At 67.2% G+C, this 111,564-nt stretch carries 101 protein-coding genes and 1 riboswitch (1 of these 102 only partly in view); of the genes, 67 read left to right on the forward strand and 34 right to left on the reverse strand.

What is annotated here, in order from left to right; translation table 11 throughout:
- Positions 1–486 precede the first annotated feature (486 nt).
- Positions 487–1,005, forward strand: coding sequence for a hypothetical protein (locus AC06E9_RS15785; protein WP_478056391.1), 519 nt, complete (start codon positions 487–489; stop codon positions 1,003–1,005).
- A 131-nt stretch (positions 1,006–1,136) separates the two neighbouring features.
- Complete coding sequence (locus AC06E9_RS15790; protein WP_121044499.1) at positions 1,137–1,598, forward strand: PoNe immunity protein domain-containing protein; 462 nt, start codon at positions 1,137–1,139, stop codon at positions 1,596–1,598.
- A gap of 544 nt (positions 1,599–2,142) precedes the next feature.
- Here the strand turns inward: AC06E9_RS15790 and AC06E9_RS15795 are convergent.
- Entirely contained in the window at positions 2,143–3,594 is a 1,452-nt protein-coding gene (locus AC06E9_RS15795; protein ID WP_478056392.1) for a hypothetical protein, read from the reverse strand.
- A 297-nt stretch (positions 3,595–3,891) separates the two neighbouring features.
- Between AC06E9_RS15795 and AC06E9_RS15800 the strand changes: the two genes are divergently transcribed.
- The 6 genes from AC06E9_RS15800 (at position 3,892) to AC06E9_RS15825 (ending at position 9,753) form a co-directional block, all read left to right on the forward strand.
- Positions 3,892–4,638: an N-acetylmuramoyl-L-alanine amidase gene (locus AC06E9_RS15800; protein ID WP_478056393.1), complete on the forward strand. Its 747-nt coding sequence runs from the start codon at positions 3,892–3,894 to the stop codon at positions 4,636–4,638.
- The gene (mltA, locus tag AC06E9_RS15805; protein ID WP_478056394.1) at positions 4,635–5,810 is read left to right on the forward strand and encodes a murein transglycosylase A; all 1,176 of its coding nucleotides are present in this window, start codon (positions 4,635–4,637) and stop codon (positions 5,808–5,810) included. Before AC06E9_RS15800 ends, mltA begins: the two co-directional genes overlap by 4 nt.
- A gap of 91 nt (positions 5,811–5,901) precedes the next feature.
- Complete coding sequence (locus tag AC06E9_RS15810; RefSeq protein WP_293980974.1) at positions 5,902–6,960, forward strand: two-component system sensor histidine kinase NtrB; 1,059 nt, start codon at positions 5,902–5,904, stop codon at positions 6,958–6,960.
- Positions 6,953–8,404, forward strand: a complete 1,452-nt coding sequence (gene ntrC / locus AC06E9_RS15815) for a nitrogen regulation protein NR(I) (RefSeq protein WP_478056395.1) — start codon at positions 6,953–6,955, stop codon at positions 8,402–8,404. Before AC06E9_RS15810 ends, ntrC begins: the two co-directional genes overlap by 8 nt.
- 93 nt (positions 8,405–8,497) lie before the next feature.
- On the forward strand, positions 8,498–9,064 hold the full coding sequence (locus tag AC06E9_RS15820; protein WP_259260601.1) for a superoxide dismutase family protein: 567 nt from the start codon (positions 8,498–8,500) through the stop codon (positions 9,062–9,064).
- 53 nt (positions 9,065–9,117) lie between these two features.
- Positions 9,118–9,753, forward strand: a complete 636-nt coding sequence (locus AC06E9_RS15825) for a superoxide dismutase family protein (protein WP_121044480.1) — start codon at positions 9,118–9,120, stop codon at positions 9,751–9,753.
- A 102-nt stretch (positions 9,754–9,855) separates the two neighbouring features.
- Here the strand turns inward: AC06E9_RS15825 and AC06E9_RS15830 are convergent, their stop codons facing one another.
- Entirely contained in the window at positions 9,856–10,743 is an 888-nt protein-coding gene (locus AC06E9_RS15830; protein ID WP_478050178.1) for a hypothetical protein, read from the reverse strand.
- 92 nt (positions 10,744–10,835) lie between these two features.
- Between AC06E9_RS15830 and AC06E9_RS15835 the strand changes: the two genes are divergently transcribed.
- Positions 10,836–12,131 (forward strand): acetyl-CoA C-acetyltransferase, encoded by a 1,296-nt coding sequence (locus AC06E9_RS15835; RefSeq protein ID WP_462090933.1) that lies wholly within the window; start codon positions 10,836–10,838, stop codon positions 12,129–12,131.
- A 178-nt stretch (positions 12,132–12,309) separates the two neighbouring features.
- Here the strand turns inward: AC06E9_RS15835 and AC06E9_RS15840 are convergent, their stop codons facing one another.
- From AC06E9_RS15840 to AC06E9_RS15850, 3 genes are all read right to left on the reverse strand, one after another.
- Positions 12,310–13,632, reverse strand: a complete 1,323-nt coding sequence (locus AC06E9_RS15840; protein ID WP_121044471.1) for a heme biosynthesis protein HemY — start codon at positions 13,630–13,632, stop codon at positions 12,310–12,312.
- Positions 13,633–13,635: 3 nt separating this feature from the next.
- Complete coding sequence (locus AC06E9_RS15845) at positions 13,636–14,613, reverse strand: uroporphyrinogen-III C-methyltransferase (protein ID WP_121044468.1); 978 nt, start codon at positions 14,611–14,613, stop codon at positions 13,636–13,638.
- A gap of 108 nt (positions 14,614–14,721) precedes the next feature.
- Positions 14,722–15,498, reverse strand: a complete 777-nt coding sequence (locus AC06E9_RS15850; protein ID WP_478056396.1) for a uroporphyrinogen-III synthase — start codon at positions 15,496–15,498, stop codon at positions 14,722–14,724.
- Positions 15,499–15,541: 43 nt separating this feature from the next.
- Between AC06E9_RS15850 and AC06E9_RS15855 the strand changes: the two genes are divergently transcribed.
- The 5 genes from AC06E9_RS15855 to AC06E9_RS15875 all read left to right on the forward strand — a co-directional run bounded on the left by AC06E9_RS15855 (position 15,542) and on the right by AC06E9_RS15875 (position 18,658).
- Positions 15,542–16,012, forward strand: coding sequence for a YiiD C-terminal domain-containing protein (locus AC06E9_RS15855; protein WP_026070058.1), 471 nt, complete (start codon positions 15,542–15,544; stop codon positions 16,010–16,012).
- A 30-nt stretch (positions 16,013–16,042) separates the two neighbouring features.
- Positions 16,043–16,477, forward strand: a complete 435-nt coding sequence (locus AC06E9_RS15860; protein WP_121044462.1) for a hypothetical protein — start codon at positions 16,043–16,045, stop codon at positions 16,475–16,477.
- Positions 16,478–16,556: 79 nt separating this feature from the next.
- Positions 16,557–16,994, forward strand: a complete 438-nt coding sequence (locus AC06E9_RS15865; protein ID WP_121044459.1) for a rhodanese-like domain-containing protein — start codon at positions 16,557–16,559, stop codon at positions 16,992–16,994.
- Between the two features lie 105 nt (positions 16,995–17,099).
- The gene (secB, locus tag AC06E9_RS15870; protein ID WP_019184891.1) at positions 17,100–17,615 is read left to right on the forward strand and encodes a protein-export chaperone SecB; all 516 of its coding nucleotides are present in this window, start codon (positions 17,100–17,102) and stop codon (positions 17,613–17,615) included.
- Between the two features lie 17 nt (positions 17,616–17,632).
- On the forward strand, positions 17,633–18,658 hold the full coding sequence (locus tag AC06E9_RS15875; RefSeq protein ID WP_121044455.1) for an NAD(P)H-dependent glycerol-3-phosphate dehydrogenase: 1,026 nt from the start codon (positions 17,633–17,635) through the stop codon (positions 18,656–18,658).
- A gap of 615 nt (positions 18,659–19,273) precedes the next feature.
- Here the strand turns inward: AC06E9_RS15875 and AC06E9_RS15880 are convergent.
- Positions 19,274–19,846: an OmpO family porin gene (locus AC06E9_RS15880; protein ID WP_183073837.1), complete on the reverse strand. Its 573-nt coding sequence runs from the start codon at positions 19,844–19,846 to the stop codon at positions 19,274–19,276.
- Positions 19,847–20,124: 278 nt separating this feature from the next.
- Positions 20,125–20,763, reverse strand: coding sequence for a response regulator (locus AC06E9_RS15885; RefSeq protein WP_121044447.1), 639 nt, complete (start codon positions 20,761–20,763; stop codon positions 20,125–20,127).
- Between the two features lie 74 nt (positions 20,764–20,837).
- Between AC06E9_RS15885 and AC06E9_RS15890 the strand changes: the two genes are divergently transcribed.
- Positions 20,838–24,398 (forward strand): ATP-binding protein, encoded by a 3,561-nt coding sequence (locus tag AC06E9_RS15890; RefSeq protein ID WP_478056397.1) that lies wholly within the window; start codon positions 20,838–20,840, stop codon positions 24,396–24,398.
- A 15-nt stretch (positions 24,399–24,413) separates the two neighbouring features.
- On the opposite strand, the gene AC06E9_RS15895 is transcribed toward AC06E9_RS15890, so the two are convergent.
- From AC06E9_RS15895 to AC06E9_RS15905, 3 genes are all read right to left on the reverse strand, one after another.
- Positions 24,414–24,803 (reverse strand): c-type cytochrome, encoded by a 390-nt coding sequence (locus tag AC06E9_RS15895; RefSeq protein WP_121044440.1) that lies wholly within the window; start codon positions 24,801–24,803, stop codon positions 24,414–24,416.
- 98 nt (positions 24,804–24,901) lie between these two features.
- On the reverse strand, positions 24,902–26,578 hold the full coding sequence (locus AC06E9_RS15900) for an electron transfer flavoprotein-ubiquinone oxidoreductase (protein ID WP_478056398.1): 1,677 nt from the start codon (positions 26,576–26,578) through the stop codon (positions 24,902–24,904).
- A gap of 232 nt (positions 26,579–26,810) precedes the next feature.
- Positions 26,811–27,164, reverse strand: a complete 354-nt coding sequence (locus tag AC06E9_RS15905) for a hypothetical protein (protein ID WP_461770843.1) — start codon at positions 27,162–27,164, stop codon at positions 26,811–26,813.
- Between the two features lie 215 nt (positions 27,165–27,379).
- Between AC06E9_RS15905 and AC06E9_RS15910 the strand changes: the two genes are divergently transcribed.
- Together AC06E9_RS15910 and AC06E9_RS15915 are read left to right on the forward strand one after the other, a co-directional pair.
- Positions 27,380–27,643 (forward strand): hypothetical protein, encoded by a 264-nt coding sequence (locus AC06E9_RS15910; RefSeq protein WP_478050183.1) that lies wholly within the window; start codon positions 27,380–27,382, stop codon positions 27,641–27,643.
- Between the two features lie 216 nt (positions 27,644–27,859).
- Positions 27,860–29,023: an acyl-CoA dehydrogenase family protein gene (locus tag AC06E9_RS15915; RefSeq protein WP_121044431.1), complete on the forward strand. Its 1,164-nt coding sequence runs from the start codon at positions 27,860–27,862 to the stop codon at positions 29,021–29,023.
- A gap of 1 nt (position 29,024) precedes the next feature.
- Here the strand turns inward: AC06E9_RS15915 and trmL are convergent, their stop codons facing one another.
- Positions 29,025–29,504 carry a tRNA (uridine(34)/cytosine(34)/5-carboxymethylaminomethyluridine(34)-2'-O)-methyltransferase TrmL gene (gene trmL / locus AC06E9_RS15920; protein WP_152154138.1) on the reverse strand — a complete coding sequence of 160 codons (480 nt, stop codon included), beginning with the start codon at positions 29,502–29,504 and terminating at the stop codon, positions 29,025–29,027.
- Between the two features lie 43 nt (positions 29,505–29,547).
- Positions 29,548–30,039 carry an XAC0231 family protein gene (locus AC06E9_RS15925; protein WP_259260587.1) on the reverse strand — a complete coding sequence of 164 codons (492 nt, stop codon included), beginning with the start codon at positions 30,037–30,039 and terminating at the stop codon, positions 29,548–29,550.
- Between the two features lie 342 nt (positions 30,040–30,381).
- Here AC06E9_RS15925 and AC06E9_RS15930 point away from each other — a divergent pair, with 342 nt between their 5' ends.
- From AC06E9_RS15930 to AC06E9_RS15945, 4 genes are all read left to right on the forward strand, one after another.
- Entirely contained in the window at positions 30,382–33,261 is a 2,880-nt protein-coding gene (locus AC06E9_RS15930; RefSeq protein WP_478056399.1) for a M16 family metallopeptidase, read from the forward strand.
- A 127-nt stretch (positions 33,262–33,388) separates the two neighbouring features.
- Positions 33,389–33,706, forward strand: a complete 318-nt coding sequence (locus tag AC06E9_RS15935; protein WP_046272272.1) for a DUF4156 domain-containing protein — start codon at positions 33,389–33,391, stop codon at positions 33,704–33,706.
- A 112-nt stretch (positions 33,707–33,818) separates the two neighbouring features.
- Complete coding sequence (locus AC06E9_RS15940) at positions 33,819–34,835, forward strand: 3-oxoacyl-ACP synthase III (protein WP_019184878.1); 1,017 nt, start codon at positions 33,819–33,821, stop codon at positions 34,833–34,835.
- An 81-nt stretch (positions 34,836–34,916) separates the two neighbouring features.
- Positions 34,917–35,807, forward strand: a complete 891-nt coding sequence (locus AC06E9_RS15945) for an alpha/beta fold hydrolase (protein WP_282261652.1) — start codon at positions 34,917–34,919, stop codon at positions 35,805–35,807.
- A 105-nt stretch (positions 35,808–35,912) separates the two neighbouring features.
- Here AC06E9_RS15945 and AC06E9_RS15950 read toward each other — a convergent pair whose 3' ends face one another.
- Positions 35,913–36,341: a YkgJ family cysteine cluster protein gene (locus AC06E9_RS15950; RefSeq protein ID WP_121044414.1), complete on the reverse strand. Its 429-nt coding sequence runs from the start codon at positions 36,339–36,341 to the stop codon at positions 35,913–35,915.
- A 103-nt stretch (positions 36,342–36,444) separates the two neighbouring features.
- Between AC06E9_RS15950 and oleC the strand changes: the two genes are divergently transcribed.
- The 3 genes from oleC to AC06E9_RS15965 all read left to right on the forward strand — a co-directional run bounded on the left by oleC (position 36,445) and on the right by AC06E9_RS15965 (position 39,326).
- Positions 36,445–38,100 (forward strand): olefin beta-lactone synthetase, encoded by a 1,656-nt coding sequence (oleC, locus tag AC06E9_RS15955; RefSeq protein WP_478056400.1) that lies wholly within the window; start codon positions 36,445–36,447, stop codon positions 38,098–38,100.
- The gene (oleD, locus tag AC06E9_RS15960) at positions 38,097–39,107 is read left to right on the forward strand and encodes a 2-alkyl-3-oxoalkanoate reductase (protein WP_152154123.1); all 1,011 of its coding nucleotides are present in this window, start codon (positions 38,097–38,099) and stop codon (positions 39,105–39,107) included. The genes oleC and oleD overlap by 4 nt, the downstream gene beginning before the upstream one ends.
- A 63-nt stretch (positions 39,108–39,170) precedes the next feature.
- On the forward strand, positions 39,171–39,326 hold the full coding sequence (locus tag AC06E9_RS15965; RefSeq protein WP_019184873.1) for a DUF1328 domain-containing protein: 156 nt from the start codon (positions 39,171–39,173) through the stop codon (positions 39,324–39,326).
- Between the two features lie 81 nt (positions 39,327–39,407).
- On the opposite strand, the gene ddlA is transcribed toward AC06E9_RS15965, so the two are convergent.
- A complete protein-coding gene (gene ddlA / locus AC06E9_RS15970; RefSeq protein WP_121044405.1) occupies positions 39,408–40,514 on the reverse strand; it encodes a D-alanine--D-alanine ligase in 1,107 nt (368 codons plus the stop codon).
- 102 nt (positions 40,515–40,616) lie between these two features.
- Here ddlA and AC06E9_RS15975 point away from each other — a divergent pair, with 102 nt between their 5' ends.
- From AC06E9_RS15975 to AC06E9_RS15985, 3 genes are read left to right on the forward strand one after another with little or no spacing between them, the layout of a single operon-like run.
- On the forward strand, positions 40,617–41,258 hold the full coding sequence (locus AC06E9_RS15975) for a ubiquinone biosynthesis accessory factor UbiJ (RefSeq protein ID WP_121044402.1): 642 nt from the start codon (positions 40,617–40,619) through the stop codon (positions 41,256–41,258).
- A complete protein-coding gene (gene ubiB / locus AC06E9_RS15980) occupies positions 41,255–42,913 on the forward strand; it encodes a ubiquinone biosynthesis regulatory protein kinase UbiB (protein WP_478056401.1) in 1,659 nt (552 codons plus the stop codon). Before AC06E9_RS15975 ends, ubiB begins: the two co-directional genes overlap by 4 nt.
- Positions 42,910–43,656 carry a pseudouridine synthase gene (locus AC06E9_RS15985; protein WP_121044535.1) on the forward strand — a complete coding sequence of 249 codons (747 nt, stop codon included), beginning with the start codon at positions 42,910–42,912 and terminating at the stop codon, positions 43,654–43,656. Before ubiB ends, AC06E9_RS15985 begins: the two co-directional genes overlap by 4 nt.
- A gap of 87 nt (positions 43,657–43,743) precedes the next feature.
- Here AC06E9_RS15985 and AC06E9_RS15990 read toward each other — a convergent pair whose 3' ends face one another.
- Positions 43,744–44,250, reverse strand: coding sequence for a DUF2059 domain-containing protein (locus tag AC06E9_RS15990; RefSeq protein ID WP_226956706.1), 507 nt, complete (start codon positions 44,248–44,250; stop codon positions 43,744–43,746).
- Between the two features lie 178 nt (positions 44,251–44,428).
- Between AC06E9_RS15990 and arfB the strand changes: the two genes are divergently transcribed.
- From arfB to dcp, 3 genes are all read left to right on the forward strand, one after another.
- Entirely contained in the window at positions 44,429–44,860 is a 432-nt protein-coding gene (gene arfB / locus AC06E9_RS15995) for an alternative ribosome rescue aminoacyl-tRNA hydrolase ArfB (protein WP_121044396.1), read from the forward strand.
- Positions 44,861–44,906: 46 nt separating this feature from the next.
- A complete protein-coding gene (locus AC06E9_RS16000) occupies positions 44,907–45,467 on the forward strand; it encodes a lysophospholipid acyltransferase family protein (RefSeq protein ID WP_226956705.1) in 561 nt (186 codons plus the stop codon).
- 146 nt (positions 45,468–45,613) lie between these two features.
- Positions 45,614–47,770, forward strand: a complete 2,157-nt coding sequence (gene dcp / locus AC06E9_RS16005; protein ID WP_046272277.1) for a peptidyl-dipeptidase Dcp — start codon at positions 45,614–45,616, stop codon at positions 47,768–47,770.
- 240 nt (positions 47,771–48,010) lie between these two features.
- On the opposite strand, the gene AC06E9_RS16010 is transcribed toward dcp, so the two are convergent.
- Together AC06E9_RS16010 and AC06E9_RS16015 are read right to left on the reverse strand one after the other, a co-directional pair.
- Positions 48,011–48,460 carry a 3-dehydroquinate dehydratase gene (locus AC06E9_RS16010; RefSeq protein ID WP_121044388.1) on the reverse strand — a complete coding sequence of 150 codons (450 nt, stop codon included), beginning with the start codon at positions 48,458–48,460 and terminating at the stop codon, positions 48,011–48,013.
- Between the two features lie 3 nt (positions 48,461–48,463).
- The gene (locus AC06E9_RS16015; protein WP_046272279.1) at positions 48,464–48,874 is read right to left on the reverse strand and encodes a hypothetical protein; all 411 of its coding nucleotides are present in this window, start codon (positions 48,872–48,874) and stop codon (positions 48,464–48,466) included.
- A gap of 178 nt (positions 48,875–49,052) precedes the next feature.
- On the opposite strand from AC06E9_RS16015, the gene lepB reads away from it, so the two are divergent.
- Together lepB and AC06E9_RS16025 are read left to right on the forward strand one after the other, a co-directional pair.
- On the forward strand, positions 49,053–49,685 hold the full coding sequence (gene lepB / locus AC06E9_RS16020) for a signal peptidase I (protein ID WP_478056402.1): 633 nt from the start codon (positions 49,053–49,055) through the stop codon (positions 49,683–49,685).
- Between the two features lie 132 nt (positions 49,686–49,817).
- Positions 49,818–51,092 carry an MFS transporter gene (locus AC06E9_RS16025; protein ID WP_461770836.1) on the forward strand — a complete coding sequence of 425 codons (1,275 nt, stop codon included), beginning with the start codon at positions 49,818–49,820 and terminating at the stop codon, positions 51,090–51,092.
- On the opposite strand, the gene AC06E9_RS16030 is transcribed toward AC06E9_RS16025, so the two are convergent.
- Both AC06E9_RS16030 and AC06E9_RS16035 read right to left on the reverse strand, forming a co-directional pair.
- Positions 51,082–51,984: a LysR substrate-binding domain-containing protein gene (locus tag AC06E9_RS16030; protein WP_282262783.1), complete on the reverse strand. Its 903-nt coding sequence runs from the start codon at positions 51,982–51,984 to the stop codon at positions 51,082–51,084. The genes AC06E9_RS16025 and AC06E9_RS16030 overlap by 11 nt on opposite strands.
- 9 nt (positions 51,985–51,993) lie before the next feature.
- Entirely contained in the window at positions 51,994–52,959 is a 966-nt protein-coding gene (locus AC06E9_RS16035; protein WP_478056403.1) for a LysR family transcriptional regulator, read from the reverse strand.
- Positions 52,960–53,067: 108 nt separating this feature from the next.
- Between AC06E9_RS16035 and aceB the strand changes: the two genes are divergently transcribed.
- The 4 genes from aceB (at position 53,068) to AC06E9_RS16055 (ending at position 59,828) form a co-directional block, all read left to right on the forward strand.
- Complete coding sequence (gene aceB / locus AC06E9_RS16040) at positions 53,068–54,714, forward strand: malate synthase A (RefSeq protein ID WP_282262788.1); 1,647 nt, start codon at positions 53,068–53,070, stop codon at positions 54,712–54,714.
- A gap of 48 nt (positions 54,715–54,762) precedes the next feature.
- Positions 54,763–56,055 carry an isocitrate lyase gene (gene aceA / locus AC06E9_RS16045; protein ID WP_121044367.1) on the forward strand — a complete coding sequence of 431 codons (1,293 nt, stop codon included), beginning with the start codon at positions 54,763–54,765 and terminating at the stop codon, positions 56,053–56,055.
- Positions 56,056–56,278: 223 nt separating this feature from the next.
- Positions 56,279–57,325: a GGDEF domain-containing protein gene (locus AC06E9_RS16050; RefSeq protein WP_121044364.1), complete on the forward strand. Its 1,047-nt coding sequence runs from the start codon at positions 56,279–56,281 to the stop codon at positions 57,323–57,325.
- Between the two features lie 13 nt (positions 57,326–57,338).
- Positions 57,339–59,828: a putative peptide modification system cyclase gene (locus tag AC06E9_RS16055; protein WP_121044361.1), complete on the forward strand. Its 2,490-nt coding sequence runs from the start codon at positions 57,339–57,341 to the stop codon at positions 59,826–59,828.
- Positions 59,829–59,838: 10 nt separating this feature from the next.
- Here AC06E9_RS16055 and AC06E9_RS16060 read toward each other — a convergent pair whose 3' ends face one another.
- Entirely contained in the window at positions 59,839–60,147 is a 309-nt protein-coding gene (locus AC06E9_RS16060; protein WP_070474300.1) for an NHLP-related RiPP peptide, read from the reverse strand.
- A 112-nt stretch (positions 60,148–60,259) separates the two neighbouring features.
- Between AC06E9_RS16060 and AC06E9_RS16065 the strand changes: the two genes are divergently transcribed.
- On the forward strand, positions 60,260–61,528 hold the full coding sequence (locus AC06E9_RS16065) for a putative peptide maturation dehydrogenase (protein ID WP_478056404.1): 1,269 nt from the start codon (positions 60,260–60,262) through the stop codon (positions 61,526–61,528).
- Between the two features lies 1 nt (position 61,529).
- Here AC06E9_RS16065 and AC06E9_RS16070 read toward each other — a convergent pair whose 3' ends face one another.
- The 3 genes from AC06E9_RS16070 to AC06E9_RS16080 are packed head-to-tail and all read right to left on the reverse strand — an operon-like array spanning position 61,530 to position 66,352.
- A complete protein-coding gene (locus AC06E9_RS16070; RefSeq protein WP_152154432.1) occupies positions 61,530–63,512 on the reverse strand; it encodes an acetyl/propionyl/methylcrotonyl-CoA carboxylase subunit alpha in 1,983 nt (660 codons plus the stop codon).
- Between the two features lie 55 nt (positions 63,513–63,567).
- The gene (locus AC06E9_RS16075; RefSeq protein ID WP_070426393.1) at positions 63,568–65,178 is read right to left on the reverse strand and encodes a carboxyl transferase domain-containing protein; all 1,611 of its coding nucleotides are present in this window, start codon (positions 65,176–65,178) and stop codon (positions 63,568–63,570) included.
- Between the two features lie 10 nt (positions 65,179–65,188).
- Positions 65,189–66,352: an isovaleryl-CoA dehydrogenase gene (locus tag AC06E9_RS16080; RefSeq protein ID WP_102788830.1), complete on the reverse strand. Its 1,164-nt coding sequence runs from the start codon at positions 66,350–66,352 to the stop codon at positions 65,189–65,191.
- A gap of 146 nt (positions 66,353–66,498) precedes the next feature.
- Here AC06E9_RS16080 and AC06E9_RS16085 point away from each other — a divergent pair, with 146 nt between their 5' ends.
- From AC06E9_RS16085 to AC06E9_RS16095, 3 genes are all read left to right on the forward strand, one after another.
- Entirely contained in the window at positions 66,499–67,104 is a 606-nt protein-coding gene (locus AC06E9_RS16085) for a TetR/AcrR family transcriptional regulator (RefSeq protein WP_121044348.1), read from the forward strand.
- Positions 67,105–67,218: 114 nt separating this feature from the next.
- Positions 67,219–67,737, forward strand: coding sequence for a c-type cytochrome (locus AC06E9_RS16090; protein ID WP_070474313.1), 519 nt, complete (start codon positions 67,219–67,221; stop codon positions 67,735–67,737).
- Positions 67,738–67,831: 94 nt separating this feature from the next.
- Positions 67,832–69,277 (forward strand): ExeM/NucH family extracellular endonuclease, encoded by a 1,446-nt coding sequence (locus tag AC06E9_RS16095; protein WP_282262803.1) that lies wholly within the window; start codon positions 67,832–67,834, stop codon positions 69,275–69,277.
- A gap of 91 nt (positions 69,278–69,368) precedes the next feature.
- Here the strand turns inward: AC06E9_RS16095 and AC06E9_RS16100 are convergent, their stop codons facing one another.
- Complete coding sequence (locus AC06E9_RS16100; RefSeq protein WP_282264017.1) at positions 69,369–70,235, reverse strand: EamA family transporter; 867 nt, start codon at positions 70,233–70,235, stop codon at positions 69,369–69,371.
- Positions 70,236–70,291: 56 nt separating this feature from the next.
- Here AC06E9_RS16100 and AC06E9_RS16105 point away from each other — a divergent pair, with 56 nt between their 5' ends.
- Together AC06E9_RS16105 and zapE are read left to right on the forward strand one after the other, a co-directional pair.
- The gene (locus AC06E9_RS16105; protein ID WP_478056405.1) at positions 70,292–70,966 is read left to right on the forward strand and encodes an alpha/beta hydrolase; all 675 of its coding nucleotides are present in this window, start codon (positions 70,292–70,294) and stop codon (positions 70,964–70,966) included.
- Complete coding sequence (gene zapE, locus AC06E9_RS16110) at positions 70,963–72,063, forward strand: cell division protein ZapE (RefSeq protein WP_121044337.1); 1,101 nt, start codon at positions 70,963–70,965, stop codon at positions 72,061–72,063. Before AC06E9_RS16105 ends, zapE begins: the two co-directional genes overlap by 4 nt.
- 24 nt (positions 72,064–72,087) lie before the next feature.
- Here zapE and AC06E9_RS16115 read toward each other — a convergent pair whose 3' ends face one another.
- Positions 72,088–72,909 (reverse strand): YggN family protein, encoded by an 822-nt coding sequence (locus tag AC06E9_RS16115; RefSeq protein WP_259462222.1) that lies wholly within the window; start codon positions 72,907–72,909, stop codon positions 72,088–72,090.
- 575 nt (positions 72,910–73,484) lie between these two features.
- On the opposite strand from AC06E9_RS16115, the gene AC06E9_RS16120 reads away from it, so the two are divergent.
- The 5 genes from AC06E9_RS16120 to AC06E9_RS16140 all read left to right on the forward strand — a co-directional run bounded on the left by AC06E9_RS16120 (position 73,485) and on the right by AC06E9_RS16140 (position 79,900).
- A complete protein-coding gene (locus AC06E9_RS16120; protein WP_121044335.1) occupies positions 73,485–75,869 on the forward strand; it encodes a ribonucleoside-diphosphate reductase subunit alpha in 2,385 nt (794 codons plus the stop codon).
- Between the two features lie 110 nt (positions 75,870–75,979).
- A complete protein-coding gene (locus AC06E9_RS16125; protein WP_121044332.1) occupies positions 75,980–76,999 on the forward strand; it encodes a ribonucleotide-diphosphate reductase subunit beta in 1,020 nt (339 codons plus the stop codon).
- A 415-nt stretch (positions 77,000–77,414) separates the two neighbouring features.
- A complete protein-coding gene (locus AC06E9_RS16130; protein WP_282264071.1) occupies positions 77,415–77,828 on the forward strand; it encodes an acyl-CoA thioesterase in 414 nt (137 codons plus the stop codon).
- A gap of 46 nt (positions 77,829–77,874) precedes the next feature.
- Positions 77,875–78,693, forward strand: coding sequence for an NAD-dependent protein deacetylase (locus tag AC06E9_RS16135; RefSeq protein WP_282264069.1), 819 nt, complete (start codon positions 77,875–77,877; stop codon positions 78,691–78,693).
- Between the two features lie 58 nt (positions 78,694–78,751).
- Positions 78,752–79,900 (forward strand): NADH:flavin oxidoreductase/NADH oxidase, encoded by a 1,149-nt coding sequence (locus AC06E9_RS16140; RefSeq protein WP_121044326.1) that lies wholly within the window; start codon positions 78,752–78,754, stop codon positions 79,898–79,900.
- Positions 79,901–79,951: 51 nt separating this feature from the next.
- Here AC06E9_RS16140 and AC06E9_RS16145 read toward each other — a convergent pair whose 3' ends face one another.
- Complete coding sequence (locus AC06E9_RS16145) at positions 79,952–80,884, reverse strand: LysR substrate-binding domain-containing protein (RefSeq protein ID WP_183073836.1); 933 nt, start codon at positions 80,882–80,884, stop codon at positions 79,952–79,954.
- A gap of 224 nt (positions 80,885–81,108) precedes the next feature.
- Between AC06E9_RS16145 and aceE the strand changes: the two genes are divergently transcribed.
- Complete coding sequence (aceE, locus tag AC06E9_RS16150; RefSeq protein WP_478056406.1) at positions 81,109–83,781, forward strand: pyruvate dehydrogenase (acetyl-transferring), homodimeric type; 2,673 nt, start codon at positions 81,109–81,111, stop codon at positions 83,779–83,781.
- 74 nt (positions 83,782–83,855) lie between these two features.
- Positions 83,856–84,707, forward strand: coding sequence for a formyltetrahydrofolate deformylase (purU, locus tag AC06E9_RS16155; RefSeq protein WP_121044317.1), 852 nt, complete (start codon positions 83,856–83,858; stop codon positions 84,705–84,707).
- A gap of 58 nt (positions 84,708–84,765) precedes the next feature.
- On the opposite strand, the gene AC06E9_RS16160 is transcribed toward purU, so the two are convergent.
- From AC06E9_RS16160 to metE, 3 genes are all read right to left on the reverse strand, one after another.
- Positions 84,766–85,392: a nicotinamidase gene (locus AC06E9_RS16160; protein WP_478056407.1), complete on the reverse strand. Its 627-nt coding sequence runs from the start codon at positions 85,390–85,392 to the stop codon at positions 84,766–84,768.
- Between the two features lie 52 nt (positions 85,393–85,444).
- On the reverse strand, positions 85,445–86,134 hold the full coding sequence (locus tag AC06E9_RS16165; RefSeq protein WP_282262636.1) for an epoxyqueuosine reductase QueH: 690 nt from the start codon (positions 86,132–86,134) through the stop codon (positions 85,445–85,447).
- Between the two features lie 70 nt (positions 86,135–86,204).
- A complete protein-coding gene (gene metE, locus AC06E9_RS16170) occupies positions 86,205–88,502 on the reverse strand; it encodes a 5-methyltetrahydropteroyltriglutamate--homocysteine S-methyltransferase (RefSeq protein WP_121044307.1) in 2,298 nt (765 codons plus the stop codon).
- A 214-nt stretch (positions 88,503–88,716) separates the two neighbouring features.
- A riboswitch (cobalamin riboswitch) is annotated at positions 88,717–88,950 on the reverse strand.
- A 103-nt stretch (positions 88,951–89,053) separates the two neighbouring features.
- Between metE and AC06E9_RS16175 the strand changes: the two genes are divergently transcribed.
- The 12 genes from AC06E9_RS16175 to AC06E9_RS16230 all read left to right on the forward strand — a co-directional run bounded on the left by AC06E9_RS16175 (position 89,054) and on the right by AC06E9_RS16230 (position 100,629).
- Positions 89,054–89,836, forward strand: a complete 783-nt coding sequence (locus tag AC06E9_RS16175; RefSeq protein ID WP_121044304.1) for a hypothetical protein — start codon at positions 89,054–89,056, stop codon at positions 89,834–89,836.
- Positions 89,837–89,906: 70 nt separating this feature from the next.
- Positions 89,907–90,476, forward strand: coding sequence for a sigma-70 family RNA polymerase sigma factor (locus AC06E9_RS16180; RefSeq protein WP_121044301.1), 570 nt, complete (start codon positions 89,907–89,909; stop codon positions 90,474–90,476).
- Positions 90,473–91,258 (forward strand): anti-sigma factor, encoded by a 786-nt coding sequence (locus AC06E9_RS16185; protein WP_478056408.1) that lies wholly within the window; start codon positions 90,473–90,475, stop codon positions 91,256–91,258. Before AC06E9_RS16180 ends, AC06E9_RS16185 begins: the two co-directional genes overlap by 4 nt.
- A 90-nt stretch (positions 91,259–91,348) precedes the next feature.
- Positions 91,349–92,308, forward strand: coding sequence for an acyl-CoA desaturase (locus AC06E9_RS16190; RefSeq protein WP_152152943.1), 960 nt, complete (start codon positions 91,349–91,351; stop codon positions 92,306–92,308).
- Position 92,309: 1 nt separating this feature from the next.
- Complete coding sequence (locus AC06E9_RS16195) at positions 92,310–93,590, forward strand: NAD(P)/FAD-dependent oxidoreductase (protein WP_478056409.1); 1,281 nt, start codon at positions 92,310–92,312, stop codon at positions 93,588–93,590.
- Positions 93,587–94,354 (forward strand): DUF1365 domain-containing protein, encoded by a 768-nt coding sequence (locus AC06E9_RS16200; RefSeq protein WP_123731109.1) that lies wholly within the window; start codon positions 93,587–93,589, stop codon positions 94,352–94,354. The genes AC06E9_RS16195 and AC06E9_RS16200 overlap by 4 nt, the downstream gene beginning before the upstream one ends.
- Positions 94,351–95,607, forward strand: coding sequence for a class I SAM-dependent methyltransferase (locus AC06E9_RS16205; protein WP_478056410.1), 1,257 nt, complete (start codon positions 94,351–94,353; stop codon positions 95,605–95,607). The genes AC06E9_RS16200 and AC06E9_RS16205 overlap by 4 nt, the downstream gene beginning before the upstream one ends.
- A 1-nt stretch (position 95,608) precedes the next feature.
- Positions 95,609–96,166 (forward strand): DUF2878 domain-containing protein, encoded by a 558-nt coding sequence (locus tag AC06E9_RS16210; RefSeq protein WP_478056411.1) that lies wholly within the window; start codon positions 95,609–95,611, stop codon positions 96,164–96,166.
- Positions 96,163–96,960 (forward strand): DUF1295 domain-containing protein, encoded by a 798-nt coding sequence (locus AC06E9_RS16215; RefSeq protein ID WP_121044279.1) that lies wholly within the window; start codon positions 96,163–96,165, stop codon positions 96,958–96,960. Before AC06E9_RS16210 ends, AC06E9_RS16215 begins: the two co-directional genes overlap by 4 nt.
- A complete protein-coding gene (locus AC06E9_RS16220; protein ID WP_121044276.1) occupies positions 96,957–98,030 on the forward strand; it encodes a cyclopropane-fatty-acyl-phospholipid synthase family protein in 1,074 nt (357 codons plus the stop codon). The genes AC06E9_RS16215 and AC06E9_RS16220 overlap by 4 nt, the downstream gene beginning before the upstream one ends.
- Before the next feature lie 28 nt (positions 98,031–98,058).
- Positions 98,059–98,595 (forward strand): lipocalin family protein, encoded by a 537-nt coding sequence (locus AC06E9_RS16225; protein WP_478050211.1) that lies wholly within the window; start codon positions 98,059–98,061, stop codon positions 98,593–98,595.
- A gap of 144 nt (positions 98,596–98,739) precedes the next feature.
- Positions 98,740–100,629 (forward strand): RpoH suppressor, encoded by a 1,890-nt coding sequence (locus AC06E9_RS16230; protein ID WP_478056412.1) that lies wholly within the window; start codon positions 98,740–98,742, stop codon positions 100,627–100,629.
- A gap of 22 nt (positions 100,630–100,651) precedes the next feature.
- On the opposite strand, the gene AC06E9_RS16235 is transcribed toward AC06E9_RS16230, so the two are convergent.
- Positions 100,652–102,022: a helix-turn-helix domain-containing protein gene (locus AC06E9_RS16235; RefSeq protein WP_121044267.1), complete on the reverse strand. Its 1,371-nt coding sequence runs from the start codon at positions 102,020–102,022 to the stop codon at positions 100,652–100,654.
- A 111-nt stretch (positions 102,023–102,133) separates the two neighbouring features.
- Here AC06E9_RS16235 and AC06E9_RS16240 point away from each other — a divergent pair, with 111 nt between their 5' ends.
- The 5 genes from AC06E9_RS16240 to mmsB are packed head-to-tail and all read left to right on the forward strand — an operon-like array spanning position 102,134 to position 107,678.
- On the forward strand, positions 102,134–103,639 hold the full coding sequence (locus AC06E9_RS16240; protein ID WP_123731117.1) for a CoA-acylating methylmalonate-semialdehyde dehydrogenase: 1,506 nt from the start codon (positions 102,134–102,136) through the stop codon (positions 103,637–103,639).
- Positions 103,640–103,658: 19 nt separating this feature from the next.
- Positions 103,659–104,825 (forward strand): acyl-CoA dehydrogenase family protein, encoded by a 1,167-nt coding sequence (locus AC06E9_RS16245; RefSeq protein WP_478050214.1) that lies wholly within the window; start codon positions 103,659–103,661, stop codon positions 104,823–104,825.
- Positions 104,822–105,619 carry an enoyl-CoA hydratase gene (locus tag AC06E9_RS16250; protein WP_478056413.1) on the forward strand — a complete coding sequence of 266 codons (798 nt, stop codon included), beginning with the start codon at positions 104,822–104,824 and terminating at the stop codon, positions 105,617–105,619. Before AC06E9_RS16245 ends, AC06E9_RS16250 begins: the two co-directional genes overlap by 4 nt.
- Complete coding sequence (locus tag AC06E9_RS16255) at positions 105,616–106,791, forward strand: enoyl-CoA hydratase/isomerase family protein (RefSeq protein ID WP_478056414.1); 1,176 nt, start codon at positions 105,616–105,618, stop codon at positions 106,789–106,791. Before AC06E9_RS16250 ends, AC06E9_RS16255 begins: the two co-directional genes overlap by 4 nt.
- Positions 106,788–107,678, forward strand: a complete 891-nt coding sequence (mmsB, locus tag AC06E9_RS16260; protein ID WP_152152923.1) for a 3-hydroxyisobutyrate dehydrogenase — start codon at positions 106,788–106,790, stop codon at positions 107,676–107,678. Before AC06E9_RS16255 ends, mmsB begins: the two co-directional genes overlap by 4 nt.
- Before the next feature lie 177 nt (positions 107,679–107,855).
- On the opposite strand, the gene AC06E9_RS16265 is transcribed toward mmsB, so the two are convergent.
- On the reverse strand, positions 107,856–108,638 hold the full coding sequence (locus AC06E9_RS16265; protein ID WP_461770808.1) for a hypothetical protein: 783 nt from the start codon (positions 108,636–108,638) through the stop codon (positions 107,856–107,858).
- A gap of 88 nt (positions 108,639–108,726) precedes the next feature.
- A complete protein-coding gene (locus AC06E9_RS16270) occupies positions 108,727–109,152 on the reverse strand; it encodes an organic hydroperoxide resistance protein (RefSeq protein WP_019185509.1) in 426 nt (141 codons plus the stop codon).
- A gap of 111 nt (positions 109,153–109,263) precedes the next feature.
- Here AC06E9_RS16270 and AC06E9_RS16275 point away from each other — a divergent pair, with 111 nt between their 5' ends.
- Positions 109,264–110,100 carry an AraC family transcriptional regulator gene (locus tag AC06E9_RS16275; RefSeq protein ID WP_121044246.1) on the forward strand — a complete coding sequence of 279 codons (837 nt, stop codon included), beginning with the start codon at positions 109,264–109,266 and terminating at the stop codon, positions 110,098–110,100.
- A gap of 21 nt (positions 110,101–110,121) precedes the next feature.
- Here the strand turns inward: AC06E9_RS16275 and AC06E9_RS16280 are convergent, their stop codons facing one another.
- A complete protein-coding gene (locus AC06E9_RS16280) occupies positions 110,122–111,078 on the reverse strand; it encodes a cation diffusion facilitator family transporter (RefSeq protein WP_102788854.1) in 957 nt (318 codons plus the stop codon).
- Positions 111,079–111,450: 372 nt separating this feature from the next.
- Positions 111,451–111,564, reverse strand: the 3' portion of a protein-coding gene (locus tag AC06E9_RS16285) for a hypothetical protein (protein ID WP_478056415.1). It continues 108 nt past the right edge of the window; only the last 114 of its 222 coding nucleotides appear in the window; its start codon lies beyond the right edge, outside the window; its stop codon occupies positions 111,451–111,453.

The raw sequence follows: 111,564 nt of genomic DNA on the forward strand, positions 1-111,564 counted from the left end.
CCTGCTCGTATGGTAGTCGCCGTCCACATAGGTCGTACCTCAAAGATCTTCTACGCGGAGATCCTTGTGACGGCTGCGGCTTGGTGCATGCTCCTTTACAATCTCTCGTTCCTCACGGGATAGGCGAGGAGCTGGCCACACTCCCGGTCTCTTGATCATTGACTAGACCGTGACGTTTACAGATTTCGGTTACCCCAGAACAGGGCGAACAAGGTGCTCCGGCGAACCCATGGTACTGAAGTGCCGGTTGCTGCGAACTAATGGACAGTATCTGAGCGATCCGAGTGCAAATGGCCTACTCAAAATCACGGTTCCAGGCGCGCACGCGCTTGATCCCGGCTTTGTAATCCGCCAAGTGGTGTCTGTTCACCAAAGGGCAGGGAACTGGAAGCAGTCCGGTTCTCATCTGGAACTCTTGGGCGGATCAATTTTCCGGTCACCCAATGCACGGTATGTTGGCGGCGGAGCCAGAGAACTCCAAGGTGCGTGGAGAAATTTTCCATAGAGAAGGTGGTGCATGAATACCTGGGATTCGCCGAGAAAAGTTGTGGAGGCTTGCCAATGAGAGAGCGCGTCATTCTTTCCAAGCTCGTTTCTGCAATGCTTGGCGCCGCGTTAAGCGCAGTTCTACTAGTTGGCTTGCCGCTAGGCATACCTTCCGGAACAGTTGTAGAGGGACTGATCTTTACCTCGATAGTCGCTCTCGTGGCAGCTGTGTTAGGCGCCCTTCTGGGGCTTCCTGCAATTCTCATTGTTGACAAGCTACGTCCGTACTCAAGGTTTCGTCACATCATTCTTGCTCCGTTCTGTAGCGTACTTGCTTGGCTCGTAATCGAAGGCGCATTTTCGCGGGACGGCTGGCATCGAATCTGGACTAGCGGCAGCTTCTGGATCGATTGGGCACCCAGACGGGTGGCGGTAGCGATTTCAATTGGCCTGCTGACTGGAATCATCTACACCATCATCTGGCCACGGGTGCGCAGAGCCTTTAGGGTGAACCAATAGAAATAGAGCGCCTGAGCACCCTCGGCGTGCGATAGTCGGTTGGCCGCCTAATCATTAGATGATCAAGTGGGGTACTGACAAGCATAGTGAAAATCGTTGGGCGGTCTTAAGAGGCAAGTTCACCGCGTGATTTGAACTCGGCGATCTCTGCGTCCAGCTATGGGAACACCACCCTCACCGGCCAGAACATCTCGCTCAAGGCCGAAGATGTATTATTGGCTGAACCATGTGATAGGCCCGCACTGCTGCTCAGCTATCTGGAAGGCTGGTTCGAAGGACTGGAGGGCGCTGGATGTGGAGATCTGGATCGAGCGTTCAGAACCCCGTACTGGTGGAAGTTGTGTGCAGATGAAGCGCATGTAATGAAGGGTGGTTACTTCGGCTGTTGGTCTGTCGAGGCTGCCGTGGTGGCGAAGGCGCTGGCGATTGATGACGATGCTTGCCTGACGCATGTGAACTATCCGGTTGACCTGCTTGCTGACGGGCGCAGCCCTCGATACGTAGACATTGCGTCGCCATTTGAACCGGCGGTCGAAGCTGATGATCTCGCGCAGAGAAAGAGTTGGCTTTCCAGGATTCTAAAAAGAAAGTGACGCAATCGAAGAACGCCAAGCAAGGCGCAAGAAAGGCACATGGATGAGGATCGATGACAAATTGCGCCTTTGAGTGCTGCAATGAGTCGGAACTGCCTGCGGAACTAGAGCATCGCGTAGCCGGATTTGGCTTGCGGCCCGTGGTCGGCTCGATGAGGATGTCCTAAATGATGCAACGTTCTTACATTTTTTCCTGGATAGTGTGCTTGACCAGCTTGGCGGCAGTGCTGACCAACTACGTAATGAGCTACAGCTTCCTTGGCTGCGACGGCAGAGGTTCGTTCTCGCTCGCGCTATGTCATTTTCTGCGCCCTTGCATGGATGCTTTTCTACTCATCGCTTTTGTATCGCTCCCTGTACTGACTCTCGCCCTGATTGTGCGTGTCGCTATGTCCGGTCGGTTCCGTCGGTGGGAGACGCTTCTTGCAACGGGATCGCTGCTCCTGTTCGCGGCAAGTGCAACGTTCTTCCCATCTTCATAGGTGAGCAGCCACGTAATCCTGTGGGCGGGATACACCGCGGGGGGCGGTCAGGATAAATAGTCTCAGCGGCCCGGGCTGTCGACGTCGCTGGCGCTGATCGGCTCAAGTATCCACCTGCCTTCCGTATCGACGCTCACGTCTACCGTGAACTCACCCTCCAGACTGTCACTGGCCAGCAGCAGCCGCGTGCCATCGAGCAGGAATTCCTCTGGCTGCAGCACGATGGTGAACACACCGTCGGTCGCACCGCCCACCATCGCGCGGTTGCGAACCAGTAGATAGCCGTCGCCGACGATATAGCCGCCCACGATGGATCCCGTCATGGGGGGGGCGCCTTCCCCGCGAAACTCACCGGTGAGGTGCGGATTCGTTTCTTTGCGGGCCTCCTCGACGGCATCCACCAAGCGCGGGTCAGCCACCAGGCGATAGGGCGAGGGAATCAAAAGGCGTGCGGCGCTGGAGCCCATGTAGAGGTCGAGCAGCGGCTGCAGATGTGCGCCGCGCTCACTGTTCAATTCCTCGACCAATGCCTGGTTGCTGGCGTCAATCTCAGGGACCGGATGGATATCGCCAGTGACTGGATACAGGGCAAGCAACATATCAAGCGGACTGCGCCCGGCAGCCACATCCATCTGCCAGTGCTGTTGGGTTGTTTCGAGCAGCGCACCTGCAAGGCTGCCCAGCAGATACGTCTGGTACCCATGGCCGCGGGTGAAATTGGGCTGCAATCCAGCATGCCACGGAAAGACGTAGCGCAGCGACTGGCGAATCCGTGCATCACGATCGGTTGGGTCAGCGATGTCAGCGGCGGCCAGCAGCTGCAGCTCGGCATACTGCGCCATGCCTTCGATGATCTCCTGGCTCGTCATCTCAGTCACGCTTCCATGGACGTCTGCAAAGGCCTGATACCACCTGGAGGCGTGGCGCAGGTGCTGGCTCTGCTCGGCCGGCTGCGCCAGGGCCCGGTGCATTGCATCGTACAGATGCGCTCGCTGCCTTGACCACGACGCGGTGACGGGGTACTCGGCGAAACCATTGGCGCGCGGTGCGACCCATCGGCTTCTCATCTGGAAGTCATGGAACTTCTCGTGAGTGGCCAGCCGAAAGATCCGACGTGCCGGCTCGGTGTCGCCGGGAAAGATGGGCGATGGTGGGCCGCTCACGGCCGCATCCAGCTGGATGACCACTGCGCGACGTCCCGCGACATCGGCAAAGAAGAACACCCAATCGGGGAACCCTGGTGCCAAGGGGTCAATCACGCTGCGATCCAGTTCGCGTTGGCCGTCAGTCGTCACTTCGACCGCCCGATTCTCGAACAGCAGCACTGCGGATTGCGCATCGAAGTCCGCACCCGGCCAGATATCGGGGGCAAGAGGCCACGATCTGGCTACCATTGCCTGGACCTCGTCCACAATGTTGCTCGGATCGTATGCGTTCGCCGCGGTGGGGTTCGAGGTGACAAGCACGCCTATCCCGACGAGGCACACCATCATGTCTGTCATCCATCCTTTCATGCATTGACTCCTCATTTGGTCCATCGCGTGTTACGACCTCGAACCCGACAGCGGTCGTGCGGAACGGGTGATCCAGCGGACTCTGAGGGCTGATGCCTGTGGTCGACAGTCGGGAAAGTCTGAAAGGCCCTGGATAGCGATACACATCCCACATTGAGGTGGGAGAATCTCGATGATCGCAATCAGAAATCCGCTGCCTAGTGGTGTCGTCAATCCACAGCTTGGATGCGGTGTTGGCCGGTTGTCCTCACGGCGGGCGCACTTGCAAGGATGCGCAAGGTGACGTGCAATGCGACCATGACCCTCAATCGATTCCTAGTGTCGGCGATGGTGCTGGTGTTGTCCGCCTGCGCCAGTACCACCGTCCGCAGCCCGCTCGCCAGCTGGGTGCCGTCGGCGAACCACAACGCGCGCGCGCCGGTCGTGATCGTGCTTCACCACACCGATCAGCATTCCGTGCAGCAGAGCCTGGACACGCTGCGTAGCGCCAACAGCGGCGGCAAGGTCAGCTCGCACTATCTGGTCGGCGCCGATGGCCACATTTACCAGCTGGTGGGCGATGACCGGCGCGCCTGGCATGCCGGTCCCGGGCGCTGGGGCACGATCACTGATCTCAACTCGGCCTCGATCGGCATCGAGATCGACAACGATGGCGACACGCCGTTCGCACCGGCACAGATCGCGGCCTTGATCCGCCTGCTGGATGACCTGTGCACGCGCCTGCGCATCCCGCGCAGCCAGATCATCGCGCATGCCGATCTGGCCCCGTCGCGCAAGCAGGATCCCAGCCGTTTCTTCCCGTGGCAGCAGCTGGCCGAAGCCGGTTTCGGCGTATGGCCGCGCGCAGCGGATGGCCCTGCACCGGTCGGCTTCGATCCCTGGATGGCTCTGCAGGCCTTCGGTTACCCGATGGACGACCGGGCGGCCGCCGTCGGCGCCTTCCATCGCCGCTTCCGCGGGCGCGACGATCTCCCCGCAGATCTCGATGCCGAAGACGCCCGCATCCTGCACTCGCTGCTGTTGCAACAGGAACGCCGCCCATGAAGTTCACGCTCGTCCTCCCCGCACTCAAGCACACCGCGCTGTTGGGGGTTGGGTTGGCGCTGTTGAGTGCCTGCGCGGTCGCGCCACAGCGCCCGGCATCACCAGCGCCTGTGCAAACCAGCACCTACGCGAAGGCAAACTGGAGCGCATTGCCCGCCGTCGCGGATGCCGATCTGCAAGCTGGCTTCGCGGCCTGGCGCAGTGCCTGCCCGCGCCTGAAGACGGAGGCCAACTGGGCACCCACCTGCGCAGCGGCGGCCAACGTTGCCACCACGCCGGCCGGCATCCGCCAGTTCTTGCAGGCCAATCTCGACGTCTATGCGCTGCGTGCCGCCGGCAACCGGGCCGCCGGCCTGATCACCGGCTACTACGAGCCCATCTATGCCGGCAGCCTCACGCGTACCGCCAAGGCAGCGGTGCCGGTGTACGGCGTGCCCGACGACATGGTCAGCGTCCAGCTCGACAGCCTCTACCCAGAACTCAAGGGCAAGCGCCTGCGCGGCCGTGTCGAAGGGCGCGTGCTCAAGCCGTATGACGATGCCGCGCGGATCGCCACGAACGGCGTCAAAGCACCGGTGCTGGCCTGGCTGACCAGCCCGATGGACCTGCAGTTCCTGCAGATCCAGGGATCGGGCCGCGTCCAGCTGGCCGATGGTCGTCAGCTGCGGATTGCCTACGCCGACCAGAACGGCCATCCCTATCGCCCGATCGGCCGCTGGCTGGTGGAGCAGGGCGAGCTGAAACAGGCCGACGTGAGCATGGCCGCCATCCGCGCCTGGGCCGATGCCCATCCCACGCGCGTGCCCGAGCTGCTGGCCAGCAACCCCAGCTATGTATTCTTCACCCGCGGCCCGGACAGCGATGAAGGGCCGCGCGGCTCGTTGAACGTGCCGCTCACCGCCGGCTACAGCGTCGCAGTGGATCGCAACGTCGTGCCGCTGGGCAGCCTGCTGTGGCTGTCCACCACGCGCCCGGACGGCACCGCCCTGGTGCGCCCGGTCGCCGCGCAGGATACCGGCGGTGCCATCACCGGCGAGGTGCGCGCGGACCTGTTCTGGGGCACTGGCGATGCTGCGGGTGAGCTGGCCGGGCACATGAAGCAGAAGGGCACGATCTGGATGCTGTGGCCGAAGGGTGTGGCGTTGCCGAAGGCGCCCGACCCCGCCAACTGACGGCGGGTGCACGCTGCCCGGGCGTTTGCCAGCGCGCCGCTGCGCGCAGCACAAGATCAACACGCCTGCCGTTTTGCACTACATTGGTGCAATGACCACCGCGCTCCTGCCCCCCGCCCTCGACGCCCTCGGCACTCCGGTCGCCTGGGCCGACGCCAGCGGCCGCGTGGTGGGCTGCAATCCCGCCTTCGCCCGCTGGCTGGGCGTGAGCGTGCGCCGCCTGCTGGGCCAACCGCTGGCGTCGCTGGAGGCGCAGGGCGATGCCTTGGCCCACTTCCTCGCCCGCGATGAGCGCGACACGCTGCGCCTGCACCGGCTGGCCTTGGCGCTGCCGGGCGATGCACCCCGTTTTGCCGAGGGGTGGCTGAGCCGCTGGGACGAGGGCGGCTGGCTGCTGGAGGCGCATCCGGTCGATGAGTTCCCGGGGTTGGACCCCACCCAGGCGCTGCCCAGCGCGCTCAGTGCCGCGCTCAAGGGCCTGGCGCACGAGCTGCGCAATCCGCTGGCCGGGTTGAAGGGCGCGGCCCAGCTGCTGGCGCGGCGCAACGCGCAACGCGATCCGGACGAGCGTGAACTGATCGAGCTGATCGGCTCGGAGATCGAGCGCCTGAACGGCCTGCTCGAGCAACTGCTGTCGCCCGCGCCGGCCGCGCCGCATGCGCCGCTCAACATCCACGCCTCGCTGGAGCGCGTACTGCGCCTGGCCGAGAGCGAGGGCGGCTGGGCGGTCCGGATCCAGCGCGATTACGACCCCAGCATTCCCGAGTTCGATGGCGATGCGGACCGGCTCACCCAGGCGGTGTGGAACCTGGTCCGCAATGCGATCCAGGCAGGTGCGGGCACCGTCACCCTGCGCACGCGTGTGGAGCACGGCGTACGCATCACCGATCAGCTGCATCCGCTGGCGCTGCGGCTGGAAATCGCCGATGACGGCCGTGGCGTGCCCGAAGACCTGGCCGAGCATCTGTTCCTGCCGCTGGTCAGTGGCCGCGCCGAGGGCACCGGGCTGGGCCTGGCGCTGGCCCAGCAGGTCGCGCGCGAGCACCGCGGCACCCTGACCTACCGCTCCCGCCCGGGCCATACCGTATTCACCGTGCTGCTGCCGATCGGGCAGGGCACCCCCGCCGAGGACACTGCCGCCCATGGCTGACCAGGTCGACACTACCGCCCAGCGCGTCTGGGTGGTCGACGATGACCGCGCGGTGCGCTTCGTGCTGTGCACCGCGCTGCGCGAGGCCGGCTACCGTGTCGACGGTTTCGACGGGGCCGCCGCGGCGCTGGCGACGTTGGCCGAGCAGCCGCCGCCGGATCTGCTGTTCACCGATGTCCGCATGCCCGGCGACGATGGGCTGGTCCTGCTGGACAAGCTCAAGGCAGCGCATCCGCAGCTGCCGGTGATCGTGATGTCGGCCTATACCGATGTGGCGAGCACGGCCGGTGCCTTCCGCGGCGGTGCGCAGGAATTCCTGTCCAAGCCGTTCGATCTGGATGACGCAGTCGCGCTGGCGCAGCGGGTGCTGCCCGCGCCGGATGTCACTCTGGCCGAGCCGAGCGAGGCCGCCAGCGCGACGCCGCCGGATCAGCGCCCGCAGTTGGTCGGCGATACGCCGGCGATGCGCGCGCTGTTCCGCGCCATCGGGCGCTTGGCGCAGGCACCGCTGTCGGTGCTGATCAACGGCGAAACCGGCACCGGCAAGGAACTGGTCGCGCATGCGCTGCACCACGAGTCGCCGCGCGTGCAGGGCCCGTTCGTCGCGCTCAATACCGCGGCGATTCCCTCCGAACTGCTGGAAAGCGAACTGTTCGGCCATGAGGCGGGCGCGTTCACCGGTGCACAGCGTCGCCATATCGGCCGCTTCGAGCAGGCCAATGGCGGCACCTTGTTCCTGGATGAAATCGGCGACATGCCGTTACCGCTGCAGACGCGCCTGCTGCGCGTGCTGGCCGAGGGCGAGTTCTTCCGCGTGGGCGGGCGCGAGCTGATCCGCGTCGATGTGCGCGTGATCGCCGCGACCCACCAGGATCTGGAAACGCTGGTGGCGCAGGGGCGCTTCCGCGCCGATCTGCTGCACCGGCTGGATGTGGTGCGGCTGCGGTTGCCGCCGCTGCGCGAGCGTCGCGACGATGTCGCGCAGCTGGCCGAGACCTTCCTGGCCGCGGCCGCACACAAACTCGATACGCCGCCCAAACGACTGACTGCTGCTGCGTTGCAGGCGCTGCGCGAACACGATTGGCCCGGCAACGTGCGCGAGCTGGAGAACGTCTGCTGGCGCATGGCCGCGCTGGCGGCGGCCGACAGCATCGGCGTGGCCGATGTGGACAGCGCACTGCACCGCGGTGCGGGTGCGCCGCGCTCACGCAGTGCCGGTGATCCGGGGCAGTGGGAAACGCTGCTCTCGGCGTGGGCGCGCCAGCGTCTGGCCGAAGGTGCCGAAGGCCTGCACGCGCAGGTGCGCGATCGGGTCGACCAGGCGCTGCTCGAAGCGGCCCTGCAGATCACCCATGGCCGCCGTGCCGAGGCCGCCGCGCGGCTGGGCATGGGCCGCAACACCCTCACCCGCAAGCTCGGCGCCGGCCGCCGTCGCGGCGGATGAGCCGCATGTCCACATCGCGTGTGCGCCATGTCCGGGCCGCTTTCATGGCCCGTGGACGAGCACACGGTTAGTTTGCAACCAAGGAGTCTTCCCATGCGCAGTTCCCAAGTCGTCCTCGCTGCGGTGATCGCGGTCGGTCTGGCCGCCTGCGGCAGCACACCGCCGCCGCGCCCGGTCGCCCCCGTCGTACCGGTGGTCAGCACCGCGCAGATGGCCGAATCCAATCTGTCGCCGGCCTCGGCCAGTCTGGTCAGTGGACGCCTGGCGCTGGTGCCGGACGCCCGTGGCGTGCACATCACCGGTGTCATCGGTGGTCTGCAGCCGCTGCAGGTGGCCGGGTTCCACGTGCATGAGCGCGGCGACTGCAGTGCAGTGGATGCCAGCAGCGCCGGTGCGCATTTCAATCCTGCCGGGCAACCGCATGGCCGCAACAGTGCCGGTGCGCATCACGCCGGTGACATGGACAACCTGCGCGCCGATGCGCAGGGCCGCGTCAACGTGGACATCCGCCTGCCAGCGGTTACCCTTGGCGGCGGCGCAGCCACCGATATCGCCGGACGTGCGCTGATCGTGCACGCCAACGCCGACGATTACCGCAGCCAGCCGGCCGGCAACGCCGGTGCCCGAATTGCCTGCGGCGTCATCCGGGTCGTGCGCTGATCGCGCAGTCCCACGACTTCGTTTCTTCCAACGCTACCCGCAAGGAGATCCACATGCGCCTGATCCACACCACGCTGTTCGCTGCCATCGCCGCGCTCGGCCTGACCGCCTGCAACAAGCCGGCCGACACCACCCCGGAAGCCACCCCGGCTGCCGAAGCCACGGCGTCCCAGCCAACCGCTGAAGCGACCCCCGAGGCACCGCCGGCAATGACCAGCGAAGCCCATGCCAACCACACCGCCAGTGCCGACCTTGCTGCCACCCAGGGCAATGACGTCAAAGGCACCGTGACCTTCAGCGTCGTCGACGGCAAGGTCCACGTGAAGGGCCAGGTCAGCGGCCTGAAGCCGAACAGCGAGCACGGCTTCCACATCCATGAGAAGGGCGACTGCAGTGCGCCGGACGGCGCCAGCGCCGGTGGCCACTTCAATCCGGGCCAGGAAGATCATGGCAGCGTCGCCAGCGAGCCGCATCACGGTGGCGACATGCCCAACATCAAGGCCGACGCCCAGGGCAACGCCGTGGTCGATGCCCCGGTCTCGACCAACGTCAACATCGGCAAGGGCGATGGCTTCGACATCATCGGCCGCGGGCTGATCGTCCATGCCGATGCGGATGACTACAAGACCCAGCCGACCGGCAATGCCGGTGCACGCCTGGCCTGCGCGGTGATCAAAGCGGCCCCGTAATCCGGGCCGTGTTTGACGAAAAACGCCGGCGAAAGCCGGCGTTTTTTTTAAATAACGGGGACGGAGGTAGTTAAGCCGCCGGCTTAACTACCTCCGTCCCTATTAACGAGCCAGCAATTCGCGCGCGTCCTGCCCGGCCTCGCAATGCACGAACAGCACCGGCAGGCCGTGCGCTTCCAGCACGGCGGCCATCTGCCGCTGGCGGATCAGGTACTGGTCGTAGATGCCCTGCAGGCGATCACAGTCGCCGGTGCCGTGGCTGTAGTACGCGCACCAGCCGGCGGGATCGAACAGCGCCATACGCACTTCGCCATCAGCGTATCGAAGCAGCGGCTCCGGCGCGGCATCCAGCCACTCTTCCACGTGCGGTGCCATCAGCGCGGTTTCGATCAGCGGCCACAGAATCGCCAGGCCCTGGTTGTCGTACTGCATGGACATCATCGCGGCGAGGTCATTCACCGTGAAATAGCGGGCGTGCTCGATCTGCGCGCCGAAGGCGTTCTGCGCCTGCAGCGCGGTATCGGCCTGCGCCATGCCCTGGGCCAGCAGCAGCTCTTCCAGCGCCTCGGCCACGGCCTGGGTCTGGACGACTTCGGTGCCGGTCAGCAGGAACGGGACGACCCGCAGGCCGCCGCCGGTGAGGCTGGCATCGGCCTGGAACGGCAGCGGGACATCGCCGTCGGCGCCGGCACCAAAGGCCAGCACGCGCGGGCCCTGGTTGCGGCCCGGGGCGCGCATCTGCAGTTCTTCCAGGCGCCGGTGCACCGGCCAGCCCGGGCGCAGGATTTCCGCCGGATCGAAATGGGCGCCGGCGAACACGAAGTCCAGCCCGCTGACGCCGGGCACCAGCTTGGCCAGATCGCGGCCGACGCGTTCGGCCAGTTCACCAGCCTGTTCGGAGGACAGCGCGGCATGGCGCGGGGCGTCGCCGCCGGCCAGTTCCAATGCCAGTACGCCAATGGCATTCATGCCGTGGTCGGGTTTGCTCATGGTTTCACGGTTGGCCCATCACAGGGCGGCAGCTACACTTGACCCCATTATGCCTGCTCCTTCGTGCAGGCCATGTTGCAGACACCCCTCCCATGCCAGGTATCTCCATGCCCAACGCCCGTCCCGTCGCCATCCTCGGCGGCGTCCGCATTCCGTTCTGTCGCCAGAACACGGCTTATTCGGACGTCGGCAACCTCGGCATGTCGGTGCGCACCCTCGGTGCGCTGGTCGAACGCTTCGGCCTGCACGGCCAGCAGTTGGGCGAAGTGGCGATGGGCGCGGTGATCAAGCACTCCAGCGACTGGAACCTCGGCCGCGAAGCCACGCTGTCCTCGGGCCTGTCCCCGCTGACCCCGGGCATCACCATGCAGCGCGCCTGCGGCACCTCGCTGGATACGATCATCGCGGTGGCCAACAAGATCGCGCTGGGCCAGATCGATTCGGGCATCGGCGGCGGCTCGGATACCACCTCCGATGTGCCGATCGTCTACGGCAAGAAGCTGCGCGCGCGTCTGCTGGCGGCCAACCGCGCCAAGAGCACCGGCGACAAGCTCAAGGCGCTGACCCGCGGCTTCAAGCTGAGCGAACTCAAGCCGGAATTCCCGGGCGTGGCCGAGCCGCGCACCGGCAAAAGCATGGGCGACCACTGCGAAGACATGGCCAAGGAGTGGAACATCTCCCGCGACTCGCAGGACGAGTGGGCTGTGTCCTCGCACAAGAAGCTGGCCGCCGCCTATGAGCGCGGGTTCTTCACCGATTTGATCGCGCCGTTCCGCGGCGTGGAGCGCGACAACATCCTGCGCGCCGACACTTCGCTGGAAAAGCTGGCCACGCTGAAGCCGGCCTTCGACAAGGTCTCCGGGCGCGGCACGCTGACCGCCGCCAACTCCACCCCGCTCACCGATGGTGCCTCGGCGGTGCTGCTGGCCAGTGAAGAATGGGCGCGCGCGCACGGCCACGCGCCGCTGGCCTACCTGCGTGATTCGCAGGTGGCCGCGGTGGATTTCGTGCACGGCGAAGGCCTGCTGATGGCACCGACCATCGCCGTGCCGGAGATGCTCAAGCGCAATGGCCTGACCCTGCAGGATTTCGACCTCTACGAAATCCACGAAGCGTTCGCCGCGCAGGTGCTGTGCACGCTGCGCGCGTGGGAAAGCGAAGACTACTGCCGCAACCGCCTCGGCCTGGATGCGCCGCTGGGCAGGATCGACCCGGCCAAGATCAATCCGCTGGGCTCCTCGCTGGCCACCGGCCACCCGTTCGCCGCCACCGGTGCCCGCGTGATCGCCACGGCGGCCAAGCAGCTGGCCGAACGCGGCGGTGGCCGCGCGCTGGTCTCGATCTGCACCGCCGGTGGCATGGGTGTGGTGGCGATCGTCGAGCGCTGATCGCCCTGCGCTTCATTGAACGAAGAAGGCCGCCCAAGGGCGGCCTTCTTTTTTGTATCCGGCGGAGGTGTGCACCATTCGGCTCTGGTAGTGCCGGCCGCTGGCCGGCTCCTCAAATCCTCTCCGGGACTCCGCATTGCCGGCCAGCGGCCGGCACCACCGGGTGCCGCGTCGCACGTTACGGCAGACGTGGATTGCCGAACTCGTCGCGTTCCACGTGCAGGCGATCCTGCACCGGGGCCGGTTCGCCCATCAGCGATTGCTCTTCGATGGTGGCGCGTTCGGGCACGATCGGGTCCAGTGGCGTGGTGGTCGATGCACGGGCCAGCGCCACGCTGTCATCCCCACGCTGCTGGCGCAGGGCATTGGCGAAGCACTGCGAGGCCAGCGCGGTCTCGCCGCGATCCAGGAACACCTCGCCCAACGCTTCCCACGCGGCCGGGCCGGCGCCGGCGGCAATCGCGCGGTGCAGGTAATCCTCGGCCAGCGTGTGCTGGCGCTGACGGGCGGCAATGCGGCCCAGCGCCAGCAGCAATGCGGGGCTGGCGGGCTGCGTGGTCAACCAGCGTTGCAGGTTGGCCTGGCGCGTGGCCAGCTTTTCGACCGGCATCTGGCCGTAAAGCGTCACCACCGATTCGTCCCAGCGCGTGTCCAGGGCCTGTTCGAGGTTGAGCAGAGCCGGTTCGTCCCAGTCCAGTGCCACTGCGCGCAGCGCATAGGCGGAGACGACATCGGGATCGCTGCGCAATGCCTTCGGCGTGGCTTCCCACTGGGCGGCCAGCGCGTTGACGTCACCGGCTTCCAGCAGCGACTGTGCGGCCAGGCGGATTTCCAGCTCGGCCACGGCCGCATCCGGCAGGACCTTCTGCTTGCGCAGTGCGCCCAGCTGGCCATAGGCCTCATGCGCGCGATCGGCACGTGCCAGCGCTTCGGTGCGAAGCCACAGGCCACGCGGCGGCAGCGGCTGGATCGCGGCAACGTCCAGCACGTTGATCGCATCGACCGGGCGTTCCTGTGCCAGCAGGCGTTCGGCCAGCAGCAGGGCATGGCTGGTGGCATCTTCGGTGGCCAGGCGCTGCAGGTACTGGTTCACCGCCGCATCGTCATCGCGCGCCTGCGCACTGCGCACGGCGGTGACCAAGGCGACCGCGCTTACTTCCTTGTCCTCAGCGGCGCTGGTCAGCAGCTTTTCCGCGCGCTGCCAGTGGCCCTGTTCGTGGGCCTGCAGGCCTTCGGTCAGGCGGGCGCGGCCCTGCTTGCGGCGGTAGCGGCCCCAAGCGCGGAACGGCGAGGCCAGCAGACTCCACAGCAGCCACAGCACCAGCACCCCGACCAGCACCATCAGCGCGACCTGGGGCACGGTGGAGCGGTAGTCGGTGCCGCCGTAGCGGTAGATCACTTCGCCGAACTGGCGCAGCTGTTCGGTGCCGAGCCACTGTGAGGCGATCACGCCCAAGGCCACGGCCAGGAGCAGGACCACCAGAGATTGAAAGGGCTTCATCGATTATCTCCCGTTACGCATCGAGCGCAGTTGCTGCAGGGTGCTGCCCAGTTCGGGCAGCGATGGACGCAGCTCGCAGGCGCGTAGTTGCTGCAGTTCAGCACGTTGCTCGCGCAGAGCAGGTGAATCCGGCCACAGCCGCGGCAACCACAGTGCAACGCGGTCCAACGCCTGGAGATACCCGGACTGATCGCCGCGCTCCACCGCTGCCCGCGCCAAGGTCAGTTCCAGCTGCAGCGAATCCCACGCGGCCACGCGGTCGGCTTCGGTCAGCGGGCCCTGCAGGCGGGTGGGGGTGATGGTCACGAACGGCGCCAGCACCTGGTGCCACCATGGCGTGCCGGCAGTCGTATCGGCCGGGGCGTCGATCTGTTCGGGCAGGGTGGTCAGGGCCTGGGCGAACCGGCCCAACCGTGCCTGGGTCTGCGCGCGCACTCCGGGGCCGAGCGCCTCCACCGCATTGCGCTCCTGCATCAATGCCTGCCGCAGGTTCAGATACTCGTTGCCCTGCACGTCGTCCAGCGAGGCGGACGCCAACGCGTACAGGCGCTTGGCGCCCTCGACGTCATCGGCATAGGCCAGCCGCTGCCCGGCCTGGCTCAGCAGCAGCTCGGCTTCTTCCAGCTGCAGTGCCTGCGCGCCGTGGCGGGTGCTGTCGGCCAGCTTGGCCAGGTTCTCTTCGAGCAGCGCATTGCGCTGGCTCAGGCCGAGCATTTCATCGCGCAGCACGCGGTTGGTGGCGGCGGCGTCCTGCACGCGCTGGGAGGTCGAACGCTGGTCGCGGCGCAGTGCTTCCACGCTGTCCAGCAGGCCCTGCACCTGCAGTTGGTCGTTCTCTTCGCGCAGTCGTTCCTGCGCCTGTCGCGATTGCCACTGCGCCCAGCCCCACGCGCCGCCGCCGGCCAACACGACGAGCGCCGTGATCGGCACGATCCAGCGCAGGGGGCGGCTCGGAGAGGGGGGCGAAACAGGGTCATTCATACGGGCATCCTTGTCGCGCGCGCCGGGCAATCCGCTTGGCTGGCGAGCGACGTGGCACACAGCATCGCCCGCCGCCCAAGGCCCTGCAAGACCGCCCCGGCTCCCTGTTCAGGAAGATGCGGGCGCGATGAGCGCGGCGTGTGCAGCCGCGACCAACTGTGCCGGCAACGGCCCGGCTGCGACCCGTACCTGCCCGAAGCCTGCGGCGCGCGCCTGTGCGGCCAGCCGCTCGCTGGCGGCCACCACGGTGGCGGCGCGCAGTGGTGCCTGCAGATCCTGGGGTAACTGCACCAGCAACAGCGCCAGGGCCTCGCCGCTGCTCAGTGCCAGCACCCAGGGCATGGCCGCGCGGCGCAGGCGCTGCAGGGCGCGGGGGGCCAGCGGCAGCCGCTGGCGCGCATACACGTTGGCGCGCAGCAGTTGGGCACCGCGTTGCTCAAGGGTCTGCGCGATCACCCCGCGGCCGCCCGGGGCGGTGACCAGGCCCGCGCGCAGGCCGTGCAGGTCAGCCAATGCCGGCAACGCAAGCAGGCCCTCGCTGTCCATCCGTGCCGGTGCGGCGATGTCCTGCGCGCCCTGGCGGTGCAGCGCCGCCGCCGTGCCGGCGCCCACGGCAAGCCACTGCCCCGGGTGGGGCGCGGCCAGATCCACCAGGCGCGCGGCGGCCTGCACCGCGGCAGGGCTGCTGAAGACCACGCGCTCGGCCGCCAGCGCGGCGGTGAGGTCGGCGTGGGTGGCAGCATCGCGCTGGGCCTGCAGCGCCCACGGCGACAGCGCGATGAGGTGGGCGCCAGCCGCCTTCGCCGCACGGCGCAGCGGCGCATGCTGGCCACGCGGGCGCAGCGAGATCAGGGTCCAGGGCGCGACTTTCGTTTCGGTGTTCATTGCGGGCATTATGCGAGCCCTTCGATGTGACGTGATCAGCCAGATGTCCGCAACCGATTCCCTGCCGGCGCAATTGTCTGCGCTGCAGCATGTCCTGGATGCCATGCCGCCGGTGGCGGCCATGCAGATCCGGGTCCACGACTACCGCGATGGCGTCCTGCACATCCACGCTCCGCTGGCAGCCAACGTCAACGACAAAGGCAATGCCTTCGGCGGCAGCCTGGCCTCGGCGCTGACCCTGTCCGGATGGGCGCTGGTGACCCTGCGCCTGCGCCTGGCCGGGTTCGATGCGGATGTCTACGTGGCCGACAGCCATATCCGCTACCTCGCCCCGGTCTATGGCGATCTGCACGCACAGGCCCAGGCCGATGCGGAAACCGACTGGGACAGCTTCCTGGCCACCTTCGCCCAGCGCGGCAAGGCCCGCATCAGCCTCACCGCCCGCCAGCCGGGCGAAGGCGACAAGGCCGCCGCGGAACTGAGCGGCCGTTTCGTGGCCTTCGCCAGGCGGTAGGATGGGCGCCTTGCCTATTGGGGAATTCGCATGCGCCGTACGCTTCAGATCCTGCTGATCGCCTTGTTCGCGCTGACCAGCGTGAGCGCACTGGCCGCCGAGCAGAAGACCACCAGGAAGCAGCGCAAGGAACTGGAGGAGACCCAGGTCAAGTACGACGCCACGATGCGCTGGGGCACCGTCGAGGACGCGCTGCCCTACCTGGATCCCGACTATGCCCGCGCCCACCCGATGACCGACCTGGAACTGCGCCGCTTCGAGCAGGTGAAAATCTCCAGCTATCGCGCCGGCGACAACGTGCCGTTGCCCGATGGCCGGGTCGGGCGCAACGCCGAGGTGCGGGTGATCAACAACAACACCCAGTCCGAGCGGACGGTACGGGTCCGGGAGATCTGGCGCTGGGACGCCGAGGGCAAGCGCTGGCTCCAGGCCAACGGCCTGCCGGACCTCTGGCAGGAACGCTGACCCCCCGCCCGCACGGGGCTGGACGCCGATTCGCCCGCATGTGCGACAATCGGCGCCCGCTTATCGACCCGTGATCTTAGTGAATTACGAAGAGTTGCTGGCCTTTGCCGGCCGAAACCCGATGTTGTCGATGGCCCTGGTCGGCCTGACCGTGGCCATCATCGTGACCGAAGTCCGCCGCCTGTTCCGCGGCTTCAAGTCGCTCAAGCCAGCGGAACTGACCCAGCTGATGAATGCCGGTGGCGCCATCGTGGTCGATCTGTCTTCGAGCAGCGATTTCGAGAAGGGCCATATCGCGGGCAGCCGCAACGTGCAGCCGGCGCAGTTCGGTCCGGAGCACAAGCTGGTCGCCAAGGCCCAGCAGAGCCCGGTGGTGCTGGTGTGCCGCAGTGGCAATGCCTCCGAGACGGCCGCCAAGGCGCTCAAGAAGGCCGGTTTCACCCAGGTCAACGTGCTCGACGGTGGCATCCCGGCGTGGCAGCAGGCCGAGTTGCCGCTGGTCAAGGGCCGCAACTGATCCCCCTCGGATGGCAGCGCACGCCTTGTGCGCGGCCCACAGCGCCCCCATCGCAGGGCATGTAACAATCCGTTTTTACAGCATTCATTTTTGGAGCAACAGGAAATGTCCGAAGAGAACACCAACGGCGCCGTCGCGCCGGTCGACGCCGCTACCGGTCCCTCGTTCACCGTCGAGAAGATCTACGTCAAGGACGTTTCGTTCGAATCGCCGAACGCTCCGGCCGTCTTCAATGACGCCGTGCAGCCGGAACTGCAGCTCAACCTGAACCAGCGCGTGCAGCGCCTGGGCGAGAGCGCCTTCGAAGTCGTGCTGGCCGTGACCCTGACCTGCAAGGCCGGCGAGAAGACCGCCTACGTGGCCGAAGTGCAGCAGGCCGGCGTGTTCGGCCTGGTCGGCCTGGACCCGCAGTCGATCGACGTGCTGCTCGGCACCCAGTGCCCGAACATCCTGTTCCCGTACGTGCGTTCGCTGGTGAGCGAGCTGATCCAGGCCGGCGGCTTCCCGCCGTTCTTCCTGCAGCCGATCAACTTCGAAGGCCTGTACGCCGAAACCCTGCGCCAGCGTCAGGAACAGGGCGAGACCTCGCTCGCCGATTCCGAGCCGGCCGGCAACGCCTGATCGGCGCTGCAGTACGGATGAGCAACCACGCAGACAAAATCGCGGTTCTCGGCGCCGGCTCCTGGGGCACCGCCCTGGCGAGCCTGCTCGCGCGGCATGGTCATCCGACCGTGCTGTGGGGGCGCGATGCGGCGATGGTCGAGGCCATCGACCAGCGCCACGAGAACACCCGTTATCTGCCGGGCATTCCGCTGCCCGAGTCGCTGCGCGCGACCACCGATCTGGCCGCTGCCGTCAAGGACGCTGCCTGGATCCTGGTGGTGGTGCCCTCGCATGCCTTCGGTGAAACCGTGCGTGCGCTGGCACCGTTGCGGCCGGCCGATGCCGGCGTGGCCTGGGCGACCAAGGGCTTCGAACCAGGCTCCGGTCGGTTCCTGCACGAAGTGGCGCGTGAGGTCCTTGGGCCGGACGTGCCGCTGGCGGTGGTGACCGGTCCGTCGTTCGCCAAGGAAGTCACCCAGGGCCTGCCGACCGCGATCACCGTGCACGGTGACGCGCCGGACTTCGCCCAGCAGGTGGCCGATGCCATGCACGGTCCGGCGTTCCGCGCCTACACCGGCGATGACATGGTCGGTGCCGAGCTCGGCGGTGCGATGAAGAACGTGCTGGCCGTCGCCACCGGCGTCGCCGATGGCATGCAGCTGGGCCTCAATGCCCGTGCCGGCCTGATCACCCGTGGCCTCAACGAAATGCTGCGGCTGGCCGCGGCGATCGGTGCCAAGCCGGAAACCCTGATGGGGTTGGCCGGTCTGGGCGATCTGGTGCTGACCTGCACCGGCGATCTGTCACGCAACCGACGCCTGGGCCTGGCCCTGGGCCGCGGCCAGACGTTGACCGATGCGGTGCGTGAGATCGGCCAGGTGGTGGAATCGGTGCAGACTGCCGATGAGGTGATGCGCCAGGCGCGGCGTCACGGCATCGACCTGCCGATCTCTGATCGGGTGCGCGCGGTGCTGCACGGTGAGCAGACGCCGGAAGAGGGATTGCGTGCGCTGTTGGCACGCGAACAGAAGCCGGAGTATCCGGACACGCTGTTCAAGTGATGCACGAAAAACCCCGGCAAGCGCCGGGGTTTTTTTTGGTTCTTCTTCCATCCGCGTTGCAGGCATGAAGCGCGCTATGAGCCTCTTCAGGCGTGGCGGTGGATGGGTCGGGCGCTGGGCCGCGATGGCCTTGCCGGCGAATGTCCCCCGGCGTCGACCTGCGGCCGCCGCCTCCTCCTTTATTTCGCCCACAAGGCCATCGCGACCCACGTATCCAGACCACTTGGCGCCGACAGAAAGGCACGGTCTCCCGCACGCCTGACGCACGCTGAGTCCCCTATCGGCGGGTAGGTCCCTGGGCAAAATCAAGGAGGAGGCCGTCGCCGTCAGGCGTCGGCCGGGGGACATTTGCCAAGGGGCCTGCCCGCCGATAGGGGACCCTTACGCTCGCGGTAGACCTGAGCGGAGACAGCACCCGATCCACAATGCCCCTGAACTACCTGGTCACCGCCAGAACGAAACAACCCGGCGCAGGGCCGGGTTGTTTCGTGGCGTACCGACGAGGGTGTCGCCAGGTGCTGCATATAAGTGAAGCCCGGCGTGAGCCGGGCTTCATGGCGCAGGGGAGAGAGACCGCGCCATCCAACAACGTACCGCGGTATTGCGTCGTGCGTATTACCAGGTGAAGCGCGGACCGACGAACCATTCCTTGTCGCCGCCCTTGGCCAGCTTCACTTCGCCGGCCAGGCCCCAGTTCTGGTTGAGCTTGGCCTGGGCGCCGACGCGGCCGTAGAACTCGCCGTCCGGGTTGATGCCGTGCTTCTTGGTGTAATCCTCGTAACCGGCCATCACGTAGCCTTCGAAGTTCGGGGTGAACGCGCTGCGCACGCCGACTTCGGTCGAGTAGCCGTTGAAGTCCAGACCGTGCTTCGGATCGAACTTCTGGTACGCAACGCGGGCGACCAGATCGGTGGTCGGGGCGATGCCGTAGTTGTAGCCGACACCGACCTTCCACTGATCCACATCATTGCTGCCGCGCTTGGTTTCCTGCGCGTTGTAGTCACCGAAGACGTGGAAGTTCGGCGCCACGGCGACCGAGCCCTTCACCGCCCAACCGTCGGCGTCGCCGCCCTTGGCATCGGTGTTCACGTAGCCGCCTTCAACATAGTTGTACGACAGGCCATCGGTTGCCGAAGCAGCGAACGGCAGTGCAGCGAGCAGACCCAGGGCAAGCAGGGAAGTCTTCATCATCGGGGACACCTTTGTATTTTTTGGTTTTGTCCGCCAGCAGAGGGGAGGGAGATCGCTGCTGGCGACAGGTGTGAATTATCCGTTAGTCACCCCAATTAGCCCTGAATATCAAACTGAGCAGTACATAAATGCGGCCACATTCCGGGGAACTCTTCATGCGCGATCTGTTAGATGCGCGCGCAACACATCAGGCACGACGCAGCGCCATTGAAAGGGCGGTGTGGATCGCGCGTGCAGTGACGCAAGCAGAGGTGCCGTCCGCAGGACGGCGGCGATCAGCGTTCGCCGTCGCGCAGGTAATCGAACAGCTCGGCATCACCCTTCAGGCCGAGCTTCAACATTGCATCGCCTTTCTGGCGGCTGATGGTGCTCACGCTCTTGTGCAGATGCATGGCGATCTCTTTGACCGTCATGCCGCTGCCGAGCAGGCGCAGTACTTCGACTTCGCGCGGCGATAGCGGCTTGGCCTCGCCTTCTTCCACGCTGTTCGTGCCGATCGCGTCAATGCGCTCTTTCAGTGTGAGGCTGACGTAGGCCATGCCGCGCTGCACGGTCTGGATCGCCAGCGGCAACTCGTCCATCGACGAGGTCTTGTCGACCAGGCCGAGCACACCCGTGGCGACCACCATGCGCAGGATCGCCAGGTTGTTGGAGACGCTGAGCATCAGCACCGGCAACGTGGGGAAACGCCGGCGGATCATGGCGATCATCGCAAAGCCATCGGCCTGCTGGCCGCCGGGCATGGAGTAATCGGTGACCAGGACATCGCACGGGTGATCGGACAGCGCGGCCATCAATTCGGCGACAGTACTGGCCTCGGCCACCACCTGGCCAACGCCGCTGGATTCGATCACGGCCTTCGTGCCGATCCGTACGACCGGATGGTCGTCCGCAATGATAATGCGCAGGGTCATGGACTAGTATTGCCTGTAAGGCAGCCGTCGGGCCGTGCCGGGGTGGGGACAACATTCTACGGAGATCAGGCAGCATGCGTATCCGCGTCGTTCGCTGGCTGGTGCTGCTCGTGCTTGCAATGGCAGCGGGCGTGTCGGTATCGGCCGCCAACCCCCTCGCCTTGTCGCCCCGGCAGAGCGAGTGGCTTGGCAAGCACCCTACCATCATCCTGGGTATGTACGACAGCGGCTGGCCGCCGTTCGAATCCTTGCACGAGGGCAAGCCGGTCGGCCTGGGCTATGACTACCTGAGCCTGCTCACGCAGCAGCTGGGTGTGCAGGTGAAGGTGCGGATGTACCGCGACTGGACCGAGGTGCTGGATGCTGCATGCCGCGGCGAAGTTGATGTGGTGATGAACATCACCCTTACCGCCGACCGCACCCGCTGCATGGTCTATACCCGTCCCTACGCCGATGCGCCGCTGGCGCTGGTCGGTCGCCCCGGTGATACCCGGGCCTCGGCCGATCCGGACCTGCGCGGGCTGCGTGTGGTCACCGAGCGCGAGTTCGTCACCAGCGAAGAAGTCCGCGCGCGCTTTCCCGTTGCCCGCCGCGTGATCGCTGCAAACACCACGGCCGCGCTGGCCATGGTCGGCAAGGGCGAAGCCGATGTGTATATCGGCAATGCCTATGTAGCCACGTCGCTGATCGCCGAGCGAGGGCTCACCGATGTCGCGTTGCTGCGCCCCAGCGACCTGCCGCCGGAGCGTCTGCACTTCGGGGTGCCCAACGCCAAGCAACCCTTGGCCGAAGCGCTGGATCTGGGGTTGGCGGCGCTGGCGGACACCGAACGCGCGCGCCTGAAGCGGCGTTGGCTGCAGACGCCGGAATGGTCGGCGCAGTCGCAGATGATCCTGGGCAATGCCGAAAAGCGTGTATTGGCGACACCACTGCGGCTGGCATTCGCGCCGAATGCGGCACCGCTGGCGTTCATCGACGGCGCCGACCAGCCCAGTGGCGTGGCGGCCGAATACCTGCGCCTGCTGCGGAACGTGGGTGCCCAGCTCACCCGCGTGCCAGCGCATGACTGGTTCGAGGCGCGCGAACAACTGCGCCGTGGCGAGGTCGATGCCATCATGGGCATCCCCAATGACTCCACGTACCTGGGTGACGACTGGGTATTCAGCCAGCCCTTCATCACTGTGCCCAACGTGATCGTGACCGCCAGCGGCAGCCGGTCGGTGCTCGGCATCGGCGATCTGGACGGACGCAGCATCCTGCTGACCGATCCGGACCGGTTGCGGGGCTACATCCTGCAGCAGGCGCCGAACGCCCGCATCGTGCCGGCGCGCAGCACCGAACTGGCCTTGGCCCGGCTGGCGCATGGCGATGCCGATGCCTACATCGGCAATCTGGCCATCGTCGACCGGATCGTGCGCGAGCGCTATCCCGCGCAACTCCACGTTGCCGCACCCGCTGGCTTCAGTGATCGGTTGTCGCTGGCGGTCAAACGACGGTACGCGCCACTGGCGACCACGTTCGACCGCATGCTGGTCAACATGAGCGCGCGTGAGCACGAGGCGATCCGCAGTGACTGGCTCTCGGCCGAATACCGCAGTGACCTGGACTGGCGCGGCATTGCGCGCTGGGCGGTGCCGCTGGCGCTGGTCCTGTTGACGGCGCTGCTGGTGCACGGCTGGGGATACTGGCGGTTGCGCAATGAAGTGGCGATGCGCCGGCGGGTCGAGCAGCGCTTGGCCGAAGTCACCGACAACCTGCCGGCGATCGTCTACCAGGGCCGGCGCGAGCGCGATGGCCGCTTGTCGCTGCCGTATATCGCCGGCGACACGGACGCCCTGTTCGGGGTCACCGCAGCCGAGGCCATGGCTGACGAAAGCGCCTTGATGGACCGCATCGACGAGCGCGACCGCCCCGGTGTGCGCCAGGCCATGGAACGCGCCGCGCGCGACTTCACTCCGTTGGACACGGAGTTCCGCACCTCCCCACATGGCACGCTGCACTGGGTGCGCGCGCGCGCGCTGCCTTACGATGCCGAAGACGGCGCGCTGCTGTGGAGCGGCTACTGGGTCGATGTCACCGAGGCGCGCGCGCAGGCCGATGCGCTTGCGTTGGCCAAGGCCGCGGCCGAGCGCGCCACCGCTGCCAAATCCGAGTTCCTGGCCACGATGAGCCATGAGATCCGCACGCCGATGTCCGGGGTACTCGGCATGGTCGAGGTGCTCTCGCACACCGCGCTGGATGGGGAACAGCGCCGCATCATCAGCGTGATCGAAGACTCGGCGCAGATGCTGCGGCAGATCCTCGATGACCTGCTGGACTACTCCAAGATCGAGGCTGGCGCGCTGACGCTGCAGGCACATCCGGTGGCGCTGCGCGCATTGCTCGGCAACGTGCAGCAGCTGCTTGCACCGCAGGCAGTGGCCAAGGGACTGGACCTGCAGATCCAGATCGACGACGACGTCGCGGCCATGCATCTGGCGGACGGTATGCGCCTGCGCCAGATCGCGTTCAACCTGCTCAGCAACGCCATCAAGTTCACCCACGCCGGTGAGGTCGACATCGCACTGACGGTGCTCGGCATCGATAGCGATGGCGCGCAGCAGCTGCGGCTGACGGTGCGCGATACCGGCATCGGCATTTCGCCGGCGCAGCGCGAGCATCTGTTCGCCCCGTTCGCGCAGGCCGATGCAGCGACCAGCCGCCAGTACGGGGGCACCGGCCTGGGCCTGAGCATCTGCCAGCGCCTGGTCGCCCTGATGCACGGCACGCTCACGCTGCACAGCGTGCCCGGCGAGGGGACCCGCGTGGAGGTGCTGCTGACGGTACCCACGGTGCCGGTGGACGAACAGCCCGGCGCGGCGGAAGACCAGGCGCAGAGGCTGCCGGTGCCGGCAGCGCTGCTGCAGCGGCGGGTACTGATCGTCGAGGACCATCCCACCAACCAGGCACTGATGGGCTGGCGCATGCAGCAGCTCGGCCTGCCGCACGTGCTGGCCGAGAACGGCGAACAGGCGTTGGCGCTGCTCGCGCGGACCCGTTTCGATCTGGTCCTCACCGATTGCCGGATGCCGGTCATGGACGGCTATGCCATGACCCGGCGTATCCGTGAGCAGGAGCGCGACCGCGGCACCGCCCGGTTGCCGGTGATCGCGCTCACCGCCAGCGCGATGGAGGACGATCTGCAACGCTGCCGCGAGGCCGGCATGGATGATCTATTGGCCAAACCGGTGGCGCTGGCCGCCTTGCGCCAGGCACTGCTGCAGTGGTTGCCGGACGCGCCAGCTGCTGCGGATGTACAAGGCAGCCTCCCTGCGCCGCCCGACCGGGCCGCGCTCACGCGCCGGTTTGGATCGGCGCACGTGGCCGCGGTGTTGATCGAAAGCCTGTGCAGCGCCTCCGCGGAGGATCTGGTGCAACTGCAGGAGGCCCTGCACGAGCGTGCGGCACCGGCGCTCGTGGATGTACTGCACCGGCTGGTGGGCGGGTTGGCGACGCTGGGGGCGGATGCCTTGGTGGTGGAGGCGCGCCATCTGATGGACAGCATCGACGACGACGGCGTGGCGGCGCATGCCGAGGCGGTCGGTGCGTTCGATGCGGCGTTGCGTGCCTACCTGGAACAGCTGCAGGCGTCCTGACCGGTTCCGTGGCGATCAGCGCTGCTGCTGCAGGTACTCGATCACCTGGCGCCGGCGCTCCGGGTCGGCAGTGGTGTTGACCATACGGGTGCCCGGCACCACATGCGTGGGCGAGCGCAGGAACGCATCCAGGGTCTGCTCGTTCCAGGTCAGCCCGGCCTCGCGCATGGCGTTGGAGTACGGGTAGCCGGTGACACTGCCCGCGCGCCGGCCGATCACCCCGTGCAGGTTCGGGCCGAAGCGGTGCACGCCGCCGGGGCTGACCGTGTGGCAGCCGGCGCAGATCGCGAACGCGCGCTGCAGATCCTGCTGATGGGCCTGCTCGGGCGTCTGCGGTGCGCGCGAACACGCCGCCAGCAGCAGGCAGGCCAGTAACGGCAACGTCGATCGGAAAGCAGGGGCCATGGCGCAGCGGTCACGTCCAACAGGACGCTCAGGATAGCGAGCGCGGCGGTGACTGCCGCGCCCGATGACCTGCGACCGGTGGTCGCAGGCCGTGTCGATCACATGCCCGAATAGTTTGGGCCGCCACCGCCCTGCGGGGTCACCCAGACGATGTTCTGGGTCGGGTCCTTGATGTCGCAGGTCTTGCAGTGCACGCAGTTCTGCGCATTGATCTGCAACTGTTCGTGCCCGTCGCTGCCGACGAACTCGTACACGCCCGCCGGGCAGTAACGCGCTTCCGGCCCGGCGTATTCGCTCAGGTTGATCCGCACCGGCACACTGGCATCCTTGAGCGTCAGGTGGCTGGGCTGGTCTTCGGCGTGGTTGGTGCTGCTCAGGAACACCGAGCTGAGGCGGTCGAAAGTGAGCACGCCATCGGGCTTGGGATAATTGATCTTCGCGTGCTTCGACGCCGGCTCCAGGCAGGCGTGGTCCGGGGTGCTGTGGCGCAGCGTCCACGGCGGGTTGCGGATGCCCAGCTTGGGCAGCAGCCACTGTTCGATGCCGGTCATCAGCGTGGCCACGGTCTGGCCCTTCTTGAACCACTGCTTGAAGTTCTTGGCCTGCTGCAGCTCGGCATGCAGCCAGCTGCTCTCGAATGCCTGCGGATAGGCGCTCAACTCATCGTGCTGGCGATCGGCGGCGAGCGCATCGAAGGCCGCATCGGCGGCGAGCATGCCGGTCTTGATCGCGGCGTGGCTGCCCTTGATCCGGCTGACGTTGAGGTAGCCGGCCTCGCAGCCGACCAGCGCGCCACCGGGGAACACCGTCCTGGGCAGCGACATCAGGCCGCCGGCGGTGATCGCACGCGCGCCGTAGCCGATGCGCTTGCCCCCTTCCAGGTGCTTGCGGATGTCCGGGTGCGTCTTGAAGCGCTGGAACTCTTCGAACGGGCTCAGCCACGGATTCTTGTAGTCCAGGCCGACCACATAGCCGATCGAGACCTTGCCACCCTCGGCGTGGTACAGGAACGCGCCACCGTAGGTGTCGTTGTCCAGCGGCCAGCCGGCGGCGTGCACCACCAGGCCCGGTTCGTGCTTGGCCGGATCGATCTGCCACAGTTCCTTGATGCCGATGCCGTAGGCCTGCGGATCCTTGTCGGCATCGAGCTGGAAGCGGGCGATCAGCTGGCGGCCGAGATGGCCGCGCGAGCCTTCGGCGAAGATCGTGTACTTGGCGTGCAGCGCCATGCCGCGCTCGAATGCCGGGCCGGGCTGGCCGTTCTTCTCGATGCCCATGTCGCCGGTGGCCACGCCGATCACCGCGCCATCGTCGCTGTACAGCACTTCCGCCGCCGGGAAGCCGGGGAAGATCGCTACCTCCAGCGCCTCGGCCTGCTGCGCCAGCCAGCGGGTGACCTCGCCCAGGCTGACGATGTAGTTGCCTTCGTTGTGGAAGCACTCCGGCAGCAGCGCGTTGGGCGTGCTGCGCGATCCGGCCTCGGTGAGGAACAGGAATTCGTCGCGGGTGACCTTCTGCTTCAGCGGTGCGCCACGCTCGGCCCAGTCCGGGAACAGTTCGGTCAACGCGCGTGGGTCCATCACCGCGCCGGAGAGGATGTGCGCGCCGGGTTCGGACCCCTTTTCCAGGATGCAGACCGACAGCTCGCTGCCAGCCTCGATGGCGCGCTGGCGCAGCCGGATCGCCGTGGCCAGGCCCGCAGGGCCGCCACCGACGATCACCACATCGAATTCCATCACTTCACGCGGGGGCAGGACGTTGATTTCTTCGCTCATGGGGCTGCGTAACTCTTGGGTAGTGCCGCGGGTTGAACGGCGGCGGTTGCCTGGGAATCGCCCGTGTCACGTCACGGCGAAACGGTGGATCAATGCGCCAGAGTACCGGTCCTTCCCGTTCACGCCTAGGCAGCAGCCTCGCCATGGCACGCAAGGCTCGCCGCGGAAGGTGGGTTGCTGCGATGCAACATTGGTGACGGCCGCGCAGGGATCACGCCTCCTCAGGCGGCCATCACAACGGTGCGTTGCTTTGATCCTCGTCACGATAGGTGAAGGGCGCTGCGACACCTGCGCGCAGATCCACCCTGACGATGGGGACCCATCGGCCCGTCTTGTCGCGGAACCGTGATTGCAATGATCGTGCGGAACTGCGGGGCGTTTCGGTGCCGCCGTCGTACGGAAACACGCAACGAACCCTCAATGGATACCCCGAGTGGCCCGACATGTCCGCGATGAGTCCACCCTGCGTGCGATACGCCCATACTTCCTCGATGTTGAGGTCGGCACGAAGGTAGGAGAATGCCACGCCATCGCGCCGCGCTTGACCTTCAGTGGGCTCCCAGCGGCGCGCGGCACGCAGCATCACCCCGCTGCACCGATACGCCGGTAATCCCTGGGCGCATTCATCGACCCATGCCTACCGTGCCGCGCACAAGCGATAGTCGGACCAACTGCAACAGCACCTATCGATCAGTTCAAATGCGGCAGGCACCGGGAAGTGAGCGCTGCGTGCCTGAACGTTGCGTTGGAAATGGCCACCTTGATGCAGCTCCGCTTCGGAGCGAATATCAGGATCGCAACATGAACATGATCGCCTGCTGTGTCGGTGCCTCCTTGGCGCTGGCAGGACTGCTCGGTGCCAAGCCCGCCCAGGCGTACCCGGTCGGCTTGCCTGCAGCCATCAGCAGTAGTGCCGAGCTCCAGAGCTATTGGTGCTGGGGCGCGAGCCCCGGTAATCCGCAACGTTACGTGATGGCCACGTCGGTAACAGAGGCCCGATGGATCTATGCGGCGGACGTGGGCATCCCGCCCAGGCAGGCCAACTGCCGCCGACAGGATCCGTAATCCGGCCACAGCGCCCGACATCGCCACGCTCCGGGCACGCACACGTTCGTATCTGGCCGGGGCGTGGCCATAAGGGATCAGGACATCCCGGCGATCGGGTGGCCGGCTGGATCGGCGCCCGGATGGAGCAGCCAGCTCCTGCTGCGCCAGCCCTTGGCCCCTACCTGCACAACGCCCACAATGGGGGCCTGTTCCACCGCCACCTGCCGGGATGCCATGTCACTCAATCCGTTCGATCTGTTCGATATCCGTTCGCTGCTGAGCGAGGAGGAGCGCGCGGTGCAGGCGACGGTGGCGCGCTTCACTGATACCCGGGTGCTGCCGATCATCGGCGATGCATTTGATGAAGGTCGCTTTCCCGACGAACTGATCCCCGAGATCGCTGCACTGGGTCTGCTCGGCTCCAGCCTGCCCGAACAGTACGGCGGCGGCGGACTGAACGCGGTGAGCTACGGCTTGATCTGCCAGGAACTGGAGCGCGGCGATTCGGGGCTGCGCAGTTTCGTCTCGGTACAGAGCTCGCTGTGCATGTACCCGATCTACGCCTACGGCAGCGAAGAACAGCGCGTGCGCTGGTTGCCGGACATGGCCACCGGCAAGGTCATCGGCTGCTTCGGCCTGACCGAGGCGCATGGCGGCTCCGATCCGGCGGCGATGAAGACCCGCGCGGTGCGCGACGGCGGCGACTGGCTGATCAACGGCAGCAAGATGTGGATCACCAGTGGGCCGGTGGCGGACATCGCGATCATCTGGGCGCATACCGAAGACGGCATCCAGGGCTTCGTGCTCGAGAAAGGCATGCCCGGCTTCAGCACCCAGGAGATCAAGCACAAGATGAGCCTGCGCGCCTCGCTCACCGGTGCGCTGTTCTTCGACAATGTGCGCGTGCCCGACCGTAACCGGCTGCCTAACGTGCAGGGCCTGAAAGGCCCACTGGGCTGCTTGAACCAGGCACGCTACGGGATCAGCTGGGGCCCGATCGGTGCCGCGGTGGCGTGCCTGGATGAAGCGCTGGCCTACACCAAGCAGCGGGTGCTGTTCGGCCGGCCGGTGGCGGCCACGCAGAGTGCGCAGATCAAGCTGGCCGACATGGCGCGCCGGATCACCACCGCGCAGTTGCTGGCATTGCAGCTGGGGCGCCTGAAGGATGCCGGCCAGCTGCAGCCGCAGCAGGTAAGCCTGGCCAAATGGAACAATTGCCGCATGGCCATCGACATCGCGCGCGAGTGCCGTGATCTGCTCGGTGGCGCGGGCATCACCACCGAACATGTGGCGATCCGGCATGCACTCAATCTGGAATCGGTGATCACCTACGAGGGCACCGAGACCGTGCACCAGCTGGTGATCGGGCGGGAGCTGACGGGCATCAACGCTTTTTGAGTCATTGCCCGCCGGCAAACCCGTTCTGGCGCCACGCCTCGTACATCACCACCGCGACGGTGTTGGACAGATTGAGGCTGCGGTTGCCCGGTTGCATCGGCAGGCGCAGGCGGCGGCCGTGGGGCAGGCTGTCGAGCAGGTCCTGGGGCAGGCCACGGGTTTCCGGGCCGAACAGGAAGGCATCGCCATCTTCAAATTGCTGGGTATCGTAACGCACGCTGCCGCGGGTACTCAGCGCGAACAAGCGCTTGGGCGCAATCACCTGCAGGGCGGTCTCCAGATCTGGATGGACCTGCAGTCGGGCGTATTCGTGATAGTCCAGGCCGGCGCGCTTGAGCTGCTTGTCGCTCAGGTCGAAACCGAGCGGCTCGATCAGGTGCAGCCGCGCGCCGGTGTTGGCGCAGAGGCGGATCACATTGCCGGTGTTCGGCGGGATTTCGGGTTGGAACAGGACGACATGGAACGTGGGCGTGGCAGTCATCGGCGAAGTGTACGCCGTGGCTGCAGGGGGCTGCAGCGACGGCTTACTGGCGGATCAGGGTCGAGGCAGCGGTCGAGGCGGCGGCCGCTGCGGTTTCCAGGGCCAGGGCCTGCAGATCGGCCGGCGACGGACGCACCTGCAGGGTGGGCAGGTTGATGATCACTTCGTTGGCCACCGCGGTGGCGGCAGCGGTGAAGGTGGCGACGTAGCCGCGGGCGGTGGTCTGTTCGGCAGCCAAGGCCTGGCGCTGTTCGGCGGTCGGGCGCACTTCAACGGCGGCCAACGTGGTGACGCGGCGGTTGGCGGTCAGTTCGGCGCGGTAATCGGCGATCAGGCCAGCGGTCGGGCGGACTTCCACGACGGCCAGGGTCGGGATGCTGCTGGTGCGCTCAACCTCGGCCTGGGCGATCTGGTCGGCGGACGGGCGGACCTGCACGGCGTCCAGGGTGACGATGGCGGGGGCGGCCTGCACCGACGAAGCAAACGCGGAACCGGCGGCAAAGGCGATGGCGATGGCGAGCGTCTTGGTGTTCATGGCGAGGTCCTGTTTAGTGTTGGTGAGCAGTGGTGTGGTAGTAAGGTAGTACACCGATTCGGGGCTTGCAAGAACAATTTGAACGTTCTTGTTTTTGTTCAGCACCCAGTCAGTTTCGGTTTGATCCTTGCTTCCCTTGCCCAGTACCACGCAGGACGCGTGCCAAGTTTTATCCGTTGATTCCAAAGGGTTTTTGTTGATCCGCGAGTGTCCGCTGTCCGGACAGATGTCCGCGGGATCGCGTCGCGGCTGTCCGTCAGGGCCCCAATGACTGTTGGCCGATGCCTTTTGCCCGGGCGGCGCGCTAGCATCCGGCTTCACTTTCATGACCAAGGAACCGGAATGACCGTCCAACTTCGACCGCGTGCTGCGCTGCTGGCTGTCGCGCTCTCCGCCGCACTGGGCTCACTGGCGCCCGCACCGGTCCTGGCCAAGCCGGCCACGGTGGCCAAGGTCGACATTCCGTTCGAGCAGTTCACCCTGCCCAACGGCCTGCGCGTGGTGGTGCACACCGACCGCAAGGCGCCGATCGTGGCCGTCAACATCTGGTACCACGTGGGCAGCAAGGACGAACCCGCCGGCCGCACCGGCTTTGCGCACCTGTTCGAACATCTGATGTTCCAGGGCAGCGAGAACCACGACGGCGAGTATTTCGAGCCCTTCAAGCAGGTCGGCGTGACCGGCCAGAACGGCACCACCAATACCGACCGCACCAACTACTTCGAGAACGTGCCCACCACGGCGCTGGACATGGCGCTGTGGATGGAGTCCGACCGCATGGGCCATCTGCTCGGTGCGATCGACCAGGCCGCCCTGGACGAACAGCGCGGCGTGGTCCAGAACGAAAAGCGCCAGGGCGAGAACCAGCCCTATGGCCAGGTCTGGGAAAAGCTGACCCGCGCGATGTACCCGGCAGGGCACCCGTATCACCACAGCGTGATCGGCTCGATGAACGATCTCAACGCCGCCTCGCTGGACGACGTGAAAACGTGGTTCCGCACCTGGTACGGCCCCAACAATGCAGTGCTGGTGCTGGCCGGTGACATCGATGTGGCCACGGCGAAAGAAAAGGTCGCCAGGTACTTCGGCGACATCCCGGCCGGCCCGAGCATGGCCCAGCCCAAGGTGGACGTGGCCAAGCGTGAGAAGAGCACGCGCGAAGTGATGACCGACAAGGTGCCGCAGGCGCGCATCTACCGCGCGTGGAACGTCGCCCAGGTCGGCACCACCGACATAGACCAGCTGCAGCTGTTCGCGCAGGTTCTCGGCGGTGCGAAGTCCTCGCGCCTGGATCAGCGCCTGCTGCACCAGGACAAGCTGGTGGACAACATCAGTGCCGGCGCCTACAGCTCGCAGCTGGGCTCGAACTTCGTGATCATGGCCAGCGTCAAGCAGGGCGTGGACCCGGCCAAGGTCGAGGCGATCATCGATGAAGAGGTGAAGCGCCTGACCAAGGACGGCCCGACCGCCGATGAGCTCAGCCGCGGCAAGACCGCCTTCCGCGCCGGCTTCATCCGCGGCATCGAGCGCATCGGTGGCTTCGGCGGCAAGGCCGACGCGCTGGCCGAGTGCACCGTGTACGAAGGTGACCCGGGCTGCTTCCGCACGTCGCTGGCCACCATCGATGCGGCCACTGCCGCGCAGGTGCGCGATGTCGGTGCCAAGTGGCTGGGCGCCGGCGACCACACCATCGTGGTCGAGCCGGGCGCGCGCGTTGCCTTGGCCGAACTGCCGTCGGAAACGCCCAAGCCGTTCACCGTGCCCGCCGTGGACCCCAGCTTCACGACGCTGGCCAAGCAGGTCGACCGCAGCACCGGCGTGCCGCAGACCAAGACCTTCCCGGACCTGAAATTCCCGGAACTGCATCGCGCCACGCTGAAGAATGGCACCCAGGTGATCCTGGCCGAGCGTCACGACATCCCGGTCGTGCAGTTCAGCTATGAGTTCCCGGGTGGCTTCACCGCCGACCAGGGCCGCAAGTCCGGCACCGCCAACTTCACCATGGGGCTGCTCACCGAGGGCGCCGGCAAGCTGGGCGCGCTGCCCTTCGCCGATGCCGCCGATGCACTGGGCGCCAAGCTCGATGCCTCCGCCTCGCTGGACAGCACCAGCGTGTATCTGTCCGCGCTGAAGGAAAACCTGGCCCCGTCGCTGGCCCTGTATGCGGACATGCTGCGCCAGCCGCGCTTCGACCAGACCGAGATCGATCGCGTCAAGGCGACCTGGATCGCCGGCATCCAGCAGGAGAAGGTCAACCCCAGCGCGGTCGCGATGCGCGTGATGCCGACCCTGCTGTACGGCGCCGGTCATCCGTATGCGATCCCGTTCACCGGCAGCGGCAATGAAGTGGACATCCAGTCCATGACCCGCGAGGACCTGGTCGATTTCCACCGTGATTGGCTGCGCCCGGAGCAGGGCACCCTGATCGTGGTCGGCGACACCACGCTGAAGGACCTCGTGCCGCTGCTGGAGCGCCAGTTCGGCAACTGGAAGGCCGAGGGCCCGGCCCCGCAGGTGAAGGCCCCGGTGGACGTGGCACGGCCGACCCAGGCCCGCGTGTACCTGATCGACCAGCCGGGTGCGGTGCAGGCCAACCTGTTCGCCAGCCAGGTGGTGCCCTCGTCCAAGGACCCGGGGTCGACCCGCTTCGACATCGCCAACGGCGTGCTGGGCGGCGACTTCACCTCGCGCCTGAACATGAACCTGCGTGAGCAGAAGCACTGGTCCTACGGTGCCGGCAGCAGCGCCAGCAACACCCTGGGCCAGCGCCCGTGGGGCGCCCGCGCACCGGTGCAGATCGACAAGACCGCCGAGGCGATGCAGGAGATGCGCAAGGAGATCGCCGAGTTCGCCAGCGGTGCCAAGCCGGCCACCCCGGCCGAGGTGGCGCGCATCCGCAACATCCAGAACCTGAGCCTGCCCGGTGCCTACGAGACCGCCAGCGCGGTGATGGGCACCATCAGCGGGATCGTGCGTTACCAGCGCCCGGACGATTATGTGGTCCAGCGCAAGGCCGAGATCGAGGCGATGACCCCGGCCCAGGTGCAGCAGGCCGCGGCCACGCTGGACCCGAACGCGCTGACCTGGGTGGTGGTCGGTGACCTCAAGCAGACCGAGGCACCGGTGCGTGCGCTCAACCTCGGCCAGGTGCAGGTGATCGATGCCGAAGGCAAGGTGGTGGCTCCGGCTGCTCCGGCTGCAGCGGCACCGAAGGCCCGGTGATGCCGACAGCGGGTCAGCCATCGCGCTGACCCGCGCCCCAGGTGCCGGGGACCCTCCCGGCCCCTGATCACCCTCGATTCAGTTGTTTCCCGCACACTCCCTTACGTATTCCAGCCAGGCCTTGTCCATGCGCATTCTGCTTCTGTCCGCCCTGATCCTCAGCGTTTCCGCCTGCACCTGGGTGCCGATCGAGTCGTCCGGCAAGACGGTCCGCGTGCTGCCGGCCGGTGCGGTTCCCAGCGGCTGCCAGAGCAAGGGCGAGGTGGTGGTGACCGTGAAGAGCAAGGTCGGCTTCTACAACCGCAACCCGCTGCGCGTGCAGGAAGAGCTGGAAACCCTGGCCCGCAACGAGGCGCCCAGCGCCGGTGCCAATGCCGTGCAGGCCTCTGGCCTGCCCGCCGATGGCAGCCAGCGCTTCCTGGCCTTCCAGTGCCCGCCACGCTGAACCCTTCACCCTGCGCCCGGACCATACGCCCGGGCGTGAATTCGTAAAGGTGCGGTGAAAGCCGTGCCGGCTTACAATAACGCCCCCTTTGCCTGAGCCTTGGCGCTAACTGATGCTCTTCAAGAATGTCTCGATCGCCGGCTTGGCGCACATCGACGCGCCGCACACGCTGACGTCCAAGGAAATCAACGAACGGCTGAAGCCGACGCTGGATCGCCTTGGCATCCGTACCGATGTGCTCGGCGATATCGCGGGCATCCACGCCCGCCGCCTGTGGGATGCCGACATGCTGGCCTCCGACGCCGCCACGCTGGCTGCCCGCAAAGCACTGGAAGACGCCGGGATCGGCGCCGACAAGATCGGCCTGCTGGTCAACACCTCGGTCAGCCGCGACTACCTGGAGCCGTCCACGGCCAGCATCGTCTCGGGCAACCTGGGGGTCGGCGACGAATGCATGACCTTCGACGTCGCCAATGCCTGCCTGGCCTTCATCAACGGCATGGACATCGCCGCCCGCATGCTCGAACGCGGCGAGATCGACTACGCGCTGATCGTCGACGGTGAAACCGCCAACCTGGTGTACGAGAAGACCCTCGAGCGCATGGCCCTGCCGGGCGTGACCGCCGATGACTTCCGCAACGAGATGGCCGCCCTGACCCTGGGCTGCGGTGCCGCGGCGATGGTCATGGCGCGCACCGAGCTGGTGCCCGATGCCCCGCGTTACCGCGGTGGCGTGACCCGCTCGGCCACCGAGTGGAACCAGCTGTGCCGGGGCAACCTGGACCGCATGGTCACCGACACCCGCATGCTGCTGATCGAAGGCATCAAGCTGGCACAGAAGACCTTCGTGGCCGCCCGTGAAGCACTGGGCTGGGCCGTGGAGGAACTGGACCAGTTCGTGATCCACCAGGTCAGCCAGCCGCACACCGCCGCCTTCATCAAGAACTTCGGCATCGACCCGAAGAAGGTGATGACGATCTTCGGCGAGCACGGCAACATCGGCCCGGCCTCGGTGCCGATCGTGCTGAGCAAGCTCAAGCAGCTGGGCAAGCTGAAGAAGGGCGATCGCATCGCGCTGCTCGGCATCGGCTCGGGCCTGAACTGCTCGATGGCCGAAGTGGTCTGGTAAACCAGTCGCCGCAGGCTGCTGCGGCGTTGGAATTGAACATCAAGGGCCGGTTCTGCCGGCCCTTTTCACAGGTGCGTTTGCATGCCCCAGCTGCCCGGTTACCCCGCCCATCCGCACCGCTTCGAGGTGCGCCCCGGCCTGTCGATGAACTATCTCGACGAAGGCCCGCGCGATGGCGAGGTGGTGGTGATGGTCCACGGCAATCCGTCGTGGAGCTATTACTGGCGCACCCTGGTGACCGGCCTCTCGGACAAGTACCGCTGCATCGTGCCGGACCATATCGGCATGGGCCTGTCGGACAAGCCCGATGACGCGCACTACGACTACACCCTGCAGTCGCGCGTGGATGACCTGGAGGCGCTGCTCGCGCACCTGGGCATCACCGGCCCGGTGACCCTGGCCGTGCACGACTGGGGCGGCATGATCGGCTTCGGTTGGGCGTTGTCGCACCACGCGCAGGTCAAGCGCTTGGTGGTGCTCAACACCGCCGCCTTCCCGATGCCGGCCGCGAAGAAGATGCCGTGGCAGATCGCGCTGGGTCGCCACTGGAAGATCGGCGAGTGGCTCATCCGCACCTTCAACGCGTTCTCGTCCGGTGCCTCGTGGCTGGGCGTGGAACGGAAGATGCCGGCCGAGGTGCGCCGCGCTTACGTGTCGCCGTACAACAGCTACGCCAACCGCATCAGCACCATCCGCTTCATGCAGGACATTCCGCTGTCACCGGCCGACAAGGCCTGGTCGCTGCTGGAGCGGTCCGGCCAGACCCTGCCCAGCTACGCCGACCGTCCCGCCTTCATCGGCTGGGGGCTGCGTGATTTCGTGTTCGACCACCACTTCCTGGAGGGTTTCCAGGCCGCACTGCCGCAGGCGGTCGTGCATGCCTTCGAGGATGCCGGACACTATGTGCTGGAAGACAAGCACGAGGTGCTGGTGCCGAAGATCCGCGCGTTTCTGGACGCGCACCCGATCTGATCGGTTTGGTATTGACGTTGGGTCGCATCCGACCCCGTCACCGGTAGAGCCGACCGTTGGTCGGCAGCTTTTGCCCCGGCGCCAGAACCCCCGGCGCCCCCCCAACTACGCCGCGATCGGAGCCTGCGGCGGCGCCGGGGAATTGCCGTTGTCGTCGGGATGATCATCGTCATTGCCCGCCTCGTCCCGCCAGCGCCAGTCGGCCAGGGTCAGCGCCGGCATGCCGTGCGCCACGCGCGCCTTGTCGCACTGGGGGCTGGCCTTGCCGTACTCCCACGAAGCATCCACCTCACGGCACACGCTGGGGCGGTTGGGGTGGATGCTGCAGCGCGAATACACGCCGATCTCCGCATCCAGCGCCACGCAGTACACCGGCTTGGACAGGGTGCCGCGCATGCACAGCCGGTGCGGGTCCAGCACCTGGGTGAGCTCGTGCGGGACGCCACCGGGGGTGACCTCGTCCGATTCCATCCAATGGAAGGCCACACGGTATTGGGTGCAGCAGGCGCCGCAGGTGAGGCAGGGATGGGGCATGGGGCACCGGCCTTGGGCGGCAGCGAAGCAGGAGGGAAGGGCGCGAATTTTCCACGCCACCGGCCGGCGCGCAAGATTTTTCTGCAGCGGCGACAATGAACGGATGAACAGCGCCATCAATATCGCCGCGCGCCTGCCCGAGCTGGCCCGTGAACGCCCCGACCAGATCGCCATCCGCTGCCCCGGCAAGCCCGGGCCCGGCGGCATGGCGCGTTATGACGTCACCCTGGATTACCGCACCCTCAACGCCCGCAGCGACGCGATGGCGGCCGGCCTGGCCGCGCACGGCATCGGCCGCGGCGTGCGCGCGGTGGTGATGGTGCGGCCCTCGCCGGAGTTCTTCCTGCTGATGTTCGCGCTGTTCAAGAACGGCGCGGTCCCGGTGCTGGTCGACCCGGGCATCGACAAGCGCGCGCTGAAGCAATGCCTGGACGAGGCCCAGCCGCAGGCCTTCATCGGCATCGGCCTGGCCCACGTGGCGCGCCTGGTGCTGCGCTGGTGCCGCTCTGCGCGCCTGCTGGTGACCGTCGGCCGCCGCTGGGGCTGGGGTGGCACCACCCTGGCCCGGCTGGAAGCCCAGGGCGCCACGGCGGCGCCTGCGCTGGCCCCGACCGATGGCGAGGATGTCGCGGCGATCCTGTTCACCAGCGGCTCCACCGGCGTGCCCAAAGGCGTGGTCTACCGCCACCGTCATTTCGTCGGCCAGGTCGAGCTGCTGCGCACCGCCTTCGGGATGGAGCCGGGTGGGGTGGATCTGCCGACCTTCCCGCCGTTCGCGCTGTTCGATCCGGCGCTGGGGCTGACCTCGGTGATCCCGGACATGGACCCGACCCGCCCGGCCCAGGCCGATCCGCGCAAGCTGCATGACGCCATCAACCGCTTCGGCGTCACCCAGCTGTTCGGCTCGCCGGCGCTGATGCGGGTCCTGGCCGATCACGGCCAGCCGCTGCCGAGCGTGCGCCGGGTGACCTCGGCCGGGGCGCCGGTGCCGCCGGATGTGGTCGCGCGGATCCGCCGCCTGCTGCCCGATGACGCCCAGTTCTGGACCCCCTACGGCGCCACCGAGTGCCTGCCGGTGGCGGTGATCGAAGGCCGCGAGCTGGAGAACACCCGCCAGGCCACCGAGGCCGGCGCCGGTACCTGTGTCGGCCGCGTGGTCGCGCCAAACGAGGTGCGCATCATCGCCATCGATGACGCGCCGCTGCCGGATTGGTCGCAGGCCCGTGTGCTGGCCACCGGCGAGGTGGGCGAGATCACCGTGGCCGGCCCGACCGCCACCGACAGCTACTTCAACCGCCCGCAGGCCACCGCCGCGGCGAAGATCACCGAAACCCTGGCCGATGGCAGCACCCGGGTCGTGCACCGGATGGGCGATGTCGGCTACTTCGATGCGCAGGGCCGGCTGTGGTTCTGTGGGCGCAAGACCCAGCGCGTGGAAACCGCGCAGGGGCCGCTGTACACCGAGCAGGTCGAGCCGGTGTTCAATGCGCTGGACGGCATCGCCCGCACCGCGCTGGTCGGCGTGGGTGCGCCGGGTCGGCAGCGGCCGGTGCTGTGCTACGAACTGCAGCCCGGCACCATCGATTCGCCCGCCCTGGTCGAGCGCCTGCGTCGTGAAGCGGCCGCACATGCGCACACCGCGCGCATCGAGCAGTTCCTGCCGCACCCGGGCTTCCCGGTCGACATCCGCCACAACGCCAAGATCGGCCGCGAGAAGCTCACGGTATGGGCCACCGCGCAACTGGAGCAGCACGCATGAAGATCCTCGTGACCGGCGGCGGCGGCTTCCTCGGCCAGGCCCTGTGCAAGGGACTGATCGAGCGGGGTCACCAGGTGCTGGCGTTCAACCGCGGCCACTACCCTGCGCTGCAGGCGATGGGCGTGGGCCAGATCCGCGGCGACCTGGCCGATGCGCAGGCGGTGATGCATGCGGTGGCCGGGGTCGATGCGGTCCTCCACAACGGGGCCAAGGCCGGTGCGTGGGGCAGCTATGACAGCTACCACCAGGCCAACGTGGTCGGCACCGACAATGTCATCGCGGCCTGTCGCGCGCACGGCGTGGGCAAGCTGGTCTACACCTCCACGCCCAGCGTGACCCATCGCGCCACGCATCCAGTGGAGGGCCTGGGCGCGGACGAGGTGCCGTATGGCGAGAACTTCCAGGCGCCGTACGCGGCCACCAAGGCCATCGCCGAGCAGCGCGTGCTGGCGGCCAACGATGCGCAGCTGGCCACGGTCGCGTTGCGGCCGCGGCTGATCTGGGGCCCGGGCGACCAGCAACTGGTACCGCGTCTGGCTGAGCGCGCCCGCGCCGGCCGCCTGCGCTTCGTCGGCGATGGGCAGAACAAGGTCGATACCACCTACATCGACAACGCCGCACTGGCCCACTTCCTGGCCCTGGAGCACCTGGCCCCGGGCGCGGCCTGCGCCGGCAAGGCGTACTTCATTTCCAACGGCGAGCCGCTGCCGATGCGCGAGCTGCTCAACAAGCTGCTGGCCGCGGTGGATGCGCCGCCAGTGACAAAGTCGATCAGCTTCAAGGCGGCCTACCGGATCGGCGCGGTCTGCGAGCGGCTGTGGCCGCTGATGCGCCTGCGCGGCGAGCCGCCCATGACCCGCTTCCTGGCCGAGCAGCTGTGCACCCCGCACTGGTACAGCATGGAACCGGCCCGCCGCGACTTCGGTTATGTCCCCTTGGTCAGCATCGAAGAAGGGCTGGCCCGGCTGGCATCTTCATCGAACGCACAGGATTCCATCACTCCCTGAACACCGCAGGTTGGTGAACATGGCCCCACGCCAACTCCGGCACGCATCAACGCGAGGGTCGACATGCTGCATTACGCCGTCATCTTTTTTGTCATCGCCATCATCGCGGCGGTGCTTGGTTTCTCGGGCATTGCCGGCGCCGCCAGCAACGTCGCCTGGATCCTGTTCGTCGTTTTCCTGATCCTGGCGGTGGTTTCGATGTTCCGCAAGCGGACCTAGTGTCCGGCGCGTCCCGCGCTACCTCTCTCCGGCGTGGGACGCGCTGCGGAAATAATGACGGCCTGACATCGGCAACGATGTTCAGGCCGTCGTTGCGATGGCGCTGCGCAGATCGCGCTCACGCGCATGCCGGTCCATCGCCAGTTCCAGCAGCCGCGTGATCAGGGCGGTGTAATCCAGCCCACTGGCTGCCCACAGCTTCGGGTACATGCTGATGCGGGTGAAGCCGGGCAACGTGTTGATCTCGTTGATCACCACCTCGCCGGCCGGCGTCAGGAATACATCCACGCGTGCCAGGCCGGCACACTCCAGTGCCTGGTAGGCCTGCACGGCGATCTGCCGGATACGGGACTGCTCCGCATCGGTGATGGCCGCCGGCACCACGATGTCGGCACCGGTCTCGCTGATGTATTTGGTGTCGTACGAATAGAAATCATCGTGCACGACCACCTCGCCACAGACGCTGGCTTCGGGGTGTTCGTTGCCGAGCACCGCGCACTCGATTTCGCGGCCGTCGATCGCCGCTTCCACCAGCGCCTTGTGATCGAACGACAGCGCCAGCGCGAGGGCGGTATGGAAGTCCGCCTCGTTGCGCACCTTGCTCACACCCACCGAGGAGCCCTGGTTGGCCGGCTTCACGAACAGTGGCGTGCCCAGCGCGGCGACCAGCGCGGCGTAATCGGCCCGCGCCGCAGTGACCCGGTTGAAGCAGGCGAACGGCGCCACCGCCAGCCCGGCATCGCGCAGCAGGCGCTTGGCCACGTCCTTGTCCATCGCCACTGCCGAGCCCAACACGCCTGAGCCCACGAAGGGCAGGTTGGCCATGCGCAGCAGGCCCTGCAGCGAGCCGTCCTCGCCCAGCGTGCCGTGCACGATCGGGAACACCACGTCGATCTGCTCCAGCGCGGTGGCCGGATCGGTGGGCACCAGCTGCTGGCGCTCCAGGCCCGGCCGCACCGCCACCGCATTGCCCGAGCGGTGCAGCGCGATCCGTGCCGGGTCGCCGGCATTGAGCAGGAAGTCGCGCGGGTCGCTCACGTGCCACTGGCCCTGCTTGTCGATGCCGATCAGGCTGACCTCGAAGCGGTCCTTGTCCAGCGCATCGAGGATGTTCTTCGCCGACTGCAGCGAGACCTCGTGCTCGGCCGAACGGCCGCCGAAGATGATGCCTACCCGGGTCTTGCCCATGCCTGTTGCCGCTCCTGTCACTGTGTTGGGGTGCCATAGCATGAACCGAGTCGGCGCCCGGGAACACGCCCGCCGTTCAAGGGCACACGGTAGAATGCGGTGATGGCCCGTTCCCTGCTCTCTTCCCTCAAGCCGCTGGCTGGCAATGCGCTGCAGCTCACGCTCAACCGCGCGCTGGCGCTGGACCCGGACACCCGCAGCGCGCTGGCCGCGCTGGATGGCCGCCACATCGCGCTGACCCTGGAATCGCCTGCGTTGGCGATGCGGATCGGGGTGGACGGGGAGCGCCTCACGGTCGGCCCGGTCGATCCGCAGCAGGTGCCGGACCTGGCCGTGCGCAGCACGCTGGGCGGGGTGCTGGCCCAGCTGCCGTTCCTGGCCAATGCACGCCGTGGCGGTGATGCGCCGGCCGGGCGGGTCAAGGTCTCCGGCGATGCCGAGCTGGCCCGCCGCCTGCAGCAGCTCGCGACCCGTTTCGATCCGGACTGGCAGCAGCCGTTCGTGCGCGTGTTCGGCGAGGTGATGGGCGTGCAGATCGCCAACACCCTGCGCTCGGCACTGCAGCACGCGCGCCGCGGCGCGTCCGACCTGGCGCACAGCGCCGCTGAATTTGTCACCGAGGAGTCGCGCGACGTGGTACCCCGAGCAGAACTGGATGCCTTCCACGACGATGTGGACGTGATGCGCGACGACGTTGAACGCATGGCCGTGCGCGTCCAGCGCCTGCGGCAGGTGGGCGCATGAAGGCGATCTTCCGCGCCAGCCGCATCGGCCGCATCATCCTGCGCTACCGCCTCGACGATCTGCTCCAGGGCACCCCGGCCGAACGCTGGCTGCGCCTGGCCAAGCCGTTCGTGCCACGCGCCTCGGCCGACATCGCCGCACAGTCGCGCGGTGCGCGCCTGCGCCTGGCGCTGCAGGACCTCGGCCCGATCTTCGTCAAGTTCGGCCAGATCCTCTCCACCCGCCGTGACCTGATCCCGGCCGACGTCGCCAACGAACTCACCCTGCTGCAGGACCGGGTCAAACCGTTTGATGGCGCTACCGCGCAGGCCATTGTCGAGCGCGCGCTCGGCCGCCCGGTGAGCGAAGCCTTCGCCAGCTTCGATCTGCAGCCGCTGGCCTCGGCCTCGATCGCACAGGTGCACGCGGCGACGCTCGCCGATGGCCGCCAGGTGGTGGTCAAGGTGCTGCGCCCGGACATCGAAAAGCAGATCGACGCCGACATCGCGCTGCTCAAGTCGGCCGCCGCGCTGATCGAACGCGCGCACCCGCGCGCCGACAAGATCCGCCCGCGCGAAGTGGTCGCCGAAGTCGAAAACACCCTGGCCGCCGAACTGGATCTGCAGCGCGAAGGCGCCAATGCCAGCGTGCTGCGCCGCAACTGGATCGACTCGGACGATCTGTACGTGCCCGAGGTGATCTGGAGCCACACCGCCGAGCGCGCGCTGACCCTGGAGCGGGTGTGGGGCATCCCGTCGGACGACATCGTCGCGCTGGACAAGGCCGGCATCGACCGCAAGGCGCTGGCCGCCAAGGGCGTGCGGGTGTTCTACACCCAGGTGTTCCGCGACAACTTCTTCCACGCCGATGCGCACGCCGGCAACATCTGGGTCGACACCGATCCGGCGCGCCGCGACAACCCGCGCTTCATCGCGCTGGATTTCGGCATCATGGGCCAGCTGTCCGAAGAAGATCAGTACTACCTGGCCGAGAACTTCATGGCCATCTTCAACAAGGACTACCGGCGCATGGCCGCGCTGCATGTGGAAGCCGGCTGGATGCCCAACAACGTGCGCATCGATGAACTCGAAGCGGCCGCGCGTTCGGTGTGCGAACCGTATTTCACCCGCCCGCTGTCGCAGATCTCGCTGGCCGAGGTGCTGATCAAGCTGTTCCGCGTGGCCCAGCGCTACGAGCTCACGCTGCAGCCGCAGCTGATCTTGCTGCAGAAGACACTGCTCAACATCGAAGGTGTCGGCCGTCAGCTCGATCCGGAACTGGATATCTGGGCGGTCGCGCGGCCGGTGCTGGAACGCATCCTGCGCGAACGCTACAGCCCGCGCCGGGTGCTGAAGGAAGTGCGCAAGCGCCTGCCCGAAATCATGACGCATACGCCGGACATGCCGCGCCTGGTCCACGCCTGGCTGCGCCAGCAGGTGGAAGGTGATCATGAACTGTCGATGCGCTCGCGTGATCTGGCGGCGCTGAACGTCAGCGTGCAGAAACTGCAGAAGCGCGCGGTGGCCGCGATTGCCGGCGTCGGCCTGATGATCGTCGCCGCGGTGCTGTATGGCCTGCAGCCGGGTGGCTGGTACTTCGGCGATGGCCCGGTGTGGAGCTGGGTGACCGGCGCGGCGGGGGTGTTCTCGCTGGCCAGTGCCTGGTGGCGCCGATGAGCGTGATCGAGCTGCCGGCAGCGGCCCTGGCCGAGCCGCCGGTGGCGCTTCCGCCCCTGCAGCTGCTGCACCTGGACGACCAGCTCGCCGTGGTCAACAAGCCCGCCGGGCTGATGGTCCACGACAGCAAGCTTGCCCGGGGCGAAGACGACTTCCTCGCCGACCGCCTGCGCGAACAGCTCGGCAAGCCGATCTTCCTCGTCCATCGTCTGGACCGCGCCACCAGCGGCTGCCTGCTGCTCGCCTTTGATCGCGAAAGCGCCAGCGTGCTCGGCAAATCGCTGATGGGCGGCGACGTCACCAAGGATTACCTCGCGATCTGCCGCGGCTGGCCGGCCGATGAGGCCTTCACCGTCGACCACGACCTCGATGGCGGCCCCGGCAAACCGGTCAAGAAGCAGGCGATCACCCACTTCCAGCGTGTCGCCGTGGGCGAGATCGCGATTCCGATGGGCGAGTTCGAGACCTCACGCTACGCCCTGCTGCGCTGCCAGCCGCAGACCGGCCGCTTCCGCCAGATCCGCCGCCACCTCAAGCACCTCTCGCATCACCTGATCGGTGACACCAGCCACGGCGACGGCCGCCACAACCGCAGCTTCCGCATGCAGGGCATCCACCGCATGCTCCTGCACGCCGAGCGCCTGCGCTTCCCGCATCCGGATGGCACGCCGATGGACATCAGCGCGCCGGTGGACGGCGAATTCCGCAAGGCGATGGATCTGTTCGACTGGGAAGTGCGCTGACCTGGGCTGCCCGGCTTACTCATCCATGGAAAACGAACAGCTGCCGTACGCGGACTGACACGTAACCCTCTGTGATCCCGAGCCCGATTACTTCTTCGCCGGTGCGGCCGCAGGCGCCGGCTCGTTCACGATCGCCTCCAGGTCCTTCTGCAGATCCACGAACAGCGGCTGCATCTTGGCCTGGATCGCCACCATCACGTTCTGCATCAGCGCCGGCGTCTTGTCCAACAGGCTCTGCCCCGCCGAGCTCTCATAGAACTCCGCCATCGCCAGCACGTCTTCCTTGCTGAAGGTCTGCTTGTACAGATCCACATACATCGGCCGCAGCTCCTTCCAGGACAGCGCCTGGCGCACCGTCTGGCTGGTCCGTTGCTCGATCCGCTGCAACTGCGCCTGCTGCGTCGCATCCAGCTGACGCTGCTGCGCCACCTGCTGGAACTGCTGGCGCTGCATCGCCTCGATCTGCGGCAGCATCGTATCGAGCATGCTCTGCGCGCGCGAGGCGGCCAGCAGGCGGTTGATGTCGGCATCCGAAGGCGGCGCGGCGATGGCCGGCGCGATCGCGCCCAGGCCCAGCGCCAGGGCGAATGTCATGCGGATCAGGCCACGGCGGGCCATCGGGCGGATCGGGAACATTGCGGAGCATCCTGCGTTGCGGGAAACCGGAGAATACCTGCGATGGCGTCATCAGACCGTAATTGAGGACGTTATCGGCGACATCCACGCACGTTGCAGTCACCCGGCCGGCGGTCCTCCCCTTACAATGCCGCCCATGGGCAACGGGCCAGTCACCATCAGCGCGCACCTGACGATTCCGGATACGGAACTCGTCGAGCGGTTCGTGCGCGCCAGCGGCGCCGGTGGCCAGAACGTCAACAAGGTCTCCACCGCCGTCGAGCTGCGCTTCGACGTGGCTGGCTCGCCTTCGTTGCCCGAGCCGTTGCGCGCGCGCCTGCTGGCCCGCCGCGACCGGCGCATGACCGGCGAAGGCGTGCTGGTCATCGATGCACAGCGTTTCCGTACCCAGGACCGTAACCGCGAGGACGCGCGCGATCGACTGGCCGCCTTCATCCAGGCGGGGCTGAGCGTGCCCAAGGCACGCGTGGCCACCAAGCCGACCTACGGGTCGAAACTGCGTCGTCTGGACGCCAAAAAGGGGCGCGCGCAGATCAAGCGCGGGCGCACCACACGCAATTGGGAGTGATTGCTTGAACAACCGAAGTCCGTTGTTGCCGGTGGTTCCGCCGAACATGCCGCAGGTCAAACCGAACCGCTTCCTCCGCTGGCTGGCCCGCTGCACGCTTCGCCTGGGCGGCTGGAAAGTGACCGGCACCCTGCCCGATGTGCCCAAAGTGGTGTTCATCATCGCCCCGCATTCGTCCAACTGGGACGGCTTCTGGGGCATGGCGGCGAAGATCGCGCTGGGCATGCAGGTCAAGGTGCTGGGCAAGGCCTCGCTGTTCTGGTGGCCACTGGGGCCGCTGCTGCGCAAGCTCGGCGTCATCCCGCTGGACCGCAGCTCACCGCAGGGCACCGTGGAGCAGGCAGTCAGCCTGATCCGTGGCTCGGACCGCCTGTGGTACGCGATCACCCCGGAGGGCACGCGCAAGGCAGTGCAGCACTGGAAGGCCGGCTTCCTCAAGATCGCGCGCATGGCCGATGTGCCGGTGCTGGCCGCGTACTTCCACTACCCGGAAAAGACCATCGGCATCGGCCCGTTGTTCCATCCCACCGGCAACGACGCGGCCGACATGGCCGCGATCCGCGCGTACTACCGCCCCTGGCAGGGCAAGACCCGCGGCACCGTCTGAGCGCCGCCGGGCGGGCCGGACCGGGTAGCCCCCACGGCCCGCACAGCCACGCGCCACGACCGGCACATGCCGCCTGCGGGCTTTGGGAGTAGGGTGATCGGCTGCGGGATTTCACGTCCCGCGCCCTCATCCAAGGAGCCCGTTTCATGTCGCGTACCGTAGTTTTGGCCGCTGCCATCAGCCTGGCGCTGGCGGCCTGTTCCGGCAAGGAGTCCACCCCCGTGACCGATACCCAGCCCGCCCCGACCCAGCAGCCGGCCGATGCGTCTGCCAACCCGCTGTTGAGCGCCAGCACGCTGCCGTTCCAGGCGCCGCCGTTCGACAAGATCAAGGACAGTGACTACCTGCCGGCCTTCAACGAAGGCATGAAGCAGCACCTGGCCGAAGTCCGCAAGATCGCCGACAACCCCGAGCCGGCCACCTTCGACAACACCATCGAAGCGCTGGAGCGCAGCGGCGAGACCCTGACCCGCGTGTCGCGCATCTTCTTCGGCCTGGTCCAGGCCGACACCAACGATGCACGCCAGAAGGTGCAGGAAGAAGTCGCCCCGAAGCTGGCCGAGCACCAGGACGAGATCAACCTCGACCCGAAGCTGTTCGCCCGCATCAAGACCATCTACGACCAGCGCGATGCGCTGGGCCTGGACCCGGTGCAGAAGCGCCTGGTCGAGCGCGATTACCAGGAGTTCGTGCGTGCCGGTGCGCAGTTGAACGATGCCGACAAGGCCTCGCTGCGCAAGCTCAACGTGGAAGAAACCACGCTGGCCACGCAGTTCCACACCCGCCTGGTCGCCGCGACCGCCGCCGGTGCCGTGGTCGTCGATGACAAGGCCAAGCTGGCCGGCCTGGATGAGGATGCGATCAACACCGCCGCCGCCGATGCCAAGGCCCGCAACCTCGATGGCAAGTACCTGCTGCCGCTGCAGAACACCACGCAGCAACCGGTGCTCGGCTCGCTGAGCGACCGCGAGCAACGCGCCGCCGTGCTCAAGGCCTCGGAAACCCGTGCTGAAAAGGGCGACGCCAACGACACCCGCGAGACGATCCAGCGCCTGGCCCAGCTGCGCGCGCAGAAGGCCAAGCTGCTCGGCTTCGAGAACTACGCCGCCTACAGCCTGGCCGACCAGATGGCCAAGACCCCGGCCGCCGCGCTCAAGCTGCTGACCGACACCGTGCCGGCCGCGACCGCCAAGGCGCGTGGCGAGATCAGCGAAATGCAGAAGGTGATCGACGCGCAGAAGGGCGGCTTCAAGCTCGCTGCCTCCGATTGGGACTTCTACGCCGAACAGGTGCGCAAGGCGCAGTACGACCTGGACGAATCGCAGATCAAGCCGTACTTCGAGATGGACAACGTGCTGCAGAACGGCGTCTTCTATGCCGCCACGCAGCTGTACGGCATCACCTTCAAGCCGCGTACCGACATCCCCACCTACCACCCGGACATGAAGGTCTACGAGGTGTTCGACAAGGACGGCACCTCGCTGGCCCTGTTCTACACTGACTACTTCAAGCGTGACAGCAAGTCCGGCGGCGCCTGGATGGACGTGTTCGTCGAACAGGACGGCCTGACCGGTGCCAAGCCGGTGGTCTACAACGTCTGCAACTTCACCAAGCCCGCCGCCGGCCAGCCCGCGCTGCTGAGCTTCGATGATGTGACCACGATGTTCCATGAGTTCGGCCATGCGCTGCACGGCATGTTCTCGAAGGTGAAGTACCCGTCCATCGCCGGTACCAGCACCTCGCGCGATTTCGTCGAGTTCCCCTCGCAGTTCAACGAGCACTGGGCGCTGGACCCGAAGGTCTTCGCCAACTACGCCAAGAACTACAAGACCGGCGAGCCGATGCCGCAGGCGCTGGTCGACAAGATCCTCAAGGCCCGCACCTTCAACCAGGGCTATGCGACCACCGAGTACCTCTCGGCCGCCCTGCTCGACCTGGCCTGGCACACCCAGCCGGCCGACGCCAAGCTGCAGGACGTCGCGCCGTTTGAAGCGGCCGCGCTGAAGAAGTTCAAGGTCGACCTGCCGCAGGTGCCGCCGCGCTACCGCACCAGCTACTTCGATCACATCTGGGGGGGCGGTTATTCGTCCGGTTACTACGCCTACTTCTGGGCCGAAGTGCTCGACCATGACGCCTTCGAGTGGTTCAAGGAGAACGGCGGCCTGACCCCGGAGAACGGCCAGGTCTTCCGCGACAAGATCCTCTCGCGCGGCAACAGCGTGGAGCTGGCCGATCTGTACCGCGAGTTCCGCGGCAAGGATCCGTCGGTGGAACCGCTGCTGGTCAATCGTGGCCTGAAATAATCGCGGCATCCCGGTAGGTACCGACCGTTGGTCGGTACGCTTGCCACCAGTGCGCGATGATATTGAAACGGCAGGGGAAACCCTGCCGTTTTTTTGGGTTGCTGCTCCGCTGGGCCGGGCGCTGGACCCCCATGCCCTTTCCGGCGAATGTCCTCCGGCGTCGGCCTGCGGCCGCCCCTCCCCCTTTATTTCGCCTCCAAGGGCATGGGGGCCCAGCGCCCGCCCCACCAGCCCCGCGCATCACGTCCCCACGTGCACGCCCTCGGCGATCTCACTGCGTCCCAGGTGATCCAGCGCGATCTCCAGCGCGTGCATGTAACTCTGTGCGCAGTACCCACGCGCCACGCCGATGCGCTGGCCCACCTCCGCCGGCAGGCACGCCTCCGGGGCGCGCGCATCGTCGTCATGCACTTCCACATAGGCGTTGTGCAGATGCGGCAGCAGGCGCTGCAGGCGCGCGCTGGCCACACACGCACCCGGATCGAGCAGGGTGACTTCGCCGCGGCTGTGATCGGCCACGCGCAGCGCATCCAGCAGCTCCTGCTCCGAGCCACACGCCCGGATCGCCACCGTGGTGCCTGCATCGATCGCGCGGTGCACCAACGATTTCAGGACCAGCGCCGGCAACGGCTGCGCGGTACGGATCAGCTGCCCGGCCGCTTCCGGCCCCCGGATGATGAAGATCGACATGGCTCAGCCCTCCACGGCCTGCAGGCGATGGGCGGCGATCGCCAACGACAGGCGACACGCATCCTGGCGCCCGCTGCTGCAGACGACCCGCGCGGCCGGGGCATGCTGCGGATGCAGGTGCTCGTCCAGCGCGTCATCGTCGTTGCTGGCCATCTCGATGTAGGGCGCCGGCAGGTCCTCCAGCGCGGTGCGCAGCGCCTGGCCATAACGGGCCCACTGCGGCGCATCGACCGCCGCGGTGGCGATCAGGACCAGCGCCGGACGGCTGCGCTGGGCACGCTGCAGGCAGCGCACCAGGGCCGGCAGGGAGTCGCAGTCGCGGCAGGCCAGGCGGTGCCCGGCGACCCGCGCCGGCAGCGGCGACGCGTCCGGCACGGCGTTCGACGGTGTATGCCGGATCAGCAGGATGGTCATGGAACGTCTCTTCGAAGCGCCCTTCGGCGCGGTGTCGCCACGATGCAGCCGCGCCCCGTAAAACCGCGATGCCGACCACGCCGGCCCGGCGTAAACACTGCGTAGCTTTTTCGGACCCGGCCAGGGAACTTGCCCGCCGCCCGTCCGGTCACAGCCACCCACTTCCTGGAGCGCCCGTATGGACACCCCCGCCGCCGCCTCTGCCCCCACCGACCACCGCCTGCTGCGCTGGCTGAAGAAGGAAGCCCTGCCGCTGCTGGTGATGCTCGGCCTGCTCGCTGCGGCGCGCGACACCTTGGCCAATCACTACCAGGTGCCCAGCGGCTCGATGCAGCAGACGCTGATGCCGGGCGACCGGGTGGTCGTGGACATGCGCGCCTACGGGGTGCGCCTGCCGTTCACCTCGGTGGAGCTGCTGCACACCGGTCAGCCACAGCGCGGTGACGTGGCGGTGTTCGATTCACCGCAGGACGGCACCCGGCTGATCAAGCGCATCGCGGCGGTCGGCGGGGATCGGGTCGAGCTGCACGACGGTCACCTGAGCATCAACGGCCATCCGCTGGCCCAGGCCGGGGTCGGTGAGATCGAAGACTTCGGGCAGCATCTGGCCCAGCTGGATCTTGGCCAGGGGGGTGGACCGGACATCACTGGGCTCACCGTCCCGGCGGGCGAGGTGCTGATGCTCGGCGACCACCGCGGCAACAGCGCCGACGGTCGCTTCTTCGGCCTGGTCCAGGCCAGCGCGCTGTACGGCAAGGCCTCGCACGTCTACTACCGGCGCGGCGAAGGCCTGACCTGGCAGGCGCTGTAATCCCGGCCGCGTTCTGAATCGATATCTGGATCATCTCGATCCAGACCTATCAGGTTATGGATCGACCTGACGACGCTGCCTATCCTGAGCGCTGACTCCTCGCTCCGGCCCGTCCACGCGGGCCTTACCGGCATGAATGGCGATACCGCCGCGGTCCCTGACCGCAGCCCCCTGACCAGCACCGCAGCGGCCGCGGGCGATCAGATCCAGCAGGGCACCCCGGCCTTCCGGCGCACGGCGGCCGCGCTGTTCCTGGCCGGCTTCTCCACCTTCGGGCTGCTGTACACGGTGCAGCCGCTGCTGCCGGAATTCAGTCGCCACTTCGGCGTCTCCGCAGCCAACAGTGCGCTGACCCTGTCGCTGACCACCGGTCTGCTGGCGGTCTCGATGCTGATCGCGGGATTGATCTCCGACCGCGTCGGGCGCCGCAGCGTGATGGTCGCAGCGCTGCTGGCCTCCAGCGTGTTGTCCGTCGCCACCGCGATGGTGGATGACTGGACCACGCTGCTGGTGCTGCGCACGCTGCTCGGCATCGCGCTCAGTGGCGTACCGGCGGTGGGCATGACCTACCTCGCCGAGGAGATGGACAGCCGCGCGCTGGGCTTGGCGATGGGCCTGTACATCGGCGGCAACGCGATCGGCGGCATGAGCGGTCGTCTCATCGCGGGCATCGTCGCCGACCATTGGGGCTGGCGCTGGGGCATTGGCGTGGTCTCGTTGATTGCGCTGCTCAGTACCGTGCTGCTTTGGATCCAGCTGCCGCCGTCACGCCACTTCCAGAGCCGTCGCGGCGGACTGCGCGAACTGCCTTCGCGCTGGCGCAGCCTGTTCGGCGATCCCGGCTTGCCGTGGTTGTTCGCCACCGCGTTCGTGTTGATGGGTGTGTTCGTCACCCTCTACAACTATCTCGGCTTCCACCTGCTGGCGCCGCCGTATGGCCTCAGCCAGACCGTGGTCGGCCTGATCTTCAGCGTGTACCTGGTCGGTACCTTCAGCTCGGCGTGGATGGGGCAGCAGGCCAACCGCCATGGCCGCAGCCGCGTGCTGGCGATCTGCTATGGACTGATCGCGCTGGGCATCGTGCTGCTGGCGATGCCGTGGCTGGGCTGCATGGCCGCAGGTATCGCCTTGGTGACGTTCGGCTTCTTTGGCGGCCACTCGGTGGCCAGCAGCTGGGTCGGCAGCCGCGCCGGTGCGATGCGCGCCGAAGCGTCCGCCCTGTATCTGTTCGCCTACTACCTGGGCTCCAGCGTGGCCGGGGTGCTTGGCGGCGTGTTCTACACCCATTGGGACTGGCTGGGCGTGTGCGGTTTCGTGGGGGTACTGACCGTGGCCGGTGGCGTGATCGCCTGGCGTCTGGGCCAGCGCGTGCAACCGGCCACCACCGCGCTCGCGCTCAGCCGCTGACCCCCTGCAGCAGCCGGGTGAAGTGCCCGATCAACGGCGACGCCGCACCACGCCGGCAGGCCACGTGCACTTCCGAACTGGCGGCACGATCGCTGAGTGCGACGAAGCGCGCCCCGTCCACCTGGATATGGCTGCACGAGGCGGGTAGCACCGTTACCCCCAACCCTGAGGCCGCCAGGCTGATCAACGTCGAGGCTTCCCCGGCTTCCTGCACGATGCGCGGCGTGAAGCCGGCGCCCCGGCACAACGCGATGAAGTGATCGTGGATGCCCGCACCGACCTCGCGCAGGAACCCGACGAACGGCTCATGCGCGAACAGCCGCAGCGCCACCGCCGCATCGGCGGGCAGCTCACGCACCAGCGGATGCTGGCCGTGCACCACCAGCGCCAGCGGATCACTGAACAGTTTGCGTGACATCAGCGGCGCGGGCAGGGCACGTTTGCGGATCAACCCGACATCCAGTTCGCCGGCCATCAGCGCATCTATCTGCTGCAGGGTGTTCATCTCGCGCAGCTTCAACTGCACCTGCGGGAACTGCTGGCGGTAAGCGAAGATCGCGCGCGGAATCTGCGTGGACAGTGGCGTGGCCCGGGTCAGCCCGATGCGCAGCTCGCCGGTTTCCCCGCGCTGCGCGCGCTGGGTCAGATCGATCGCGGTCTCCACCCGGGCCAGCACCTCGCGCGCCTGTTCCTGCAGCACGCGCCCGGCATCGGTGAGTTCCACGCGACGGTTCGCGCGCAGGAACAACCGCGCGCCGAGCAGCGTTTCCAGCTGACGGATCTGCTGGCTGAGCGGCGGCTGCGACATCCCCAGCCGCTCGGCCGCGCGGCCGAAGTGCAGCGTCTCGGCGACGGCCAGGAAGTAGCGCAGGTGGCGGAGTTCGATGGACATGGGCGTGTGTCAGCGCTCGGAATGACCACTTTCATCATAGCTGCGCGGACTGAACAGATCCGGCTGGATCAGCTCGATGAACGCCCGCGCCTGCGGTGAAAGAAACCGCCCGCGCCGCACGATCACCCCATAACTGCGCTCCGGGAACCACGCACTCATCGAGCGCGTCACCAGCTTCTCGCGGTCGGCATCGTGGAGGCAGAGCGCCGGCACAATGGAGATGCCCATGCCCATCGCCACGTACTGCTTGATCACTTCCCAGCCGCCCACTTCCAGCGCCACGCTGTAGGGCAGTCGATGCCGTTGGAAGACCTGGTCCACCAGCCGGTAGGTGATCTGGCGTTTGGGCGGCAGCACCAGCGGGTACTGCGAGATCGCCTCCAGGCTCAGTTCGCCATGCGCCAGCGGATGATCGGGCGGGGCGATCAGCACCTGCTCGAAGCGGTAGGCCGGGGCGTAGCTGAGGTCGGCCGGCACGTCGGTCATCGAGCCCACCGCCAGGTCCGCCGCATCGCTGCGCAGCAGGTCGGTACCGTCGGCGCTGATCGCGTTGTGCAGGGTCAGGCGGACATCCGGGTGGCGCTGGCGGAAGCGCTCCACGATGCGCGGCAGCAGGTACAGGATGGTCGAGCTGTTGGCCGCGATGTTGAGCTCGCCGGCATCCAGCCCCTTCACCTTGTCACGGAAGCTGGCCTCCAGCCCGTCCAGGTTCTCCACCAGCGGCAGCGCCATCTCGTACAGCAGCTGACCTTCGCGGCTGGGCACCAGGCGGCGGCCGCTGCGCTCGAACAGGTTGACCCCGAGTTCGCGCTCCAGGGCCTGCAACTGCTGGCTGATGGCCGGTTGACTGACGAACAGCGCCTCAGCCGCCCGTGAGACTGAGCCGAGGCGGACGGTCTGGCAGAACGCCCGGAGCGGCTTGAGCCGATCGGATTTGTAGGAAAACCGGGGACTTGGCGTGCGGGGCCTGGTCATGACGTGATGAGTATAAGCACACCTTATGTAAGCCATTGCAATAACTGCTTTGTCAAATATCGGCGCGGCGGCGCACGGTGGAGATCAACCGCACCGCAGGAGTCCGCCATGTCCGCCGTCGCTTATGCCACCGCCCAGCCCACCCCCGCCGATGCACCGGCCACCCCCGGCATTGCCCTCACCACCCAGCTGGCCGGCCAGTCCGCGCTGCTGCCGGCGGGGGTACTGGCGCTGTTGGTGTCGCTGCACCGGGCGGTGGAGCCGGAGCGTCAGCGCCGGCTGCAGGCACGGGTCGCGCGCCAGGCCTTCTTCGATGGCGGCGGCCTGCCGGACTTCCGTGCCGATACCGCGGAGATCCGCGCCGGCGACTGGCACGTCGCCCCGCTGCCGGAGGCGCTGCAGGACCGCCGGGTGGAGATCACCGGCCCGACCGACCCGAAGATGGTCATCAACGCGCTGAACTCCGGCGCCAAGGTGTTCATGGCCGACTTCGAGGATTCCACCGCCCCGGCCTGGCGCAACCTGCTGGCCGGCCAGCAGGCACTGATCGGCGCGGTGCGTGGCGATCTGACCCACACCGGGCCGTCCGTCGATGGGAAGCCGGGCAAGCAGTACACGCTGCGACCGTTCAACGAGCAGGCCGTGCTGATCGTGCGCCCGCGGGGCTGGCACCTGGATGAAAAGCACGTGCGCATCGATGGCCAGCCGATCGCCGGTGGCCTGTTCGATGCGGCGGTCTTCGCCTTCCACAATGCCCGCACGCTGATGTGCAGGCAGCGTGGCCCGTACTTCTACCTGCCCAAGCTGCAGAGCATGGAAGAGGCGGCGCTGTGGGAGACCGCGCTGTCGCACATCGAGGGCATGCTCGGCCTGCCGCATGGGCAGATCAAGGTCACCGTGCTGATCGAAACGCTGCCGGCGGTGTTCGAGATGGACGAGATCCTGCATGCGCTGCGCGATCGCATCGTCGGCCTGAACTGTGGCCGCTGGGATTACATTTTTTCCTACATCAAGACCTTCCGCCGCCACCCCGACAAGGTGCTGCCCGAGCGCGGCCAGGTGACGATGACCCAGCCGTTCCTGAAGGCCTATTCGGAGCTGCTGATCCGCACCTGCCACCGCCGCGGCGCACATGCGATGGGCGGCATGGCCGCGCAGATTCCGATCAACCACGACGCGGCCGCCAACGAGCAGGCGATGGCGCGGGTGCGGGCGGACAAGCTGCGCGAAGTCACCGCCGGCCATGACGGCACCTGGGTCGCCCACCCCGCGCTGATCCCGGTCGCGCAGGCGATCTTCGACGAACACATGCCCGGGCCGAACCAGCACCGCGTGCTGCGCAACGATGTGCAGGTGGCCCGCGATGACCTGATCGCCGCGCCCACCGGCACCATCACCCGCGCCGGTTTCGAGGGCAACGTGGAGGTCTGCGTGCGCTACCTGGCCGCCTGGCTGGACGGCAACGGCTGCGTGCCGATCCACCACCTGATGGAGGACGCGGCCACCGCCGAGATCAGCCGCAGCCAGCTGTGGCAGTGGCTGCATACCCCCGGCCAGCACCTGGACGACGGCACCGCCATCGACCTGGCCCTGCTCGACGCCACCCTGGCCCAGCTGCCTGCGCGGCTGGGTGACACCACCGCGCTGCCGGGCAGCGCCCGCATCCCCGAGTCCATCGCGCTGCTGGCCGCGCTCAGCCGCCGCGAGGAGCTCACCGACTTCCTGACCCTGCCCGCCTACGACCGTCTCGACTGACCGCCATCCACCTGCTGTTACCGCATCCGTTCCCTTTGGAGATTCGACATGAGCACCCTGCAGACCGCCGAACAGATCCAGCACGCTTGGAACACCGACCCGCGCTGGGCCGGGATCACCCGCAACTACACCGCCGCCGATGTGGTGCGCCTGCGTGGCACCGTGCACGTGGAGCACTCGCTGGCGCGGCTGGGCGCGGAGAAGCTGTGGACATACCTGCAGGAAAAGGACTTCGTCAACGCGCTCGGCGCGCTGACCGGCAACCAGGCCATGCAGCAGGTCAAGGCCGGCCTGAACGCGATCTACCTGTCTGGCTGGCAGGTCGCCGCCGATGCCAACCTGGCCGGCCAGATGTACCCGGACCAGTCGCTGTACCCGGCCGACTCGGTGCCGGCGGTGGTCAAGCGCATCAACAACACCCTGCTGCGCGCCGATCAGCTGCACCATGCCGAAGGCAAGGATGACATCGACTTCCTGCAGCCGATCGTGGCCGATGCCGAAGCCGGTTTCGGCGGCGTGCTCAACGCCTTCGAACTGATGAAGGCGATGATCGAGGCCGGCGCGGCGGGCGTGCACTTCGAGGATCAGCTGGCCTCGGTGAAGAAGTGCGGGCACATGGGCGGCAAGGTGCTGGTGCCGACCCGCGAGGCGATCGAAAAGCTCAACGCCGCCCGCCTGGCCGCCGACGTGATGGGCGTGCCGACCCTGCTGGTGGCGCGTACCGATGCCGAGGCCGCCGACCTGCTGACCAGCGATGTGGATGGCAACGACCAGCCGTTCACCACCGGCGAGCGCACCGTGGAAGGCTTCTACAAGACCCGCAACGGCCTGGAGCAGGCGATCAGCCGCGGCCTGGCCTATGCGCCCTACGCCGACCTGATCTGGTGCGAGACCGGCAAGCCGGACCTGGAGTTCGCGCGCAAGTTCGCCGAAGCGATCCACGCCAAATTCCCGGGCAAGCTGCTGGCCTACAACTGCTCGCCCAGCTTCAACTGGAAGAAGAACCTGGACGACGCCACCATCGCGACCTTCCAGAAGGAGATCGCCAAATACGGCTACAAGTTCCAGTTCATCACCCTGGCCGGCTTCCACGCCCTGAACTACTCGATGTTCAACCTGGCCCACGGCTATGCCCGCCGCCAGATGAGCGCCTTCGTGGAGCTGCAGGAGGCCGAGTTCGCCGCGGCCGACCGGGGCTTCACCGCGGTCAAGCACCAGCGTGAGGTCGGCACCGGCTACTTCGACGCGGTGACCCAGGCGATCCAGCAGGGCCAGTCCTCGACCACCGCCCTGACCGGGTCCACCGAGGAAGAGCAGTTCAACGCCGAACGCGCGGCCTGACCCGGCAAGGGCGGCCAGGGAAGGCCATCAGGGCGGCCGGTCGGGGGACCTGCCGCCCTGTGTCGTCTCCGGACCCGGCTCTTCACATCGTCACACGCGGTAGAACGCGCGTGTTTTCACGATCTTGGGGGGTAAAAGTCGGAAATGGGATAGGGCGCACAGTTTTGAGGAGTGCTATCCTCCTTCGCTCACCAGGGGGACGCTGGAAAGCGGGTGTTCGGAAATGACCGGCAAGGGTGCGGCGGCGATCATGTGCGAACAGGAACCAGACATCGACCGCAAGGCGATGGCTGAGATCGTGCACGCCATCCTGAGCAACGGCGAGTCCGCATTGTTCTCCGAATTCGGCCGGCAACGCAAGCTGCCCTCAGGCACCCATCTGTTCCATCGCGGCCACGCCGGCAGCACGATGTACGTGATCGTCAGCGGCTGCATCGAACTGGACTTCGGCGAAGACCTCGTCGTGAAGTCGCTCGGTCCCAATGAATTCTTCGGCGAGCTGGGCCTGCTGATCGGCGACCACCAGCGCACGGCCGGCGCGCGTGCGGTCGAGGACAGTATCGTGCTGGAACTGGACCACGACGATTTCCAGCGTCTGGTCGACCGCGACCCTGGTCTGCTGGCCTACTTCCTGCGCCGCACGATCATGCGGGTGGTGAGCAACGAGCAGGTGTTGATCCGCCAGCTGCGCCGCCGCAACCACGATCTCGAAACCGCGCTGGACAACCTCTACGTCACCACTCACCAGCTCACCCACACCCGCGAGCTGGTGCGCACCGACGAGCTGACCGGCCTGCACAACCGGCGTGGCCTCGCGCTCTACCTGCAGGACTGCCGTGCGCAGGAGAACAGCGCGCCGCAGGGCCTGCTGCTGATCGACTGCGACCAGTTCAAGCAGGTCAACGATGTGCACGGCCACCAGGCCGGCGACCGCGTGCTGCAGAGCGTGGCCAACATCCTGCGCTCGGTGGCCACCGAGCCGGACGTGGCCTGCCGGCTGGGCGGCGACGAATTCTGCCTGCTGCTGCGCAGCGCCGACCAGGACAGCCTGCAGCACGCCGCCGAGTTCATTCTCAGCGCGGTGCATGGCCTGATCGGCCGTGCGCATGGCGTGCCGCATGTGTGCCCGGTCAGCATCGGGGTCTGTCTGATCGACCCGCAGACCGACTGGAGCGAGTGGTACGCCCGCGCCGACAATGCGCTGTACCAGGCCAAACGGCTGGGCGGCAACCGATTGCACTGGTCGCGATCAGCGACCGCCACACCCTGATCGGGAGATCGGCATGAACGGCGACAACGGAACGTCGACCCAGGCCCCGCAGATGCGGGCGCTGCTGTTCACCGATCTGTGCGACTCGTTGATCCTGGTCGAGCGCATCGGCGATGCGGCGGCGGCCGAGCTGTTCCAGGCGCATGACCGGCTGGTGCTGGTGTTGCAGCAACAGTGGAATGGTCGCCTGATCGATCGTTCCGATGGCCTGCTGCTGTTGTTCGAGCGCGCCATCGATGGTCTCGGCTTTGCGCTGGATTACCAGCGCGGCCTGATGGAGATCGGCAAGCAGCGTGACATCGTGCTGCGCGCCCGCGCGGGCCTGCACGTCGGCGAAGTGCTGACCTGGGAAAACAGCCCCGAGGCGATCAAGGTTGGGGCCAAATCGCTGGAGGTCGAGGGCCTGGCCAAGCCGATGGCCGCGCGCCTGATGGCCCTTGCCCGGCCCGGGCAGATCCTGCTCTCGGCCGTGGCCGAATCGCTGACCCATCGCGCGGTGGGCGAGCTGGGGGAGCGTGGCGAGCGACTGGTGTGGAAATCGCACGGCGGCTGGCGGTTCAAGGGCATGCCCGGTCGCCAGGACATCCATGAAGTGGGTGAACGGGAGTTTGCGCCGCTGCGTGCCCCACGCGGCAGCCCCAAGGCCCGCCGTGCCGTGCCGCTGTGGCGCCGGCCGATGACACTGCTGGCCGAGGTGGCGCTGGTGGCAGGCATGGTCTTCGGCACCTGGGCCTTTCTACGCCCGACGCCGGCCATTGCCTTCGGCGAACGGGATTGGGTGGTACTGGGCAACCTCCATAACCTGACCGGCAATGCACTGCTGGACGACAGTCTTCAACAGGCGTTCCGCATTTCTCTGGAGCAGTCGCGTTACGTCAATGTGCTCAGCGACATGAAGGTGCAGGAAACGCTGGAGCGGATGCGTCGCGAAGGTGGAGCGCTGGACCGCGACGCGGCGATCGAGGTCGCGCTGCGTGAGGGTGCCAGAGCCGTGATCGTACCCACCGTGGCCGAAGTGCATGGGCGGCTGCGTGTTTCACTGGAACTGATCGATCCCAACACCGGCAATACGGCGTGGTCCGACCATGCCGATGGCCGCGGCATGGAATCCCTGCTGGGATCCACCGATGACGTCGTGGCTCAGATGCGCGCCGAGCTCGGCGAGGCCATGCATGACATCTCGCGGGACTCGATGCCCCTGCCCAAGGTGGCGACGGCCAGCCTGGATGCGCTGCATGCCTACGCGATGGGCGTCAAAGCATACGGCGATGGACGCTATGACGACGCGCAGCGGTTTTTCGGGCAGGCGGTGCGTTTCGATCCGGACTTCGCGTTCGCCTACCTGGCACAGCTGCGCATCCAGTGGGGCCGGGGCAATCCCGAAGGGGCCCGGCAATCGCTGGCCGCGGCAAAACGCGCTGCCGGTCGCTTGTCAGGGCGGGATCGGCTGTACATGGACGCCTGGGATGCCGATCTCAACGGCGCCGGAACACTCGCCACGGCCGAAAAGTGGAAGCTCTTGGGCGATCTCTATCCCGATTACCACGGCGCCCATGCCAACTACGCCTGGTCCATGCTGAGCGTGGGGCGGTATAGCGAGTCCGAGCAGGCTGCACGCAAGGCCGCTGTCGCACAGAACCCGTTGCAGGCCATGGCGTTGCAGGCGCTCGGTCGCGCCGAGCTGGCGCAGAATCACGCCGATGCGGCACTGCGCAGCTATCGTCAATCCGCACGGATCGGTCAATGGTCAGTGAACCGCCACATGGTCGCCGCGCTCGCCGCTCATGGCGACCTGGTGGGCGCCCAGCGCATGCTTGCCGCCGCTCGGGAGGATGATCTTGCCATGCACCTGGAGGGCACCGCCGTCGCGCTGGACGCGGGCGAGCCGGCGGCGGCACTGCGGGCCAATGCAGGTGCCCTGCGCCACTGTGGTGACAATGCGCGGATCTGCGGAATGTTCCAGGCGCAGTCGCTTTCGCTGGCCAGCATTGCCGTGCGAAAGGCCGGCGCACACGAATATGAGCAGCTTATCGCCACCATGATCGCGCAGGCGGCCGATCCTGCGGCAGGTGAGCGGGGAGAGTGGCTGTACATGGCCGCTGCCTCGGCCTATCTCGCGCAACGCGCCGAGCTCTATGACGTGGCACGTCGCCAGTTGCCGCATCTGCAGCGACTTGCCAAGGCACTGGATGACCCGCGTGGAACGCAGATGGTGGCGGTGCTGGTGGCCAACCAGGATCGCGTGGATGGCCGGGCTGCGCAATCGGTGCAGCGCTTGCGCGCGCTCATCGACGGCAGCGAGTTGTTCCAGGTCCACGTCGCCCTGCAGGACAGCCTGGTGGCCGCCGGGGACCAGGTGGCTGCCGCCGCCGAGCAACGCTGGCTGGCGACACAACGCGGCAGGGCCTACGCGGAAAACGCCGGTTCCTATCTCCTGCAGGCGCTGAATGTCCATGACAGCCGGGCCGCGCAACGACGTCTGGACGCGACGTCGTTGCAGTAACCGCCAGACCTCAGGGCTGCGGCTTGCGCTGCAGTTGTGAGTCGATGTCACCGCTGACGAAACAGTGCGGGAAGCTGAAGGAGCTGGTGGCGGTCAGGTGGGCAAGCAGGCGCGTGCGAGCGGCCTGGAATTCTTCCTTGCTGGCCAGCGGACCGCCTGATTCGCAGTCGCACGATGCCGCGCCCGCCTCGGCGCTGATGGTCGCCAGCGCGGCAGCGGGATCGGCCTGGAACAGGGTACGGAACGCATCGTCGCTGCTGAGCAGATCCAGCAGCTGTACGGCATCGTTGGAGGAAAGCGGCGGAGAAGTGCTGGTCATGTGGGATGTCTCGGAGATAGCGGAGGGAAGGAGGGGGCGTACGCGCAGGCCGGGGTGTGACGTTACAGCCGCGATCGATAGCGGCCGGCGCGTGAAGCGCTTGAGTCGCCCGATGATCATCGGCCTTCATCTTTGGCGATCCCGGCCGACACACTGGAACACGCGATGCTTCCCTTTCTGGCTGCCCATGCACGATACCCTCCACCTGCGCCGATGCCGCACCCTCTACCTCGAGCCCCGACAGCAGACCTCCTTCGATCTGCGCGCGCTGGTATCCGGTGGTACGGGCATGACCCTGCGCAGTGTCTGGACGGCGCTGGCACCGCACCTGCCGGCGCCGGTCGAGCTCAATGAGTCACAGGTGCTGCTGCTGGGACGTCTCGACCCGGAGCGATGGGAGCCACGGCCCGCCGGGGAAGATGACAGCGATCTGCGCTACCTGCTGGCGCATGGGCTGGTCCAGGCACAGGGAGCAGATCGCGACGCGTTGGCTGAACGTGAAGCGCAGCTGCGGCAGGTGCCGTGGTGGGGACCTGCCGCGATGCTCCATTGGCAGGGCCGCTGGCAGGGCCAGGACAGCGTGAAAGCCCTGGAATCGGCGGGACTGCACACAGCGGCGGGGCTGCGTGCACACCTTGGGCCGCCACCGCCCGCGTTGGCTTCCCACGCAGGAGAACCTCGCCGCCTGCCACGCCAGCCCGAGGAAGCGTTCGACCGCAGCCTGCGCGAGCGCAGCACCTGCCGCAACTTCGATACGGCGCAGCCACTGCCGCTGGCCGAGCTATCACGACTGCTGCAGCGCACCCTGGCTGAAACAGGACGGCAGGTGGTCGAAGAAGACGCGGTGTTTCTCAAAAAGAACGTACCGTCCGCCGGGGGCCTGCATCCCACTGAAGCGTATCTGCTGGTGCAGCATGTCGAGGGCCTCCAGGCGGGTCTGTATCACTACGATCCTGCCTCGCACGGCGTGTCCGCCCTGCCTTCCGATGCGCGGTCCATGGCAGAGCTGGCGGTGTTGTTCACCGCCGGCCAACACTGGTTTGCCGATGCGCCGGTGCTGATCGTGCTGGCCCCCCGGTTCGCGCGCACCTACTGGAAGTACCGCCACCATCCCAAGGCCTACCGCGCGGTGATCCTGGATGTTGGCCACATCTCGCAGCTGCTGCTGACCTGCGCGACCGAACAGGGCCTGGGGGCCTTTGTTACGGCCGCGATCAACGAACAGGATATCGAGCAGGTGCTCGGCATGGATCCCATGCAGCTCAGCCCGCTCGCCGTGTGTGGCGTAGGCTGGCGGGCACAGCAGATGTCGACCTCTGAGTTCGACCCCGGCGGCCAGGTGTGGACGCCGGTACTCACTGCCGAGCCGCCAACCGGGTGACTCACCCCGCCTCGAAATCCACCAGCACGGCCCCATCACCCACCTGATCCCCGGCTTTGACCCGGTAACCCTGCACGGTGCCATCGGCCGGTGCCTGCAGCGTGTGCTCCATCTTCATCGCTTCCAGCACCAGCAGCGGTGCGCCGCGTTTGACCGCCGTGCCCGGTGACACGAGTGTGGCCACGATACGGCCCGGCATCGGCGCGACCAGGCTGCCGGCATCGGCGACGGACTGGTCCGCTTCGCTGACCGGATCATGCAGGGTGAAGCGCTGCACGCCCTCGCTGCCGAACAGGTACAGCTCATTGCCGTCGCGGATGACGGTGGCGCGATGCAGCTGCTCGCCGATCTGCACGCGCAGCGCATCACCGGCCAGGCGGCCGCTGCCCTGCAGCGCGTTGCCATCCATGTGGACGGTCCACTGTCCGCCCGCGCCCTGCACGGCCACGCTGCGCTGTGCACCCCGGTGCTCCAGCGTCAGCGCGCGTGCGGCGGCCGCACCAAGGCGCCAGCCATCCTGGGCCTGCCACGGCGAGTGCGGGTCACGCGCATCACGGCTGGCGGCTTCGCTGGTGGCCACGCCGGCAATCGCGGCCAGCGCCCACAGCGCCGGATCACTGTCGTCGTCGTTGGGGGCCAGTGCGGCCTGCTCGCGCTCGATCAGCGCGGTGTCCAGCTTGGCCTGGGTAAACGAATCGGTCATCACCAGCCGGCGCAGGAAGGCGGCATTGGTGGTCACGCCGACCACTTCGCACTCGGCCAGCGCCTGCTGCATGCGGCGCAGCGCGGCGTCGCGGTCGACATCCCAGACGATCAGCTTGGCGATCATCGGGTCGTAGAACGGGGTGATCGCATCGCCCTGCTCGACACCGGCATCCACGCGCACGTGCGCGGTGTTGGCCGGCAGGCGCAGGTGGCGCAGGGTGCCGGTGGAGGGCAGGAAACCGCGGTCGGCGTCTTCGGCGTACAGGCGGGCTTCCAGTGCGTGCCCGCGGATCTGCAGTTGATCCTGCTGCAGCGGCAGCGGTTCACCGCTGGCCACGCGCAGCTGCCATTCCACCAGGTCGGTGCCGGTGATGCACTCGGTGACCGGGTGCTCCACCTGCAGGCGGGTGTTCATTTCCATGAAGTAGAAATCGCCATCCGGGCCGGCGATGAACTCCACCGTGCCCGCGCCGACGTAGTTGACCGCGCGCGCGGCATCGACGGCCGCCTTGCCCATCGCGGCGCGGCGCTCGGGCGTCATGCCGGGCGCAGGCGCTTCTTCGAGCACCTTCTGATGGCGGCGCTGCACCGAGCAGTCGCGCTCGAACAGGTACACCACGTTGCCGTGGCTGTCGCCGAACACCTGGATCTCGATGTGGCGCGGACGCTCCACATACTTCTCGACCAGCACGTGTGCGTTGCCGAACGCGGACTGCGCTTCACGCTGGCAGCTGGCCAGCGCCTCGGTGAAGGTCGCGCTGTCATCCACGCGGCGCATGCCCTTGCCACCGCCGCCGGCGCTGGCCTTGATCAACACCGGGTAGCCGATGCTGTCGGCCTGCTTGCGCAGGAACTCGGGGATCTGCTCGTCGCCGTGGTAGCCCGGGGTCAGCGGCACGCCGGCCTGCTGCATCAGCGCCTTGGCCGCGCTCTTGTCGCCCATCGCGCGGATTGCCGCCGCAGAGGGGCCGATGAACACGATGCCGGCCTCGGCGCAGGCCTGCGCGAAACCGGCATTCTCCGAGAGGAAGCCGTAGCCGGGATGGATCGCCTGCGCGCCGGTGCGGCGGGCGGCCTCCAGGATGGCATCGCCGCGCAGGTAGCTCTCGCGCGCCGGCGCCGGGCCGATCGCGATGGCCTCGTCGGCCAGGCGCACGTGGCGCGCGTTGCGGTCGGCGTCGGAGTACACCGCCACGGTGGCGATGCCCAGGCGCTGGCAGGTAGCGATGACGCGGCAGGCGATTTCGCCACGGTTGGCGATCAGGATCTTGGTGAACATGGTGGTCTCGTTGCGCGGGCCAGGGGCGGCGGTGCCAGGCGGCACCGCCCGTGCATTACATGCGGAACACGCCGAAGTCGGTCTTCTTCGCCGGGGCGTTGAGGCTGGCCGACAGCGCCAGGCCCAGCACACGACGGGTGTCGGCCGGGTCGATCACGCCGTCATCCCAGAGGCGGGCGCTGGCGTAGTACGGGTGGCCCTGCGATTCGAACTGCGCGCGGATCGGCGACTTGAAGCCGTCTTCTTCCTCGGCCGACCACTGCCCGCCCTTGGCTTCGATGCCATCGCGTTTGACCGTGGCCAGCACGCTGGCGGCCTGCTCGCCGCCCATCACGCCGATGCGCGCGTTCGGCCACATCCACAGGAAGTTGGGCGAGTAGGCGCGGCCGCACATGCCGTAGTTGCCGGCACCGAACGAGCCGCCGATCACCACGGTGAACTTGGGCACCTTGGCGCAGGCCACGGCCATGACCAGCTTGGCCCCGTCCTTGGCGATGCCGCCGTGCTCGTACTTGCGGCCAACCATGAAGCCGGTGATGTTCTGCAGGAACACCAGCGGAATGCCGCGCTGCGTGCACAGTTCGATGAAGTGCGCGCCCTTCAGCGCGGACTCGGAGAACAGGATGCCGTTGTTGGCGATGATGCCCACCGGGTAGCCGTGCAGGTGCGCGAAGCCGGTGACCAGGGTGTTGCCGTAGCGCGGCTTGAACTCATCAAAGCGCGAATCGTCGACCAGGCGCAGGATCACTTCGCGCACGTCGTAGGGCTTGCGCGTGTCGGCCGGGATCACGCCATACAGCTCGTGGGCCGGATGCCGCGGTTCCACCGGGGCCTGCACCGCCAGCGCCGGCTCGGGCTTGCGCCAGTTGAGCTGGGCGATGATCGCGCGGACCCGGGCCAGCGCCTGCAGGTCGTTGTCGGCCATGTGGTCGGCCACGCCGGAGATGCGCGTGTGCACATCGGCACCGCCCAGTTCTTCGGCGGTGACCACTTCACCGGTGGCCGCTTTCACCAGCGGCGGGCCGCCGAGGAAGATGGTGCCCTGCTCGCGCACGATCACCGTTTCATCGCTCATCGCCGGCACGTAGGCGCCACCTGCGGTGCAGCTGCCCATCACGCAGGCGATCTGCGGGATGCCCTGCGCGGACAGGTTGGCCTGGTTGTAGAAGATCCGGCCGAAATGGTCGCGGTCCGGGAACACCTCGTCCTGCAGCGGCAGGAACGCACCGCCCGAATCCACCAGGTAGATGCAGGGCAGGCGGTTCTGCTCGGCCACTTCCTGCGCGCGCAGGTGCTTCTTGACCGTCATCGGGTAGTAGGTGCCACCCTTGACCGTGGCATCGTTGGCCACGATCACGCATTCCACGCCCGAGACCCGGCCGATGCCGGCAACCACGCCGGCGCTGGGGATCGGGTCGCCATACATGCCGTGCGCGGCCAGCGGGGCGATTTCCAGGAAGGCGCTGCCCGGGTCGAGCAGGGCATCGATGCGGTCACGCACCAGCAGCTTGCCGCGTGCGGTGTGCTTGGCGCGCGCCGCTTCGCTGCCGCCCAGCGCGGTCTGCGCCAGGGTAGCGCGCAGGTCGTCGACCACCGCCTGCAGCGCGGCGCGGTTGGCCTCGAAGGTGTCGCTGCCCGGTTGCAGCTGGGTGCTCAATACGGTCATGGCAGGGCCCTTACTTGGTGCGCTGGAACAGTTCGCGGCCGATCAGCATGCGGCGGATCTCCGAGGTGCCGGCGCCGATTTCATACAGCTTGGCATCGCGCCACAACCGTCCGGTCGGGTACTCGTTGATATAGCCGTTGCCGCCCAGGATCTGGATCGCCTGGCCGGTCAGCCAGGTGGCCTTCTCGGCCGAATACAGGATCGCGCCGGCTGCGTCCTGGCGCGTGGTGCGGCCCTGGTCGCAGGCGCGTGCCACCGCGTAGACATAGGCACGGCAGGCGTTGAGGCCCACATACATGTCGGCCAGCTTGGCCTGGATCAGCTGGAAGGTGCCGATCGCCTCGCCGAACTGCTTGCGCTCGTGCACGTACGGCATCACCACATCCATCGCGGCCGCCATCAGCCCGAGCGGGCCGCCGGAAAGCACCACGCGCTCATAGTCCAGACCGGACATCAGCACCTTGACGCCACCGCCGACCACGCCAAGCACGTTGGCTTCGGGCACTTCGCAATCCTGGAAGACCAGCTCGCAGGTGTTGGAGCCGCGCATGCCGAGCTTGTCCAGCTTCTGCGCCGTGGAGAAGCCCTTCATGCCCTTTTCGATCAGGAACGCGGTGATGCCCTTGGCGCCGCCATCCGGATCGGTCTTGGCATAGACCACCAGCACATCGGCATCCGGGCCGTTGGTGATCCACATCTTGTTGCCGTTGAGCACGTAGTGATCACCGCGCTTGTCCGCGCGCAGCTTCATCGACACCACGTCCGAGCCGGCGCCCGGTTCGCTCATCGCCAGCGCGCCGACCAGCTCGCCGCTGCACAGGCCGGGCAGGTAGCGCTTTTTCTGCTCTTCGTTGCCGTTCTTGCGCAGCTGGTTCACGCACAGGTTCGAGTGCGCACCGTAGGACAACGCGATGGCACCGGAGGCGCGCGAGATCTCTTCCATCGCCACCACATGCGCGAGGTAGCCCATGCCGCTGCCGCCGTATTCCTCTTCCACGGTCAGGCCGAGCAGGCCCTGCTCGCCAAGCTTGCGCCACAGCGCATTGGGGAACAGATTCTCTTCGTCGGCCTGGGCCGCCAGCGGGGCGATTTCAGCGGAGGCAAAATGGGCCACGCTCTGGCGCAGCAGGTCGATCTCTTCGCCGAGATCGAAGTTCATGGTCGGGACGTGCATGGGCGACTCCGCAACAACAAGGGATGGGACGCGCCGGGAGGGATGGACGGGCTGACAGGGCCGTCCCGCGGGCGATGTACCCCCAGCGTAGCCGGGTTCGACAAAGAAGTGAACACAAATTCAAAAATTGAACATAGAATCAACAAATGGCCTATAAACGCTCCGCCCTGATGGAAGAACGCCTTGCCGGCGCCCGTGAACGCATCCTGCTGGCGACCCGTGTGCTGGTGGCGGCCGGCGGCTACCGCAACGCCCCGGTGACCGCCGTGGCGGCCGAAGCCGGGGTCTCCACCGGCCTGATCTACCGGCACTTCCCCTCCAAGGCCGAACTGTTCGTGGAGGTGCTCACCGCCGCCGTCGAGCACGAGCTGCGCATCTTCGAGGCGATCGCGGCCGAGCCGCTGCCCGCGCCGGAGCGCCTGCGCCGGGCGATCACCGCCTTCGTGCGGCGCGCGCTGGCCGGGCCCGGGCTGGCCTATGCCTTCATCGCCGAGCCGGTGGATCCGGAAGTGGAGGCCGAGCGCATCCGTTGCCGCCGTCTGTTCGGCGATGTGTTCCGGCGCATCGTCGCCGATGGCGTGGAGGCAGGCACCTTCCCGCCGCAGGACACCCATGTCGCAGCGGCCTGCATCGTGGGGGCGTTCACCGAGGCGCTGGTCGGCCCGACCGCACTGAGCCGCGACGCGCACGGCGACGAAGATGCGCTGGTCGAGTCGATCTGTGTTTTCTGCCTGCGTGCCGCGGGCGCCTGAGCAGCGCCGATGCTGCATTGCGACACCCGGCGGTCGCTTGCGCAGCGCCGCCGACGCTGGTCATACTCGGCCGACAAGCCGTGGTCCAACGACTACCAGCCAGGGGTATAGAGAGTGCGGAATTACGACCTCGAGTTCCTGAAACGCTTTTCCATGGTCATCGCGCTGCTGATGGCCATCACACTCGGCCTCATCATCTTTGCGGCCTACCTGCATACCAGCATTCCCCCTGAAGTCTCGCCGATGGCGGCCAAACGTACCGAGCAGCGCATCGCGCCCGCCGGTGCGGTGTACGCCGGCAGCACCGGTGCCGCCGCGCAGGCCGCCGCCCATGCCGCCGCGCTGGTCAAAGCCGCCTCGCAGGTCGCCTACGGCGGTACCACCGACGGCAAGGTGATCTACGACAACCTCTGCACCGCCTGCCATACCAATGGCGTCGGCAAGGCGCCGACGCTGGATCACGGGCATTGGGATGCGCGCATTGCCCAGGGCAAGGACACGCTCTACAAGCACGCGGTGGAGGGCTATACCGGCCCGGACGGTGGCATCATGCCGCCCAAGGGCGGGAATCCGGCGCTGACCGAGGAGCAGATCCATGCCACGGTCGATTGGATGCTCGCCAACCTGAAATGACGGCTTTGCCGGATCAGGCCACCGACGCCGCCGAAGGGCGGCGTTTCACGTTATGTGGTTAGCCTTGTCGCACTTCCCTGGAGTCCCGCTTCCGATGCGCCGTACCCCCCTCGTGTTCGCTCTCGCGCTGGCGTTGTCCGGCGCGGTCCATGCCGCCCAGCCGCAGCCCGCCACCTCGCCGCAGGTGCGCCCGGCGCCGGCCACGTCGGCCACGGTCACCCTGACCGCGCCGCCGACCGACTGGCGCACGCTGGATGGCCAGCAGGTCCGTATCGCCGCGCCACTGACCCTGGCCGGTACCGATGGCCTGTCGCGTTTCGGTGAGTTGACCGTAGCCTTCGGCGGCCGCCTCTGGCAGCCGAGTGAGGTGGCCGCACCCGGCACCCCGGAGCACGCCCATGAGGTGGCCGACAACCTGCGTCGCCGGCTGGTGCTGGACGATGGCAGCGATGCCCGGGATCCCGGCCCGGTGGCCTACCTGCCGGCGGCGGCGAACCTGCGCACCGGCATGGTCCTGCGCAACGTGGAAGGCATCGTCCGCATCGATCCCAAAGGCAACGCCCGCCTGCAGGTGACCCGTCCCCTGAACCTGCCCGGGCTGGAGCGCCCGGCGGTACCGGTGGTGGCCGGTGCCCTGCACGTGGCGGCGTTCAACCTGGAGAACTTCTTCAATGGCGACGGTCAGGGCGGCGGTTACCCGACCCTGCGCGGCGCCCGCACCCTTGCCGAACACCAGGCGCAGAAAGCCAAGCTGGTCGCCACCATCAACGCGCTCGGTGCCGATGTCGCCGCGCTGATGGAACTGGAGAACGATGGCTACGGCCCGCAGTCGGCGATCGCTCAGCTGGTCGATGCGCTCAATGCGGACCGGGGCCAGGGTGCCGACTGGCGTTTCATCGACGCGAAGCAGGGCCCGGGTGACAACCCGATCCGGGTCGGCATCATCTACCGCGCCACGCGCGTGACCCCGGTCGGCGCCCCCGCCGTGCTGGAGAAGGAGCCCTTCGGCGAGCGCAGCCGCGTGCCGCTGGCGCAGGCCTTCCGCGCGGGCAAGGGCGCGCCGTTCGTGGTCGTGGCCAATCACTTCAAATCCAAGGGCTGCTCCGAAGCGACCGGTGCCGATGCCGATCAGAAGGACGGCCAGGCCTGCTGGAATGCCACCCGGGTCGCCTCGGCCACGCTGCTGGACCAGTGGCTGGCGACCGATCCCACCGGTGCGGGCACCCGCGATGCAGTGCTGCTGGGCGACTTCAACGCCTACGCGATGGAAGACCCGATCCGCACCCTGCACGCGGCCGGCTGGCGGGATGCGTTCGCAGTGGCGAAGGTCGAACGGCCTTACAGCTATGTCTACAACGGCATGACCGGCCGGTTGGACCATGCGTTGTTGAGCCCGGGCATGGCCAAACGCCTGCGCGCGGCGGCGGAGTGGCACATCAATGCCGATGAAGCCGACGATGTCGGCTACCGCGACCGCAACGAAGCGGGCCCGTGGCGCAGTTCGGACCACGATCCGCTGCTGCTGGGGTTTGATCGCTGATACCGCACGGGTGCGCCGGCACGCCGGTCTGCCCGGTCACCGTCGCATTGCCCAGGTAGTGCCGGCCGCTGGCCGGCACCGCATCAATCGGTTACCACGTGCCCCATGCGATCAACCCGATCGCCACGACGGCCAACCCCAGGCCCACCCGGTTCCACCCACTGGTGCGCTCGCCGAAACCGAGGATGCCCACCAGCGCGCCCAGCACCACCACGCCGATGTTCATGCCGGCGAACACCACCGCCGGGCTGTCCGGCAGATGCTGGTGGGCGCGCACGTAGAACAGGATGTTGCCGAAGTTGAGCAGGCCGAGCAGGGCGCCGCCGACCCCGTTGCGCCACTGCAGGCGGGCGATCCCGCGCAGGTGGCGCCATAGCTGCAGGATGAGCATCAGCACGAAGGCCAGGCTGAAGCTGACCAGAAGCGCCGCCATCGAGGGCGTACCCGACAACGCCACCTTCTTGAGCAGGATGTCGACCAGGGCGTAGCCCACCCACACCGCCAGCAGCCACGGCCAGGCCCGCCCACCGGAGGGCTCGGCCGCCCCGGCGCGCGGGCGCACGCTGATCCCCAGGATCGCCAGCAGGCCCAGCCCCAGGCCGGCCAGCTTCCAGCCGTTGGCGCTCTCGCCGAACACCAGGAACGCAGCCAGCAGCGAAAGCAGCAGCGACAATCGCTGGGCCACATCGCTGCGCACGATCCCGGCGCGGGTCACTGCGCGGGCCATCATCAGGAAGATCGCCGGCAACGCCACGGCCAGGCAGAGCAGGGCGGCCCACGGCGCGTGCGGGGTCTGCAGCGAGGCCAGCGAGGGCTGCAGCAGCACCGCGCTGAGCACGCTGGCGACCAGGTAATTCCAGGTCACCACCTGCGGCATGTCCAGCCGCTGGCGCGGCGCCAGCTTCAGCAGGACCGACACCAGCACGCTGCAGAGAACGCTGAAAACCAGATAGTGCATGTACGGATCCGGCGGGGGCGGCGGTGAAGCACGCGGAGGGACGGTATTATGACGCCATGCACAATCCCCCATTTCCCCAAGAAAGCGGTGCGCTGACGCTGGACGGACCGGTCGGTCCGCTGGATGTCGTGGTTGATCTGCCCGAGGCCGATGTCGCGGTGCAGCCGGTGGTGGCGATCGTCTGCCACCCCCTGTCCACCGAGGGCGGCAGCATGCACAACAAGGTGGTGACCATGGCCGCGCGCTCGTTGCGCGACCTGGGCATCGCCACCGTGCGCTTCAACTTCCGCAGCGTCGGCGATTCGGCCGGCAGCTTCGACAACGGCGTGGGCGAGCAGGACGACCTCAAGGCCGTTGCCGCCTGGGTCCGTGCACAGCGGCCGGGCCAGGACCTGTGGCTGGCCGGTTTCAGCTTTGGTGCGTACGTCTCGTTGCGCGCCGCGGGCGACCTTCAGCCGACCACGCTGATCTCGATCGCGCCGCCCGCCGGGCGCTGGGACTTCGAGGGCATGCAGCCCCCGGCCCAGTGGCTGGTGATCCAGGGCGAGGAAGACGAGATCGTCGATCCGCAGGCGGTCTATGACTGGCTGGACGGCCTGGACGCACCGCACGAACTGGTGCGCATGCCCGATACCAGCCATTTCTTCCACCGCAAGATCGTCGACCTGCGCGGCGCGCTCATCCATGGCGCCAAGCAGTGGCTGCCCAACCCCGCCCCCGACGCGGCATGAGCGAGACCGTGATGACCCCGTCGCAGCGCTACGCCGATGGCGTGGCCCGGGGCGAATGGCAGAACGACCCGGCCCAGCACGCCGCCCTGGCCGAGCTGGACCGCATCCATCTCGCGCTGGTCGACAGCGCGCAGGATGGCTGGCTGGATCGCCTCTCCGCGTTCTGGAAGAAGCCCGAGCCGGTCAAGGGCCTGTATTTCTGGGGCGGGGTGGGGCGCGGCAAGACCTTCCTGGTCGATCTGTTCTATGACGGCCTGCCGATCGAGCAGAAGTACCGCACCCATTTCCACCGCTTCATGCGCGGCATCCACGAGCGCCTGCGCGAGCACCAGGGGCAAAGCGATCCGCTGGCGAAGATCGCCCAGGAGTGGCGCAGCAAACTGCGCGTGCTGGTGCTGGACGAGTTCTTCGTCACCGACATCGGTGATGCAATGCTGCTGGCGCGCCTGCTCGAGCGCATGTTCGCCGAGGGGGTGACCCTGGTGACCACCTCCAATACCGCCGTGGAAAACCTGTACCTCAACGGCCTGCAGCGCGACAGCTTCATGCCTGCGATCGGGCTGCTGCAGACCTACTGCGTGGAGCTGTACGCCGAAGGCACCGAGGACTACCGCATGCGCGCGCTGACCCGCTCGCCGGTGTACCAGTCCCCGATCGATGCCGGCAGCGATGCCTGGCTGGCCGGCCGCTGGGCCGAGCTCAGCGGTGGGCAGCCGGCCAAGGCGGGCAACATCGAGATCGAGGCGCGCAAGATTCCGGTGCGCGGCCGCGGCAAGAGCATCGTCTGGTTCGATTTCAAGGCGCTGTGCGAAGGCCCGCGTGGCCCCTCGGATTACATCGAGATCGCGCACGAGTTCAACACCGTGCTGCTCGGGGACATCCCGCACTTCGACACACTCAACGAAGATGCCGCGCGCCGCTTCGTCAACCTGATCGACGAGCTGTACGACCGCCACGTCAACCTGGTCTGCACCGCGACCGATTCACCGGTCGGGCTGTATTCCGGCATCCGCCTGCAGGGCGCGTTCGAACGTACCGCCTCGCGCCTGATCGAAATGCAGAGCGCCGAGTACCTGGGCACCCCGCACCGCGCGTAGCTCCACGCCGGGCGTGGATGCTCTCTACAACGGCGGCAACACCAACGCATCTCCGCGCGGCAGTTCGTGCGCGATCGGCACCGCTGCGTCCTCGTCGCGGTCCATCACCATCATCGCCAGCGGCTTGCCCTGGTAGCGCACCTCCAGCGACTGCTGGATCGCATCCAGCGCCAGCACCTGCGTGCACAGCGACTGGGCCTGCGCCTCCAGCGCCTGCCCGCGCGCCTCCATGCGGCGCTCCAGGTCGGCCTCCATCTGCTCGGCTCGGGCCTCGATCCGGTCCGAGCCGCCGGTCAGCATCGTCCACATCACGCCGCGGGCCAGCGAGGCCGACATCGACTCGGCGGCCTGCTCGATGCGCGCCTCGAACTGCTCGCCGAACAGATCCTGCTCCCAGATCCCGCGGCCAAGGGTACGGCCGACGTACGCGTGGGCATCCTTGCGCAGCCCGTCCACCTCGCGCGCCCTGCGGCGGCTGCCGGTCATGATTTCCACCGTGGCGCCCAGCGCATCCAAGGCGATGTCCGTGGCCTCGCCGGCCACTCCGGCCACGGCAGGCACCAGCTGGCGGGTGCCCCATTCGAGCTGGCGCAGGCGCTGGGCGTCGGCGTCGCTGACCGGGATCGGCTGGCGATCGATGTTCAGCTCGCCATCGTGGAAGAAGATCTCCGCCGGCACCTGCTCGCGGTTGCGCAGCCAGATCCCGCCGCTGTCCACCAGCACGTTGTAGGGCGTGCTCACCCCGCACTGGCGTGAGGAAAGCGCTGGCGCCTTGGTCCCGCCGGCAGCGGCAGCACCGGCCACGGTCAGGCCCAACATCAGACAGCCGGTCAGGGGCAGGCGCATGGTCGCGTTCATATATAAGGAGGCGTATCGGAGCGTGGCACCCCGCAGCCACCCCGGCGCGGGTCGGAAGTCACCCTGATCGGCGGCCATTCGTTAGGGCGGTGTGAGGCCCGCTGTTCCGTTTTTCGCGACCCTGCGTCGCATCCGGCATCGACGTTTTGGCCTTGACTGCGCACTCGCTTTCGACGGGTCCAGACCGTTCGTCGGACGCCCTTCAGGCCCGGTCCTTGCGCCGCAAGGGATTGGGGAAATTCACTACATTTGGCGTTGACGACACCTGGTACCCCCACTATCTTGTGGCCGTCGGTACCGCCGACCACAAGTCGACGGGAGTATTGCCTTCACGCCGATGGCCTGAAGACCTACTGACAACCGCACGAAGTACAGCGTGTGGTGCCGGTCGCAGGATTCTCCGGGGGGAGAGGACCGGTGACGCAGGGGAACCGCCCGCAGGCTTGCCTGCCCGGGTCGCGGCTCCTGCGACGCCGATAGTCCACCCTGAGCATCTCTGCATCGGTTCCGGCGCCAGGCAGACCCCGCTGTACCACCCCAAATCACGCCAAGAGGAAAACGCCGTGAGCACCGAAACCAGCGCAGCTATCGATAAGGAAAGCGAATTCCTGCTGACCTCGCCGCCCACGGCGACCGCCATGAGCGTGACCAAGCGCAATGGCACGACCGAACTGGTGGACCTGAACAAGATCGTGCGCGCTGTACAGCGCTGCTGCGAAGGTCTGCATGCGGTGGATCCGATGCGCGTTGCGACCCGCACCATCTCCGGCCTGTACAACGGCGCGACCACCCAGGAGCTGGACGAACTGTCCATCCGCACCTCGGCGCTGCTGATCGGTGAAGAGCCCGAATACGGCCGCCTCGCTGCGCGCCTGCTGGCCAACTTCATCGCCAAGGAAGTATCCGGCCAGGAAATCCATGCGTTCTCGCAGTCGGTCGGCCGCGGCCACGAAGTGGGCCTGATCAACGCGCGCCTGCTGGAATTCGTGCAGGTCAACGCCCGCAAGCTCAACGACGCGATCGATCCGTCGCTGGACCTGCATTTCGATTACTTCGGCCTGCGTACCCTGTACGACCGTTACCTGCTGCGTCATCCGCACACCCGCAAGGTGATCGAGACCCCGCAGCAGTTCTTCCTGCGCATCGCCAGCGCGCTGAGCGAAGACGTGCCGGAAACCCTCGCGCTGTACAAGCGCATGGGCAACCTGGATTACCTGCCGTCCAGCCCGACCCTGTTCAACTCCGGCACCACGCACGAGCAGCTGTCCTCGTGCTTCCTGCTGGATTCGCCGCAGGATTCGCTGGAGTCGATCTACGCCAAGTACGGCGATATCGCCCAGCTCTCCAAGTTCAGCGGCGGCATCGGCGTCAGCTACAGCCGCGTGCGTTCGCGTGGTTCGCTGATCAAATCGACCAACGGCCATTCCAACGGCATCGTGCCGTGGCTGAAGACCATGGATTCGTCCGTGGCGGCGGTGAACCAGGGTGGCAAGCGCAAGGGCGCGGCCTGTGTGTACCTGGAAACCTGGCACGCCGATATCGAGGACTTCCTCGAACTGCGTGACAACACCGGCGACGAATCGCGCCGTGCGCACAACCTGAATCTGGCCAACTGGATCCCCGACCTGTTCATGCAGCGCGTCGAGGCCGACCAGGAATGGTCGCTGTTCGATCCGAGCGTGGTGCCCGAGTTCACCGATCTGTTCGGCGAAGCCTTCGAACAGGCTTACCTGCAGGCCGAAGCCCAGGGCAAGGCCCAGCGCACCATCTCCGCACGCAAGCTGTACTCGCGGATGATGCGTACCCTGGCCGAGACCGGCAACGGCTGGATGACGTTCAAGGACAAGTGCAACCGCGCCAGCAACCAGACGCTGCGCCCGGGCAACGTGATCCACCTGTCCAACCTGTGCACCGAAATCCTGGAAATCACCTCGGCCGAAGAGACCGCGGTGTGCAACCTGGGCTCGATCAACCTGGGCAATCATTTCGATGGCCACGGCGAGTTCGATTTCGACAAGCTGGCCGACACCGTGCGCCTGGCCGTGCGTCAGCTCGACCGCGTGATCGACCTGAACTTCTACCCGATCGAAACCGCCCGCCGCGGCAACCTGCGCTGGCGCCCGGTCGGCCTGGGCTGCATGGGCCTGCAGGACGTGTTCTTCCGCAAGCGTCTGGCCTTTGACAGTGCCGAAGCCCGCGCGCTGTCCAAGCAGATCGCCGAAACGATCTACTTCCACGCGCTGGAAACCTCGTGCGAGCTGGCCCAGGAACGCGGCAAGCACCCGTCCTTCGCCGACACCCGTGCGGCCAGCGGCGAGCTGCAGTTCGATGCCTGGAACGTGGTGCCCGAAGACACCGCACGTTGGGATGCCCTGCGTGAGCGCATCAAGGAACACGGCCTGCGCAACTCGCTGCTCATCGCGATCGCCCCGACCGCCACCATCGCCTCGATCGCCGGTTGCTACGAGTGCGTCGAGCCGCAGGTGTCCAACCTGTTCAAGCGCGAAACGCTGTCCGGCGACTTCCTGCAGGTCAACCGTTACCTGGTGAACGAGCTGAAGAAGCTCGGCCACTGGACCCCGGAAATGCGCGACGCGATCAAGCTGGCCGAAGGCTCGATCCAGGGCATCACCCAGATCCCGGAAACGCTGCGCCACATCTACCGCACCGCCTGGGAACTGCCGATGCGTTCGCTGATCGACATGGCCGCCGACCGCGGCGCGTTCATCGACCAGTCCGCCTCGCTCAACCTGTTCATGGAAAGCCCGAACATCGGCGCGATGTCCTCCATGTACATGTACGCCTGGAAGCAGGGCATCAAGACCACGTACTACCTGCGTTCGCGCCCGGCGACCAAGATCGCCAAGACGACCGTCAGCAGCTACACCCCGGTCGAAGCCGTCGCCTGCTCGCTGGAAAACCCGGAAAGCTGCGAGGCGTGCCAGTAAACAAGGCGTGCCGGCCCACCGGGCCGGCACCGCCGGGTGCACGGACGGAAAATCACACATTCGGTAGCTACCGACCGTTGGTCGGTAGTCGCCAAGAAGGACGAAACACCATGGCCGACAAGCCTGCTCAAATGCTGCTCGATCCAGGTTTTGAACTGACGTTGCGCCCGATGCGCTACCCGCAGTTCTATGACATGTATCGCAATGCGATCAAGAACACCTGGACGGTCGAGGAAATCAATTTCCAGATCGACATCAGTGACCTGCACGGCAAGATGTCGCCGGGCGAGCGCCACCTGATTCACCGTCTGGTCGCGTTCTTCGCCACCGGCGATTCGATCGTGTCCAACAATCTGGTGCTGAACCTGTATCAGCATCTGAATGCGCCGGAAGCGCGCATGTACCTGTCGCGCCAGCTGTACGAAGAAGCGCTGCACGTGCAGTTCTACCTGACCCTGTTGGACAACTACCTGCCGGATCCGGACGAGCGCGCCAAGGCGTTCGATGCGGTGGAGAACATCGATTCGATCAAGAAGAAGGCCGACTTCTGCTTCAAGTGGATCGATTCGATCCAGAACCTGAAGCGCATCGAGACCCGTGACGAGCGTCGCCAGTTCCTGCTCAACCAGATCTGCTTCGCGGCGTGCATCGAGGGCCTGTTCTTCTTCGCGGCCTTCGCCTACGTCTACTACTTCCGTTCGCGCGGTCTGCTCAACGGTCTGGCCTCGGGCACCAACTGGGTGTTCCGCGACGAGAGCGCGCACATGGAGTTCGCCTTCGAGTGCGTGGATGTGATCCGCGAGGAAGAGCCGGACCTGTTCGACGATGCGATGAAGCAGGAGGTCTACGACATGCTGGCCGATGCGATCGAGTGCGAAGTGCAGTTCGCCGAGGACGTGCTGTCGGGCGGTGTGGCGGGCATTTCGACGCGTGACATGCGCCAGTATCTGCAGCATTGCGCGGACAATCATTTCCATCGCCTGGGCATGGAGAAGAAGTACAACGTGCGCAATCCGCTGAGCTTCATGGAGCTGCAGGATGTGCAGGAGTTGACCAACTTCTTCGAGCGTCGTTCGTCGGCCTACCAGGTGGGCGTGAAGGGCGAAGTGTCGTTCGACATGTCGTTCTGATCTGACGCTTACGTTGTGATTTCGAAAAGCCCCGGACATGTTCCGGGGCTTTTTCGTTTCCCGCTTTACTCGCTTAAGCGTTGAAGCGTTGAAGCGTTGAAGCGTTGAAGCGTTGAAGCAAGAGCGTTGGCGTCCGGATGCTGCGAGTAGAAGTGACCCGGGCAGGCGAATGCTGGACCCGCCGTAAATACGTCCTTGTAGGCTCGTGGGCCGCATCCATGCGGCCCAACGGTCCTGCATTCGCCTACCCGGGTCACTTCCCATGGATCTTCCATTGCGGTTGGAAAGGCGGTTATTACCAACGTGCGCTGACCATCAATGCAGCCCTTGGTATCGCCAAGAACGCTGTACGCGACCCCCAACCATCCCCTGTCGTATCATCCGCGCCACCCCACACACATTCCCGGCCCCCGCCATGACCCCCATCCCTGAAGCCATCCCGCCCATCGAAGTCCGCATGGCCGAGATCGTGTTCCCCAACCACACCAATCACCTGGGCACCCTGTTCGGTGGCCAGGCACTGGCATGGATGGACAAGGCGGCGTTCCTGGCCGCCGCCCGTTACTCCCGCCGTACCGTGGTCACCGCGCGCTCGGACCAGGTCGATTTCAAGCTGCCGATCCGCATCGGCCAGATGGTGGAGACCGTCGGCCGCATCGTTGAAGTGGGCCGCAGCTCGATGAAGGTGGAGGTTGAACTGATCGCCGAAGACCTCCACACCGGTGAGCGCAAGCTGTGCACGCGCGGGCACTTCGTGATGATCGCGCTGGATGCCGATGGCCATCCGACCAGCGTCCCGTCGCTGCCGGGTGACATCCCGGGCCCGTAAGCGGCCAGCGATTGCCTCTCTGTCCCTGCGCCCCCATCTGCTGATCATGAGCACACCCCTCGCCGAGTTCATCGACCGCGCCCAGCGCCTGTTCGTGCTGACCGGCGCAGGCTGCAGCACCGATTCGGGCATCCCGGATTACCGCGATGCCGATGGGCAGTGGAAGCGGACGCCGCCGGTCACCTACCAGGCCTTCATGGGCGAGCTGGCCACCCGCCAGCGTTATTGGGCGCGCAGCCTGCTGGGCTGGCCCCGGTTCGGGTGGGCCCAGCCGAACGGCACCCATGCCGCGCTCGCCGCGCTGGAAGCCCGGGGCCAGGTCGAGCTGCTGCTCACTCAGAATGTGGACCGGCTGCATCAGCGGGCGGGCAGCGAGGCGGTGATCGATCTGCATGGGCGGCTGGACCAGGTGCGCTGCATGGGCTGTGAAGCACGCACCCCGCGCGAGGCGTTCCAGCACCGGCTGCTGGCGCTCAACCCGGACTGGGAGCATCTGGAGGCCGCACAGGCGCCCGATGGCGATGCCGATCTGGAGATGGATTTCTCCGCCTTCCAGGTGCCGGCCTGCCCGGCCTGCGGCGGCGTGCTCAAGCCGGATGTGGTGTTCTTCGGTGAAAGCGTGCCGCGCGAGCGGGTCGCCACCGTCCACGACCATCTGCAGCGGGCCGATGCGGTGCTGGTGGTCGGCTCCTCGCTGATGGTCTATTCCGGGTTCCGCTTCGTGCAGGCGGCCGCGCAGGCCGGGGTGCCGATCGCTGCGCTCAACCGCGGCCTCACCCGTGCCGACGCGCTGCTGAGCCTGAAAGTCGACCAATCCTGCGCCGAGGCGCTGGCCTTCCTGCTGCCGGGAACCGCCGCCGCCTGAGCCGCTACGAAACACTGATCCACTGGCACGGTTGCCTCCGCCGCCGCACAGGAGTGCAATGGCGCCCGGTTACATTTCCTCTTCCCGAGTTCCCCCCTTGAGCCAGCTCTTCTCCTCCATCCCCTTCGGCCCGCTGACCCTGCCCAACCGCATCGTGATCGCGCCGATGTGCCAGTACTCCTGCGTCGACGGCCTTGCCAACGACTGGCACCGCATCCATCTCGGGCAGCTCTCGCAGTCCGGCGCCGGCCTGCTGATCCTGGAAGCCACCGCCGTGCTGCCGGAAGGCCGCATCAGCTGGGCCGATCTGGGCCTGTGGGATGACGCCACCGAAGCCGCGCTGGCCTCGGTCGTGGCCTCGGTCAAGCAGTGGTCGCCGATGCCGCTGGGCGTGCAGCTGGGTCACGCTGGCCGCAAGGCCTCGGTCAACAAGCCGTGGGAAGGTGGCGGTGCGATGGACCCATCCGATCCGCGTGCCTGGCCCACGGTCGCGCCGTCTGCGCTGCCGTTCGCCAAGACCGATCCGACGCCGACCGAACTGGACCTGGCCGGTATCGATGCGGTGGTCGAAGCCTTCGCGGCTGCGGCCCGTCGCGCCGAACGCGTCGGCATGGACCTGATCGAACTGCACGCCGCGCACGGGTACCTGCTGCACCAGTTCCTGTCGCCGCTGAGCAACCGCCGCGAGGATGAGTACGGTGGCTCGCTGGAGAACCGCATGCGCCTGCTGGTGCGCGTGTTCGATGCCGTGCGCGAGGCCGTCTCCGATCGCATCGCGGTGGGTGTGCGCATCTCCGCCAGCGACTGGGTGGCCGGCGGCTGGGATATCGAGCAGACCACGACCCTGGCGCATGTGCTGGACGCGCGCGGCTGCCAGTTCCTGCATGTCTCCAGCGGTGGCAACGACCCGCGCCAGCAGATACCGCTGTCGCCGGGCTACCAGGTGCCGTTCGCGCAGGCGATCAAGGCGCACAAGCTGCGCATGCCGGTCATCGCGGTGGGCCTGATCACCGAGCCCTCGCAGGCCGAATCGATCCTGCGCCATGGTCATGCCGATGCGATCGCGCTGGCCCGCGGCATCCTCTACGACCCGCGCTGGCCGTGGCATGCCGCCGCGGCACTGGGCGATTCGGTGGCTCCGGCACCGCAGTACCTGCGCTGCGAACCGCGCGAAGCCCGCGGTGTGTTCATCGCGCCGGAACGCTGACACGCGGAAGGGAGTGTCGGCCGCTGGCCGGCATCCCGGGTGAGCCTGCCCTCAGCCGGCATCCACCCGCCACGCCGGCGGCAGCCCCTCGATGATGTGCTGCATCAGCGCCCGCACCTTCGGGGTCAGATCACGGCGATCGCTGACGCACAGGAACAACCGCATCGGCTCCGGTGAGGCCTGGGTGCTCTGCGCATCGCCGGGTTCGAACAGCGCCTGCAGCTCGCCGCGCGCGAGATAGGGCGCGGCCACGAATGCCGCCAGCCGGGTGATGCCGCCGCCGGCCACCGCCATCGCGGCCAGCGCATCGATGTCGTCGCTGACCAGCGCCGGGGCCACCTCGGCATCGAAGCGCATGCCGTCGCGTACGAAGCCCCACGGCAGATAGCGCCCATCCAGCGGGTAGCGCAGCAGCAGGCAACGATGCTCGCGCAGCGCCTCCGGTGTGAGCGGAACGCCGGCCCGCGCGAGATACGACGGTGCCGCGCAGAACACGAACGGCACCTGCGCGATCGGCCGGGCCACCAGGCCTTCCTCCAGCTGCGGTTCGATCCGGATGCTCACGTCCACGTCTTCGTGCGCGTGGTCGACGCTGCGGTCGGTGAGCAGCAGCTCGATCGCCAGGCGGCGGAAGCGGGCCTGCAGCGCGGGCAGCAACGGGGCCAGCGCGTGCCGGCCGAACGCGGTGCTGCTGGCGATCCGCAGCCGCCCTTCAGGCGTGGCATCGAGGTCGGTCACGGCGGCCTGGGCGCGCTGCAGGTCGCGCTCGATGTGGCGCACCTGGGCCAGGTACAGCGCACCGCGCTCGGTCAGGGCCAGGGTACGGGTGGTGCGGTTGAGCAGGCGCACGCCCAGATGGGCCTCCAGCCGGGCGATGTTCTGCCCGACCGCTGCCGGGCTGACCCCCAGCGTGCGCGCGGCTGCGGCCAGGCTGCCGGCGTCGGCGGTCCGGATGAAGCTGCGGATTGACTGGAGAATGTTCATGCTGGCCGCCATTCTCGCGCTCCATTGGAAAGAATTTCTTTATAAAGCGCCAAGTCCATCCGGTCTACCCGCCCTGCGGCCCCCTGCTTATCGTGCCTGTCCCGCAACCGCCAGGTTGCCCGCTCGCCCGGCTCTGTTGCCCGGGCGACGCCGCGTCCGCGCTGTGCCGCCCCCGCTGCCGTCGCGTCCTGCGCACGGCCTGGCCGCCTTCCCCGGAGATGCACATGAACCCAGCGCTCGCCCCCCTCGATATCGACCCGCAGGAAACCCAGGAATGGCGTGAGTCGCTGGAGGCGGTCATCCACGCCGCCGGCCGGTCGCGTGCGCATTACCTGATGGACCAGTTGACCGAGCTGGACACGGCCCGCCATGGTGATCTGCATGGCCGCGTCTGGACGTCGTATACCAACACCATTCCGGTCGAGCGCCAGCCCGCCTACCCGGGCGATCTCGGCATCGAGCGCCGCCTCAACGCGATGATCCGCTGGAACGCGATGGTCATGGTGCTGCGCGCCGGCAAGCACTCCAACGTGGGTGGCCACATCGCCACGTACCAGTCCGCGGCGGTGCTGTACGACGTCGGCTTCGATCACTTCTTCCGTGGCCGTACCGACACCTTCGATGGCGACATGATCTACATCCAGGGGCATTCGGCGCCCGGCATCTACGGCCGCGCGTTCGTCGAAGGCCGCATCGCGCCCGAACGCATGGACAACTTCCGCCGCGAATCCGATCGCGAGGGTCTTTCTTCGTATCCGCACCCGCGGCTGATGCCGGACTTCTGGCAGTTCCCCACCGTCTCGATGGGGCTGGGTCCGCTCACCGCCGCCTACCAGGCGCGTTACATGCGCTACCTGGAATACCGCGGGTTGAAGGAGCACCAGGGCCGCAAGGTCTGGGCGTTCCTCGGCGATGGCGAAATGGACCAGCCCGAATCGCTGGCCGCGATCTCGGTGGCCGGCCGCGAGCGCCTGGACAACCTGGTGTTCGTGGTGAACTGCAATCTGCAGCGGCTGGATGGCCCGGTGCGCGGCAACGCCAAGGTGATCCAGGAACTGGAAGGCACCTTCCGCGCCGCCGGCTGGAATGTCATCAAGGTGATCTGGGGCGGCGGCTGGGACGCGCTGCTGGCCAAGGACCGCACCGGCCTGCTGCGCCAGCGCATGATGGAATGCGTGGATGGCGACTACCAGACCTTCAAGTCGCAGAACGGTGCCTACGTGCGCGAGCATTTCTTCGGCAGGTATCCCGAACTGCTGGCGCTGGTCGCGGACCTGAGCGATGACGAGATCTGGGCGCTCGCCCGCGGCGGTCACGATCCGCAGAAGGTGTACGCCGCCTACGCGCAGGCCGTCGCCGGCAATGGTCGCCCGAGCGTGATCCTGGCCAAGACGGTCAAGGGGTTCGGCATGGGCGAGGCCGGTGAAGGGCAGAACATCAATCACCAGCTCAAGAAGATGAGCGTCGATGCCGTGCGTGCGTTCCGTGACCGGTTCGATCTGCCGGTCAGCGACGACCAGCTGGAAGACATGCCGTACCTGCGCCCCGCGCCGGGCAGTGCCGAGGCGCGCTATTTCGCGCAGCGTCGCCAGGCCCAGGGCGGCCAGCTGCCCGCGCGGGTGACCCACGTCGATCCGTTGCCGGTGCCGGCGTTGTCGGCGTTCGCCACCCAGTTGCAGGGCAGTGGCGAACGTGGCCAGTCCACCACGATGGGCTTCGTGCGCATCCTCACCACGCTGCTCAAGGACCCCGAACTGGGCAAGCTGATCATTCCCATCGTGCCCGATGAATCACGCACGTTCGGCATGGAAGGCCTGTTCCGCCAGATCGGCATCCACTCCTACCTCGGCCAGTTGTACACCCCGCAGGACGCCGGCCAGCTGAGCTATTACAAGGAAGCCAAGGACGGCCAGATCCTGCAGGAGGGCATCAACGAATCCGGCGCGATCTGCTCGTGGATCGCCGCCGGTACCGCGTACAGCAACCACGGCCTGGCCACGATTCCGTTCTACATCTTCTACTCGATGTTCGGCCTGCAGCGCGTTGGCGACCTGGCCTGGGCGGCTGCCGATGCACGTACCCGCGGCTTCCTGCTCGGCGCCACGTCCGGCCGCACCACGCTGATGGGCGAGGGCCTGCAGCACGACGACGGCCACAGCCACGTGCTGTCCTCGGTGATCCCCAGCTGTGTGTCCTTCGATCCCACCTACAACTTCGAACTCGCGGTGATCATCCAGGACGGCCTGCGCCGGATGTACGTGGACCAGGAAGATATCTACTACTACATCACCGTGCTCAACGAGGCCTATCCGCACCCGGCACTGCCCGAAGGCAGCGAAGCAGGCATCCTCAAGGGCCTGTACCTGCTGCATCCCGCTGCCGCCGACAGCGACCCGGCGCTGCGCGTGCAGCTGATGGGCAGTGGCGCGATCCTGCGCGAGGTGGAAGCCGCGGCCACGCTGCTGCAGCAGGACTTCGGCATCGCCAGCGATGTGTGGAGCGCCACCAGCCTCACCGAACTGCGCCGTGATGGCCTGGCGGCAGAGCGCTGGAACCTGCTGCACCCCGTGGAGGAGCCGCGGGTGCCATATGTGCAGCAATGCCTGGCCGCGCACCCGGGCCCGGTGATCGTGGCCACCGACTACATGAAGATCGTCGGTGACCAGATCCGGCCCTTCATCGACGGCCGCCGCTTCACTGCGTTGGGCACCGATGGCTTCGGCCGCTCGGATACGCGCGAGTCACTGCGTACGTTCTTTGAAGTGGATCGCCACTTCATCGTGCTCGCCGCGCTCAAGTCGCTGGCCGACGAGGGCCGGATCGAACGGGCCCAGCTGCAGGTGGCGATCGACCGGTACGGCATTGATGTGGAGAAGGTGGACCCGGCGGCGGTGTAGGGGCTGGGCCACTGCCCTTGGTTGCATCTGAGAGCATCGACCGCAGCCCGGCGGTGCTCGCTTACACTGGCCGGATGCGCCCCGATTCCATCCTCACCCTGTCATGCCCGGACCGTACCGGGATCGTCTACCGTGTGTCCGGCCTGCTGTTCGAGCTGGGCTGCAACATCCTCGATGCCCAGCAGTTCGGCGACGACGAGAGCGGCCGGTTCTTCCTGCGCGTGCATTTCGACCGTGCCGCCGAGCAGTCACTGGGCGACGTGGAAGCCCGCATGGCCACCCTGGCCGCCGAGTTCGGGATGGACTGGCAGCTGCATGACGCCCGCCGTCGTGCGCGCCTGCTGGTGCTGGTGAGCAAGCAGGGGCATTGCCTCAACGACCTGCTGTTCCGCGCGCACAGCCGGCAGCTTCAGGTGGATATCGCGGCGGTGGCCTCCAATCACGAGGACTTCGCTGCCCTGGCCGGCTCCTACGGCGTGCCGTTCCATCACCTGCCGGTCAACGCGGACAACCGCGCCGTGCAGGAGCAGCAGATCATCGATCTGGTCGAGCGCGAGCAGATCGACCTGGTGGTGCTGGCGCGTTACATGCAGATTCTGTCGCCGCGCCTGTGCGAGGCGCTGGCCGGGCGCGCGATCAACATCCACCACAGCTTCCTGCCCAGCTTCAAAGGCGCGCAGCCGTATCACCAGGCGCACGCGCGCGGGGTCAAGATCATCGGCGCCACCGCGCACTACGTGACCCCGGATCTGGACGAAGGCCCGATCATCGAGCAGGACGTCGCGCGTGTGGATCACGCGATGACGCCGCGCGATCTGGTGCGGCTGGGCAGCGACACCGAATCGCAGGTGCTGGCGCGCGCGGTACGCCGGCATGTGGAGCATCGCATCCTGCGCAACGGGCATCGCACCGTCGTCTTCCGCTGACCGGTAGGTACCGACCGTTGGTCGGTACGCCGTTCCGGCCGGCGCCTTGACTCGCCCGTCAGATCAGCGCGATTTTCGCCTTGGCCAACGCCTCGCGCACCATCCCATCATTGGTCTCGGTCACCGGTCGGGTCAGGTCCCAATGGAACTTCACCCGGAACCCGGACTTCACCGCATCCTGCGCGCTCCACAACACGCAGTAATCGCGCGCCAGACCGCACACGTGCACCTCGCGGATGCCGCGTTCGTGCAGCCACCCGGCCAGGCCGGTCGCCGGGCGGGTGCCGTCAGGACCATGGTTCTCGCGGAACGCGCTGTACGAGTCCACCTCACGCCGGGTGCCCTTGCGCAGGATCAGGTCGGCCACGGTCCAGTCCACGCCCGGATGCAGCACGGCGCCGTCGCTGCCTTGTACGCAGTGGTCCGGCCACAGCGTCTGCGGCTGCGCGTGCAGCAGGATCGCCTCGAACGGGAGATGCCCCGGGTGCTGGCTGGCAAAGGAGGCGTGGTCGGCCGGGTGCCAGTCCTGGGTCGCCACCACGGTGCGGTAATGGCGCTCGGCGAGCACCGCGGCGATGCCCGGCACGATCGCATCGCCGTCCACGCAGGCCAGTGCGCCACCAGGCATGAAGTCCGGCTGCAGGTCGATCACGACCAACGCGACATCGGCGGGGTAACGTCTCATGGCGGCTTCACGGCTGTGGGGGCGTCCAGTCTAACCGACGCCCCCGCAACGGTCAGTCGGCGTCGCCCTGCTTCGAGGTCCCGTCGCCGTAGTACAGCACGCCCAGCTTGATCCGCTCGCGGCCGGTCTCGCGACGGTGGCGGTTGGCGTCGCGCAGTGAGTACACGCAGCCGCAGTATTCCTGTTGGTAGAACTGCTCGCGCTTGCTGATCTCCACCATCCGCGCGGCACCGCCGCCCTTGCGCCAGTTGTAATCCCAGTACTGGATGCCCGGGTAGTGTGCGGCGGCGCGGTGCCCACAATCGTTGATCTGGTTCATGTCCTTCCAGCGTGAGATGCCCAGCGAGCTGCTGATCACCGCAAAGCCGTTCTCGTGCGCGTACAGCGCGGTGCGCACGAAGCGCATGTCGAAGCACATCGTGCAGCGGATGCCGCGCTCGGGTTCGTTCTCCATGCCGCGGGCGCGGGCGAACCAGTTGTCGGTGTCGTAGTCGGCGTCGACGAACGGCACGTCATGTTTCTCGGCGAAGCGGATGTTCTCCTGCTTGCGCAGTTCGTATTCCTTCACCGGGTGGATGTTGGGGTTGTAGAAGAAGATCGTGTAGTCGATGCCGGAGGCGGTGATCGCCTCCATGACTTCGCCCGAGCACGGCGCGCAGCAGGAATGCAGCAGTAGCCTGGTGTGGCCGTCGGGGAGGGACAGGGTCGGGCGGTCGATCGGTGTCAGGTCATGCGGGTTCATGCGTTTCTCGTCGACCCCACCGCCGGCAACGGCGGCGATGGGGTCCTTGGGGCGGTCTACAAGGGTCGGATCAGGCGGCGTTGGCGTCCGCGGTTTCCTCGCGCAGTTCGCGCGCGGCGGCCACCAGCGCTTCCAGCGCGGCACGGGTTTCCGGCCAGCCACGGGTCTTCAGGCCGCAATCCGGGTTGACCCAGATCTGCTCGGGACGCAGCACCTCGGCGGCCTTGCGCAGCAGTGCCAGCATCTCGGCCTTGTCGGGTACGCGGGGGGAGTGGATGTCGTACACGCCCGGGCCGATCTCGTTGGGATACTGGAAGCGCACGAAGGCATCCAGCAGCTCCATGCGCGAGCGCGAGGTTTCGATCGAGATCACGTCCGCGTCCATCGCAGCCACCGAGTGGATGATGTCGTTGAACTCGGAATAGCACATGTGCGTGTGGATCTGGGTCGCATCGCGCACGCCGCTGGCACTGATCCGGAAGGCTTCGACTGCCCAGTCCAGGTACTCGCGCCACTGCGCGCGGCGCAGCGGCAGTCCTTCGCGGATCGCCGGCTCGTCGATCTGGATCACGCCGATCCCGGCCGCTTCCAGGTCGGTCACTTCATCGCGCAGGGCCAGTGCGATCTGGCGACAGGTGTCCGCGCGGGACTGGTCGTCGCGTACGAATGACCACTGCAGCACCGTCACCGGGCCGGTCAGCATGCCCTTCATCGGCCGCTGGGTGAGCGACTGCGCGTACTGCGACCAGCGCACCGTCATCGGCTGAGGGCGGGTCACATCGCCGAAGATCACCGGCGGCTTCACGCAGCGCGAGCCGTAGCTCTGCACCCAGCCATTCTTGGTGAAGGCAAAGCCATCGAGCTGCTCGCCGAAGTACTCGACCATGTCGTTGCGCTCGAACTCGCCGTGCACCAGCACGTCCAGCCCGATCTGCTCCTGCACGCGCACGCAGTGCTCGGTCTGGGTGGCCAGGAACGCATCGTAGTCCGCATCGGAGAGCTTGCCGGCCTTGTTGCGGGCACGCGCCTCACGCACCTCCAGCGTCTGCGGGAACGAACCGATCGTGGTGGTCGGGAAGCGCGGCAGCTTCAGCGCGGCGGCCTGGGCCAGGTGGCGTTGCGGGTAGCGGCTGTGGCGCTGTGCATCGGCCGGGGTCAGCGAGGAAAGGCGCGCGGCGACGGCCGTGTTGTGCACGCGCGGCGAACGACGGCGCGATTCGATGCACGCACGCGAATGAGCCAGCGGTGCTTCGGCACGCGCCGGTGCATCGATCGCGTCGGCCAGTACGCGCAGCTCGCCGAGCTTCTGCCGGGAGAACGCCAGCCAGCTGCGCAGTTCGTCATCGAGCTTCTTTTCGTGGTCCAGATCGACCGGGGTATGCAGCAGCGAACACGACGGCGCCAGCCACAGCGCATCGCTGCCGACATGGCCGTGCGCGTAGCGCGCCAGCACCAGCGCGTTGTCCAGGTGGGTGCGCCAGATGTTGCGGCCGTTGACCAGCCCGGCCGACAGCACGCGACCGGCCGGCAGCGCCTTGATCACCGCATCGAGCTGTTCCGGCGCACGGACCAGATCCACATGCAGGCCATCGATCGGCAGCGAGGCGGCCAGCGCGAGGTTGTCCTCCAGCGCACCAAAGTACGTCGCCACCAGCACCTTGGGGCGGGCAGCCTGGGCCAGTACCGCGTAGGCATGCTCGTAGGCAGCACGTGTGGCCTCGTCCAGGTCCTGCACCAGCAGCGGCTCATCCAGCTGCACCCACGCCGCGCCGGCCGCCTTGAGCTCGCCCAGCAGCTGCACATACACCGGCAGCAGTGCATCCAGCAGGTCCAGTGCGTTGCTGCCGTCGGTGGTCTTGGACAAACGCAGGAAGGTCACCGGGCCGATCAGCACCGGACGGGTCTCGATCCCCAGCGCCTTGGCCTGGCGGTATTCGGCCAGCGGCTTGTCGCCGCGCACCGTGAAGGTCTGGCCGGCGTGCAGTTCGGGCACCAGGTAGTGGTAGTTGGTATCGAACCACTTGGTCATTTCCAGCGCATGCAGGTCGATGCCATCGCGCTGCAGGCCACGCGCCATCGCGAAATAGCCGCTCAGCGGCTCGGCATCGGCGAGCGCGCGGTAGCGGGTCGGGATCGCATCGAACAGGAAGGCCGCATCCAGCACCTGGTCATACAGGCTGAAATCGTTGCTCGGCGGCACATCCACGCCGGCCTCGCGCTGCAGCTGCCAGTGGCGTTCACGCAGCTCGGCCGCGGTGTCCTGCAGCGACGCGGCGCTGCTCTCGCCGGACCAGAAGGCTTCGAGCGCGCGCTTGAGTTCGCGCTTGGCGCCGATGCGCGGAAAACCCAAATTGGTAACAGTGGTCATTGGAACGTGTCCTCATTGCGTAGGGGCATTGAGGAACGAAGGAACCGCGCGCCGTCCGGGGCCTTGCAGCCCGTTCCGCCCCGCCAGCGACCTTCGCCCCCGCGGGCGAACCGGATGCCGTGAAGCGGACGCACGGGGGCAGCGCCATGCAGGCGGCATGGCGGCAGACCCCGGCAACCTCCCCGCGGACGTTCCAGGTCGAATCGGAGGACGGTCATGTCCTCCGGCCGGGGCCGGTATTCGGGCTGATGGACACGGGCGCGGGCGCCCACCTAGTACCTGCCGCTTCCCAGGCGCGAAGGCCCAGTGCTGTTGGCAGGAGTCGTTTCCATTCACCGCTGCGGGGCAGCTCCGGAATGGGCGCGCGAGGCGCCTTCACCGGATTCCCGTTTAAATCCATCCCTTCATCTGCATGAAGCGATGGATACCTTCGGCGAGCACAAGGTAGGCCGAAGGCGAGCGATGGTCAAGTCGTCTGCCCGATTCACCCCACTGCATCCAAACCACCGTCAACTGCGTATCTCCCTGCAAGCCCGCCCGTTTGGACCCCCATGCGCCAGCCCTTGCCCTGCCTGATCCTGCTGCTGTCGGTGATCGCCGCCCCCGTGAGTGCCGCCGCGCAGACCGTGCAGCGCCAGGAAGGCCGCGCGTACGCCACCGCCGATGGGCGCCTGCTCTACCGCGAGACCCATTGGCTGCAGGGGCCGGCAAGCGCACAGTCGCGGCTGGTGCTGTACCGCTGCAGCGATGGGCGCCCGTTTGCGCGCAAGTGGATGACCCCGCAGGGCAGCCCGCAGACGCCTGATTTCACCTTGGACGATGGCCGCGATGGGTATCAGGAAGGCGTGCGCGGCGGTGCCGCTACCCGCCAGGTATCGGTCCGTGCCAGCGCGCAGGCACCGACATTCAGCCGCGCCATCGCGGTTCCGCCGGGCGCGGTGGTGGATGCCGGTTTCGACGCGGCGGTGCGCAGCCATTGGGCGGCGTTGCAGGCGGGGCAGAGCGTGGCGTTCCAGTTCCTGCTGCCCAGCCGTCAGCGCCTGGTGCCGCTGAAAGTGCAACGCACGGGTGCGGTGACCTGGCAGGGTCAACCGGCCGAGCAGCTGCAGATGAAGCTCGATGCGTGGTTCGGTTTCGCGGTGCCCCCGGTCACCCTGGTCTATGCCACCGCGGACCAGCGGCTGCTGCAGTTCACCGGCACCGGCAACGTCCGCGATGAGAAGGGCAAGTACCCGCAGGTGCGGGTCGAGTTTCCGGCGGCTCCCGTTGCCACGCCTGCGGCAGAGTTGTCCGCCGCGCGTACGCAGCCGCTGGTGAAGACATGCGGTGCCTGAGCGCCCCCTTGCAGCCAGCCTCGCAAGCAAGGACGATGCCGATACGCCCGTTATCGACATTGAGCCTGCGATGCCCGAGCTGGACGCTGCCGCCACCGCCGCATCCCACCGTCTGGACGAGTTGCTCGCCCGGGTGGCCGCTGGCGATCGCCAGGCCTTCGAATCGGTCTATCAGCTGGCCTCTGGCCGCCTGTTCGCGATCTGCCTGCACGTGCTGCGCGACCGCGGCGATGCCGAAGAGGTACTGCAGGACGTCTTCACCACGGTCTGGAACAAGGCGGCGCAGTTCGACCGCGCCAAGGCGGCGGCCATGACCTGGCTGTCGATGCTGGCGCGCAACCGCTCGATCGACCGCCTGCGCGCCGCGCCGCCGCGCGTGCTGGATGATCTGTCGGTGGCGGAGGAGATTCCCGATCTCGCGCCACAGCCTGCCTTTGCCGCCGAGCAGGCCTCCGACCACGAGCGCCTGCAGGCGTGCCTGGAAACCTTGGAACCGCGCCGGCGATCCTTGATCCGGCTGGCCTTCCTCGATGGCGCGAGCTATGAAGAATTGGCGCGCCGCATCGGTTCGCCGCTGGGCTCGGTGAAGAGCTGGATCCGCCGCGGGCTGGGTCAACTGCGGGTGTGCCTGGAACGATGAACGTTCGCGACCTCCACGATCTGCAAGACGACGGCGAGCCGCCGAGCGCCGACATCCTGGCCGGCGAATACGTGCTGGGGGTACTCGATGCCGCCCAGCGCGCCGAGGTTGACCGCCGCATCGCCAGCGATCCCGGCTTCGCCCGATTGGTGGCCCAGTGGGAGAACCGCCTTGCGCCCCTGCTCGAGTCGCTCGGTACCGAAGCGGTGCCCGCGCATCTGTGGCCGCGCATCCGCACCTCGCTCGGCTGGCCAGCCGCAACGGCCGCCTCGCCTCGGGTGTGGCAGCGCACCGGTTTCTGGCAGGGCATGACCGCGCTGGCTGCTGCGCTGGCACTGGTGGCGGTGTTCAGCCGCCGCGATCTGGAGCCGACCGCGCCTTCGCCTACGCCCGTGGCGGTGACGCCGACCACGCCAACGACACCGGCCGAGCCGGAGCAGGCCACCAAGCCGGTCACGCCGCTGTTGCACGACGATGGCACGCCGGGCTGGCTGGCCTCAGTCGACAAGGCCCAGGGCAAGGTGCTGATGGTGCCGGTACCTGCCGCCGCCGATGCGGCCGGCCGTGCCCCCGAGCTGTGGTTGATCCCGGCCGGCGGCGCACCGCGTTCGCTGGGCCTGGTCTCCATCGACCGCGCGCATACTGTTGCCGTGCCGGACACGCTGCGTGATGCGCTTGTGAACGGCTCGGTGCTGGCGATCACGCTGGAACCGTCGACCGGTGCGCCGCAAGGCATTCCGACCGGCCCGATCATCGCCAAGGGCGACATCGCCAACCTGTAATCGCACGGAGTCGCGGTTTTTTTCCGGATCCGTGCATCCAAACGCCGTGCTCTGTCGTATCTCCTGATAACGCCTCAGGAGAAGCGAGTCATGTCGGTCAGCCCCACCCCCGACGCAGGACGCACCGCACAGCGACGCCGCTGGGCCACGCTGTGGCGTTGGTTCGATACCAGCACGGATGCGGCTGCCGCGACCGGCCAGCCACAGCGGGTGGACTGGGTGCGGGCCATCCCGTTCGCGGCGATGCACTTGGCCTGCCTGGCGGTGATCTGGGTGGGCGTGTCGTGGGTCGCGGTCGGCGTGGCGGTCGCGCTGTACGCGGTGCGCATGTTTGCGATCACGGCCTTCTACCACCGCTACTTCTCCCATCGCACCTTCCAGACGTCGCGGGTCGTGCAGTTCATCTTCGCGCTGATCGGCGCTTCCAGCGTGCAGCGCGGCCCGTTGTGGTGGGCGGCGCATCATCGCAATCACCATCGTCATACCGATACCGCCGCCGATCCACATTCGCCTTCGGTGCATGGCTTCTGGTGGAGCCACATGGGTTGGTTCCTGACGGTGGAGGGCTTCCGCACGGATTGGTCACGCATTCCCGATCTGGCCAAGTACCCGGAACTGCGCTGGCTGGACCGCTTCGACACGCTGGTGCCGATCGCGCTGGCCGCGGCACTGTTTGGCCTGGGTGCGCTGCTGGAGCGTATCGCGCCGTCGTGGGGCACCAGCGGTGGGCAGATGCTGGTGTGGGGCTTCTTCATTTCCACCGTGGTGCTGTTCCACGCCACGGTGACGATCAACTCGCTGGCGCACCGCTTCGGCCGCCAGCGTTTCAACACCGGTGACGACAGCCGCAACAACCTGTGGCTCGCGCTGCTGACCTTCGGCGAAGGGTGGCACAACAACCACCACTTCTTCCCGGGCACCGCGCGTCAGGGCTTCTACTGGTGGGAAGTGGATGTCACCTGGTATGGCCTGCGTGCGATGGCCGCGCTCGGGCTGGTGCGTGATCTCAAACCCGTGCCGGCCTGGGTGCTGGCCAAGGCGGAGCACTGACATGCGTATCGCCGTGATCGGATCGGGTATCGCCGGCCTCTCCAGTGCGTGGTGGCTGAGCCAGCAGCATGAAGTGACGCTGTTCGAAGCCAATGACTACCTCGGGGGTCACACGCATACGCATGAGGTGGAGGTCGATGGGCGCACGCAGGCGGTGGACACCGGCTTCATCGTGTTCAACCCTGCCCACTACCCGCTGCTGACCGGCCTGTTCGACGAGCTGGGGGTGGCTTCGCAGCCGACCACGATGAGCTTTTCGGTGCACAGCGAGCGCAGCGGGCTGGAGTACAACGCGACCTCGCTGGACACCCTGTTCTGCCAGCGCCGAAATCTGGTGTCGCCGCGCTTCTGGGGCATGCTGCGGGACCTGCGCCGTTTCTACCGCGAGGCGCCGGCGCTGCTGGAGCGCGATGATGAAGGCCCGTCGCTGGGCGAGTTCCTGGCACAGGGCCGTTACGGCCGCACCTTCATCGACGAACACCTGCTGCCGATGGCCTCGGCGCTGTGGTCGTCGCCGACGGCCAGCCTGGCCGCCTTCCCGGCGCGCTACCTCGTGCAGTTCATGGCCAATCACCAGATGCTGCAGATAACCGGGCGCGCTCCGTGGCGGGTGGTGCAGGGCGGCTCGGCCAGGTACGTCGATGCACTGCGCACCCGCTGGCAGGTGCGTGAGCGCCTGGAGTGCCCGGTGTTCGGCGTGGAGCGGCATGAGCATGGCGTGCGCGTACACAGCGCTGCCGGCCTGGAAGGCTTCGACCAACTGGTGCTGGCCTGTCACAGCGACCAGGCGCTGGCCTTGCTGTCCGATGCCGACCTCACCGAGCGCGCGGTGCTGGGCGCGATCCGCTACCAGCCCAACGAGGTGGTGCTGCATACCGATGCCAGCCTGCTGCCGCGTGACCGCAAGGCTTGGGCCGCCTGGAATGCGCATGTGCCGCGCGACCCGCTCGCACCGTGCACGGTCAGCTACTGCATGAACCTGCTGCAGGGCATCGACACGCCGACGCCGTTGGTGGTTACGCTCAACCGCAGCGAGGCGGTCGATCCGGCCACCGTGCTGCGCCGCCTGCAGTACGCCCACCCCGTGCATGACCACGCGATGGTGCGGGCCCAGCAGCGTTGGGCCGAGATCCAGGGCCACCGCCGAACCTGGTTCGCCGGTGCGTACTGGGGCTGGGGCTTCCACGAAGATGGCATCCGCAGCGCCCGCCGCGTGGTCGATGCGCTGCAGGCGCTGGATGCCGAGTCCTACTGGCCGCTGGCCGAGGCACTGCCGGCATGACCGCCAGTGCGATCTACCGTGGCTGGATGCGCCATCGGCGGCACGCGCCGCATGCGCACGCGTTCGGCTATCCGATCGCGCAGCTGTTGCTGGACCTGGATGAACTTCCGCGCCTGTTCGAGCGGCGCTGGCTGTGGTCGGTGGGCCGTCGCAACGTGGTCGAGTTCCGCCGCAGCGACTATCTCGGCGCGCCGGATCAACCGCTGGCCGATGCCGTGCGCGCACGCATCACCGAGGCCTTGGGCCGCGCGCCCGCCGGGCCGATCCGCCTGCTGACGCATCCGCGTTATGCCGGCCATGTCTTCAACCCCGTGAGCTTCTATTACTGCTACGCCGCCGATGGCACCACGCTGGACAGCATCGTGGCGGAGATCACCAACACGCCCTGGAAGGAGCGCCACGCCTACGTGCTGCCGGTGGCCCAGGCCGATGCCCAGGGCCGCGCGCTGTGCTGGTCCTTCGACAAGCAGTTCCACGTTTCTCCCTTCATGCAGATGGACTGCGAGTACCGCTGGCGCTTCACCGCGCCGGGCGATGACCTGCACGTGCACATGCAGGTGTGGCGCGAGGGCGTGTGCCAGTTCGATGCCGACCTGGTGATGCAGCGCCATCCGCTCACCGGTCGTGGCCTGGCCGGTGTGCTGCTGCGTTACCCGCTGATGACCCTCAAGGTCGTTGCCGCGATCCACTGGCAGGCGCTGCGCCTGTGGCTCAAGCGCAACCCCGTTCACGACCATCCTTCTCTTGCTGGAAAATCCCCATGAACGACATGACACGCGCGGTGGCCGTGCCGCAACCGTCCGCCCTTGAAGGGTTCCTGCGCGGGCGCCTGCTGGCGCAGCTGGCACCGCTGCGCGGCGGGCAGCTGCGGCTGCGCGATGCCGTGGGCGATGTGGTGATCGGCGATCCGGACGCCACGCCCCAGGTGACGGTCTGGGTGGACGATCCCGGTTTCTACCGCGCGGTGGCCGCGCAGGGCAGCGTGGGTGCAGGCGAGGCCTACATCCGCGGCGACTGGCGCTGCGATGACCTTGTCGCGCTGGTCCAGCTGCTGGTGCGCAACCGGGATCTGCTCGATGGCATGGAGGGTGGCCCGGCGCGCATCGGCGGCTGGCTGCTGAAAGGCTGGAACCGGCTGCGCCGCAACACGCGCGAAGGCAGCCGCCGCAACATCGCCGCGCACTATGACCTTGGCAATCCGTTCTTCTCGCTGTTCCTGTCGCCGGACCTGATGTATTCCTCGGCGCTGTATGCCCGCCCGGACGACACGCTGGAGGCTGCGTCCGAGCGCAAGCTGGCCCGCATCTGCGAGCAGCTGCAGCTCACTGCGGCCGATCGCGTGGTCGAGATCGGCACCGGCTGGGGCGGCTTCGCGCTGTACGCGGCCCGCCATATCGGCTGCCACGTCACCACCACCACCATCTCGGTGGAGCAGTACACGCTGGCCAAGCAGCGGGTGGAGGCGGCCGGGCTGCAGGACAAGGTCACCCTGCTGCTCAAGGATTACCGCGATCTGGACGGCCAGTACGACAAGCTGGTGTCCATCGAGATGATCGAGGCGATCGGCGCGCAGTACCTGGACACCTACTTCGCCACGCTGACCCGCCTGCTCAAGGATGACGGCCTGGCGCTGCTGCAGGCCATCACCATCGAAGACCAGCGTTACGAGCAGGCGCGGCGAAGCGTCGATTACATCAAGCGCTTCGTGTTCCCCGGCAGCTTCATCCCCTCGATCAACGCCATCGTCGCCGCCAAGACCCGCAGCAGCGATCTGCAGCTGATCGGCCAGCATGATTTCGGCCCGTCCTATGCCCTCACCCTCCGCGCGTGGCGCCAGCGCTTCCTGGCCCAGCTGCCGGCGGTGCGTGCACAGGGCTTCGATGCGGGCTTCATCCGCATGTGGGAGTTCTACCTGGCCTACTGCGAAGGTGGCTTCCGGGAGCGCTCCATCGGTGTCTCGCACCTGCTGATGGCGCGTCCGGGCTACCGGCCCGCGCTGATTGCGGCGGAGGGCTGAGGTGCCACGTTTCTGGGCCAACGTGATCGGCAACCAGCTGGTCTGGCTGTGCGCGGTGATCGGGGCCGGCCATGGGCTGCGCTGGCCCGCGCTGTTGGCGACGACGGTTTACGTGGGCACTCAGTTGGTCTGGTCCGCGCAGCCGTCAGTTGAAGTCAGGCTGATGCTGGTCGCGCTCGGCTGCGGGCTGCTCGTTGATGGATTGGCCGGCGCCTCCGGCTGGGTGCTGTACGCGGCCGGCAATGATCCCGCGTGGATCGCCCCGGTCTGGATCCTCGCGCTGTGGGCCGCGTTCGCGATGACGCTCACGGTGTCATTCGCGGTGCTGCAGCGGCATCTGGTTGCGGCAGCGCTGGTTGGCCTGCTGCTGGCCCCGCTGGCATATCTGTCCGCCGCGCGCGGCTGGTCGTCGGTGGTGTTCGCCGCGCCGCAGTGGCACGGCGTGCTGCTGCTCGGCCTGGGCTGGGCGATCGCATTGCCGGTGCTTGCGGCGTGCGCCCGTCATTGGCAGACACGTGCGGTACCCCTCGCCACACTTGCTCCAGGAGACACACGATGAAGATGCTGTGGGTGGTGTGGCTGTACGCCGCCGTGATCATGACCTGGGGCTGGTGGTGGCAGCGCCGGCACCAGAACATCGGCGTGGTCGATGTGCTCTGGGCCAAGGGTGTGGGCGCGTCTGCGCTGTTGCTCGCACTGCTCGGCGATGGCGCGGCGATGCCGAGGATCGCGCTGGCGGTGCTGGGCGGGCTGTGGGGTTCACGCCTGGCGCTGCACCTGTGGCACCGCGTCCGCAGCGAGCCCGAGGATGGTCGCTACCAGCATCTACGTAAGCACTGGAACGGCCATCAGGGAAAGATCTTCGGCTTCTTCCAGTTCCAGGCACTGCTGATCGTGCTGTTCGCGTTGCCCTTCGTGGCGGTGTCGGTGAATCCGGAAGCACATGGCTGGGGTTGGGTGATCGCGGCCGTGGCGATGTGGCTGCTGAGCGTGGGTGGCGAATCGCTGGCGGATCGTCAGCTGGCGCGCTTCCGCGCCGATCCGGCCAACAAGGGCAAGACCTGCCGCGATGGGTTGTGGCGCTACTCGCGGCATCCCAACTATTTCTTCGAATGGCTGCACTGGTTCACCTACGTGCTGCTGGCCGTGCAGTCGCCGTTGTGGTGGCTGGCGTGGTCCGGCCCGCTGGTGATGTACGTGTTCCTGCGCTGGGTCAGCGGCATTCCCTTCACCGAAGCGCAGGCGCTGCGCTCGCGCGGTGAGGATTACCGCGAGTACCAACGCACCACGCCGATGCTGTTTCCGTGGTTCCCCTCCCGTTCTTCGTCTGCCCGCAAGGAATCTGCCCCATGAATGTCGCCAGTGACCGTCTTCCGCTGCCGGACTACGCACCGGGCCTGACCGGCCTGGCCGAGCGCGGGCTGCTGCCCGATACGCTGTTGCGGCTGGGCATCCGCCGCCAGTGCGAGCAGCGCCTGCGCGAAGAGCTTGCGGGCGGCCAGCAGGTCCAGTCGCAGCGCTTTGCCGCACGCATCGCCGGGCTGGCCAGCAGCGCGGTCGCGCTGCACGTGGATGCAGCCAATCGCCAGCATTACGAAGTGCCGGCCGAATTCTTCCATCGTTGCCTGGGCAAGCGCCTGAAGTACAGCAGCTGCTACTACGCCACCGGCACTGAAACGCTGGACGAAGCCGAAGAGGCGATGCTCGCGCTGTACGGCGAGCGCGCACAGCTGGCCGATGGGCAACACATCCTGGAGCTGGGCTGCGGCTGGGGGTCGCTGACGCTGTGGATGGCCGAGCGCTACCCGAACGCGCAGATCACCGCCGTCTCCAACTCCAACAGCCAGCGCGAGTACATCCTGGGCCAGTGCCGTGCACGTGGCCTGATCAACGTCACCGTACTGACCCGTGACGTGAATCATCTGATGCTGGATGCGGAGACCTTCGATCGCTGCGTCTCGATCGAGATGTTCGAGCACATGCGCAACTACCCGCAGCTGCTGCAGCGCATCCACCGCTGGCTGCGGCCGGAGGGCAAGCTGTTCGTGCATATTTTCGTGCACCGCACGCTGATGTACCCGTTCGAGACCGAGGGCGAGGACAACTGGATGGGCCGCCACTTCTTCACCGGTGGCCTGATGCCCGCGGCCGATACGCTGCTGTTCTTCCAGCAGCACCTGCAGCTGCAGCAGCGCTGGCTGCTGGATGGCACCCACTACGAGCGCACCGCCAACCACTGGCTGGCCAACCAGGACCGCGAGAAAGAAGCCGTGATGGCTGTGCTGCGCCAGACCTACGGCGATGCCTCGGCTGCGTTGTGGCACCAGCGCTGGCGCATGTTCTGGATGGCCTGTGCAGAGTTGTTCGGCTACCAGCAGGGCCAGCAGTGGCAGGTCGCCCACTACCTGTTCAACCGCCCGTGATCACCCCACGTTACTGGAGCAAGCCGTCATGTCGATCCGTGCTCTCGTTCCTCTGCTGGTTGTCGGCATGATGCTCGGCGGCTGCAGCGGCAACACCCGCCCGATCCCGCCCGTGGCGCATGTCGATGTGCCGCGTTTCATGGGCGACTGGTATGTGATCGCGCATATCCCCAGCCGGCCCGAGCGGGAGGCGTTCGACGCGGTGGAATCCTACGCACTGCGTCCGGATGGCCGCATCCAGACCACCTTCCGTTATCGCAAGGGCAGCTTCCAGGCTCCGATCAAGACCATGCACCCGGTCGGAACGGTCAAGGACGGCACCGGCGGAGCGATCTGGGGCATGCAGTTCATCTGGCCGATCCAGGCCGAGTACGTGATCGTGGATCTGGATCCGGACTACAAGCAGACCATCGTGGGCCGCAGCAAGCGCGACTACATGTGGCTGATGGCGCGCACCCCGACCATCTCCGATGCCGACTACCAAGCGGCCATGACCCGCATCGCCGCGCTCGGTTACGACCTGTCCCAGGTGCGGCGCGTGCCGCAGTCCGGCAAGGCCGAATAAGCCGTTCCGTGCCGCGCTTCTCAGGCCCTGAGAAGCGCGCAGGCGATACTGTCGTCATCGACCTCCCCGGCCCGGGCATCGTTGCAGGGACAGCGGGGGAGAGTGTGCGGATCGGCCGCGCACGGGCGGACAGAGGACGGCAACGTGGCGGACAAGTACTGCGATCTGGTCATGAAGGGCGGCATCACCAGCGGCATCGTGTATCCCAACGCGGTGCTGTCGCTGGCGCGCGAGTACCGCTTCAAGAGCATCGGCGGCACCTCGGCCGGCGCCATTGCCGCCGCCGTGGCAGCGGCGGCTGCGCTGGGCGACCGGCGCCGCCAGGCCGGTGAGCCGGTCGCGGCGGCAGTGGGCTTTCCGGGGTTGGCCGAGGTCTCGGCGCAGCTGTCCCGGCAGGGCTTCATCCACAGTCTGTTCCAGCCGGCATATGGCGCGCGTACCGCGTATCGCCTGCTGGTGATGCTCACCGGCAAGGCCGGCCTGCTGCGCAAGATCGCCTGTCTGCTCGCGGCGGTATTCGCGATCGCGCCGCTGGAGGTGCTGGTGTCGCTGGCCGGCCTGCTGGGCATCGGTTACCTGGCCGGTGGCATTGATGGCATCTGGGCGACGTTGCTGCCCTCGCTGCTGTGCGCCTACGGGGCCGGCGTGCTGGCCTCGGCGCTGCGCGTTGCCCGCGTCGCCCGCCGCAACCTGCTGGGCCTGTGCACTGGCAGCACCCAGCCGAACGCCTCCGCGCCGGCGCTGACGGATTGGCTGCATACCCAGCTGCAGGCCTTGGCCGGCAAGCCGCATGACCAGCCATTGACCTTCGGCGATCTGCATACGGCCCCACGCTATCCCGGCGAGCCCAGCGGTGCGCACGCGATCACGCTGCAGATGATCACCACCTGCGTGTCGCACAGCGAGCCGCGCACGCTGCCGTTCAACGCGGCGCACTTCTGGTTCCTGCGCGAGGAGTTCGCGCAGCTGTTCCCGGCCAGCGTGGTCGCGTGGCTGGTTGCACGGGCCGGCGCACCAGAGCGGGTCGATGGGCGCGATTACTACCGTCTGGTCGATGGCGAGGAACTGCCAGTACTGGTCGCCACGCGCATGAGCCTGAGCTTCCCGCTGCTGATCAGCGCGGTGCCGCTGCACGAGCCGGCCCGTCGCGAACGCCGCTGTGAGCCGGTGGCCGATGCCGAGCCCCCGCGCGACAACACCAACGTGGCCGACAGCATGGAAGGGCTCACCAGTGGTGGCCAGAGCTGTGGTCCGGTGATCACCGCCTTCCGCGTGTGCTGGTTCTCCGATGGCGGGATCAGCAGCAACTTCCCGATCCATCTGTTCGACGCTGCCCTGCCACGCTGGCCGACCTTCGGGATCAATCTGGTGTATCCGCGCCACGCCGAGGCGATCAGCGTGCTGGCCCACGGCGACGCGCATGCGCGCGCGGAGCAGGCCGTGTTCCTGCCCACCGAGAACCGCCATGGCTGGCAACGCACCTACCACTCCATCGCGCAGCCGATGGCCGCGGCGGAGATGTCCAGTTTCCTGTTTTCGATCGTATCGACCATGCAGAACTGGCGCGATGTGCTGCAGGCGCGTGCGCCGGGCTACCGCGATCGCATCGTGCATGTGGCGCTGGAGGGCGACGAAGGCGGCATGAACCTGGACATGCCACAGGCCGTGCTCAGCCGCATCGCCGACAAGGGCAGCATTGCCGGCGAGCGCTTCTGCGATTTCTCCTTCGCCAATCACTACTGGATCCGCTGGCGCAATCTGGCCTCGGCCTACCAGCGCTACACGCTGGATGTGGCGCGCACCGATGACCCCGCACAACGCGTGGCGGCATACCAAGCGGCGTATCAAAGTGTGGCCACCGGCACGCCGGTGCCGCCGTCCTACCGCCTGAGCTCGGAAGACAAACGCCGCGAATCGCAGCAGTTGTGGCGGCACATGGTCGAGCAGGGCCAGACGTGGGAAGACCTCGGGCCGGACCTCACCGACGGTGCGCCACGGCCGCTGCCGCAGATGAAGGTGACGCCGATCTACTGAGGGTTTCCGCCACCGGGCCGCATCATCCCCGCCCCGGCAGCTGCGGGAACGCGCGCTGCATGCAGTCTTCGCGCGGGCATACCCGGCAGCCTGGGCCGATCGAGACCGAGTTGCCCGGGCTCTGGATATCCAGCCCGCGCGTGTAGATCAACCGCTCGGCGTGCTGCAGATCGCAGCCCAGCGCCACCGCGAAGGTCTTGCGCGGCTGGCCATGCCCGATCGGGCCGCTGCTCACCTGCCGCGCCAGCCAGAAGTGGCGGCGTCCGTCAGGCATCCGCGCGGTCTGGGTCAGTACGCGCCCAGGTTGGTTGAAGGCTTCGTACACGATCCACAATGGGCACGAGCCACCCACCTGTGAGAAGTGGAAATCGGTGGCCGAATGCCGTTTGGAGACATTGCCGGCGCGGTCCACGCGGATGAAGAAGAACGGCAGGCCCGGTGCACTACGCCGCGCCAGCGTGCTCAAGCGGTGGCAGACTGCCTCGAAGCCCACGCCGAAACGGTGGGCCAGGGCATCGATGTCGTACGCGCTGTGCTCGGCCGCGCGCAGGAACTGCGCATACGGCATCACCAGCGCGCCGGCGAAGTAGTTGGACATGCCGATCCGCGCCTGCGCGATCTGCTCCGCTTCGCCGAACCCCGCGCGTGCGATCACCGCATCGATCTGCGCAGCATACCCGAGCAGGGCCAGCTCGGCCGCCATCTGGAACGCCTGCTGGCCCGGCTCCAGGTAATCGGGCAGCCACAAGGTGCGGCTGCCGCCATCGTAGACGCGCTTCTCGCGCCCGGCCTGCAGCGGCCCCACTTCCACCAGCACGCCGTGGCGGTCGGCCAGCAGCTGGCGCAGGCGCGGCGCCACATGCCCGGCCACCAGCCCCCATTCGCCGAACAACTGCTCGGCCAGGTCATCCAGCTCGGGGATGTGGTTGTGCATGCGGTTGAAGAAATCGCGGACCTGGTCGCCTGCGGGCAACGCCTGCCCGGCATGCACATCGCCCAGCTGGAACTCCAGCGCGGCGGCATGCTCGCGCAGCATCAGGTGGCGGCGGTGCAGGTCGAGCAGGGCACGGCTGATCTGCGGCAGGTTGCCCGCCATCGCGCGCAGCTCGGTGCTGCTCACATCGGCCAGGCCCAGATCGCGAAGGGTCTCGCCCAGCGATTCCTGCAGCGCGCCGGGGTCATCGACCTCGAACAGCTCGCTGACGTCGCCCAGTACGTCGCGCAGCTTGCCCTGCACCGCCGGGGTCAGCGGCCGCTTGTTGCGCTCGATCTGGTTCAGGTAGCTGGCCGACAGCCCCAGTGCCTTGGCCAGCGCCAGCTGGCTGTAGCCGCGCTGCTCGCGCAGCTTGAGCAGGCGCAGGCCGATCTGGCGTTGGACGGGCTGGCTATTCACAGAATTCACAAAAATCGTAGCGGGCATTGGCCAGATTAAGCGCATACAGCCCGGAAATCGAGGATGGCACTGTGAATAATGCAAACAACTTTCGACCCGCCGGGATTGTCCATGACTGTTGCAGCGCCCCGTATCCGTATGTTGATCGATGGCCAGTTCATCGAATCGGCCAGCTCGCAGTGGCAGAACGTGGTCAATCCGGCCACCCAGGACGTCCTGGCCCAGGTTCCGTTTGCCACCCCCAGTGAAGTCGACGCGGCCGTCGCCTCGGCCAAGGAAGCCTTCAAGACCTGGCGCAAGACCCCGATCGGCACCCGCGCGCGCATCTTCCTGAAGTACCAGCAGCTGATCCGCGAGAACATGAGCGAGCTGGCCCACATCCTCAGCGCCGAGCAGGGCAAGACCGTGCCGGATGCCGAGGGCGATGTGTTCCGTGGCCTGGAAGTGGTCGAGCACGCTGCCGCGATCGGCAACCTGCAGCTCGGCGAGCTGGCCAACAACGTGGCCAACGGCGTGGACACCTACACCCTGCTGCAGCCGCTCGGCGTCTGCGCGGGCATCACCCCGTTCAACTTCCCGGCGATGATTCCGCTGTGGATGTTCCCGATGGCCATCGCCACCGGCAATACCTTCATCCTCAAGCCGTCCGAACAGGACCCGATGGTCACCATGCGCCTGGTCGAACTGGCGCTGGAAGCCGGCATTCCCAAGGGCGTGCTGAACGTCGTGCACGGTGGCGAAGACGTGGTCAACGCGATCTGCGACCACCCGGACATCAAGGCCGTTTCGTTCGTGGGTTCCACCCGCGTCGGCACCCACGTGTACAACCGCGCCTCGCTGGCCGGCAAGCGCGTGCAGTGCATGATGGGCGCCAAGAACCACGCCGTGGTGCTGCCGGACGCCAACAAGGAACAGAGCCTCAACGCGATGGTCGGTGCCGCCTTCGGCGCGGCAGGCCAGCGCTGCATGGCCGCCTCCACCCTGGTGCTGGTGGGCGAAGCGCGCGAGTGGGTGCCGGACCTGGTGGCCAAGGCCAAGACGTTGAAGGTCAGCGGCGGCAGTGTCGCCGGTACCGATGTCGGCCCGGTGATCTCCTGCGCCGCGCGTGAGCGTGTCGAAGGCCTGATCGCCTCGGGCGTGGAGCAGGGCGCCAAGCTGGTGCTCGACGGCCGCAACCCGCAGGTCGATGGCTTCGAGAAGGGCAACTTCGTTGGCCCGACCATCTTCGCTGGCGTCAAGCCGGGCATGCGCGTGTACGACGAGGAAATCTTCGGGCCGGTGCTGGTGATCCTGGAAGCGGACACGCTCGAAGACGCCATCGCACTGATCAACGCCAACCCGAACGGCAACGGCACTGCACTGTTCACCCAGTCCGGTGCGGCCGCCCGCAAGTTCCAGGAAGACATCGACGTCGGCCAGGTCGGCATCAACGTGCCGATCCCGGTGCCGGTGCCGCTGTTCTCGTTCACCGGCTCGCGTGCCTCCAAGCTCGGCGACCTGGGCCCGTACGGCAAGCAGGTGGTGATGTTCTACACCCAGACCAAGACGATCACCTCGCGCTGGTTCGATGACGAGACGCTGGGTCATGGCGTCAACACCACCATCAGCCTGAAGTAAGCAACAACGGAGTTCGACCATGAGCCACTCGATGACGACGGAACTCGACGAAGCGCAGCAGGCCTATAGAGAGGCAGCGCGTGACTTCGCCCAGGCCGAACTGGCGCCGCACGCCGCGCGATGGGATGCGGAGGGCATCTTTCCGCGCGAGGCGATCGCCAAGGCAGGGGAACTCGGGTTCTGTGGGTTGTACATGGATCCCGAGGTCGGTGGCAGCGGCTTGAGCCGTCTGGACGCCGCCGTCGTCATCGAGGAGCTCGCCAATGTGGATCCGTCCACGGCGGCCTATGTCAGCATCCATAACATGGCGTCGTGGATGGTGGCCAAGTGGGGCCAGCAGAGCCTGCGTGCCGCGTGGGGCGCAGACCTCTCCTCCGGCACCAGGCTGGCCTCGTACTGCCTGACCGAGCCGGGTGCCGGCTCGGACGCGGCCTCGCTGAAAACCAGCGCGGTGCGTGACGGCGACGATTACGTACTCAATGGCTCCAAGGCCTTCATCTCCGGCGCAGGTGCCACCGAACTGCTGGTGGTGATGGCGCGTACGGGTGGCCCGGGCGCGGGCGGCATCAGCGCGATCGCGGTGCCGGCCGATCTGCCGGGCATCAGCTACGGCCGCAAGGAAGAGAAGATGGGCTGGAACAGCCAGCCGACCCGTGGCATCACGTTCGAGAACGTGCGCGTGCCGGTCAGCCATCTGCTCGGCGAGGAAGGCAGCGGTTTCAAGCTGGCCATGAAGGGCCTGGACGGCGGCCGCATCAACATCGCCGCCTGTTCGCTGGGCGCTGCCCAGGGTGCACTGGATGCCGCCCGCCGTTACATGGGCGAGCGCCGCCAGTTCGGCAAGGCGTTGTCCGAGTTCCAGGCGCTGCAGTTCAAGCTGGCCGACATGGCCACCCAACTGGTCGCCGCCCGGCAGATGGTGCACACCGCCGCGCGCAAGCTCGACGCGGGTGCCAGCGATGCCAACGTGTGGTGCGCGATGGCCAAGCGCTTCGCCACCGATGCCGGTTTCAACATCTGCAACGATGCGCTGCAGATCCACGGCGGCTACGGCTACATCCGTGAATACCCGATTGAACGGCTGCTGCGCGATTCGCGCGTGCACCAGATTCTGGAGGGCACCAACGAGATCATGCGTGTGATCGTGGCCCGCCACCTGCTCAACACTGAAGAGGAACTGCGATGATGGAGTGGCGCCAGCATGATCATGTCGGCCTGAAGGTCGAGGCCGATGGCCACGTCGCGGTCATCACCCTCAACAATCCGCCGGCGCATACCTGGACCGTGCACAGCCTGTCCGCGCTGCGCGATCTGGTCGGCGCACTCAATGCAGACCGCGATATCTACGCGCTGGTGATCACCGGCGATGGCGAGAAATTCTTCTCTGCCGGCGCCGACCTGAAGCAGTTCGCCTCCGGCGACAAGGCCGCCGCACGCGAAGCTGCACGTCGCTTCGGCGAGGCGTTCGAAGCCCTGTCCGGGTTCCGTGGTGTCTCCATCGCGGCAATCAACGGCTACGCGATGGGCGGCGGCCTGGAATGCGCGCTGGCCTGCGACCTGCGCATCATCGAAGAACACGTCCAGGTGGCGCTGCCGGAGGCCACCGTCGGCCTGCTGCCGTGCGCCGGCGGCACCCAGAACCTGCCGCGTCTGGTCGGCGAAGGCTGGGCCAAGCGCATGATCCTGCTGGGCGAGCGCATCGATGCGGATACCGCACTGCGTATCGGCCTGGTCGAAGAAAAGGTCGCCAAGGGTGAAGCCAAGGCGCTGGCGCTGGCCTGGGCGCACAAGGCCGGCAAGCAGAGCCCGACCAGCATCGCCGCGTGCAAGACGCTGGTGCAGGCCACCCGCAGCGGCACCCATGCTTCGGCATTGGTCGCCGAGCGCGAGGCCTTCGTCGATCTGTTCGACAGCGCCGACCAGGCCGAGGGCGTGAACGCCTTCCTGGAAAAGCGCACTGCGCAATGGAAAAACGCATGAGCACCGCCGTCGCCCATGACGAGGCGCCGGTGCTGTTCGAAGAGCGCGCCGCCGGTAATGGCACGCGCATCGGCATCGCCACGCTCAACGCCGCGCGCACCCTCAATGGGTTCTCGCTGCCGATGGCGCACCTGCTGCGTGAGCGGCTGGAGGCCTGGGCCGTTGATGACGGCATCGCGCTGGTCGTGCTGCAGGGCGCGGGCGAAAAAGCCTTCTGCGCCGGCGGCGACCTGCACAGCCTGTACCGCAGCATGGTCGACTACCGCGAGAGCGGAAAGACCGACATCCGCGACAACGCCTACGCCGCTGAATTCTTCGACGTCGAGTACCGCGTCGACTACGCGATCCACACCTATCCCAAGCCGATCCTGTGCTGGGGCCATGGCATCGTCATGGGCGGCGGCATCGGCCTGATGTCCGGCGCCAGCCACCGCGTGGTCAGCGAGCGCTCCAAGCTGGCGTTCCCGGAGATCACCGTCGGCCTGTTCCCGGACGTGGGCGGCAGCTGGCTGCTGCCGCGCGTGCCCGGCCACGGCGGCTTGTTCCTGGCCCTGACGGGGGCGCCGCTCAACGCAGGCGATGCGATCTACGCCGGCCTGGCGGATATCCACATCGCCGAGGCACAGCGCGAGACCGTGTTCAACGCGCTGGCGGGCGTGCACTGGAGCCGCGAGGCAAAGCGCAACCACGAACAGTTGACCGCACTGCTGCAGCAACACGCCAGCGATGCGGCCACCGGCCCATTGCTGCGCAATGCCGCCACCGTGGATGCGCTGTGCGCCGGTGACGACGTCGGCGCGATCGTCGAGGCGATTCTGGCGCTGGAGACGGACGACCCCTGGCTGAGCACCGCGAAAGCCACGCTCGCCGCCGGTGCGCCCGGCTCGGCGCGGCTCGCGTTCGAGCTGCAGCACCTGGCCGAGGGCGCCTCGTTGGCCGAGGTCTACCGCATCGAGTACATCGCAGCACTGCATGCGGCGGCCCACGGGGATTTCGCCGAAGGCATCCGCGCGCTGCTGATCGACAAGGACCGCACCCCGAAGTGGCAGCCGCGCACGCTGGCGGACGCCACGGCCGAGTGGGCCCGCACCTTTTTCGTTTCGCCGTGGTCCGATGCTGCGCATCCGCTGGCCGACCTCGGTGCCACCGTCCCTGAAAGGAGCCACGCATGAGCCGTATTGCATTCATCGGGTTGGGCAACATGGGTGGCCCGATGGCCGCCAACCTGGCCAAAGCCGGTCACGCCGTGCGCGTGTTCGATCTGGTGCCGGCTGCCGTGCAGGCCGCCGTCGATGCCGGCGCCACCGCCGCCAGCTCCGCGCTGGATACGCTGACCGACGCCGAGATCGTCATCTCGATGCTGCCCGCCAGCCGCCACGTGGAAGGCGTTTACCTCGGTGACGATGGCCTGCTGGCCGATATCCCGGGTGGCGCGCTGATCATCGATTGCAGCACCATCGCCCCGGCCACCGCCCGCAAGGTCGCCGAAGCGGCCGCGGCGCGTGGCCTGCAGATGCTGGATGCCCCGGTGTCCGGCGGTACCGCAGGTGCACAGGCCGGCACGCTGACCTTCATCGTCGGTGGCGAAGCCGAGGCACTGGAGCGGGCGCGCCCGCTGCTGCAGGCGATGGGCAAGAACATCTTCCATGTCGGCGCCAGCGGTGCCGGCCAGGTGGCCAAGCTGTGCAACAACATGGCGCTGGGCGTGATCATGGCGGTGACCGGTGAATCGATCGCGCTGGGCGTCGCGCACGGGCTGGACCCGAAGGTGCTCTCGCAGATGATGGCGGTCAGCACCGGCCGCAGCTGGGCCACCGAAGTGTGCAACCCGTGGCCCGGCGTGCTGGAAAACGCCCCGGCCTCGCGCGGCTACAGCGGCGGTTTCGGCAGCGATTTGATGCTCAAGGACATGGGCCTGGCGGTGGAAGCAGCGATGAGTGTCGGTGCCTCGATCCCGCTGGGCGAGCTTGCCCGCAACCTGTATTCGATGAACCACCAGGCCGGTCGCGGCAAGCTGGATTTCTCCAGCGTGGTGCAGCTGATCACGCACGACGAATAAAGGCCGGATCCGGTAGTGCCGGCCGCTGGCCGGCAACGACGGTAACCCAGGTAGGCAACGACCGTTGGTCGTAGCAGCCGAACAAGATGCATCCCGTGGTCAGCCACGGGATCCACCGCGGTGGGATGGGCGGTTGCCAGACGTTCGCGTCAGGCAGCCGCCCATTTTTTTATCGGGTCACTCGGCCGTCGACGGCACGCGCGGCAAGTCCCGGCAGCGTGCCTGCATGCGCTCGCCACCGGGTGTGCCAGCGCGGATCTCCCCGTCCTGCAACCACCCGTAGATTTCGCGCCGCACGCGATACGCCGCATCCGCTGACTCGACCACGTCTGCATTGTCGCTGGCGAGCGGGGCACCCGGCAGCGCCGCCTCCGGGATCGTGCCCAGGACCGCCAGCTGCGTGCACAGACCGGCGTAGTAGGCCGTGCGCTCGTCAACTGCACCGCGATCACCGGCGGCGAAGCCCAGGGCATGGAAGGTCTCATGAGCGACCAGGTCCACGAGATTGGCCTCGGTCCGCGCGCGCGCTTCGTACACCCGCATGGCCAAGGTCAGATGCGGCACGCGGAAGCGCAGCGATCGGGTGCGCAGGTCCAGGCGCATTCCGTGGGGCACGAGCAGCGCCGTATAGGCCGCGCGCCGGTCGGGATACCACTGCTGCGCGTGGCGTGCAGCGGCATCAATCAGGGCGCAGGCATCGGTAGCCGGCAGGGTCGCCGGCGGATAGGCCGCGATCCGGATGCGGGTTGCCGCGTCAGGACAGGCATAGGTCTCTGGCAGCCCGGGCGCAGCCGTGCCGGGCAGATACAGATCGGTCACCACATGCACGAACCCGGCGCCGCGGACGAGAGACAGCGCGTTCATCCCGTTCGAGGCGATCGCCTCGGGTGGCGCGATGGGAGCCGTAACACAGCCCCCCAGAAAACCGCTGAGCAACAGCGCGGCCAGAATCCTGTGCATGTCCGTTTGCCAGTGAGGATCGTCTGGCCAGTCTACCGGTGGCGACGGGGCTGTGTGCCCGTCGCCACGGCAGGTCATGCGGAGGGGATCAGACCACCGTCAGCGTCACGTCGATGTTGCCGCGGGTCGCATTCGAGTACGGGCACACGATGTGCGCCTTCTGCACGAGCTCTTCGACCTGCTCGCGCGGCAGGCCCGGGACCGAGATCTCCAGCGCCACTTCGATGCCGAAGCCGGTCGGGATCTGGCCGATGCCGACCTTGCCGGTGATCTGCGTTTCCGCCGGCAGGGCGACCTTGGCCTGGCCGGCCACATACTTCAGCGCACCCAGGAAGCAGGCCGAGTAGCCGGCGGCGAACAGCTGCTCCGGGTTGGTGCCCGGGCCGCCCGCACCGCCGAGCTCGCGCGGGGTGGAGAGCTGGATGTCCAGCACGTTGTCGGAGGAGACGGCGCGGCCGTCGCGGCCGCCGTTGGCAGTGGCCTGGGCGGTATACAGAACGTTGGCAATGGACATGGAAATCTCCTGCGGAGTGAAAGGGGGTGGGCCAGATGGCAGGTGTACTGTGCGCGCCCGCCTCGTACTTGTGGCAACATTTCGTCCAGAAAACTTGATCTGGAGTCCGCCATGGTCGACCGACTGCAATCCCTGCTGGACCGTTTCGCGGTGTCCGCCGAGGTCTTCCACGCCGGCGCGCTGTGCGGCATCAACGATCTCCCGGCAGACGGTGAGCGCGGTCAACTGCATCTGATCCGCGACGGCGATGTACGCGTCGAGCACCCGGATGGCAGCACGCTGCAGATCACCACGCCCAGCGTGCTGCTGTACCCGCGCCCGCTCGCGCACCGCTTCGTCACCGATGCCACGCGGGGCGCGGATTTCGCCTGTGCCAACCTGCAGTTCGAAGGGGGCGCCAACAACCCGGTCGCCGCTGCGCTGCCGCCGATCGTGTGCCTGCCGCTGGAGGGCTTGTACGGCGGCCAGCCGGTGCTGTCACTGCTGTTCGAAGAAGCCTTCGCACAGCGCTGCGGCCGCCAGGCGCTGTTGGATCGCCTGTTCGAAGTCGTGCTCATCCAGATCCTGCGCGCGCTGATGGAAAGCGGTCAGATCCGCGTCGGCCTGCTCGCCGGCATGGCCCATCCGCGCCTGCGTCACGCGCTGGTGGCGATGCATGAAGCGCCCGCCGACGAGTGGACGCTGGAGTCGCTCGCGCAGCGCGCCGGCATGTCACGCAGCGCCTTCGCCGACAGCTTCCGCGACACCATCGGCAGCACGCCCGGCCACTACCTGCAGGGCTGGCGCACCCGCCTGGTGCAGCAGGCGCTGCGCCGCGGCCAGCCGCTCAAGCGCATCGCCATCGACGTGGGCTACGGCAGCGAAGCAGCGTTGTCGCGCGCGTTCAAAGCGCAGACCGGGCAGTCGCCGCGGCAGTGGAAGCAGGGCAGTGTGGCCGCCGAACGATAACCCGATGCACACCGGCGTCGCTCAGATCGCCCACTCCCGATCCGTCGTGAACATGATCGTCAGCCACCGGTCCGGCGACTCCTCGCCCAGCGCCTCACCGATCTCATCGCGCAGCCGGTCCCACTCGATCAGCGCCCGCGGCGGATCATCGGCGCGCACCACGAAGAACAGTTCGATCTGCTCACCGCGCCCGACCTTGGCCACGTAGCTGCGGTACTCCAGGAAACCATGCCTGGCCACGATATCGCGCGCCACCTCGTCCACGTGGGTCTGCAGATCCAGCGGCGTGATCAGCAGGATGTCCGACAGCGCCTGGCGCACCGTGCCCATCGGCGCGACGACCACGAACAGGCAGACCACCAGCAGGATCGCCGGGTCGATGTACGGCACCAGCCACGCCCACTGCGTGCCACCCAACACATAGCCGCCGACGAAGGCGACCAGATACGCCGCCGACATGCTGGCCGCGACCACCCAGTTCTTCGCATCGAGCGCGATGAAGTCCGAGCCGATCGACCGGTTCGCCCGGCGTACGAACAGTGCCAGCCCGGTTTCGGCCACGATCGAAATCACCGCGAACAGGATCGCCGGCCCCAGCGCGATCTCGCGCCCGCCGGACATCAGCGCATCCACTGCATTGACCGCCGCATACAGCGCCGCGCCGATCATCAACGTGCCGCTGACCCCGAGCACGATCGGCTCCAGGTGCCAGAAGCCCATGGTGAAGCGCTGGTTCAAGCGCGACTGCAGGGTATCCACATGGGTCGACAGGCTGATCAGGCGCACCACCAGCAGCGACAACCAGGTCATCACCACGTCGATGAGCCCGTAGATGCCGTCGAAGATGATCAGCGAGGAGTTGGCGAGCAGGCCGAAGGCCACCGCGGCGGCGGCCATCGCCAGCGATGCGGCGATCGACAGGCGCAGGACGCCTTGTTCGGTGGTGGGGTCGAAGCTGGGCAGGCGGAGTGCGGGCATGGATGCCTGGGAAGGGCGTGCAGAGATGCATTGTCTACTGCCCTCATTGCAGCCGGGTACTCCGCGAGCCCTCCGACGGCCGCAATAGCCCTCGGGCAGCATTCATCGGAAGCAGGTAAACTATTGATTGCGCTGGCAATGCCAGTGAATCCAGATGCACCTGCAGCCGATGACCATCCAGCCCGCCACTGACGCCGCCGCGCGTTATACCGCCTCCCTGCGCCTGTCCGTCGCCCCGATGATGGACTGGATTGACAGCCAGTAATACCAAGGGTTTCGGGGGTTGTGGTACACCAGTGGTACGTCGGCGCTTCAGAGTAATCGCCTGCACACATAGAAAGGCCGCCCTCAGGCGGCCTTTTTCGTTACGGGTCAGGAGGCCTTGGCTTGGCGCTGTGCGTCCCACCAGCTGGCCACGTCTCGCGTGTCGTAGACGTCCCCGGTCCGGGCCGGGAGCAGCCCGGCGCTGTGCTTGTTGGCCATCGT

The sequence above is a fragment of the Stenotrophomonas sp. Steno-Z10-BAI genome (assembly GCF_056393115.1).

Excerpts from the sequence above, each read along its gene's own strand:
- AC06E9_RS15795 (WP_478056392.1), bottom strand. The coding sequence starts at position 3,594 with ATGAAAGGATGGATGACAGACATGATGGTGTGCCTCGTCGGGATAGGC.
- AC06E9_RS15800 (WP_478056393.1), top strand. The coding sequence starts at position 3,892 with ATGACCCTCAATCGATTCCTAGTGTCGGCGATGGTGCTGGTGTTGTCC.
- mltA (WP_478056394.1), top strand. The coding sequence starts at position 4,635 with ATGAAGTTCACGCTCGTCCTCCCCGCACTCAAGCACACCGCGCTGTTG.
- AC06E9_RS15810 (WP_293980974.1), top strand. The coding sequence starts at position 5,902 with ATGACCACCGCGCTCCTGCCCCCCGCCCTCGACGCCCTCGGCACTCCG.
- ntrC (WP_478056395.1), top strand. The coding sequence starts at position 6,953 with ATGGCTGACCAGGTCGACACTACCGCCCAGCGCGTCTGGGTGGTCGAC.
- AC06E9_RS15820 (WP_259260601.1), top strand. The coding sequence starts at position 8,498 with ATGCGCAGTTCCCAAGTCGTCCTCGCTGCGGTGATCGCGGTCGGTCTG.
- AC06E9_RS15825 (WP_121044480.1), top strand. The coding sequence starts at position 9,118 with ATGCGCCTGATCCACACCACGCTGTTCGCTGCCATCGCCGCGCTCGGC.
- AC06E9_RS15830 (WP_478050178.1), bottom strand. The coding sequence starts at position 10,743 with ATGAGCAAACCCGACCACGGCATGAATGCCATTGGCGTACTGGCATTG.
- AC06E9_RS15835 (WP_462090933.1), top strand. The coding sequence starts at position 10,836 with ATGCCAGGTATCTCCATGCCCAACGCCCGTCCCGTCGCCATCCTCGGC.
- AC06E9_RS15840 (WP_121044471.1), bottom strand. The coding sequence starts at position 13,632 with ATGAAGCCCTTTCAATCTCTGGTGGTCCTGCTCCTGGCCGTGGCCTTG.
- AC06E9_RS15845 (WP_121044468.1), bottom strand. The coding sequence starts at position 14,613 with ATGAATGACCCTGTTTCGCCCCCCTCTCCGAGCCGCCCCCTGCGCTGG.
- AC06E9_RS15850 (WP_478056396.1), bottom strand. The coding sequence starts at position 15,498 with ATGAACACCGAAACGAAAGTCGCGCCCTGGACCCTGATCTCGCTGCGC.
- AC06E9_RS15855 (WP_026070058.1), top strand. The coding sequence starts at position 15,542 with ATGTCCGCAACCGATTCCCTGCCGGCGCAATTGTCTGCGCTGCAGCAT.
- AC06E9_RS15860 (WP_121044462.1), top strand. The coding sequence starts at position 16,043 with ATGCGCCGTACGCTTCAGATCCTGCTGATCGCCTTGTTCGCGCTGACC.
- secB (WP_019184891.1), top strand. The coding sequence starts at position 17,100 with ATGTCCGAAGAGAACACCAACGGCGCCGTCGCGCCGGTCGACGCCGCT.
- AC06E9_RS15875 (WP_121044455.1), top strand. The coding sequence starts at position 17,633 with ATGAGCAACCACGCAGACAAAATCGCGGTTCTCGGCGCCGGCTCCTGG.
- AC06E9_RS15880 (WP_183073837.1), bottom strand. The coding sequence starts at position 19,846 with ATGAAGACTTCCCTGCTTGCCCTGGGTCTGCTCGCTGCACTGCCGTTC.
- AC06E9_RS15885 (WP_121044447.1), bottom strand. The coding sequence starts at position 20,763 with ATGACCCTGCGCATTATCATTGCGGACGACCATCCGGTCGTACGGATC.
- AC06E9_RS15890 (WP_478056397.1), top strand. The coding sequence starts at position 20,838 with ATGCGTATCCGCGTCGTTCGCTGGCTGGTGCTGCTCGTGCTTGCAATG.
- AC06E9_RS15895 (WP_121044440.1), bottom strand. The coding sequence starts at position 24,803 with ATGGCCCCTGCTTTCCGATCGACGTTGCCGTTACTGGCCTGCCTGCTG.
- AC06E9_RS15900 (WP_478056398.1), bottom strand. The coding sequence starts at position 26,578 with ATGAGCGAAGAAATCAACGTCCTGCCCCCGCGTGAAGTGATGGAATTC.
- AC06E9_RS15910 (WP_478050183.1), top strand. The coding sequence starts at position 27,380 with ATGAACATGATCGCCTGCTGTGTCGGTGCCTCCTTGGCGCTGGCAGGA.
- AC06E9_RS15915 (WP_121044431.1), top strand. The coding sequence starts at position 27,860 with ATGTCACTCAATCCGTTCGATCTGTTCGATATCCGTTCGCTGCTGAGC.
- trmL (WP_152154138.1), bottom strand. The coding sequence starts at position 29,504 with ATGACTGCCACGCCCACGTTCCATGTCGTCCTGTTCCAACCCGAAATC.
- AC06E9_RS15925 (WP_259260587.1), bottom strand. The coding sequence starts at position 30,039 with ATGAACACCAAGACGCTCGCCATCGCCATCGCCTTTGCCGCCGGTTCC.
- AC06E9_RS15930 (WP_478056399.1), top strand. The coding sequence starts at position 30,382 with ATGACCGTCCAACTTCGACCGCGTGCTGCGCTGCTGGCTGTCGCGCTC.
- AC06E9_RS15935 (WP_046272272.1), top strand. The coding sequence starts at position 33,389 with ATGCGCATTCTGCTTCTGTCCGCCCTGATCCTCAGCGTTTCCGCCTGC.
- AC06E9_RS15940 (WP_019184878.1), top strand. The coding sequence starts at position 33,819 with ATGCTCTTCAAGAATGTCTCGATCGCCGGCTTGGCGCACATCGACGCG.
- AC06E9_RS15945 (WP_282261652.1), top strand. The coding sequence starts at position 34,917 with ATGCCCCAGCTGCCCGGTTACCCCGCCCATCCGCACCGCTTCGAGGTG.
- AC06E9_RS15950 (WP_121044414.1), bottom strand. The coding sequence starts at position 36,341 with ATGCCCCATCCCTGCCTCACCTGCGGCGCCTGCTGCACCCAATACCGT.
- oleC (WP_478056400.1), top strand. The coding sequence starts at position 36,445 with ATGAACAGCGCCATCAATATCGCCGCGCGCCTGCCCGAGCTGGCCCGT.
- oleD (WP_152154123.1), top strand. The coding sequence starts at position 38,097 with ATGAAGATCCTCGTGACCGGCGGCGGCGGCTTCCTCGGCCAGGCCCTG.
- AC06E9_RS15965 (WP_019184873.1), top strand. The coding sequence starts at position 39,171 with ATGCTGCATTACGCCGTCATCTTTTTTGTCATCGCCATCATCGCGGCG.
- ddlA (WP_121044405.1), bottom strand. The coding sequence starts at position 40,514 with ATGGGCAAGACCCGGGTAGGCATCATCTTCGGCGGCCGTTCGGCCGAG.
- AC06E9_RS15975 (WP_121044402.1), top strand. The coding sequence starts at position 40,617 with ATGGCCCGTTCCCTGCTCTCTTCCCTCAAGCCGCTGGCTGGCAATGCG.
- ubiB (WP_478056401.1), top strand. The coding sequence starts at position 41,255 with ATGAAGGCGATCTTCCGCGCCAGCCGCATCGGCCGCATCATCCTGCGC.
- AC06E9_RS15985 (WP_121044535.1), top strand. The coding sequence starts at position 42,910 with ATGAGCGTGATCGAGCTGCCGGCAGCGGCCCTGGCCGAGCCGCCGGTG.
- AC06E9_RS15990 (WP_226956706.1), bottom strand. The coding sequence starts at position 44,250 with ATGACATTCGCCCTGGCGCTGGGCCTGGGCGCGATCGCGCCGGCCATC.
- arfB (WP_121044396.1), top strand. The coding sequence starts at position 44,429 with ATGGGCAACGGGCCAGTCACCATCAGCGCGCACCTGACGATTCCGGAT.
- AC06E9_RS16000 (WP_226956705.1), top strand. The coding sequence starts at position 44,907 with ATGCCGCAGGTCAAACCGAACCGCTTCCTCCGCTGGCTGGCCCGCTGC.
- dcp (WP_046272277.1), top strand. The coding sequence starts at position 45,614 with ATGTCGCGTACCGTAGTTTTGGCCGCTGCCATCAGCCTGGCGCTGGCG.
- AC06E9_RS16010 (WP_121044388.1), bottom strand. The coding sequence starts at position 48,460 with ATGTCGATCTTCATCATCCGGGGGCCGGAAGCGGCCGGGCAGCTGATC.
- AC06E9_RS16015 (WP_046272279.1), bottom strand. The coding sequence starts at position 48,874 with ATGACCATCCTGCTGATCCGGCATACACCGTCGAACGCCGTGCCGGAC.
- lepB (WP_478056402.1), top strand. The coding sequence starts at position 49,053 with ATGGACACCCCCGCCGCCGCCTCTGCCCCCACCGACCACCGCCTGCTG.
- AC06E9_RS16025 (WP_461770836.1), top strand. The coding sequence starts at position 49,818 with ATGAATGGCGATACCGCCGCGGTCCCTGACCGCAGCCCCCTGACCAGC.
- AC06E9_RS16030 (WP_282262783.1), bottom strand. The coding sequence starts at position 51,984 with ATGTCCATCGAACTCCGCCACCTGCGCTACTTCCTGGCCGTCGCCGAG.
- AC06E9_RS16035 (WP_478056403.1), bottom strand. The coding sequence starts at position 52,959 with ATGACCAGGCCCCGCACGCCAAGTCCCCGGTTTTCCTACAAATCCGAT.
- aceB (WP_282262788.1), top strand. The coding sequence starts at position 53,068 with ATGTCCGCCGTCGCTTATGCCACCGCCCAGCCCACCCCCGCCGATGCA.
- aceA (WP_121044367.1), top strand. The coding sequence starts at position 54,763 with ATGAGCACCCTGCAGACCGCCGAACAGATCCAGCACGCTTGGAACACC.
- AC06E9_RS16050 (WP_121044364.1), top strand. The coding sequence starts at position 56,279 with ATGACCGGCAAGGGTGCGGCGGCGATCATGTGCGAACAGGAACCAGAC.
- AC06E9_RS16055 (WP_121044361.1), top strand. The coding sequence starts at position 57,339 with ATGAACGGCGACAACGGAACGTCGACCCAGGCCCCGCAGATGCGGGCG.
- AC06E9_RS16060 (WP_070474300.1), bottom strand. The coding sequence starts at position 60,147 with ATGACCAGCACTTCTCCGCCGCTTTCCTCCAACGATGCCGTACAGCTG.
- AC06E9_RS16065 (WP_478056404.1), top strand. The coding sequence starts at position 60,260 with ATGATCATCGGCCTTCATCTTTGGCGATCCCGGCCGACACACTGGAAC.
- AC06E9_RS16070 (WP_152154432.1), bottom strand. The coding sequence starts at position 63,512 with ATGTTCACCAAGATCCTGATCGCCAACCGTGGCGAAATCGCCTGCCGC.
- AC06E9_RS16075 (WP_070426393.1), bottom strand. The coding sequence starts at position 65,178 with ATGACCGTATTGAGCACCCAGCTGCAACCGGGCAGCGACACCTTCGAG.
- AC06E9_RS16080 (WP_102788830.1), bottom strand. The coding sequence starts at position 66,352 with ATGCACGTCCCGACCATGAACTTCGATCTCGGCGAAGAGATCGACCTG.
- AC06E9_RS16085 (WP_121044348.1), top strand. The coding sequence starts at position 66,499 with ATGGCCTATAAACGCTCCGCCCTGATGGAAGAACGCCTTGCCGGCGCC.
- AC06E9_RS16095 (WP_282262803.1), top strand. The coding sequence starts at position 67,832 with ATGCGCCGTACCCCCCTCGTGTTCGCTCTCGCGCTGGCGTTGTCCGGC.
- AC06E9_RS16100 (WP_282264017.1), bottom strand. The coding sequence starts at position 70,235 with ATGCACTATCTGGTTTTCAGCGTTCTCTGCAGCGTGCTGGTGTCGGTC.
- AC06E9_RS16105 (WP_478056405.1), top strand. The coding sequence starts at position 70,292 with ATGCACAATCCCCCATTTCCCCAAGAAAGCGGTGCGCTGACGCTGGAC.
- zapE (WP_121044337.1), top strand. The coding sequence starts at position 70,963 with ATGAGCGAGACCGTGATGACCCCGTCGCAGCGCTACGCCGATGGCGTG.
- AC06E9_RS16115 (WP_259462222.1), bottom strand. The coding sequence starts at position 72,909 with ATGCGCCTGCCCCTGACCGGCTGTCTGATGTTGGGCCTGACCGTGGCC.
- AC06E9_RS16125 (WP_121044332.1), top strand. The coding sequence starts at position 75,980 with ATGGCCGACAAGCCTGCTCAAATGCTGCTCGATCCAGGTTTTGAACTG.
- AC06E9_RS16130 (WP_282264071.1), top strand. The coding sequence starts at position 77,415 with ATGACCCCCATCCCTGAAGCCATCCCGCCCATCGAAGTCCGCATGGCC.
- AC06E9_RS16135 (WP_282264069.1), top strand. The coding sequence starts at position 77,875 with ATGAGCACACCCCTCGCCGAGTTCATCGACCGCGCCCAGCGCCTGTTC.
- AC06E9_RS16140 (WP_121044326.1), top strand. The coding sequence starts at position 78,752 with ATGGCGCCCGGTTACATTTCCTCTTCCCGAGTTCCCCCCTTGAGCCAG.
- AC06E9_RS16145 (WP_183073836.1), bottom strand. The coding sequence starts at position 80,884 with ATGAACATTCTCCAGTCAATCCGCAGCTTCATCCGGACCGCCGACGCC.
- aceE (WP_478056406.1), top strand. The coding sequence starts at position 81,109 with ATGAACCCAGCGCTCGCCCCCCTCGATATCGACCCGCAGGAAACCCAG.
- purU (WP_121044317.1), top strand. The coding sequence starts at position 83,856 with ATGCGCCCCGATTCCATCCTCACCCTGTCATGCCCGGACCGTACCGGG.
- AC06E9_RS16160 (WP_478056407.1), bottom strand. The coding sequence starts at position 85,392 with ATGAGACGTTACCCCGCCGATGTCGCGTTGGTCGTGATCGACCTGCAG.
- AC06E9_RS16165 (WP_282262636.1), bottom strand. The coding sequence starts at position 86,134 with ATGAACCCGCATGACCTGACACCGATCGACCGCCCGACCCTGTCCCTC.
- metE (WP_121044307.1), bottom strand. The coding sequence starts at position 88,502 with ATGACCACTGTTACCAATTTGGGTTTTCCGCGCATCGGCGCCAAGCGC.
- AC06E9_RS16175 (WP_121044304.1), top strand. The coding sequence starts at position 89,054 with ATGCGCCAGCCCTTGCCCTGCCTGATCCTGCTGCTGTCGGTGATCGCC.
- AC06E9_RS16180 (WP_121044301.1), top strand. The coding sequence starts at position 89,907 with ATGCCCGAGCTGGACGCTGCCGCCACCGCCGCATCCCACCGTCTGGAC.
- AC06E9_RS16185 (WP_478056408.1), top strand. The coding sequence starts at position 90,473 with ATGAACGTTCGCGACCTCCACGATCTGCAAGACGACGGCGAGCCGCCG.
- AC06E9_RS16190 (WP_152152943.1), top strand. The coding sequence starts at position 91,349 with ATGTCGGTCAGCCCCACCCCCGACGCAGGACGCACCGCACAGCGACGC.
- AC06E9_RS16195 (WP_478056409.1), top strand. The coding sequence starts at position 92,310 with ATGCGTATCGCCGTGATCGGATCGGGTATCGCCGGCCTCTCCAGTGCG.
- AC06E9_RS16200 (WP_123731109.1), top strand. The coding sequence starts at position 93,587 with ATGACCGCCAGTGCGATCTACCGTGGCTGGATGCGCCATCGGCGGCAC.
- AC06E9_RS16205 (WP_478056410.1), top strand. The coding sequence starts at position 94,351 with ATGAACGACATGACACGCGCGGTGGCCGTGCCGCAACCGTCCGCCCTT.
- AC06E9_RS16215 (WP_121044279.1), top strand. The coding sequence starts at position 96,163 with ATGAAGATGCTGTGGGTGGTGTGGCTGTACGCCGCCGTGATCATGACC.
- AC06E9_RS16220 (WP_121044276.1), top strand. The coding sequence starts at position 96,957 with ATGAATGTCGCCAGTGACCGTCTTCCGCTGCCGGACTACGCACCGGGC.
- AC06E9_RS16225 (WP_478050211.1), top strand. The coding sequence starts at position 98,059 with ATGTCGATCCGTGCTCTCGTTCCTCTGCTGGTTGTCGGCATGATGCTC.
- AC06E9_RS16240 (WP_123731117.1), top strand. The coding sequence starts at position 102,134 with ATGACTGTTGCAGCGCCCCGTATCCGTATGTTGATCGATGGCCAGTTC.
- AC06E9_RS16245 (WP_478050214.1), top strand. The coding sequence starts at position 103,659 with ATGAGCCACTCGATGACGACGGAACTCGACGAAGCGCAGCAGGCCTAT.
- AC06E9_RS16250 (WP_478056413.1), top strand. The coding sequence starts at position 104,822 with ATGATGGAGTGGCGCCAGCATGATCATGTCGGCCTGAAGGTCGAGGCC.
- AC06E9_RS16255 (WP_478056414.1), top strand. The coding sequence starts at position 105,616 with ATGAGCACCGCCGTCGCCCATGACGAGGCGCCGGTGCTGTTCGAAGAG.
- mmsB (WP_152152923.1), top strand. The coding sequence starts at position 106,788 with ATGAGCCGTATTGCATTCATCGGGTTGGGCAACATGGGTGGCCCGATG.
- AC06E9_RS16265 (WP_461770808.1), bottom strand. The coding sequence starts at position 108,638 with ATGCACAGGATTCTGGCCGCGCTGTTGCTCAGCGGTTTTCTGGGGGGC.
- AC06E9_RS16270 (WP_019185509.1), bottom strand. The coding sequence starts at position 109,152 with ATGTCCATTGCCAACGTTCTGTATACCGCCCAGGCCACTGCCAACGGC.
- AC06E9_RS16275 (WP_121044246.1), top strand. The coding sequence starts at position 109,264 with ATGGTCGACCGACTGCAATCCCTGCTGGACCGTTTCGCGGTGTCCGCC.
- AC06E9_RS16280 (WP_102788854.1), bottom strand. The coding sequence starts at position 111,078 with ATGCCCGCACTCCGCCTGCCCAGCTTCGACCCCACCACCGAACAAGGC.